At 60.8% G+C, this 115,343-nt stretch carries 104 protein-coding genes, 2 tRNA genes and 14 pseudogenes (2 of these 120 running past the window's edge); 41 read left to right on the forward strand and 79 right to left on the reverse strand.

What is annotated here, in order from left to right; genetic code table 11:
• The 16 genes from AK36_RS21805 to AK36_RS30310 form a co-directional block, all read right to left on the reverse strand.
• A protein-coding gene (locus tag AK36_RS21805; RefSeq protein ID WP_045579157.1) for a DEAD/DEAH box helicase crosses the window boundary here: on the reverse strand, positions 1-2,169 show its 5' portion. The gene continues 75 nt to the left of window position 1, outside the view; only the first 2,169 of its 2,244 coding nucleotides appear in the window; its start codon is at positions 2,167-2,169; its stop codon lies off the left edge, out of view.
• Positions 2,141-3,439 carry an ATP-binding protein gene (locus tag AK36_RS21810; RefSeq protein ID WP_045579158.1) on the reverse strand — a complete coding sequence of 433 codons (1,299 nt, stop codon included), beginning with the start codon at positions 3,437-3,439 and terminating at the stop codon, positions 2,141-2,143. Before AK36_RS21810 ends, AK36_RS21805 begins: the two co-directional genes overlap by 29 nt.
• Positions 3,436-6,165, reverse strand: coding sequence for a tellurite resistance TerB family protein (locus AK36_RS21815; RefSeq protein WP_158348958.1), 2,730 nt, complete (start codon positions 6,163-6,165; stop codon positions 3,436-3,438). The genes AK36_RS21810 and AK36_RS21815 overlap by 4 nt, the downstream gene beginning before the upstream one ends.
• Positions 6,166-7,117: 952 nt before the next feature.
• The gene (locus AK36_RS21825; RefSeq protein WP_045579161.1) at positions 7,118-7,495 is read right to left on the reverse strand and encodes a hypothetical protein; all 378 of its coding nucleotides are present in this window, start codon (positions 7,493-7,495) and stop codon (positions 7,118-7,120) included.
• Between the two features lie 18 nt (positions 7,496-7,513).
• On the reverse strand, positions 7,514-8,545 hold the full coding sequence (locus tag AK36_RS21830) for a hypothetical protein (protein ID WP_080938708.1): 1,032 nt from the start codon (positions 8,543-8,545) through the stop codon (positions 7,514-7,516).
• Between the two features lie 140 nt (positions 8,546-8,685).
• The gene (locus AK36_RS21835) at positions 8,686-8,970 is read right to left on the reverse strand and encodes a hypothetical protein (RefSeq protein WP_045579163.1); all 285 of its coding nucleotides are present in this window, start codon (positions 8,968-8,970) and stop codon (positions 8,686-8,688) included.
• 63 nt (positions 8,971-9,033) lie between these two features.
• Positions 9,034-9,495, reverse strand: coding sequence for a hypothetical protein (locus AK36_RS21840; RefSeq protein WP_126221127.1), 462 nt, complete (start codon positions 9,493-9,495; stop codon positions 9,034-9,036).
• 47 nt (positions 9,496-9,542) lie between these two features.
• Positions 9,543-9,989 (reverse strand): hypothetical protein, encoded by a 447-nt coding sequence (locus AK36_RS33225; protein WP_126221126.1) that lies wholly within the window; start codon positions 9,987-9,989, stop codon positions 9,543-9,545.
• A 13-nt stretch (positions 9,990-10,002) separates the two neighbouring features.
• Positions 10,003-10,302 carry a hypothetical protein gene (locus tag AK36_RS33230; protein ID WP_126221125.1) on the reverse strand — a complete coding sequence of 100 codons (300 nt, stop codon included), beginning with the start codon at positions 10,300-10,302 and terminating at the stop codon, positions 10,003-10,005.
• A 284-nt stretch (positions 10,303-10,586) separates the two neighbouring features.
• Complete coding sequence (locus AK36_RS33235; RefSeq protein ID WP_059889990.1) at positions 10,587-10,784, reverse strand: hypothetical protein; 198 nt, start codon at positions 10,782-10,784, stop codon at positions 10,587-10,589.
• A gap of 37 nt (positions 10,785-10,821) precedes the next feature.
• Positions 10,822-11,064 carry a hypothetical protein gene (locus tag AK36_RS33240; RefSeq protein ID WP_126221124.1) on the reverse strand — a complete coding sequence of 81 codons (243 nt, stop codon included), beginning with the start codon at positions 11,062-11,064 and terminating at the stop codon, positions 10,822-10,824.
• A gap of 970 nt (positions 11,065-12,034) precedes the next feature.
• Entirely contained in the window at positions 12,035-12,277 is a 243-nt protein-coding gene (locus AK36_RS21850; RefSeq protein ID WP_045579166.1) for a hypothetical protein, read from the reverse strand.
• Between the two features lie 357 nt (positions 12,278-12,634).
• A complete protein-coding gene (locus AK36_RS31555; protein ID WP_319001742.1) occupies positions 12,635-12,787 on the reverse strand; it encodes a hypothetical protein in 153 nt (50 codons plus the stop codon).
• An 88-nt stretch (positions 12,788-12,875) separates the two neighbouring features.
• Complete coding sequence (locus AK36_RS21855) at positions 12,876-13,196, reverse strand: type II toxin-antitoxin system PemK/MazF family toxin (protein WP_045579167.1); 321 nt, start codon at positions 13,194-13,196, stop codon at positions 12,876-12,878.
• Positions 13,190-13,438: an AbrB/MazE/SpoVT family DNA-binding domain-containing protein gene (locus AK36_RS21860; protein ID WP_045579168.1), complete on the reverse strand. Its 249-nt coding sequence runs from the start codon at positions 13,436-13,438 to the stop codon at positions 13,190-13,192. The genes AK36_RS21855 and AK36_RS21860 overlap by 7 nt, the downstream gene beginning before the upstream one ends.
• A 125-nt stretch (positions 13,439-13,563) precedes the next feature.
• On the reverse strand, positions 13,564-14,235 hold the full coding sequence (locus AK36_RS30310) for a tyrosine-type recombinase/integrase (protein ID WP_052691567.1): 672 nt from the start codon (positions 14,233-14,235) through the stop codon (positions 13,564-13,566).
• Positions 14,236-14,398: 163 nt separating this feature from the next.
• Here AK36_RS30310 and AK36_RS21870 point away from each other — a divergent pair, with 163 nt between their 5' ends.
• Both AK36_RS21870 and AK36_RS21875 read left to right on the forward strand, forming a co-directional pair.
• Complete coding sequence (locus AK36_RS21870; protein WP_045579170.1) at positions 14,399-14,725, forward strand: H-NS histone family protein; 327 nt, start codon at positions 14,399-14,401, stop codon at positions 14,723-14,725.
• Positions 14,726-14,855: 130 nt separating this feature from the next.
• The gene (locus AK36_RS21875) at positions 14,856-15,647 is read left to right on the forward strand and encodes an SOS response-associated peptidase family protein (protein ID WP_045579171.1); all 792 of its coding nucleotides are present in this window, start codon (positions 14,856-14,858) and stop codon (positions 15,645-15,647) included.
• 242 nt (positions 15,648-15,889) lie between these two features.
• Here the strand turns inward: AK36_RS21875 and AK36_RS21880 are convergent, their stop codons facing one another.
• The 3 genes from AK36_RS21880 to AK36_RS21890 all read right to left on the reverse strand — a co-directional run bounded on the left by AK36_RS21880 (position 15,890) and on the right by AK36_RS21890 (position 17,692).
• On the reverse strand, positions 15,890-16,216 hold the full coding sequence (locus tag AK36_RS21880) for a hypothetical protein (RefSeq protein ID WP_045579172.1): 327 nt from the start codon (positions 16,214-16,216) through the stop codon (positions 15,890-15,892).
• Between the two features lie 237 nt (positions 16,217-16,453).
• Complete coding sequence (locus tag AK36_RS21885) at positions 16,454-17,341, reverse strand: ImmA/IrrE family metallo-endopeptidase (RefSeq protein WP_045579173.1); 888 nt, start codon at positions 17,339-17,341, stop codon at positions 16,454-16,456.
• 3 nt (positions 17,342-17,344) lie between these two features.
• Positions 17,345-17,692, reverse strand: coding sequence for a helix-turn-helix domain-containing protein (locus tag AK36_RS21890; RefSeq protein ID WP_012367381.1), 348 nt, complete (start codon positions 17,690-17,692; stop codon positions 17,345-17,347).
• 101 nt (positions 17,693-17,793) lie between these two features.
• Between AK36_RS21890 and AK36_RS21895 the strand changes: the two genes are divergently transcribed.
• Genes AK36_RS21895 through AK36_RS21910 form a run of 4 tightly spaced genes read left to right on the forward strand, consistent with a single transcriptional unit; the run spans position 17,794 to position 20,942 of the window.
• Positions 17,794-18,759: a CBASS oligonucleotide cyclase gene (locus AK36_RS21895; RefSeq protein WP_045579174.1), complete on the forward strand. Its 966-nt coding sequence runs from the start codon at positions 17,794-17,796 to the stop codon at positions 18,757-18,759.
• Between the two features lie 10 nt (positions 18,760-18,769).
• On the forward strand, positions 18,770-19,282 hold the full coding sequence (locus AK36_RS21900) for an HORMA-1 domain-containing protein (RefSeq protein WP_045579175.1): 513 nt from the start codon (positions 18,770-18,772) through the stop codon (positions 19,280-19,282).
• Positions 19,282-20,217, forward strand: coding sequence for an AAA family ATPase (locus AK36_RS21905; RefSeq protein WP_045579176.1), 936 nt, complete (start codon positions 19,282-19,284; stop codon positions 20,215-20,217). Before AK36_RS21900 ends, AK36_RS21905 begins: the two co-directional genes overlap by 1 nt.
• Positions 20,214-20,942, forward strand: a complete 729-nt coding sequence (locus AK36_RS21910; protein WP_045579177.1) for a DUF6602 domain-containing protein — start codon at positions 20,214-20,216, stop codon at positions 20,940-20,942. Before AK36_RS21905 ends, AK36_RS21910 begins: the two co-directional genes overlap by 4 nt.
• A gap of 145 nt (positions 20,943-21,087) precedes the next feature.
• On the opposite strand, the gene AK36_RS21915 is transcribed toward AK36_RS21910, so the two are convergent.
• Together AK36_RS21915 and AK36_RS21920 are read right to left on the reverse strand one after the other, a co-directional pair.
• Positions 21,088-21,456 carry a coiled-coil domain-containing protein gene (locus tag AK36_RS21915; RefSeq protein ID WP_224383386.1) on the reverse strand — a complete coding sequence of 123 codons (369 nt, stop codon included), beginning with the start codon at positions 21,454-21,456 and terminating at the stop codon, positions 21,088-21,090.
• Between the two features lie 65 nt (positions 21,457-21,521).
• Entirely contained in the window at positions 21,522-23,264 is a 1,743-nt protein-coding gene (locus AK36_RS21920) for an integrase (protein WP_224383385.1), read from the reverse strand.
• Between the two features lie 162 nt (positions 23,265-23,426).
• Here AK36_RS21920 and istA (AK36_RS21925) point away from each other — a divergent pair, with 162 nt between their 5' ends.
• From istA (AK36_RS21925) to AK36_RS34365, 3 genes and pseudogenes are all read left to right on the forward strand, one after another.
• The gene (istA, locus tag AK36_RS21925) at positions 23,427-24,905 is read left to right on the forward strand and encodes an IS21 family transposase (RefSeq protein WP_414629667.1); all 1,479 of its coding nucleotides are present in this window, start codon (positions 23,427-23,429) and stop codon (positions 24,903-24,905) included.
• Positions 24,898-25,695, forward strand: coding sequence for an IS21-like element helper ATPase IstB (istB, locus tag AK36_RS21930; RefSeq protein WP_045579179.1), 798 nt, complete (start codon positions 24,898-24,900; stop codon positions 25,693-25,695). The genes istA (AK36_RS21925) and istB (AK36_RS21930) overlap by 8 nt, the downstream gene beginning before the upstream one ends.
• 147 nt (positions 25,696-25,842) lie before the next feature.
• Positions 25,843-26,143: pseudogene (locus AK36_RS34365) on the forward strand (PAAR domain-containing protein); the annotation flags it as partial.
• Positions 26,144-26,235: 92 nt separating this feature from the next.
• On the opposite strand, the gene AK36_RS31565 reads toward AK36_RS34365, so the two are convergent.
• Positions 26,236-26,589, reverse strand: coding sequence for a BON domain-containing protein (locus tag AK36_RS31565; protein ID WP_080938711.1), 354 nt, complete (start codon positions 26,587-26,589; stop codon positions 26,236-26,238).
• Positions 26,590-27,323: 734 nt separating this feature from the next.
• Here AK36_RS31565 and AK36_RS21935 point away from each other — a divergent pair.
• Positions 27,324-28,397: a VIT1/CCC1 transporter family protein gene (locus tag AK36_RS21935; protein WP_045579180.1), complete on the forward strand. Its 1,074-nt coding sequence runs from the start codon at positions 27,324-27,326 to the stop codon at positions 28,395-28,397.
• Positions 28,398-28,487: 90 nt separating this feature from the next.
• Positions 28,488-28,910 (forward strand): DUF3331 domain-containing protein, encoded by a 423-nt coding sequence (locus tag AK36_RS31570; RefSeq protein WP_080938712.1) that lies wholly within the window; start codon positions 28,488-28,490, stop codon positions 28,908-28,910.
• Here the strand turns inward: AK36_RS31570 and AK36_RS33830 are convergent.
• The 8 genes from AK36_RS33830 to AK36_RS31575 form a co-directional block, all read right to left on the reverse strand.
• Positions 28,799-29,101 (reverse strand): transposase, encoded by a 303-nt coding sequence (locus tag AK36_RS33830; protein WP_162486633.1) that lies wholly within the window; start codon positions 29,099-29,101, stop codon positions 28,799-28,801. The two genes, AK36_RS31570 and AK36_RS33830, sit on opposite strands and share 112 nt — an antisense overlap.
• Positions 29,102-29,411: 310 nt before the next feature.
• Positions 29,412-30,532, reverse strand: a protein-coding gene (locus AK36_RS21940) for an IS3-like element IS407 family transposase (RefSeq protein ID WP_106919332.1) whose coding sequence is annotated in 2 segments (ribosomal slippage) — positions 29,412-30,274 and positions 30,274-30,532 — 1,122 coding nt in all. Because the reading frame shifts where the segments join, the coding sequence is not laid out codon by codon here.
• A gap of 383 nt (positions 30,533-30,915) precedes the next feature.
• Positions 30,916-31,716: a c-type cytochrome gene (locus tag AK36_RS21950; protein ID WP_045579181.1), complete on the reverse strand. Its 801-nt coding sequence runs from the start codon at positions 31,714-31,716 to the stop codon at positions 30,916-30,918.
• Positions 31,713-33,338 (reverse strand): b(o/a)3-type cytochrome-c oxidase subunit 1, encoded by a 1,626-nt coding sequence (locus AK36_RS21955; RefSeq protein ID WP_045579182.1) that lies wholly within the window; start codon positions 33,336-33,338, stop codon positions 31,713-31,715. The genes AK36_RS21950 and AK36_RS21955 overlap by 4 nt, the downstream gene beginning before the upstream one ends.
• Positions 33,328-33,825 carry a cupredoxin domain-containing protein gene (locus AK36_RS21960; RefSeq protein ID WP_371466049.1) on the reverse strand — a complete coding sequence of 166 codons (498 nt, stop codon included), beginning with the start codon at positions 33,823-33,825 and terminating at the stop codon, positions 33,328-33,330. Before AK36_RS21960 ends, AK36_RS21955 begins: the two co-directional genes overlap by 11 nt.
• 100 nt (positions 33,826-33,925) lie before the next feature.
• A complete protein-coding gene (locus tag AK36_RS21965; RefSeq protein ID WP_045579184.1) occupies positions 33,926-34,126 on the reverse strand; it encodes a hypothetical protein in 201 nt (66 codons plus the stop codon).
• A gap of 9 nt (positions 34,127-34,135) precedes the next feature.
• On the reverse strand, positions 34,136-35,407 hold the full coding sequence (locus tag AK36_RS21970) for a c-type cytochrome (protein ID WP_045579478.1): 1,272 nt from the start codon (positions 35,405-35,407) through the stop codon (positions 34,136-34,138).
• 68 nt (positions 35,408-35,475) lie between these two features.
• Positions 35,476-36,183, reverse strand: a complete 708-nt coding sequence (locus AK36_RS31575) for a c-type cytochrome (RefSeq protein ID WP_080938714.1) — start codon at positions 36,181-36,183, stop codon at positions 35,476-35,478.
• Between the two features lie 882 nt (positions 36,184-37,065).
• On the opposite strand from AK36_RS31575, the gene AK36_RS31580 reads away from it, so the two are divergent.
• From AK36_RS31580 to istB (AK36_RS21980), 3 genes are all read left to right on the forward strand, one after another.
• Positions 37,066-37,704: a LuxR C-terminal-related transcriptional regulator gene (locus AK36_RS31580; RefSeq protein ID WP_080938753.1), complete on the forward strand. Its 639-nt coding sequence runs from the start codon at positions 37,066-37,068 to the stop codon at positions 37,702-37,704.
• Between the two features lie 285 nt (positions 37,705-37,989).
• Entirely contained in the window at positions 37,990-39,498 is a 1,509-nt protein-coding gene (gene istA / locus AK36_RS21975) for an IS21 family transposase (protein WP_045579479.1), read from the forward strand.
• Entirely contained in the window at positions 39,488-40,285 is a 798-nt protein-coding gene (gene istB, locus AK36_RS21980; RefSeq protein WP_045579185.1) for an IS21-like element helper ATPase IstB, read from the forward strand. The genes istA (AK36_RS21975) and istB (AK36_RS21980) overlap by 11 nt, the downstream gene beginning before the upstream one ends.
• A gap of 84 nt (positions 40,286-40,369) precedes the next feature.
• Here istB (AK36_RS21980) and AK36_RS21985 read toward each other — a convergent pair whose 3' ends face one another.
• Positions 40,370-43,351 (reverse strand): Tn3 family transposase, encoded by a 2,982-nt coding sequence (locus AK36_RS21985; protein ID WP_045579186.1) that lies wholly within the window; start codon positions 43,349-43,351, stop codon positions 40,370-40,372.
• Between the two features lie 241 nt (positions 43,352-43,592).
• Here AK36_RS21985 and AK36_RS34760 point away from each other — a divergent pair.
• Positions 43,593-43,694, forward strand: a pseudogene (locus AK36_RS34760) (phage integrase family protein); the annotation flags it as partial.
• 56 nt (positions 43,695-43,750) lie between these two features.
• Here AK36_RS34760 and AK36_RS21990 read toward each other — a convergent pair.
• Positions 43,751-44,806, reverse strand: a complete 1,056-nt coding sequence (locus tag AK36_RS21990; protein ID WP_011880272.1) for an NAD(P)/FAD-dependent oxidoreductase — start codon at positions 44,804-44,806, stop codon at positions 43,751-43,753.
• Between the two features lie 504 nt (positions 44,807-45,310).
• Between AK36_RS21990 and AK36_RS21995 the strand changes: the two genes are divergently transcribed.
• The 5 genes from AK36_RS21995 (at position 45,311) to AK36_RS22015 (ending at position 47,707) form a co-directional block, all read left to right on the forward strand.
• A complete protein-coding gene (locus tag AK36_RS21995) occupies positions 45,311-46,018 on the forward strand; it encodes a succinate dehydrogenase iron-sulfur subunit (protein WP_080938715.1) in 708 nt (235 codons plus the stop codon).
• A 29-nt stretch (positions 46,019-46,047) separates the two neighbouring features.
• Positions 46,048-46,383, forward strand: coding sequence for a cupin domain-containing protein (locus AK36_RS34650; RefSeq protein WP_011880270.1), 336 nt, complete (start codon positions 46,048-46,050; stop codon positions 46,381-46,383).
• A 66-nt stretch (positions 46,384-46,449) separates the two neighbouring features.
• Positions 46,450-46,662 carry a hypothetical protein gene (locus AK36_RS22005; protein WP_011880269.1) on the forward strand — a complete coding sequence of 71 codons (213 nt, stop codon included), beginning with the start codon at positions 46,450-46,452 and terminating at the stop codon, positions 46,660-46,662.
• Between the two features lie 117 nt (positions 46,663-46,779).
• Positions 46,780-47,148, forward strand: a complete 369-nt coding sequence (locus AK36_RS22010) for a carboxymuconolactone decarboxylase family protein (protein WP_011880268.1) — start codon at positions 46,780-46,782, stop codon at positions 47,146-47,148.
• Positions 47,132-47,707 carry a hemerythrin domain-containing protein gene (locus tag AK36_RS22015; RefSeq protein ID WP_011880267.1) on the forward strand — a complete coding sequence of 192 codons (576 nt, stop codon included), beginning with the start codon at positions 47,132-47,134 and terminating at the stop codon, positions 47,705-47,707. Before AK36_RS22010 ends, AK36_RS22015 begins: the two co-directional genes overlap by 17 nt.
• Before the next feature lie 250 nt (positions 47,708-47,957).
• Here AK36_RS22015 and AK36_RS33265 read toward each other — a convergent pair whose 3' ends face one another.
• From AK36_RS33265 to AK36_RS22040, 6 genes are all read right to left on the reverse strand, one after another.
• Positions 47,958-48,350 carry a hypothetical protein gene (locus AK36_RS33265; protein ID WP_126221123.1) on the reverse strand — a complete coding sequence of 131 codons (393 nt, stop codon included), beginning with the start codon at positions 48,348-48,350 and terminating at the stop codon, positions 47,958-47,960.
• Positions 48,350-49,225 (reverse strand): helix-turn-helix domain-containing protein, encoded by an 876-nt coding sequence (locus tag AK36_RS22020; RefSeq protein WP_011880265.1) that lies wholly within the window; start codon positions 49,223-49,225, stop codon positions 48,350-48,352. Before AK36_RS22020 ends, AK36_RS33265 begins: the two co-directional genes overlap by 1 nt.
• A 152-nt stretch (positions 49,226-49,377) precedes the next feature.
• A complete protein-coding gene (locus AK36_RS22025) occupies positions 49,378-49,647 on the reverse strand; it encodes a DUF2249 domain-containing protein (protein ID WP_011880264.1) in 270 nt (89 codons plus the stop codon).
• Between the two features lie 38 nt (positions 49,648-49,685).
• Positions 49,686-50,225, reverse strand: coding sequence for a hemerythrin domain-containing protein (locus AK36_RS22030; RefSeq protein WP_045579188.1), 540 nt, complete (start codon positions 50,223-50,225; stop codon positions 49,686-49,688).
• A 25-nt stretch (positions 50,226-50,250) separates the two neighbouring features.
• Complete coding sequence (locus AK36_RS22035) at positions 50,251-51,450, reverse strand: NnrS family protein (RefSeq protein ID WP_011880262.1); 1,200 nt, start codon at positions 51,448-51,450, stop codon at positions 50,251-50,253.
• A complete protein-coding gene (locus tag AK36_RS22040) occupies positions 51,447-51,959 on the reverse strand; it encodes an RrF2 family transcriptional regulator (RefSeq protein ID WP_011880261.1) in 513 nt (170 codons plus the stop codon). Before AK36_RS22040 ends, AK36_RS22035 begins: the two co-directional genes overlap by 4 nt.
• 446 nt (positions 51,960-52,405) lie before the next feature.
• Between AK36_RS22040 and AK36_RS22045 the strand changes: the two genes are divergently transcribed.
• Positions 52,406-54,097: a site-specific integrase gene (locus tag AK36_RS22045; RefSeq protein ID WP_045579189.1), complete on the forward strand. Its 1,692-nt coding sequence runs from the start codon at positions 52,406-52,408 to the stop codon at positions 54,095-54,097.
• 229 nt (positions 54,098-54,326) lie between these two features.
• On the opposite strand, the gene AK36_RS22050 is transcribed toward AK36_RS22045, so the two are convergent.
• From AK36_RS22050 to AK36_RS22065, 5 genes and pseudogenes are all read right to left on the reverse strand, one after another.
• Positions 54,327-55,937, reverse strand: a complete 1,611-nt coding sequence (locus AK36_RS22050; RefSeq protein WP_224383381.1) for a Na+/H+ antiporter — start codon at positions 55,935-55,937, stop codon at positions 54,327-54,329.
• 325 nt (positions 55,938-56,262) lie between these two features.
• Positions 56,263-56,460, reverse strand: a complete 198-nt coding sequence (locus AK36_RS33270) for a hypothetical protein (protein WP_144410671.1) — start codon at positions 56,458-56,460, stop codon at positions 56,263-56,265.
• Positions 56,461-56,465: 5 nt separating this feature from the next.
• Positions 56,466-56,639, reverse strand: coding sequence for a hypothetical protein (locus tag AK36_RS33730; protein ID WP_155121927.1), 174 nt, complete (start codon positions 56,637-56,639; stop codon positions 56,466-56,468).
• Positions 56,640-56,760: 121 nt separating this feature from the next.
• Complete coding sequence (locus AK36_RS22055) at positions 56,761-58,227, reverse strand: metal-dependent hydrolase family protein (RefSeq protein ID WP_045579191.1); 1,467 nt, start codon at positions 58,225-58,227, stop codon at positions 56,761-56,763.
• Between the two features lie 724 nt (positions 58,228-58,951).
• Positions 58,952-59,361, reverse strand: a pseudogene (locus AK36_RS22065) (IS3 family transposase); the annotation flags it as partial.
• A gap of 390 nt (positions 59,362-59,751) precedes the next feature.
• On the opposite strand from AK36_RS22065, the gene AK36_RS22070 reads away from it, so the two are divergent.
• From AK36_RS22070 to AK36_RS22080, 3 genes and pseudogenes are all read left to right on the forward strand, one after another.
• Positions 59,752-60,831 (forward strand): linear amide C-N hydrolase, encoded by a 1,080-nt coding sequence (locus tag AK36_RS22070; protein ID WP_045579194.1) that lies wholly within the window; start codon positions 59,752-59,754, stop codon positions 60,829-60,831.
• Between the two features lie 177 nt (positions 60,832-61,008).
• A pseudogene (locus tag AK36_RS22075) lies at positions 61,009-61,259 on the forward strand (IS3 family transposase); the annotation flags it as partial.
• Between the two features lie 174 nt (positions 61,260-61,433).
• Positions 61,434-62,177 (forward strand): carbonic anhydrase family protein, encoded by a 744-nt coding sequence (locus tag AK36_RS22080; RefSeq protein WP_045579196.1) that lies wholly within the window; start codon positions 61,434-61,436, stop codon positions 62,175-62,177.
• A gap of 211 nt (positions 62,178-62,388) precedes the next feature.
• Here the strand turns inward: AK36_RS22080 and AK36_RS22085 are convergent.
• Positions 62,389-63,521: pseudogene (locus AK36_RS22085) on the reverse strand (IS3 family transposase).
• Between the two features lie 92 nt (positions 63,522-63,613).
• Here AK36_RS22085 and AK36_RS33275 point away from each other — a divergent pair.
• Positions 63,614-63,700: pseudogene (locus AK36_RS33275) on the forward strand (plasmid pRiA4b ORF-3 family protein); the annotation flags it as partial.
• Positions 63,701-63,816: 116 nt separating this feature from the next.
• Here the strand turns inward: AK36_RS33275 and AK36_RS30315 are convergent.
• The 6 genes from AK36_RS30315 to AK36_RS22115 all read right to left on the reverse strand — a co-directional run bounded on the left by AK36_RS30315 (position 63,817) and on the right by AK36_RS22115 (position 72,029).
• Complete coding sequence (locus AK36_RS30315; protein WP_052691568.1) at positions 63,817-64,929, reverse strand: EAL domain-containing protein; 1,113 nt, start codon at positions 64,927-64,929, stop codon at positions 63,817-63,819.
• A gap of 319 nt (positions 64,930-65,248) precedes the next feature.
• Positions 65,249-65,953, reverse strand: a complete 705-nt coding sequence (locus tag AK36_RS31590; protein WP_080484355.1) for a LuxR C-terminal-related transcriptional regulator — start codon at positions 65,951-65,953, stop codon at positions 65,249-65,251.
• A gap of 807 nt (positions 65,954-66,760) precedes the next feature.
• Positions 66,761-67,924, reverse strand: a complete 1,164-nt coding sequence (locus AK36_RS31595; protein ID WP_224383380.1) for a fimbrial protein — start codon at positions 67,922-67,924, stop codon at positions 66,761-66,763.
• A gap of 51 nt (positions 67,925-67,975) precedes the next feature.
• Positions 67,976-70,465: a fimbria/pilus outer membrane usher protein gene (locus AK36_RS22105; RefSeq protein ID WP_045579199.1), complete on the reverse strand. Its 2,490-nt coding sequence runs from the start codon at positions 70,463-70,465 to the stop codon at positions 67,976-67,978.
• Positions 70,466-70,584: 119 nt separating this feature from the next.
• Positions 70,585-71,304 (reverse strand): fimbrial biogenesis chaperone, encoded by a 720-nt coding sequence (locus tag AK36_RS22110; RefSeq protein WP_045579200.1) that lies wholly within the window; start codon positions 71,302-71,304, stop codon positions 70,585-70,587.
• A gap of 68 nt (positions 71,305-71,372) precedes the next feature.
• Entirely contained in the window at positions 71,373-72,029 is a 657-nt protein-coding gene (locus tag AK36_RS22115; RefSeq protein WP_224383379.1) for a fimbrial protein, read from the reverse strand.
• A 252-nt stretch (positions 72,030-72,281) separates the two neighbouring features.
• On the opposite strand from AK36_RS22115, the pseudogene AK36_RS22120 reads away from it, so the two are divergent.
• Positions 72,282-72,764: pseudogene (locus AK36_RS22120) on the forward strand (DNA polymerase Y family protein); the annotation flags it as partial.
• Here the strand turns inward: AK36_RS22120 and AK36_RS31600 are convergent.
• The 3 genes and pseudogenes from AK36_RS31600 to AK36_RS22125 all read right to left on the reverse strand — a co-directional run.
• Positions 72,743-73,225, reverse strand: a pseudogene (locus AK36_RS31600) (transposase); the annotation flags it as partial. The pseudogenes AK36_RS22120 and AK36_RS31600 overlap by 22 nt on opposite strands.
• Positions 73,222-74,039, reverse strand: a protein-coding gene (locus AK36_RS31605; RefSeq protein WP_106919343.1) for an IS5-like element IS402 family transposase whose coding sequence is annotated in 2 segments (ribosomal slippage) — positions 73,222-73,691 and positions 73,691-74,039 — 819 coding nt in all. Because the reading frame shifts where the segments join, the coding sequence is not laid out codon by codon here. The pseudogene AK36_RS31600 and the gene AK36_RS31605, both read right to left, overlap by 4 nt.
• A gap of 103 nt (positions 74,040-74,142) precedes the next feature.
• The gene (locus AK36_RS22125) at positions 74,143-77,211 is read right to left on the reverse strand and encodes a hybrid sensor histidine kinase/response regulator (protein ID WP_080938718.1); all 3,069 of its coding nucleotides are present in this window, start codon (positions 77,209-77,211) and stop codon (positions 74,143-74,145) included.
• A gap of 319 nt (positions 77,212-77,530) precedes the next feature.
• Here AK36_RS22125 and AK36_RS22130 point away from each other — a divergent pair, with 319 nt between their 5' ends.
• The 5 genes and pseudogenes from AK36_RS22130 to istB (AK36_RS22145) all read left to right on the forward strand — a co-directional run bounded on the left by AK36_RS22130 (position 77,531) and on the right by istB (AK36_RS22145) (position 81,390).
• A complete protein-coding gene (locus AK36_RS22130; RefSeq protein ID WP_414629665.1) occupies positions 77,531-78,142 on the forward strand; it encodes a response regulator in 612 nt (203 codons plus the stop codon).
• A 76-nt stretch (positions 78,143-78,218) separates the two neighbouring features.
• A pseudogene (locus AK36_RS22135) lies at positions 78,219-78,482 on the forward strand (transposase); the annotation flags it as partial.
• Positions 78,483-78,546: 64 nt separating this feature from the next.
• Positions 78,547-78,735 (forward strand): annotated as a pseudogene (locus tag AK36_RS34815) (IS30 family transposase); the annotation flags it as partial.
• A gap of 386 nt (positions 78,736-79,121) precedes the next feature.
• On the forward strand, positions 79,122-80,600 hold the full coding sequence (gene istA / locus AK36_RS22140; protein ID WP_414629667.1) for an IS21 family transposase: 1,479 nt from the start codon (positions 79,122-79,124) through the stop codon (positions 80,598-80,600).
• Complete coding sequence (istB, locus tag AK36_RS22145) at positions 80,593-81,390, forward strand: IS21-like element helper ATPase IstB (protein WP_045579179.1); 798 nt, start codon at positions 80,593-80,595, stop codon at positions 81,388-81,390. The genes istA (AK36_RS22140) and istB (AK36_RS22145) overlap by 8 nt, the downstream gene beginning before the upstream one ends.
• Before the next feature lie 123 nt (positions 81,391-81,513).
• Here istB (AK36_RS22145) and AK36_RS22150 read toward each other — a convergent pair.
• Positions 81,514-81,735 (reverse strand): annotated as a pseudogene (locus AK36_RS22150) (transposase); the annotation flags it as partial.
• Between the two features lie 235 nt (positions 81,736-81,970).
• On the opposite strand from AK36_RS22150, the gene AK36_RS31620 reads away from it, so the two are divergent.
• Positions 81,971-83,206, forward strand: a complete 1,236-nt coding sequence (locus AK36_RS31620) for an IS110 family RNA-guided transposase (protein WP_059606722.1) — start codon at positions 81,971-81,973, stop codon at positions 83,204-83,206.
• Positions 83,207-83,213: 7 nt separating this feature from the next.
• Here the strand turns inward: AK36_RS31620 and AK36_RS22170 are convergent.
• A pseudogene (locus tag AK36_RS22170) lies at positions 83,214-84,314 on the reverse strand (IS256 family transposase); the annotation flags it as partial.
• Positions 84,315-84,380: 66 nt separating this feature from the next.
• Here AK36_RS22170 and AK36_RS31625 point away from each other — a divergent pair.
• Positions 84,381-84,680, forward strand: a pseudogene (locus tag AK36_RS31625) (DUF932 domain-containing protein); the annotation flags it as partial.
• A gap of 212 nt (positions 84,681-84,892) precedes the next feature.
• Here the strand turns inward: AK36_RS31625 and AK36_RS22180 are convergent.
• The 3 genes and pseudogenes from AK36_RS22180 to AK36_RS22185 all read right to left on the reverse strand — a co-directional run bounded on the left by AK36_RS22180 (position 84,893) and on the right by AK36_RS22185 (position 87,370).
• A pseudogene (locus AK36_RS22180) lies at positions 84,893-85,597 on the reverse strand (nucleotide-binding protein).
• Between the two features lie 9 nt (positions 85,598-85,606).
• Complete coding sequence (locus AK36_RS31630; RefSeq protein ID WP_080938721.1) at positions 85,607-86,068, reverse strand: hypothetical protein; 462 nt, start codon at positions 86,066-86,068, stop codon at positions 85,607-85,609.
• A 960-nt stretch (positions 86,069-87,028) separates the two neighbouring features.
• Positions 87,029-87,370: a helix-turn-helix domain-containing protein gene (locus AK36_RS22185; RefSeq protein WP_045579206.1), complete on the reverse strand. Its 342-nt coding sequence runs from the start codon at positions 87,368-87,370 to the stop codon at positions 87,029-87,031.
• Positions 87,371-87,511: 141 nt separating this feature from the next.
• Between AK36_RS22185 and AK36_RS22190 the strand changes: the two genes are divergently transcribed.
• Positions 87,512-87,886, forward strand: coding sequence for a hypothetical protein (locus AK36_RS22190; RefSeq protein WP_059862405.1), 375 nt, complete (start codon positions 87,512-87,514; stop codon positions 87,884-87,886).
• A 123-nt stretch (positions 87,887-88,009) separates the two neighbouring features.
• The gene (locus AK36_RS22195; protein ID WP_045579485.1) at positions 88,010-88,495 is read left to right on the forward strand and encodes a hypothetical protein; all 486 of its coding nucleotides are present in this window, start codon (positions 88,010-88,012) and stop codon (positions 88,493-88,495) included.
• A 231-nt stretch (positions 88,496-88,726) separates the two neighbouring features.
• Here the strand turns inward: AK36_RS22195 and AK36_RS22200 are convergent.
• Together AK36_RS22200 and AK36_RS22205 are read right to left on the reverse strand one after the other, a co-directional pair.
• Positions 88,727-88,803: transfer RNA gene (locus AK36_RS22200), tRNA-Pro, on the reverse strand.
• 94 nt (positions 88,804-88,897) lie between these two features.
• The gene (locus AK36_RS22205; RefSeq protein WP_045579207.1) at positions 88,898-89,617 is read right to left on the reverse strand and encodes a class I SAM-dependent methyltransferase; all 720 of its coding nucleotides are present in this window, start codon (positions 89,615-89,617) and stop codon (positions 88,898-88,900) included.
• Positions 89,618-89,939: 322 nt separating this feature from the next.
• Here AK36_RS22205 and AK36_RS22210 point away from each other — a divergent pair, with 322 nt between their 5' ends.
• Positions 89,940-92,150: a hypothetical protein gene (locus tag AK36_RS22210; RefSeq protein WP_034195589.1), complete on the forward strand. Its 2,211-nt coding sequence runs from the start codon at positions 89,940-89,942 to the stop codon at positions 92,148-92,150.
• Between the two features lie 78 nt (positions 92,151-92,228).
• On the opposite strand, the gene AK36_RS22215 is transcribed toward AK36_RS22210, so the two are convergent.
• The 13 genes from AK36_RS22215 to AK36_RS22275 all read right to left on the reverse strand — a co-directional run bounded on the left by AK36_RS22215 (position 92,229) and on the right by AK36_RS22275 (position 105,191).
• Positions 92,229-92,642, reverse strand: coding sequence for a MerR family transcriptional regulator (locus tag AK36_RS22215; protein WP_045579208.1), 414 nt, complete (start codon positions 92,640-92,642; stop codon positions 92,229-92,231).
• Between the two features lie 61 nt (positions 92,643-92,703).
• A complete protein-coding gene (locus AK36_RS22220) occupies positions 92,704-93,090 on the reverse strand; it encodes an integration host factor subunit alpha (RefSeq protein ID WP_011884557.1) in 387 nt (128 codons plus the stop codon).
• 72 nt (positions 93,091-93,162) lie between these two features.
• Positions 93,163-95,592, reverse strand: coding sequence for a phenylalanine--tRNA ligase subunit beta (gene pheT, locus AK36_RS22225; protein WP_011884555.1), 2,430 nt, complete (start codon positions 95,590-95,592; stop codon positions 93,163-93,165).
• A gap of 95 nt (positions 95,593-95,687) precedes the next feature.
• Positions 95,688-96,701 (reverse strand): phenylalanine--tRNA ligase subunit alpha, encoded by a 1,014-nt coding sequence (pheS, locus tag AK36_RS22230; protein ID WP_006753318.1) that lies wholly within the window; start codon positions 96,699-96,701, stop codon positions 95,688-95,690.
• A 148-nt stretch (positions 96,702-96,849) separates the two neighbouring features.
• A complete protein-coding gene (rplT, locus tag AK36_RS22235; protein WP_004192938.1) occupies positions 96,850-97,209 on the reverse strand; it encodes a 50S ribosomal protein L20 in 360 nt (119 codons plus the stop codon).
• A 30-nt stretch (positions 97,210-97,239) separates the two neighbouring features.
• Positions 97,240-97,437, reverse strand: a complete 198-nt coding sequence (rpmI, locus tag AK36_RS22240; RefSeq protein ID WP_004191477.1) for a 50S ribosomal protein L35 — start codon at positions 97,435-97,437, stop codon at positions 97,240-97,242.
• 190 nt (positions 97,438-97,627) lie between these two features.
• A complete protein-coding gene (infC, locus tag AK36_RS22245) occupies positions 97,628-98,152 on the reverse strand; it encodes a translation initiation factor IF-3 (RefSeq protein ID WP_072465527.1) in 525 nt (174 codons plus the stop codon).
• A 49-nt stretch (positions 98,153-98,201) separates the two neighbouring features.
• Positions 98,202-100,109, reverse strand: coding sequence for a threonine--tRNA ligase (thrS, locus tag AK36_RS22250; protein ID WP_045579209.1), 1,908 nt, complete (start codon positions 100,107-100,109; stop codon positions 98,202-98,204).
• Between the two features lie 271 nt (positions 100,110-100,380).
• Positions 100,381-100,457 (reverse strand) — tRNA-Val (locus AK36_RS22255).
• A gap of 93 nt (positions 100,458-100,550) precedes the next feature.
• Complete coding sequence (locus AK36_RS22260) at positions 100,551-102,785, reverse strand: RelA/SpoT family protein (protein WP_011884547.1); 2,235 nt, start codon at positions 102,783-102,785, stop codon at positions 100,551-100,553.
• 39 nt (positions 102,786-102,824) lie between these two features.
• Entirely contained in the window at positions 102,825-103,178 is a 354-nt protein-coding gene (locus AK36_RS22265) for a RidA family protein (protein WP_011884545.1), read from the reverse strand.
• Positions 103,179-103,259: 81 nt separating this feature from the next.
• Complete coding sequence (locus tag AK36_RS22270) at positions 103,260-104,156, reverse strand: alpha/beta fold hydrolase (RefSeq protein ID WP_045579486.1); 897 nt, start codon at positions 104,154-104,156, stop codon at positions 103,260-103,262.
• 129 nt (positions 104,157-104,285) lie between these two features.
• Positions 104,286-105,191 (reverse strand): LysR family transcriptional regulator, encoded by a 906-nt coding sequence (locus tag AK36_RS22275; protein WP_045579210.1) that lies wholly within the window; start codon positions 105,189-105,191, stop codon positions 104,286-104,288.
• A gap of 137 nt (positions 105,192-105,328) precedes the next feature.
• Here AK36_RS22275 and AK36_RS22280 point away from each other — a divergent pair, with 137 nt between their 5' ends.
• From AK36_RS22280 to AK36_RS22290, 3 genes are read left to right on the forward strand one after another with little or no spacing between them, the layout of a single operon-like run.
• Entirely contained in the window at positions 105,329-105,886 is a 558-nt protein-coding gene (locus tag AK36_RS22280; RefSeq protein ID WP_045579211.1) for an ester cyclase, read from the forward strand.
• A gap of 17 nt (positions 105,887-105,903) precedes the next feature.
• A complete protein-coding gene (locus AK36_RS22285; protein ID WP_045579212.1) occupies positions 105,904-106,926 on the forward strand; it encodes a polysaccharide deacetylase family protein in 1,023 nt (340 codons plus the stop codon).
• A gap of 37 nt (positions 106,927-106,963) precedes the next feature.
• Positions 106,964-107,677 carry an SDR family oxidoreductase gene (locus AK36_RS22290; RefSeq protein ID WP_045579213.1) on the forward strand — a complete coding sequence of 238 codons (714 nt, stop codon included), beginning with the start codon at positions 106,964-106,966 and terminating at the stop codon, positions 107,675-107,677.
• 94 nt (positions 107,678-107,771) lie between these two features.
• Here AK36_RS22290 and AK36_RS22295 read toward each other — a convergent pair whose 3' ends face one another.
• Positions 107,772-108,413: a CoA transferase subunit B gene (locus tag AK36_RS22295; protein ID WP_011884536.1), complete on the reverse strand. Its 642-nt coding sequence runs from the start codon at positions 108,411-108,413 to the stop codon at positions 107,772-107,774.
• A gap of 1 nt (position 108,414) precedes the next feature.
• Positions 108,415-109,119: a CoA transferase subunit A gene (locus AK36_RS22300; RefSeq protein ID WP_011884535.1), complete on the reverse strand. Its 705-nt coding sequence runs from the start codon at positions 109,117-109,119 to the stop codon at positions 108,415-108,417.
• Positions 109,120-109,342: 223 nt separating this feature from the next.
• Here AK36_RS22300 and AK36_RS22305 point away from each other — a divergent pair, with 223 nt between their 5' ends.
• Positions 109,343-109,888 carry a PAS and helix-turn-helix domain-containing protein gene (locus tag AK36_RS22305; RefSeq protein ID WP_011884534.1) on the forward strand — a complete coding sequence of 182 codons (546 nt, stop codon included), beginning with the start codon at positions 109,343-109,345 and terminating at the stop codon, positions 109,886-109,888.
• 101 nt (positions 109,889-109,989) lie between these two features.
• Here AK36_RS22305 and AK36_RS22310 read toward each other — a convergent pair whose 3' ends face one another.
• Together AK36_RS22310 and AK36_RS22315 are read right to left on the reverse strand one after the other, a co-directional pair.
• Positions 109,990-110,421 carry an acyl-CoA thioesterase gene (locus AK36_RS22310; protein ID WP_014722899.1) on the reverse strand — a complete coding sequence of 144 codons (432 nt, stop codon included), beginning with the start codon at positions 110,419-110,421 and terminating at the stop codon, positions 109,990-109,992.
• Positions 110,422-110,453: 32 nt separating this feature from the next.
• A complete protein-coding gene (locus AK36_RS22315; RefSeq protein ID WP_011884532.1) occupies positions 110,454-111,230 on the reverse strand; it encodes an SDR family oxidoreductase in 777 nt (258 codons plus the stop codon).
• A 175-nt stretch (positions 111,231-111,405) separates the two neighbouring features.
• Between AK36_RS22315 and AK36_RS22320 the strand changes: the two genes are divergently transcribed.
• Positions 111,406-113,079 carry an electron transfer flavoprotein-ubiquinone oxidoreductase gene (locus tag AK36_RS22320; protein WP_045579214.1) on the forward strand — a complete coding sequence of 558 codons (1,674 nt, stop codon included), beginning with the start codon at positions 111,406-111,408 and terminating at the stop codon, positions 113,077-113,079.
• A 109-nt stretch (positions 113,080-113,188) separates the two neighbouring features.
• Here AK36_RS22320 and AK36_RS22325 read toward each other — a convergent pair whose 3' ends face one another.
• On the reverse strand, positions 113,189-114,136 hold the full coding sequence (locus AK36_RS22325; protein WP_011884530.1) for a dihydrodipicolinate synthase family protein: 948 nt from the start codon (positions 114,134-114,136) through the stop codon (positions 113,189-113,191).
• A 44-nt stretch (positions 114,137-114,180) separates the two neighbouring features.
• Positions 114,181-115,343, reverse strand: partial view of a PfkB family carbohydrate kinase gene (locus AK36_RS34380; protein ID WP_080938722.1) — the 3' portion only. It continues 424 nt past the right edge of the window; 1,163 of the gene's 1,587 nt are visible here — the last part of the coding sequence; its start codon lies off the right edge, out of view; it ends in the stop codon at positions 114,181-114,183.

The raw sequence follows: 115,343 nt of genomic DNA on the forward strand, positions 1-115,343 counted from the left end.
CGCGAACGCACGCCGCCTCACTTTTTCAGGTAGCGCCCAATCCCATTTCTCTTGCTCGAGATTTTCAATTTTCCCGAGCGAATCCAGGGCTGTCGTCGCATCCCATTCACCGATCTCCCCAAAGACGTTGACTAGACGGTCAACGTTTCCGTTGGTAACGCTGACGACCACACCACCGTTGAAGGCATCGATTTTGTGGGCCTTGAGCAGCAAGACGAGTGTGTCGTTAATCCAGTCACCGCGCCAAGTAGCGATGTGCACTTCCGCTCCTTCCGATATGAACGTGGCGGAAGCCAACGAGGCATCAGCATAGTAGCGACGTGCCTCTTGCAGCAGTTCACGACCTCGTGCGTCCAGAGTGAGTTCCGCCTGGTCACTTGCAAGAACGCGCCGCATTTCGCGCCGAACTTCGTCGTGAACCATTGCACCGTAGCCGTCAAATTGTGGCGGCGCACCACCGTGGTCAGGCAGCACATAGATGGTCTTGTTTTCCTGATCTACTTCCTGGACGCGCCAGCGCCGCCCAGCAAAAATCAGCCCCTGTCCGATTGTCAGTGGATGTGCTACTGGCAGGCTCCCGAGTTGGCGCCCTTTGGCAATCAGTCGGAACTCCTCGTCAGTCGCAAACGCGGAATAGAACTCATAGTGGTTGACCAACTTCTCGCCCGCCTCGCCGTGCAGCAGCAGGCCGTTCGACGACTGCACAATGAGGTCGAGCTTGCCAAGATGAAGCAGAATCTCCGTGAACGTCTGCTTATCGATCGCGTTGAACGTGCCGCTCGCAATCAGGCTGCTCCATAGATATCCTGCAGTGCACCCTCCGCGTTCAGCGATGATTGAAAGAATCTGTTGTACGAGAGTCGATGCATGGAGGCCGCCGATTCGTGGTGGCTCGAACCATTTCCGCATCAGCAGATGCACCATAGCGACCGACTGAACCAGACCTTCGCGTATCCTGTCCGAAAAGTCGGACTGCGGTGTTAGATCGGACTCTATACAGTAGCCACGGAGGATGGATGGTTCTCCTTTGCGGCGGCCGGATCGACCTAGACGCTGACGCAGGCTCGCCACCGAGGGCGGTGCCCCAATCTGCGCAATACTCTTCACTGAGCCAATATCGATTCCGAGTTCAAGTGTAGTCGTGCAAATGGCGCTAGCCGGTCTTGCACCTTCCTTCAAAGCTCGCTCGGTGTCCTCTCGTAGTTCCTTCGAAAGGCTTCCGTGGTGAGGCCAGAATTCGTTGGGATACGCGTCGCGCTCGCACGCGCGGCGCAAAAGATCCGCGTACGTTTCCACCTGTCTGCGGCTGTTCGGAAATATGAGATTGTTAGAGCCGCGCAACGACGCATAAAGCTGATTCGCAACGTCAACGGTACTTCCTGGGAGCGCATCCTCAAGCTCCGGACTTTCAAGATCAGGTTCGCGCTCTACGCGTGGCGGTCGATGCACGAAGCCCTTGATTAGGACCTTCAGCTCCTGAGTGGTACTTTTTGACTCAATGATGCCAATCGTCGACTCGCCACCCGGACGCAAGAACCGCGCGGCGAGCTGCATGTCCCCGAGGGTCGCCGATAGGCCGACACGTGGCACTGCATGACCACATGCACGTTCAACGCGATACATCAAGGACTGAAGCTGCTTTCCTCGCTCGGAGCCGATAAAAGCGTGCAATTCGTCGACAACGATGTAGCGCAGAGAAGCGAATGTCGCCTCCATGGACGACCCGCGGTTGACGAACATCGCTTCTAGGGATTCGGGTGTTATCAGAAGAACGCCCGTCGGATTCCTGAAAAATCGCTGCTTCTTACTGCTGGAAACATCACCGTGCCATCCGACAACGGAAATCTCTAGCTCCTCGCAAAGGCTATCCAGCCGAGACCACTGGTCGTTGATGAGAGCCTTAAGGGGACTAACGTAAAGAACTGATCCACTGCACGGAGACTCGCGCAGCAGGTTTGACAAGATCGGAAGAAATGCCGCTTCAGTCTTCCCAGCCGCTGTTTGGGCCGCAATGATGATGTCTCGGTCGGCATTGATTAGCGCAGGCACCGCACGCTCCTGCGCGTCGCGCAACTCAGTCCACCCTTCTCTCCAGATCCACCGGCGAATCCTTTCGTCGAGAAGGTCAAAGCTCCTCGAATCAGCCGAGGCGGAAGCTGGCGAATTCATCGTCACCCTCGGTCGCCACGTCACTCATGCCCCCGGTGTCTTTCTCGACTTCGAGCGCGCCGATCAGTTGCTGCCATTCAGCTGTTGGATTCTGTTCGAGTACGGCCAAGAGATTGATGAAGGCGGTAATCGTAGTTCGTGGCGTGCGAAAATATTGGTCGCCGAGACGCATCGCGCAATGAGCCATGAAAGCGGGAATAGCTTCGGCCGGCAGTTGCGCCTTTGCCTCGTCGCCGAACGCATGCACGAGGCGAATCTTGTCCAGCAGAACATAGAAGTCTTCCGGCGTAAGACTGGCAAGCCGGATGACGGGGCCCGTGTAATCGACAAGCCCGCTCGTGGCGAATGTATTTTCTGCGAGTCGCGACTGGAGAGCCGTATAGCTGTAAAGCCCGCGTTTCGTGTCCAACAGAAATTCAGGCGTGCCACCGAGGACGAATCCGAGCCCTTCAGCAGAACCCTGAAGAGAGTCGTTCAGGATCCTCAGGATTTGTTCGTAGTTCGCGTTCCGTGCCTGAACGTTCGCGAGCTTGTAAAGATTGACCAGTTCATCGAGGCACACCAGCAGCCCGCTGTACCCTGCAAGTCTTACGAAACGTGCCATTAGCTTAAGTTGGTCGTAGACCGACGCATCATCAATGATAGTGCGTACGCCCAGCGCGGCACGTGCATCCGTCTTCGTAGTGAACTCACCTCTCAACCAGCGAACGGCATCACCCTTGAGCTGCTCATTTCCCTCTTCAAACCCACGGCAATATGCGGCGATGACGTCGGCGAAATCGTATCCGTTGACCATCTCGGTCAACTGGTTGAGCTGAGCACGAATAGCCTCTTCGCTCGTTCGCCCTGCTGCCTTTGCTTCGGTTTTTGCTTGGCCGATGAATTTTTCGACGATGGCCGCCATGGCACCGCCATCAGCCTTCGTACGTGTTGAGATGTTCTTCGCCAGTTCAGCGTACAACGAGCGCGCCTGCCCGCCCGACGCATGCAATCGGCGGTCGGGATTCAGGTCCGCGTGGACCGTGACAAGTTTTTTCTCCAGGGCAATAGCCCGCACGAGATTCAAGAAAAACGTCTTGCCTGCACCGTACTCACCGGTCACCACGCGGAAACTCGATCCGCCATCGGCGACGCGCGCGATGTCCTGGATCAGGGCATCGAGTTCTTTCTGACGACCCACCTGAATCAGGTGTTGTCCGATTCGCGGAACGACGCCCGCGCGGAGTGACTGAAGAACCGCATCGCGATCCTTGGGACGAATTGTTGTCATGCTGCTAACCGTTGTGCAAGTTCCTGATTGATTTCGATTGGGTCGTCCCCGTCAATGAGCGGTTCGTCCCAGTGATCAAGCGCAGCCTCATTGACCTGTTCAATGGCGCCATCTAGCATCATTTCAAGGTCAGATGCAGCATCGACCAACTCCGCGCGCGTCCATTTCGGCCTCGTCAGCAGCAGCCGAAGGAACGCCGAGTGAGCATCGTCCATCCCGAGCAAGCTAAAGGACTCTGACTTCGTTGCCAGGGCAGCGGCGTGATCCGAAACTAGCTGGGCGCCCGACTCCTCGTCGGCAAACACGCCGGCCAACATTGCGGATACCTTCGCAGTCTCCTTTTGGAGCGCTTCGATTCGAGCGGAATCAAGTGTGAAGGTCGGCTGCGACGACACAAGCTTCAACGTAGGTGCGTTGGTGTGCGCTTGCGACAAGCTTGGAGAACCAACAACGGCATTACCGTGTAGATCCCTATATAACTGCTGCGGGTCGAGTCCGAGCATCTGGTACACTTTTTCTAGCAGCTTGACTTCCGCCGGCGACACAACACCGTCCGCGTTTGCGGTCTGGATCAGCAGCGTTGCAAGGGAACGCTTCGCGTCCACCGATAGTGGCTCAAGCCGCTTTTTGAGGCTTGCCAGAGTCGGCGGTTGTGCGATCTGCACCTGCACACGTGCTTTGAGCCGATCCTGCTGACGTGGGGCCATCTGCGACCAGGATTCAATCTGTCGATAGATGAGATCAATTTCGGGCTCCGTCGCCGCCCCATCAGCCATCGCGATCGAAGCAGCCATGTCCACCATCAACGCTAGCGTGAGATATGTCTCGTCCGCCAGGTTTGTGGAATTGCTAGGTGGCGTCGTGTACAACGCCACAAAATCCGTGTTCTTCGGTGTGCGCCCCGAAATTCGCACATCCGGCTCCATTGCTACGCCGGCTTCTCCAAGCACGCGAGCGAGGGTCGCCAGCTTGTCGCGCGTGAGGTTCCCTGCTGCCTTAAACCGCTCAAACAGATTTCCGAAAGTTGTCACGACGGTACTACTAGCGACTGACGTGACGAGTGTTTCGAGTTCGAGTCGAGCACTCTCCTGCCAAAGCTCAACCGGGAGTAGGAGGGTGCTTTCCAGCGTACCCTCTGCGTCTGGGTTCCGCCCCAAAAATCTGCTGTAAGCGTCCAGTGCATCGGTGCACTCGTACACCAACTCCTGTAGCTTGTTTCTCGGGCCGGTCACGGCCGTGAGATCGGGCAACGAGGTAATGTAGTCGGGATATTCAATTTCGCGGAGCGCGTAGAACGATGTGGACGCAGGCGCTCGAAGCTTCGTTTTGTTCACGGGCAGTCTCATCCCGTCGCGATACTTCTCAACGTACTTCCTCTCGAACAACTGACGGAATTCGCGGGCACAACGGGTCACCGGCGTACGCTTGTTGACGGCACCGTCACCCAACACCCACGCGAGGGCCCACTCGACAGGAACGGGCGCTTTGTCCACCGACGCCTGGCCGAACGCTACGCGTATGCTAAGTGGCACTTCGAATGTGTTGCTGATTGGGCCTGGCCTCTGCTCATACTGCCGCCTGGGATGCACCGAATGCACGGAGATGAACTCGAGCAGATTGTCGACAGCGCTCGTGGAAAGCGTGTTCGAATATACAGTTTTCAGACGCAGCAGCTCAGTCGCGATAGCATCGAACTCCCCCTTTTCGACGCGGCCCTGCATCCCATCCACGAGAACACGGCGTTCGAGTCCGTGGAGGTAGAACTGTACGAAGCCTCGATGCAATTGCGGATCTGACCGGTCGGATGCCAGCCATTGGATATATGTTCGTCGATGTGCAGCAGAAAACGAGTTGTAACTCAGCCAGTAGTCTTCGGGACCAACCGAGCTTTCACTCCCTTTCGCTGCCACGTTCGAATTCGGAACAACAGCGCACGCATCGAGGCCTTGGTACCCCTCGCCTCGTCGCGGTGTACCGAGAAAGAACATACCCCCAGTAATCGTTGTTCCGGCAATGTCCACAGCCTCGCCGCGATTGATCCAGTGAACTTTTGGCGAAGACTCGACGCTCGGGGGCGCGATCCGATAGGATGAGCCAGTTGAATCAGATGACAGTGTTACTGTCAAAAATTCCTCATCGTGCTCTGGCCGGGTCTCTAATGTAGCTTTCGGCATAACCTCCGCCGGCCCAATAGATTGCGACTCCGCCGAGCTTGTGCTCATGGAGTTCGTTGTCGGGGGCAATTGCTTTTTCTTTGTAAGGGCGGAAATGCTTACACAGACAAGGGTGAACACCAAAGCGATCGTCCAGCTCCCTTTCGGGGCCACAACGATAGCAATCAATAGGGCCATGACGAGCACGCCCACCCCAGCACCCGACTTTTTTGCCTTGCGGCTCATAGTTTTGGTCTCTCGCTTCTTCGAACTCAGCCGCCATCCGGTCAGGCAGTCCGATTGGACGATTATATTACGCTGGAATATGCGTCCTCGGGCATCGCGTTCGAAATCAAACGGCGGCTCCCTTTCGAAGGTTCTCCTCTTCGCGATGAATGGTTCGGCACACACTAGAGGGGGAGAGGCACACGGAAAATCGACGCTGCACGCGTCGGTTAGCGGGAACGCCTTGATATCGAGTATCGGCCAGCAGATCCCGACAAGCTCAACCTGCACTATGCGAATAGCGCGAGCTGCCACTATCACGCGCAGCGCAGCATCGAAACTGGACATGATCACGCGACAGGACATGGTCTTGCACTCGCCTGCTGCTGCGCGCTGAAGTAGCGTGGGGACGACTGTTGACTGCGTCAAACCGGCGTTTCCGTACTCCAGCGCCCGACTCTTGCGATTCAGCGGTACGCACCTGACGAGGACTGGCACGCTTGCCGAACTTGAAATTCCCTATAGCTACTACAGACTTTTTGATGCCAATGTCTATTATGTAAAATTATGGATACCTAACCGATTTGAACCCCGCATGCGCCATTGAAATATCGATGCCGCGACACCGCATCGACCGATCGGGTATCCACCTGCGTCGACCGGCCAACGCGACCGTACTAGATTCCCGTGTCAGAGGACGGTCATGTGTCGCGCTTCAAATTGCAGCTTGCTACCATCCGCAAACACGCAAATGTCCACGCACAATTGCGGAGCCTCTATCGACACAGCGAGGTCGCACGCGGTGTCATACGCTCTGCAGACATCGGCGTCCATGCTGATGCACTCGGCAGTCGTGTATTGCGGTCGGTCCATCATCTTTGCGCGCTTTCCTATGGCTACTCAGCGGTTTTGCGCGCCCGCGATCGCTTTGTCTGAAATCCTCTAGCGACCCAGGCTACCGCAGCGATGATCAATCCAGTTGTCACACTGACACCCGTGGCAAGTACCACGCCACTGACGACGGCTTCTTTGACTGCACCTTGCATCAACTTGTCGTCGCAATCCTTCCTAGAACTGTACTTTCCTAATGCGCTCGAATCTGGTTGCGTCCACGGAGAACAAAGTTGCGCATCGACGTAAACGAGGCTCCTGACGTACCACGCTCTTGAAGCATACGAAGCGAAGACGATACCAACGAGCGTCGCCACGATCCAAAGCCGCACCCATCCTCTCATTTCGCCACTCCTGGGGACACTCAACGCTGCTCTCCGTGGTGTTGAGCGGGGCGCTGCCTGCCACGCTATGCCCGCCCTTGGCGACGGCGTTCGCCGAGCGCCTGCGCTTCCGCAGAGGTCTCAATTTGTCTCAACGCATACAGCACATGTTCAATTGCTATCGGCCAGTCGGCGCATTCCCTGATGCCCCGCTCATTCATTTCGAACCATAGATCACGTGCGACCGAAGCGAGCTTGTTGCCGTTGCGCATGAAATCTAGGGCGAGATTGTATAGGGCGCCATCCTTAAGGATGAGCGCTTCGACGCGGAACGGTGCCCAGTAAACTTGAGTTGCAATGTATTGGTCGCGCTCACTTTCGGTCGAGTACAAGTTCGTACCGTCTCTAACGTCTGTTCGCACACCCCAGAGACGACCGTGCTTATTTATTTCGTCGGCTGTCATGCTACCCCCTCGCGTTTCCTAGTCCTGCGCCGACGATGTACGTCTTACGACAGTTGTCATTTGCTCAGCAGAAGGCACGAAGACAGCGACATTGCCCGACCAAGCACCTATTCCCTTGACCTTCAGGTCAAAAGCGAACACTTGCCAGTTCTCTCGTCCGGCCGGACCTACAAGGCTGACGTCTTTCACCTGCGTCACGCTTTGCATCGGGGTATATTGGCTCGTTTGAACTGGATCGTGAAATGGCACGCACGACAAGCGGATCATATCCAGCTTAAGCATCCTTGATAACCAGGGCGAGTTACCGTATAGCGCTGCATACTCGCCTACGCGAGAGCCAAATTTCGGATAGAAGGGGGACTCCCCTCTGATCATCGACAACTTGTCTTTGATGACCTGTGGCAGCGACGCCAGTCCAGATACCGTAGCTATATCGTGAAACCGGGAAAGAATGTCACCGCTTTCATCCGTCTCCATCGTCGAGCCGAGCGAATTCACGTCCTTGCGCTCGAAAGCCGGCGCGATCGGACAGAGGATTTCGAGGCGCCCGGCAACAAAGCGCCAAGTAGGCGGCGCTACTAGTTCACGACCGTCTCCCCATGCATTGCTAAGGACGTAGCAATCGTACGGATCGTGCTCATCGTAACGATCGATGAACTGCATTAGTGCGTGATGGTCCCCCTGGACGAAATGTTCGACCGCGAAGTGCCACTGGTCCCGTCCTCCGCTTACGGGAGATGCAGTACAGATCACCTCGGGTCCGATCGCTATCAGGTCAGAGTGTACCGCGGAAGTCGCATAGGAAGACCGAGCCGCGCTCAGCTGCATACCAACCCTATGGAGGTGTTCTTCCTTCATGGCGCGGAGGACATCCGCAGTGTACGTCACCTCATCCCGATCAATGAGGACGCTGTGGTTGCTGCACAGCCAAATACCATTGCTAATATGCCGGCGCTCATCTGAGGTCATCTCTTTTAGGTACCGCCGGCTCCCGGGGCCCTCGGCAGCGCCATGAATATGTGCGGCCACACCTATGCTGGCGACTGCCATGTCCGACTCATCGCTAGGTCCCGATGTTGGACAGTCGCATCCTCGAAACGAACACCGATAGTTCGCCCGAGCAGCGAGTGCGTTCCTTGTCTTTGAATCGAAGTCGTCGCGCATCGTACAGGCCGTAGGTTTCAGTTTTCCTACACCTTGGTGTTACCGCTCGCCGTTGTGTTCGGCTTCGCGACGATCGGCTTAGTCGCCGGGTTATTAGCGAACTTTGCCTTCAAGAATTCGTTGTGCAAAGTACTGTGTGCCGTCTGGATCGCGCTACTCGCAGTCTCGCCGATAAATTCGCGTTCGTCGACTTCACCACCGCCGCGCCACGTCTTTACGCTGACTACAACGCCGTCGCGGGACTCGCGACAGCAAACAATGGCGGGGATACCTCGTGTTTCGTACAGATCTTCAATGTCAGATTTTTCCATGGCTGAGCCCCCTGCGCTTTTTGAATGTTGAAGTTCAACGCGCGTTGAGTATTGCTTGTTTTCCTATCGTTTCACTTCGTGAAGAGCAGCGGCGATTCGGCTCTTCCACGTGCCCGGCCGAACCTCATATTGCGAGAGCAAGCCCAGGAGCCTCTCGCTTGGCGCCGTCGTCGTGTACCGGCCGCCGTGGAGCCATGAGTCCGTGATCAGCCATCCCATCGACTCGCCAACGTCCACTGACTCGCGGTAGGTTAGCGCGTAGATGATGGCCGTCTCCGGTTGCCCGATGCCCCACACGTACGCCAAGAGGAGGTCGGGGAATTTGGCGTACTTCCGATCGATGGAGAATGAGCGCTGCGTCGCCGCTTTGATCTGTATAGGAACGGCCGCAAATTTTCCAATCTGCTCATCGATGTCCACGTACGCAATCAGATCGACACCCCGATCTCGTACCGGCGTGGCGACCTCAATGCCGCTCCGCAAGAGATCGTTGATCAGCCGATTCCGACCGAAGATCTCCGTCAACTGGGTATCCGTCGCCGTTGGCATCCTAGCGGCCTCTTTTTCCCATGTTAATTCGCGTGAACCCAAGCCACCCACGAGCCAAACAATACGGCGAGAGCGATAGTGCAGATCACCGTCCTTCGCTCGGCCGGTTCGGGATTATCGCGTGGGCCTTTTCTTTCGCCTCGCCACAGCAACCGGTAATGAGCGAGGATTGCAGGCGTATAACCGGCAACGAGTACTGATGACACCGCGCAGAAAGTCGCTGGAACGACCCGACCGATGGCCGATTCCGGACGCGCCGCAACCGTCGGGAGAATTACCAGCATCAACGAAACCAAGCCCGCCAAAATTAGCAACCAGTCGGCCCAAGGGATCCAGTTCGGCTCGCCGAGTTCTTGCATCGTATGCTCGCGCTGCATCCTAAAGAACAGCATGGACGCGGAGAAAGCCATGGTTACGCTGGCAATGGTCGTCAGCGTTCCTGTGTCTGGCCAAGCCGTGGACGGCGTCATCGTTTTTCCTTCTTCAAGCGTTCTGGTACGCAACACATACCTCATGCGGCAACCCTGTCACCTCCATGAGGAATTCGACTGCCTTTTCGTCCGATACGCAGCCTTCACCCGACTGCGAGCGTGTCAGCAGATGCGGGTAGGCTGCCCGGTCCGACCGAGCTTGCGCGTCGAGTTCTCCGCGATGTCCGAGGAAGCCGTGGTAGCGCAGGTTCGCGGCCTGAAGCTGATCGAGCTGGGCATCGGATAAGTCTTCGTAGTTCAGCACCGTTTTTTCCTCTTTTGGGCCGGGACCGTTTTCCTTCGTTGTCAGCACGGGGTCCCATCAGCGGTGAATCGACGGAGAACGGTCTTGGCTAGGACGGTCGCCCCAAGGGGCAACTCGTCCGCGGTTTCCACAATGGCAATGCGGGGCGCCGGGAAACCCCTCCGACGCCAGTCGTCATTTCGTTCGCTGAGATCCCTGACAGCCCCTCCAACTGACACATGCTTGCTAATCGCTGCCCCGAGCACGGTCGCGCCCTCCTGATCGGCATTCACGAGATAGAACGGCATATAATCTCCTTCCCCCGTTTTCCTATGCCGGCCTTGCCGGCAGGCTCATCGATAGATTGTTATCCCAACAGCACCGATTGCAACGTAGGGTTCCACCTCATCCAGCCGAAAGCGTTTCTTCAATACTTTTCGCCCGATTTTCTTTTCACAATCGAGCCAGTCGGGCCCCACCCCCACGATCTTCCAGATCGCCATCGTCAGCTTGTGACGCACGGTACGGCCGGCCTTATAGTGATCGCGCATTTCATCTCCTGCTGCGTGACAGTTCCTTCTTCCGATCTCAGCAATCCGCGTAGGCGCGCAGTGCGTCGCTGGCCGCGCGTTCGTACATCCACACCTTATCGGGGTCGTCTCCGCACGTTCGGGCAATGACATTGGCCAGATGCGATACTGCACTACGCCTTGGCTCGCCCATTTCGGCAGCCATGAGTTCAACCAGAACTGCGGCGGCCGAATGCTCGTAATCTTGCCAGCGGATCGCGTTGCCGCGCGCATCGCCCGGCTTGTCTGGCTGTTCGCCCAAGCTACGCTGATCGCCCGCGCTACAGCCTCCCGGGCACGTTTTCGCAGCTCATCTGCGAGATCTTTCCTATACAGGGAACTTCGCTCGAACAAAGGCCGCGAGCCGTTCATGCGACGCCCTATTGGCCGGAAAATTGCAGCCTGGAGGGGCAATCGCTCCTGCAGCGAAAAATTCACTCACTCCACATGATTGCAGCCGCGCCTTTGCCTTATTACCCAAGGCAGCGACTATGGCGTTCGGGAACATAGCCAGCTGCGCGTGCAGGAAACGCGCTCCACACTCGCGTACAACCCCGATCGGCACCGATCCGCCTTCCTTGCTTGCGGAACATAACACCGAGTCAGTGATCCATGTCCAATGCATTTGGGTATTAAAATCCGTACCTGGCCAGCACGCGTCGAGCAGCTCGCGCACGCGTCGGTGAAACAGATCCTTACCCGTCTCAAAAGCCTCCCAAGCATACCGAGCAGCCGATTCTTGACGCCCACGAGCAGAGCCGTCATCCATATGCGACTCGGAATGGTGAGGATCACCCGGCTCTGCCATCACGAGCACGAGGCGAACCTGAGCCAGCTCCCCGATTGCTCCGCAGTATCCACGCGGCACATGTCCACGCTCCGGCGCCCAGGAGATCTTGTTTCGGCATCCACCCGCCAAGCCCGCACACGGCTCATATGCAGGTGCCAAGCGGTCTAAGAGGTCCGAGGATGGCAGGATGCGTTTGGCGCTGAGTGTCGAGGGCATGAAAATCTTTTCCTGTTTGGTTTTGCGTGCATCACCCAAGGCGCAGCCACGCGTGGCGCAACACGAACGGCCCCACCAACAATCAGCAGCAGGCCAGGTGTACCAAACCCATCTTTCGCCTGGGCGACCTTGGATCTTCACGCGGATCATGAGGCACAAGCCTATAACCGCGAGAGCGATTGCTGATAACGACGTGATGTTCATTGTTGCCCTGTTTTCCTTCGCGTTACTGAAACGATTCGTGGAGCCGCGCACTAGCTTCGATTTCGTCGGCGGTCAGCTGCCGCACGCCCTCGCCGTCGATCCGCCAATCGGTTCCGTCCGAGAGACGTGCAGTAAGCACACCATCACGCCCTAGCACGGCGAAGCTGCGCGTCGCCTTTACGACCTCCGCGGCCGTCGGATATACCTTACGGATCGCGGCGTCAGCCTCCTCGATCCACCGATTGTTCGACTGTATCAGGTTCATAGTTTTCCGTTGTCAGCGAAGCCATCCGTAATGACGCATGGCTTCCTCGATTGCTCCGCGCCACTGAGGCGGGCACGGCTTAACACGCTCGGATGTCCGCGTACCTCGTAGCGGGAGTCCATTCAATTCCTTGACGTGCGCGATCCAACAGGTCTGCGCAACAATGCCGTGCCGCTGCTTCACGAACGTCTGTATGTCCTTGTAGCCCGCCATTTCGCGCTCGCGTCGCTCGTTTTCCTATCGGACAGTGCCGTTCTTGCAGTTACCGCACCACATCCCCTTGCTTGCGCTGCACAAAGCAAGACGGCCGCAGTGCGGACAGCGGATCGAGATTGCTCCTAGATACATAGCGTTTTCCTACGCCTTCTGAATGTTGAAGTTCGCCGCCGCGTACCGTGCATTGCAGGTCCAGACTTCTTCCCCGTTACGGTAGAAAACTGCCCAACCTTTTGCGACGGTCATCCGGGCTTGCGGAAACACGGCGCTATGACCATTGATGGCAGCTGACATCTCATTTCGTTCGCGGCATGTTGCCCAGTAGTCTCCGTCGGGCAATAAGTCCGGATCTGGGCGCCCTGATTTCGTCACGATGTTTTCCCTATTCCGCAAAGACTTCCTGCAAGGTCCGCAGGGTATCCAACAACGTTTTATCGGCAATTGCACCCTCTTTCTTAACCAGGCGCACCTTGTCCACTGCGCGAATCTGATCCAGAAGGATCAAACCATGTTTGCGCTTGAACGTCACGGGAATCCGAAACGGCGCTGGACGCCCCTTGGAAGTCATCGGCGCGACGATGACTGTGCGCAAGTGGTCGTGCATTTCGGGAGGTGAAACGACCACACAGGGGCGCGTCTTTTGAATCTCGCTACCAAGCGTCGGATCGAGTGCGACCAACCAGACTTCCCCGCGCATCACCATGCAAGCTCCGCGTCATCGGCGTTCGAAAACTCGCCCATAACCAGCGCATCGTCGCCGCTCTCGGCCAGAGCCTTGCTTGCTTCCGCCCACCCCTCACGGGCTTTGTGCTTCGGGCGGCGCAGAACAATCGCGTCGTTCTCGACCTCCATTTCCACTTCGCTCTCCAGCCCGAGTTGCGCAAGGACGGGCTTCGGAATCAGCACGCCCTGCGAGTTACCCATTCTGCGAATCGTCGTCTTCATGACATACCCCTAAAGTAATAACAATGTTACACCGTGCGTTCTCAGCAGTCAACACAATGTTATTACAGTGGGCGTACGTTGCCCCGCCCGCCACACAGCGCCGCGATGGCGTGGTCGGGTGGCTCTCATAACACCTCGCGAAACATCTGTCGGAGCCTTTTATCGGACACGTCCAGATACGGCAAAACGTGGTCAAGCTCCGCATGACCTAGAAGCTGCTGCACCGTCTCAAGATCGTGCCCCTGCTCAACGAGGTTACTGGCAAACGAGCGTCGGCCCGAATGGGACGATCCACCGCGTATCCCAGCGCCCCTGTAGAGCTTTGTGACGTGTGATTGCAAGCTGTCACACGCAGCGTAATCAACCTGCTCCCCGGCCTCGTTGACGCGGCGCTTGGTGTTCATCGCAAACTTGCGACCCTTGCCAGCAAGGACGAGGCACGTTGACGGTGCAAGTCCGCGATAGCGCTCTGCGGTTAGCTCGGTTCCCATGCCGCGTGCAATGCGATGGTTCAGATAGCACTCCAGGGCCGAAACCGTTTTCGGATGCGTGAAATAAACGCATCGTTGCCGACAACCCTTCGTGATTGCGGCCCGAAGACTGACCTCCGAACGGATAGCGCCCGATGGAAAAAGCACGTCTTGAACTTCGATTTGAGCTATTTCGCTGACGCGCATTCCGCACGTAATGCCTAGCAGGAGAACGAGACAATCGCGCTCAGGATGGCGCGATGTTGCAGACGTGACGGCGAGTAGATGCCGGATTTGAGCCGGTCGAAGTGTTGCAGCTTGGGCCATGCGTCCCTCTGAATGAATCGGTTGAATGACATATTCAGAGAGAGATTTGGTTAGGGTCTTTTTCAAGCGTACCACGGCTTGTTTCTTCGATTCCTCGGAAAATTCGGCGCGGCGCTGAGATTCCATTACCATTTCGCTCTATTGCAATAACTCGAGCACGATCGTGACGACCGAACTACAAGACCTACAGGCTCAGCTCCGCGACTTGAATATTCGACTCGCGGACGTGAAGAAGGACGAGAAGCAGGCGTACTTGGCCGGCGTCCAGGAGCGCGTTGCGCTCTACGGCATCACCGAAGATGAACTGCTACGCGCGGCCGGCTTCCGGAAAGCGCGCAAACGGCAGGCCCAAGCGAAGTACTACGACCCCTCGTCGGGTAAGCAATGGTCGGGATTAGGCCCGCGACCGAGATGGCTCGAAGGCAAGAATCTCGACGACTACCTGATTGAGCGTGCTGCGAAACCGTGGTGGCCCGGAGAAGACGCCTGACGACGCGCGCAAGCGAATTTCGCACCGATATAGTGCTCCACGGTCGGGGCGTACCTGACGACAGCGATTGCCACCGGCAACCCGATACTTGCGTTACCCTGTTTCGGTACGGTTGCCCTGGGAGTCGGCGATGTGCTATTCGGCAAAAATCCAAGCCAACTATCGTGAGTACGTGCGACGTTACGGTGCCGAGATGGACATCGAGACGTTCCGCCGCCTGTTCTTCGCGCGTGCGGCCGGGAGCGACATCAAGATTCCGAAGGCGGTCGACGCGGCGCTCGTAGGTGTCGACGAGGAAATCTCGGCCGCAATCGCCGCGTATCGAAGCCAGCGAACACGGAAGCTCGAGACGGATCTGTTCGAGCAGCGCACTCGGCTCGCCGCGGCAGAGAAGAATCTCGCCGTGAAAATCACAAAGAAGGCTGGCGAGGACGTCAGGATTGCCACCGACAAGATCGAAGCCGCGCAGCGCGGGCTGGATGATCTTCGCCGTCGGGATCTACAGGAGCGCGATTCCCGGATTTTCCCCGGCTGGTACGCTCCCGTGCTCATCGAGCTCGACGGCAAGCGCGTTGTTGTGCCGATGCGTTACCGGTGCCGTCTGCCAGGCTGGACCGAGGCAGACGAGAAGCAGAAGCCCGGGACTTACAACGCGCGGCTGGACAGTCTGTCGACGGCTTGGCGCAAGGTCTTCGGATTCACGCATGGCCTCGTACTCGTCGACGCCTTTTTCGAAAACGTTAAGCGCGACGGCCAGAACGTCGTGCTGCGTTTCGATCCGACGCCGCGGCAACCGATGCGGGTCGCGTGCCTGTGGACGCGCACCGAGATCCAGGGCGGCGACGACTTATGGTCGTTCGCCGCGATCACCGACGACCCACCGCCGGAAGTGGAGGCAGCTGGCCACGACAGATGTTTCTGAATACTACTAACTGTTAGTAAGTTCCATGTCATTGATTTCCAATGAACTCTCGCGACTAACAATGATTTTCGGATCGTATAAGTTTGGACTTGATCGGACAGACGTCGAGGCCAGATCGCGTCCGGCCGTCCGATAGCCCGGCTCGAATCACGGACGCTTTGGACGGTCGCAAGCATCACGCGGTACATATTGAGAATTTTCGAAGCAGCAACGCCCGATAATGGCGAAGGAGAGTAGACAACTTAATACAGTTTCCCGCCGGTCACGCTGTAATGCCAATTGATAATAAAGCGATGGGAATTCCTGGGTTCACCGGGACTATCGCCATGCTCCACGTGGACGTCGAACTTGTTGTTACGCAAAGTCTCTGCGTAGGCATCGAATTGATCGTCTGAATCGCCATTGTCGATGATCGACATGAGAGTGGCCTGAGCTTCAGGCGAATGAGTCTTCATATCAAAAATGGAACGACGCAAGATGTCCTCGATCCGGTTGTCGGTCGGGTCGGTGCGAGGCACCCCATGATCATCAACCTCCTGGATCAACTGCGCATCTTTGGCTGTGAACATAGTTTTTCAAAATTAAAGGGAGCTTGACCGAGTGGGCTAGTCAGTATAAGCCGCTGCATCAGTGCCTGAGCGCCCGGTCACGTCCGTGGCGGGCGGGATGCCTGCTTTGTACGAAGACAAGCCGTATCGCTGTCACCGCAGGCTCGTGGCCAAATACCTTCGCGAGAGGTGGACGTGTGCGGAGATCGTCCATCTTTGAGGGCGCCCATGTCGGCATCGACTCGCTGTGCACGCCATTTACTTCTTGAACCTCGGCGTCCAACGCTCAACGAGATCGTCCTCGTCGTCGCCTTCGTCGGCATAGGCTTCCTGGCCGATCGTGCGCGAGGACAGCACCGTAAGTGTCTTGCCATAGCGGCCGAGTCCGATCACTTCTTCCCTAACGATGCTTGAGCGCTTGCCACCGAGCCAGTCCAGAACATCGATCTCTTCCTCGTCGCGCTCTGCTCGAACAACTCTGCTGCCGTCGGCGTTGAATCGCGCGGTCACCGTGCTCTTTGGCACGGGCGAGCCGCGCTTCAGCCAGGTCAGGTCCGGCAGCGACTTCATGGCCTCAGATAGGATGCAGTAGTCAATGGCGCCGCCCGTGCTCAGGATGACTGCAATGGCGTCGTCCGTCAGCTCCGCGTAGCGGATGGCGGTGGAGGTCAGCGATGTCTTGCATGCCTCGCGTGCGGACTCGATATCGGCGAGGCCGAGGCGGGCCCGGCCCATGAGCCTCCTAAAGGGCTTCGCCGGCATCAGAAGGCCGACCGCGAAATTGTCCGCCTCCTGCTCATAAGGGTCGCCGGATGAAAAGCCTGCGTGCGATGTATGTATGCCGTCGTTCGGCAGCACATGATCGATGTGACCGTCGAGGAAATAGTGGCCCAACTCGTGGGCCACGCTGAACCGCTGAAATCCCTCGTTCGGAATGTCCGAGGCATAGAGGATGCCGAAGGCGTTCCCGTGCCGCAGCAGCATCCCGGACACGCCGGACTCGGTATCTGGCTTCGCCTGCACTACGATGTCGTGCTTTTGGGCAATCGCATACGGATCGACCGGCAGGTCTGTAATCTTCTCTTCGGCAAGGACGGCCTCGCCGCGCTGTTTCGCGAGTTTGAGGCGCAGCAGCAGGCTCGTCATCGATCATTTCCCTTGCTTGTTTCGCTCGGCGAGCATCTTCAAGAAGTCCTTGGCTAACTCGCGGTCATTGCCTGTCAATTTGCTGACATCGCGGAAGAGCGGGTCAGCGGCTTGTGCCATTGTGGGGTCGTCGACCCTACCTAGCAGGTAGTCCGTCGTTACTTCAAGCGCGTTCGCGAGACGTCTGAGTGTATCGAACGACGGCTTGCGCGAGCCGGATTCGAAATGCGCGATCGAGCTGGGCGGCATGCTTGCCTTCTCGGCCAGTTCGCCCTGGCTCCACTTGCGCAACTCACGGGCGGCCCTCAGTCGTTCCTGGAAGAGGTCGGAGGGGGTACGTTCATCGGTCATGTCTAGTTCGCCATAAAAAAATTGACTCCTTTTTTGTGATTAGTATAGACTAGACATGTGTGGTATGTCGAGTTCGACATGCCCTACCATGAGGGAAGCCGATGAGCCAAGAACACGTTAGTCATGCCGAGATCGTGCGCTTTGCCCAAGACAGGGTCAACCTGCCCAAAGACAAGGCGGACGTGTTCCGTGCCCAGGCCAGACGCCTGCGCGAGCGGCTGGAAACCTACCTGACCGAGCATCCAGACTTCACTCTGAAGAAGATGCTGCTTGCCGGCAGCCTCGCCAAGGGCACGGCACTGCGCTCCCTGAATGACATCGACGTGGCCTGCTACATAAGCGGTGCCGAGGCGCCGCACGAGGTGTCGGCGCTCCTGGAGTACCTTGCGGAGCGGCTGCGCAGGGCGTTCCCAAACTTCACTGCGGACCAGGTGAAGCCGCAGACTTACAGCGTGACGGTGTCGTTTAAGGGCACCGGGCTGGATGTCGACGTGGTGCCGATCCTCTATGACGGCGACCCCAACTGGTACGGAAACCTCATCAGTCAGGACGACGGCTCGTTCCTCAAGACCAACATCCCGCTGCACCTCGAATTCATCCGCAAGCGCAAGCGTGTGCAACCCGAGCACTTCTCTCAGGTGGTCCGGCTGGTGAAGTTCTGGGCAGCGCGAATGAAAGCTGCCGATGAAAACTTCAGGTTCAAGTCGTTCATGATCGAGTTGCTCCTTGCGAAGCTCGCAGACGATGGTCTGTCCTTCTCCGACTACCCGGAGGCGCTGCAGCACTTCTTCACTTATCTCGCGCGCACCGACCTGAAGGAGGAGGTGTTCTTCACCGACAACTACCCAGCGTCGGCGATCGGCACCTTCAGCCAGCGCGTGCAGATCATCGATCCGGTAAACGGCTTGAACAACGTCAGTCGGCTCTACACGGACGCAAATGCCTCGGCGATCTATGAGGCCGCGATCGACGCCGGAGATGCCATCGACTCGGCGCTCTCGGCGCCGACTAAGCAAGAGACCGTCTACTACTGGCAGAAGGTCTTCGGTTCGGCATTCCAGGGATAAGAGAGGAACCATGTCCAGCTACACCTACACCGAATCCACTACATTCACGGTCACGCATGCGCGGCATATGGCGGCAAAGATCTCTGCTGACCTCAAGCGCATGCAGCGCTTCTACGGTCATCCCAGCGACAGTAGCATCGTCAGCTACGAGAGCGAGGCGATCGAACTGCTGAAAGCGGGATATTTCGGAACGCTCACGGTCGGCTTCCTGCGTGACGGCCAGTGGATCGAGCCGACGCTGCGTTATTCGGCCCGCGATCTCGCAGGCATGGTAGCGAATGACGACGACCCGGGGCGGGTGCTTCCGGGGCGCGACATTTCGGGCGCAACCTTCTACAACTACCTTACATACTCGGCGGCTTGGTACACGTTGTCGGATAGTCAGAGGGATACTTTCAAGCGGCAGATGCCGTTCTATCGAACAGAAAGGACACAGCCGACGGTGAACGGATATTTGGTGGATGACAAGACATACTCGGCCGGCGGTCGGGCCCTCAACCGCGCAAGTGTGAGGGCCTATTGATGCAAACCAGACCCTCACTCGATGAGCTGTTTGAACGTCGCCTGACGTTTCCGGATTTTGAACCCCAGGAGCGGTTTGCGCGACTGGTCGGCCTTGACGACCACAAAGAGCGCCTGAGCAAGATCCTCGGCCTGCTGGTGAACCCCGCGGGCCTCGAGGCTTGGGCCCAGAAGCATCACCCCGGCGCGGAAGAGTTGCTGAAGCACGTACTTCGTCGTCCGCCGCTCGTAGTGCTGGCGGGCGATGTTGGTTCCGGCAAGACAGAGTTGGCCGAGACTATCGGGGATGCCGTCGCGCGACAAGAGAAGATCGAGATCACGCTGTACCCGCTGAGTCTCTCAAGTCGCGGCCAGGGTCGGGTCGGGGAAATGACGCAGCTCCTGTCGGCGGCCTTCGACTACACGGTCGAGGCAGCAACCAAGCTGAAGGGGGCAACCGGTCGCTCGCGCGGAGCCATCATTCTCCTTGTCGACGAAGCAGACGCGCTTGCACAGTCGCGTGAATCAGCGCAGATGCATCACGAGGATCGGGCCGGCGTAAACGCATTCATCCGGGGCATCGACCGCCTGGCGAACGGCCAGCTTCCGGCGGCAGTGATCATGTGCACGAACCGGCTGAGTGCTCTTGATCCGGCTGTTAAGCGGCGCGCGGCTGAAATCCTGGCGTTCGAGCGGCCGAACGAAGCACAGCGTCATGCTGTGCTTGGTGGGGCGCTGCATGCGCTTGGCCTGAGCGCAAGGCACATCGAGGACCTGGTCGCCGAAACTGGAAAAGCAAAGAGACACTACGGGTTCACATTCTCGGACCTGACCCAGCGCTTGCTTCCCGCCATCGTACTCGATGCGTATCCGTCGCAAGGCGTTGAGGCCGCCCGCGCGCTCGAGATCGCAAGGCAGATGCAGCCGACGCCGCCCTTCGAGGAGAAAAAATCATGAGCGGTTGGTCACTGCCTGTTTTGCTGGCAAGTTTGCATGATGATATTCAGCACCGGTTACAGACCACGAGGAAGTCGTTTGGGCATCCCGATGCCAAAGGCGACGCGAGCGAGGCGGTTTGGCTCGAGTTGCTGAAGACCTATCTGCCGGAGCGCTATCGCGCTGACAAGGCATATGTAGTGGATAGCAACGGGGCCTTCAGCGACCAGATCGACGTCGTGGTCTACGATCGGCAGTATTCGCCCTTCATCTTCCACTATCAGGGCGAGACGATCGTGCCGGCAGAAAGCGTCTACGCGATTTTCGAGGCGAAGCAAACAATCAATGCCAATTACGTGGCCTATGCACGGAAGAAAGTCGCGTCGGTGCGCACGCTGCATCGCACGAGCCTGCCTATCCCCCACGCTGGCGGCACTTACCCACCGAAGCCCTTGATCCCAATCCTGGGTGGCATATTGACGTTCGAAAGCGACTGGTCTCCCTGCTGTGGCGATCCGCTGTGGAAGGCGCTCGGAGACGGCAGCGTCGATGAAGATCGGCTGAATATCGGTTGCGTAGCAGCGCACGGTCACTTCGTTTGGGAGAAGGATACCGGCAAGTACGAGTTCACCAAAGAAGGCAAGCCGGCGACCGCGTTCCTGTTCAAGCTGATCTCGATGCTGCAGTTCAGCGGCACGGTTCCGATGATTGACGTGAATGCTTATGCCGAATGGCTAACGAGGTAGCCAACGCAGGCAACCGTCCTACCTCGAGGCGCCGCGTCGGTTTCACGACTTATACATCTCAGCAATCAGCCGTCTTTCCGCGGGGGCAGGATCAATCTGGCGTGCACTTCCACAACGAACAGTTTGTGGCTCCCCAGCATCCGCGTTAAACGCCCCTCCGAGGGGGCAGAACGACGATCTTTCCAGAGGCCGCCGCCTGCAGCGTCGCAACTTCCTGACGTAGTGTTTCATTGATCGAGGCCAGTCTCGCGACGTCGGCAAGTGCAGCGTCTCGCTCGGCGCGCAAGGTCTTCAACTGCTCTCTTGCTACCTTGACTTCTGCGGCCTTGGCGTCGCGCTGCTGCCGAGTGCCCCGACCGACTTGAGCTCGGATCTCTTCAGCGATGTCGGGATACGTGTTGTGGATGAGGCCGGCGCTCACACCCGCCTCGGTGGCGACTGCGGAGATGCTCAGCCTCAGCCCCTTGTTCTTGATCCGCAGCATCGCCAGCTGCAGCTCCTCGCGCGTACTCACTCTGCTCCTGCGACGAGGCGCCGACTCGGTGTGGGGCTCGACGGACGTGGTGCTTGCACGGGTGCTCATTCGCCCTCCAGCGCGGCCGTGTACGCCCGAGCCTGGTCATCGGTGGGCAGCGCGCAGCCGAGATCCTGCAGCACTTGCATCGAGCGCTCGACCGCCCGCCGCGCCTTATCCGCCACCGCGGGACCGCAATCGGTGATCGCCGCTAGCCGCAGGTTGTCCAGGTGGATCATTTGCCACGTAGATGCTTGCCCCTGGTCGACGATGGCCTGCGAGCAGCCACCGCACATTGATGAGTCGTACACCCCTTGGCCGTGGCAGCCGCGCGTGCCACTGATGCACCATGCGTGTCCGGTGCTGCGTAGTTCGACCGACTCGGCCGTTTGTCTCAGCAGTTGCTTGAGGTCTCGCGCGGCACGAGCCCGCGTCTGCATGATCTTCTTGCCGGCGCCACCGCTGAGCAGGGCATCGGGGTGCGCCCAACCTTCCAGCAGCCCCAGCCGCGCCTCGAACATCTCCTCCTCGAACTCACGATATAGCGCGTGATCCTGGTAGGGGCTGGCGGCGTAAAGCTGCGTCCACGACATCGACGCATGTTTGAGTTGCCACTTCAGGAAGACGAGGCCCATTCGCCCCAGACGCGAGTTTGCGACGTTGTAGGCGAAGGTGCGACGGCACTGATGGTTGGCCAGGTCCCACTCCGTCCCGGCAGCGACCGCCAGTTGCTTCAATTGGTAGGCGCAGGAAGTTGAGCTCAGCACCTCGACCCGCGACCCAGTTCCCAAGTGATCAGAGGCTTTCACGTTCAGACCCAACACCAGATGCCGGCCGATCTCACGCACATGGTTCAGGCGGTGTGCGGCTTCAGCTATCTTCATGCCGTTGCCCAGGTGACCGGTGAGATCGGAGCCCTGTGCTAGCATGTCTTCGAGCCATCGTGCCTCGTCGACCAACCGCGCCTGCAGCGGTTCGGCGTAGCGCTGCAGGATCTCGAGCGCGCGGATGGCCTCCGGGGGCACCAAGAAGTCGACCTCGGTTCCGCCGGTCGTCTTGATCTCGCGCGTGCGCACCCAGTGATACGTCATGCCGTTGCGCTGTTCGGTACGCCAACACCCGCTGGTGACACCGGTGCTCTCCGAGTTACGCATTCCCGAAGAGATCTGCAGCAGATACAGGACCGCATTGCGGACCGCGGTTAGCGCGGCGCGATTGGGGGCTCCGACTTCACCCGCGTCTCGAGCTCGGAACAGGTCCTCTGCCTGAGCGAGGTTGGCTTCGCAGTGAGCAAAGAGTATGCGCTGCACCGAGCGCGGAATCACAGGGGTCATGCCGGTGCGGCCCGATGGCCCGCGGTCGCCCTCGTTGCCACCACATACGTCCCAGAGGGCCAGCCCCATCCAGGGGTGCTCGAGCAACGGGTGCAAGACTTCCATGTGGAATGACCACACGAGGTCGATAATCTGCAGCCGTTTATGCACGGACATCGGCTTGAGCGTGCGCCGCAGATCCGTAATGTGGTCAGACAGTTGCAGCGTTCGTACCTGACTGAAGTCGCCCACCCCCAATTGTGCGAGGTGCCTCAGCACCTGGACGGCCCTGTGGCCAATCTCCGCAATAGAGCTACCCGACCACTGCCGCCCACGGGGGCCGCGTCGCTGGGCGCAGTAGAGTGCCGCCTTGGCATCGTCGACCAGCGCGTTCGGCACATCGTCCGGCCAGACGATCTTCGAGGCCGAACCCTTGCGGTTCTTCGCCTCGACCTCCGACGCGAGGTCCCAGACGCGGTCGCCGAAGCGGCTCACTGGGTGCTCGTGGCCAGCGGCTGTTGATGTCCACGCAGAACTGACCCACCTGAGGCTGTAATTTTCATCGAATTTTGACCCACGTGATTGAATGCCCTGCTCAATCTTTGAGCAGGGGATACAGAGGTGATCACGGTGGGCATATTGGCCAAGATCAGGCGGATGTATTTCCGCGAGAAGGTCCCGCTGCGCGAGATTGCCAGGCGCACGGGCCTGTCCCGGAACACGGTGCGCAGCTGGCTTCGGCAAACTGATGCCGTTGAGCCGAAGTACCCGAAGCGCGTCAGCCCGAGCGTCGTCGACGAGTGGGCCGCGCAACTGACGGGCTGGCTGCGGGCAGACAGTCATCGCCCGAAGCATGACCGGCGCACGGCCCGGTTCATGTTCGAGGCCATCCGCGGCGAGGGCTACGCCGGCAGCTACGGCCGCGTCAGCGCCTTCGTGAGACGCTGGCACGAGGAGCAGGCTGAAGCACCGCGCAGGAAGGCCTATGTACCGCTGGCCTTCGAACCCGGCGAAGCATTCCAGTTTGACTGGAGCTGCGAATACGCCTTCATCGGCGGGTTGCGGCGACGCCTGGAGGTCGCCCACGTCAAGCTCAATGCCAGCCGGGCGTTCTGGCTGGTCGCCTATCCGACCCAGAGTCACGAGATGCTGTTCGATGCGCACGCCCGCGCATTCGCCGCGTTCGGCGGCGTGCCGCGCCGCGGCATCTACGACAACATGAAGACCGCCGTGGACAAGGTCGGCCGCGGCAAGGAGCGCGCGGTCAACGCCCGCTTCGAGGCAATGTGCGGCCATTACCTGTTCGAGCCGGAATTCTGCAACCGTGCCGCCGGCTGGGAGAAGGGCATCGTTGAGAAGAACGTGCAGGACCGGCGCCGCCAGATCTGGCACGAGGCTGCGCTACGACGCTGGGAAACGCTGGAGCTTCTGAACGAATGGGTCGCGGGCCAGTGTCGTCAGGCCTGGCAGATGCGGCACCCGCAGTGGCCCGAGCTGACGGTCGAGGACGTGCTGCAGGACGAGCGCACCAGGCTGATGCCCAATCCACGCCCGTTCGACGGCTATGTCGAGCAGACCCTGCGGGTGTCGTCGACCAGCCTCATCCACTTCCAGCGCAACCGCTACAGCGTGCCCACCGAGTATACGAACCAGCTGGTGAGCGTGCGCTGCTATCCGGCATATCTCAGCGTCGTCGCCGACGCCCAGGAGATCGCACGCCACGAACGCAGCTTCGAGCGGCACATGACCTTCTACGACTGGCGCCATTACATCACACTGGTCGAGCGCAAACCCGGCGCGTTGCGCAACGGCGCTCCGTTCGTCACGATGCCACAGCCGCTGCAGCAGTTGCAGCGACACCTACTGAAGCACCAGGGAGGCGATCGCATCATGACGCAGGTGCTCGCCGCGGTGCGCGAACACGGACTCGATGCCGTGCTGCTTGCCGTGCAGGCAGCGCTGGACTCGGGACGCCCCAGTGGGGAGCACGTTCTGAACGTGCTGAGCCGGTTAAAGGCGCCCACCACGAGTACCAACCTCGCGACGACGAAACTCCAGCTTACCGAAGAGCCGGCTGCCGACGTGAGCCGCTACGAAACCCTGCGCGCCAACCCACCGGAGGACCGTCATGTCTAACGACATCGCCGCCCAGCTTAAGGGGCTCAAACTGCATGGCATGGCGAGCACCTGGCCAGAGCTGCTGGCGCAGTCGCGTCACACGGAGTTCGACCCGGAGCGCTTCATGAAGCAGCTGCTGATGGCTGAGACGGCGGAGCGACAGGTGCGCTCGATCGCCTATCAGATGACCGCCGCTCGCTTCCCGGCTCACCGCGACCTGAAGGGCTTCGACTTCGCGCAGGCGCACGTCGACGAAGCGCTGGTTCGAGAACTCAGTGACCTGTCGTTCCTCGCAAGCGCACACAACGTCGTGTTCATCGGTGGCCCCGGCACCGGCAAAACGCACCTCGCCTCAGCGATCGGAATTGAGGCCGTGCAGCGCCACGGCAAGCGCGTGCGCTACTTCTCGACCGTCGAGCTGACCAACGCACTGGAGCAGGAGAAGTCCATCGGCAAACAAGGCCAGATCGCCCATAAGCTGATGTACGTCGACCTGGTAATCCTCGACGAACTGGGCTACCTGCCGTTCAGCCAGACCGGTGGCGCATTGCTGTTCCACTTGCTCTCGAAGCTGTATGAACACACGAGTGTCGTGATCACCACCAACCTCAGCTTCGGCGAGTGGGCGACCGTGTTCGGGGACGCAAAGATGACGACGGCGCTGCTGGACCGCGTCACCCATCACTGCCACATCGTCGAAACGGGCAATGAATCCTGGCGCTTCAAGTCCAGTTCTGCCAAGGCGAAGGCAACCAGAAAGAGAGTAGCAAAAGCCGCAGGCAGTGAGGAGTTATCCACACCGGAATAGATGTACTACGCTGTCTCGGGGTGGGTCAGATTTAGATGAAAACGGTGGGTCAAGATTCGGTGAAAATCAACAAGCGGGCCGCCCACCGTGATGTGCGGTAGCGAATTGGTCCCAAATTCGTCTGACATAACAAACCGAGGGCTGGCGATGACCTACGCGTTTATTCGAGAAGGCGATACGACGTCGCATGGTGGACGTGTACTCGCCTGCAGATCAACGAACATGATGTTCGGCAAAGCCGTCGCGCTGCTTGGCGACATGGTGGCATGTCCGAAATGCGGCGGCGTGTATCTCATCGTCGACGTCAAGGTGAGAAGCATGACCTTCGATGGCCGCCCGGTTGCGACAGAAGGCGACAAGACGGCGTGCGGCGCCTCGCTGATCGGATCGCAAGGGTCTCTGGACATGTCGAGCAGGTTTCGGCGCCGCTGGCGGCGTCGGCGGCGGAATTCCCCAGGCAATGGCGTCGCCGTTGAGAACATAGCATTCGTGTTGTCAAGGCGCGCCAATGCAGTCAAAGGATGCGGTTGGACTCAACCATTAACGTCCTTTTTCGTCCACGGTCAAATTGTTTTTGACCGACGTAACGCCAGGAACACTCTCGGCAACTTTCCCTGCGAGATCGATCTGCGCTTGGTCCGGAGCCATTCCTACTAGCGTAATCTTGCCGCTACGAGCGATGGCATGAACATCAGTGGACTCCAAGCCCTTTTGTTTGTACAACGTCTTCTGAACTCGTTTCGCCAAATCCTTATTTGCTGCTCTAATAGCCGAACGAGAGGGAGCTGTTGCTGAAGGTGCCGCGGTCGTCTCTTGTGCATGAACAACGGGCACGATCGCAGCAATGGCGCTGATGGCGATCGCTGCAGCAACGTAGGTTTTCAAGGATTTCATCTCTAGTCCTTCGGGTGGGTGGAAAAACTGGGTGGGAGAAACTCGAAATGATCGATTGTCGATCAAAGTGCGGCGGGAAATGGGGCCAAACTTTGACGAGCAGTGGTCACGATGTCTGGCAGTCAAATTATCAACTCTTCCTCGGCGGATGCGCACATTCAGGCACGCCGACACCTGTCAGGAATTTCGCTTGCTGAGGCCGGCTGAGGGTGAGGGCTCCATGAACAACGCTGCTCAAGTATTCGTTGCAACTACAACAAACCGATCACAGGTTGAGATCCTTTTGCCCCCATACCTTGGCTCGCAGACTTCTAATCCTGGCGGGAACTGCCCTCGCCCTAGATCAAGAACTTGAATCGCATTTCTCACACGCGCTAATTCCTTCTCGACCGTGTAGTACCAGTTCATAGCCTCCCTGCGTGAATGCACGGATGATTGTGCACGTCGCTTACGGGATACGATTGATTTGACGCAAAGAGATCGACGGAGATCGCTCCTGCGGGAGCGATCTCGGATGCAGATTGTGGACCGCCCCCCTTGCGTGGACATCTTCGGGCCGTAATTTACGGTAGCCGAGGAGGTCAGTCTGAGCGGGACAAGCATTCCAGAATTCACGTCATTCCATCATCGAGTATCGTCCTGCTATTGTCCAATCACTCTGTGGAGCGCGTTCAGCCATGCGATCGTCCAACAAATCAGACATCAATAGGCTTCGAACCAACCTGCGGGACGAGATGGACGGAGCCGCGCTATATGAAGCGCTTGCCGCCGCGGAACCAGACCCATCGCGCCGCGACGTATTTATGCAATTGGCCGAGGCCGAACATGAACACGCGGAAATATGGCGCGCCAAGCTACAGCACCGGGGTGTCGATGTAGCGACCACGAGGCCGACATTCAAAACCAGAGCATTGCGTATGCTTATACGCAGCTTCGGTCCGCGCTTTGTACTGCCGGCGCTCGCCGCCTCGGAGTTCGCCGACCGCGACAAATATGCCAGGCAGACCGATGCGGGGGCACTCTCCGCTGACGAATCCACACACGCGGCGGTCGTCGCCGCCGTCGCGCGGAGCAACCCTTCGGGTGGCGTGAAAGGCTCCGATATCGCGCGCGCGGAGTCATGGCATCGTGGAGCGTCAGGTAACGATTTGCGAGCGGCGGTCCTCGGTGCCAACGACGGTCTCGTGTCGAATTTTTGCCTCATCATGGGCGTTGCTGGAGCCGGCGCCTCCAACAAGACAATCCTTCTGACGGGACTGGCTGGGCTCATTGCTGGCGCATGTTCAATGGCGCTTGGAGAATGGTTATCGGTCACGAACGCGCGCGAGCTCGCGCAAACCCAGATCGCGCGGGAAAGCGAAGAACTCGAGCGGACGCCAAAGGCGGAATTGCGAGAACTCGCGCTTATCTATCAGGCTAAGGGTCTCGACAGAGATGATGCGCATCGAGTGGCCGAGGAAATGATGCGCAATCGTGACAAGGCGCTCGATACCCTCACGCGGGAAGAGCTGGGCCTTGACCCGGAGGAGCTGGGCGGGAATCCCTGGCGTGCCGCTGGCACGTCGTTCGGTTTGTTTGCACTCGGAGCGATTTTTCCAGCCGTACCGTTTTTCTGGTCCCACGGATTGGTGGGCATCGGAATCAGTGCTTCACTCAGCGTGCTTTGCTTGACCGTGATCGGTGCAGTGACCTCGCTGCTCAATGGCCGTTCCCCGTGGTTTTCGGTAATCCGCCAGATCGTGATTGGATGCGTTGCCGCCGGCTTCACGTATGGTGTCGGCGCGCTGCTTGGGGTGTCGATGTCGTGACACCCTACAGGCTACCGGAGCGGTGCGCGCTTCAAATCCTACGATCGAAAAGTTGTGGTATTTTTCCTAATATCGACAGGAGCGCAGAGCATGGGATATGTCTGTCAAAAGCGTGACGCTTGGGCGAAAATCATCGCGAACCTTGACAGACAGAACGACGTGGACTGTTTTACGTCGGTAGGTCCGGTAGTAGACAAGGACCTTAGTGGGACCGACCGATTCAACACGGGTGGATCAGTCACATACGATGTAGTGCGAGTGGTAAAGATTGTTGACCGGCCGTCTCAGGGAACACTGTTAGTTTCGTGGAGCGACGCTCGAAGATGTGTCTACCTTGAGCAGATTTGGAAATTGCGGGTAGCGAATAAACGTGGGCAATGTGTTCTCAGTGGCCGAGAAATTCAGATCGGCTCGACCGTGTTCATGCCATTTTGCCGCCCGCGGCCACTTAATGCTGGTGCGATGATAATCGAGGAAGCTGCACCGAAATTTTTCCACGCTAGCAAAGCGTAGCCTTCCGCCAGAGCCTCCAAATCTGGGTCGGCTCGCAGCGCTGGCGCGGCGATTGGCGAACGATAAGCATGGTGCGGGTGCGCGGCACCGAATACCTTGACCACGCGCGCCAAGGCCGTGTCGAAACCGGCACGCATGTCCAGCGGATCGGTCGCCAGCCAGATCTCGTTGACGCAGATCACCGCATCCACTCGCGTAGACCAAAGCAAAGTTGTCTACATGAACGCCCCCCCTTTGCGCCGGACTTTCGAGTCTTCGAAAAACAGGATGGGCTGCAGCTCTACATTCGGCCTTGTTGCAGCCTGATTCGCTGCGGGCCCCTATGAAATCCGCAGACTCACGCCTCATTCACCTCGCGAGCTGGTCAGGCTCAGACAACTTTTCAGGCTTAGTGAGTCCCAGGTCCTACCTGTCTTGTCATCACGCTCGAATGCCACCGCAACTTTTGACGTTCTGACCTGCCCCCATCAATAGGGCCAATGGGCTTCTAGCAAAGTCCCTTTAAACCAACTCCTGGAAAGCGGCAGGAGTATCCGCGGTTGCCCGATGTTTCGCCGCAAACTCTGACGGCGCAAGGTAGTTCAGTGCGCTGTGCGGCCTTTGCTCGTTGTAGTCCTGACGCCATGCCGCGATGACTGCCCGAGCATGCGCGAGCGTCGTGAACCAGTGCTCGTTAAGGCATTCGTCGCGGAACTTGCCGTTGAACGATTCGATGTACGCATTCTGCGTTGGCTTGCCCGCCTGAATCAACTTCAGAGCGACGCCGTTCGCATACGCCCACTGGTCAAGCGCGCGGCTCGTAAATTCGGGGCCCTGGTCTGTTCGCACCGCCTTGGGATAGCCACGGAAGCGAGCTGCGCGGTCCAATGCCCGAGCGACATACAAACCTGAGATGCCATGGTCGACAACGATGTCGACAGCCTCTTTCGTGAAGTCGTCGACGACGGTCAGGCACTTCACGCGCCGGCCGTTGGAAAGCGCATCCATCACGAAATCGATTGACCACACCTCGTTGGGGGCGCCCGGCAATGCCAGTTGCTCGCGCTCAATCATTACGCCGTGGCGCTTGCGACGGCGCCGCACAGCCAGCCCTGCCTCACGGTACAGGCGATAGATGCGCTTGTGATTGGCGTGCGTGCCTTCGCGTTCTACTAGGGCGTGCAATCGGCGGTAGCCGAATCGACGACGTTCGTGTGCCAACTCCACCAGACGCGCCGCTAGCACCTCATTCTCGTGGTCTGGCTTCGCGTCGTAATGCAGCACGCTGCGAGAAAGCCCGACAAGCCGGCAGGCGCGGCGCTCGGAGATGTTGACCTTCCCCCGAATCGCCGATACTGCTTCGCGTTTGGCTTGCGGGCTCAGGGCTTTCCCTTGACGACGACCTTCAACGCTTCCATATCGAGCATTGCTTCGGCCAGCAGCTTCTTCAGCCGGGCATTCTCCACCTCGAGGTCCTTGAGCCGGCGCGCTTCCGAGACCTCCATGCCGCCGAACTTCGCACGCCAAGTGTAGAACGACGCATCACTGAACCCGTGCTTCCTGCACAGTTCCTTGACCGGCATACCGGCCTCGGCTTCCTTCAGAAACCCGATGATTTGCTGTTCCGTAAAGCGCTTCTTCATGTTCGTCTTCTTCTCCGAAAACGAACTTTACTAGACTCCGGCTGGCCCTGTTTGCAGGGGGCAGGTCATTTGCTGGCCACACTCCGATGATGCAGCAGTACCTGCGCCTTATCTGACAAGACTCAAATCGGAAAGCTACGCTGATAGGCAGGCCAACATTTTCAAAGTGACAGTATTGCAGCTCGTGGCAACGGAGCGTGAACTGAGTCAGAGGGTTCAGCTAATCGCGCGGGCGTCTGCCTCTTGATGACGACGTTACGCAGTTGCGGCCAGATTAGTTTGAGCACGGCCTCGCCGGACCGAAAATGGCCCACGCCTTGACCAACTTCCGAAGCAGCATCTCCACGCGACTCGATAGCATGAGTGCCAGATGCAGTTTTCCGTTATGGTCGACCGGAGTAAAACTTTGCGGCCGCTTCGATCTCGTCGCGAGTCATATGTCTCGCAACGTTGCGCATTTGCTCGCTGGTATCGTTATGTCGTTCGCCTGCAGCAAACGCCAATAGTTGCTGGCGTATGTAGACGAGCGGCTCACCCTCCAACCACGGCGCACCTAGCTTGTTTTCAGCGGCTCCGTGACAAGAAGCACAGGGAGCAATATTCCGCATCGGGGAACCCGTCGCAACGATAGCGGGTGCCGGCCCTGCAGACGCGCCGACCCGAACGCGAGGCAGCGAGGCGTAATATGCCGCCAAGTCCTTCATGTCCTGGTCGCTCAAATTCGTAGCCATCGGGGTCATCACGGCGTTCGTGCGCGCCCCGCTCTGGAAGTCTTTCAACTGCTTATACACAACACTTTCGTACTGCCCCGCGAGATTCGGCGAATTTGCGAAGCTAAGTCCCTGCGGCCCATGACACATCGTGCATCGCAGTGAGAGCGTCGCACCGCGTCCGATCGAAAGTCCATCCGTTCCCGCGAAGGTCTGCGGAGTAAGCACTGCCGTGCTTGTCTTCGTGGAAGAAACCACAGGCTGCGAGACGAGCCATTGCTGCGGCACCCCGGCCGCGCTACAGATCGCGTTCCACAGTCCTTTGAACTGCGGGTCGGTCTGGGCCGACGGTAACCACACGAACCCTATCAGGGCCGAGACGCCGGCAACTGCGACTGTCAGCCCTACGCTCACGGTGAACCAACGGTTGCGCAGCGAGAACAGGCGCGCTTCGGGTGGCGGTGGTGTCCTCATCGCTGCCCTCCGATCCAGACGGCCGGCACGGAAGTCTGCTGGAGCGCCAACAACTGCGCAATCGGGTAGCCATAGTTCACTACGGTAAGTCCGATCATCAGCGCGATCCAGAGTCCGAAGCTATTGAGCGCAACCGGGAGGGTACGAGGAGGATGCACTGCCACGCTAAATTGGAAGCGACGCGCGGGTTCAATTGCGCCCCGGTGCCCCCTTGCAAGCACGATGAAGAACAATACCGCCGAAGCGACCAGAATCAGAGCACCGACGAACGAGAGCACGACGGTGATAGCCTCGGGCGCAATCGCGGGGTCGCTGTAGTCGAAAAAAGCCATGCGACGCGGCATACCGAGGATGCCGGCATAGTGCCACGGGAACGTCGTAACGATCATCCCGACAAACCACGTCCAGAGCTGCCATCGAATGAGCCGCACGCTCGTAAGCGAGCGACCTGTGAGTTGCGGCCATAGTTCGTAGGCAATCGCAAAGTACATGATGACGATGGCGCCGCCGAAAATCAGGTGGAAGTGCCCCGTGATCCATTGCGTGTTATGGATCGTCGAGTCGAGCTGGTAGCTCATGTTGATAAGGCCGCCGGCGCCACCGAACCCCAGCATCACGAACGAGAACGCCACAGCCAGCATCATCGGCTCGTGCCACGGCAGCGCGCGTATCCAGCCAAACGCGCCCTTGCCGCCGCGCAGTCGGCCTGCAATTTCCACGGACGCGCAGATCGTGAAGACCGTGAGCAGCGTGGGCACCGCGACGAGCGCCGTAAACACGGACTGCAGGAACTTGAAGCCCGATCCCACTTGAGGGTCCGCGAACAAATGGTGAATGCCGATCGGCATCGCGACCACGAGAAAGAGGATGAACGAGATGCGCGCCATCTCATCGCTGTAGAGCCGGCCTCCCACGGCGCGCGGCACGAGCGTGTAGTACGCGATATAGGCCGGCATCAGCCAAAAATAGACGATGGCGTGCAGCGTCCACGAAAAGAATACGCGCGCGAGGCCCGAATCGATGGTGGATTTGAGACCCAGCGCGACCGGCAGAATCTGAAACAGGATTTCGATGGCGGCGCCCACCGCCGTCCATGCCCACAGGTACGAGCCCGCGACGTTCGCGAACATGGGCAGCGGCACAGGCGTACCTGGATTCGCCTTCTTCCAGACATGCAGGTTCACGGACATGAGTGCCACCCAAATCCATGATCCGACCACCACGAGTACCACGCCAATGTAATAGAACGGGTTGCCGATCATGGGCGGATAAAACGTGTAAAGCACCGAGGCACGACCCATCGATACCGGCACCATCGCAACGATTGAGCCTACCGCTACGAGCCACCAGCCGGCCCATGCCCACCGCTTCCCGACCAGCCGCTGCGCAAGCGAGAGCTCCGTGATCGCATAGCCGAACCCCATAGCGATTAGTGTCGGAAATACGTACGCCATCACAGAGCCGTGCGCCGTCACCGAACGGTAATACAGCTCAGGCGCGGACAACCAAGCATGCAGCGGACTGCGCACGTACATTTGCCACGCGCCCAACAGCAGCGCCACCCCGAAGGTCGCGAAAGCGAACCAGAAATGTGCGAGCACGAGTCGTCGGTTATTTAACACAGCTGAGCCTCCGTGCGCCGGCCGCAAGTTTGTCGAATTCGGTGACGTCGATCACCTTCACATTTGCCCACATGCCCTCGTGCCCCGTCCCGCAATACTCGTGACACGGCATCAAGTGGTCCCCCGGCTCACTGAACGTACTGCGGAACGTGGAGATATAGCCCGGCTCGACCATCGAGTTAATGTTTGTATTCGCGATGAGGAAACCGTGAACGACATCCGCGCTCGTGATCCTGAATGTGACAGGAGTACGGGCCGGCACGAGAATACATTGTGGCGTGAATGAATACTGCTGTGCGACCACGCGCACCGTCACCGAACCGTCCGCCTCGCGTGCGGTCCCGAGGTTGCTTTCTACAAATTCTCCGGACACGTGGAGGGTGGTCGGATCGATGGTTTCCACTCGCGACGGGGGCATCATTGCCCAGTGCAAACCGGTGAAGATCACTATTGCGACAAGCAGCAGTACAAGCGCCACCGAGAACATGGCCCAGCGCCGCTCAGTACGGACTGCTATTGCGTGGCTGTCGGCATGATTCGCCGGCGCCGTCGGAGGCGTGTTTTGGGTGTTCGACATGGGCTCGGATTTACTGGAGGACGCCGCGAGGCAAAAACACCAGAAAGTAGAACGCAAACCACATAGCGATCACGATAATCGTCGCGATCCCGGCCAGCGCAAGTGCGCCCTTCGGGCCCGTGCGCACGATGTCATCGACGTGCTGCTCGTCGTCGGATAGCCGCCCGGCGATCTGTGATCGGGGCGTTCCTTCCTCAGTTGAGTCGCTCATGGATTCCCCTCAATACAGCGGCGCCGAACGCAATGCGTTGGCATCTTTGGCTGAGACAGGCATGCCGCGGTTACCCCATGCAGTGCGGATGAACGTGACGACTGCAGCCACTTCGTCGTCGGACATCGATTGAGCGAACGGCGGCATACCGTAAGGCATGGGATTCTTCGCAGTGCCCGGTGCGTAGCCGCCGTTGAGCACCATCCGTATCGGATTCACGGCGGACACCATCTGGATAGACTGATTGTTCGCGAGCGGCGGGAAATCGGGTAGCTTTCCTTCGCCGTTCTTACCGTGGCACGTGGCGCACTGTGAATCGTAAATCTTGCTGCCGGCTCTGAAGAGTCGATTCCGCTCATCGCGTGACATTGATGAAGTGGGTTCGGCGGCCCCCTCGCCACCGTGCTGCGGCAGTGATTTCAGATAGACGGCCATCGCACGAACGTCGTCGTCTGAAAGGTACTGAAGACTGTCGTACACAACTTCGGCCATCGGACCGTAGACAGCGCCACGCCGCGACACCCCCTTCTGCAGCAGGTCAGTAATGTCTGCAATGCTCCACGCGCCGAGGCCCGCCTCTCGACTAGACGTGAGTGATGGCGCGTACCAATCCTGCATTGGAATGAGGCCACCTTCAAATGCCTTGGACTCCGAACTGCCACCCAGCGCATTTATCGCGGTATGGCACATCGAGCAGTGTCCGAGGCCTTGTACGAGATATGCTCCACGATTCCATTCAACGGACTTTTCGTGATCGGGCTTGTATACACCCTCGCGAAAATACAGCGTTCGCCAGCCAAGCAGCAACTCGCGATTGTTGTATGGAAACCTCATATCGTGCGGGCGATTCGGCCGCCTGACGGGCGGCACGGACATCAGGTAAGCGTAGATCGCATCGCTATCTTCGCGTGTGACCTTCGTGTATGCAGCGTAGGGCATTGCGGGATACAGGATGGAGCCATCGCGGGAACGTCCCGTGTGCATCATCGCGTAGAACTCGTCGGAACTCCATCGGCCGATCCCAGTTTCGGCGTCTGGTGTGATGTTCGGTGAGTACAACGTCCCGAACGGAGTGGGCATTGCGCGACCGCCCGCGAAGAGTTTGTCGCTGGGTTGCGTATGGCACGCTATACAGTCGCCGGCACGCGCGAGATATTCACCCCGTTTGATGACGTCCACCTTGGCGGAACCGTCTTGCGCCGCCGCGAGCTTCGGGTGCGCAATTATCAAGGCCGCAGAGGCGGCGACCGTGGTCAAGCAAACGCGTAGAGCCTTGCTCATCCGGGTAACCGGAAGTGAACCGAACGAACGACTGAACCGGAAAGGCCTGATACGCACCGTGAGCTCCGTCATTGAGGTACGCTCCCGCAAGCGATCGGCAACTTCACGCTTCCCGCAGTCGCAGGTGCCGAGTTTGCCGCACCGGGCAATGACGAGAGCCAGGCGGCGACGGCAGTGATGTCGTCGTTACCAAGACGCGAGGCGATGTCGTGCATACAGTCTGGTGCTGTCGAAACTCGCGTTCCGTAGCGCCAGGCGCCGAGTTGGGCACTGATATATTGCGCATGGAGGCCGAGCAACCCAGGAATGGCCGGCTCCATACCCGTAAGCGCTGCGCCGTGACAAGCAGCACAAGCCGGGATGTTGCGCGTACGGTCGCCGTCATTCACGAGCTGCTTGCCGCGCCGCAGTAGTTCCGCGCTGACGGCAGGGGCTGTGGCAGGCGGGTACGGTGGATGCTGGGCTGCGAAGAAATCGGCGATCTTTCTTAGATAGGCGTCCGGTAGATACGCCAAGAGATAGTTCATTGGCGGGTACTGGCGCTGGCCATCGCGGAATGCCTTGAGCTGATTGAACAAGTACCCGGAAGGCTTACCCGCCAGACGGGGAAAGTAATCGTTATTGGTGCCCTCCCCGGCTTTGCCATGGCATGCCGCACATGCAAGCACCCGTGCTTGCATGGTGTCCGGCGCGCGTTCCGTGGGTCTATCCTGCCCGAAGACAAAGCAGGAGGGAACGGCGCACAACAGTATGGCTCCTGCGAGTCTTCTCAGCATTGTTCGCAACGCCTGTTGTCATGGCTGTCTGATGATTCTAGACATCAGTATCCGTAAACCGCAAGTTCGAAAACCAGCGGCGGCGGCTACAAATTGCCCAACGTCCATTTCCGCACCGGTGCGGTTTACCCCCCACGCCGTCATCGTCGTCTGCAGCAAACCCGGCTACCGAGCCAATATGGTCACTTGGTCCCGACATCGCCCCCTGGCGCGAAAGCCAGCGACGTACCCCTCTATCCAAGAAAGCGGCGAATGAACCGTGCCTCAACGTCGTCGGCGGGCGCCGGCGACCCGGCAGCACGTCTCCCCGGCGAGGGGTCGGGCTAAGGCCGTCAGGCTGCATCGAGCGTCGTAGGATGATGGTGAAAAAACATTGCCATGAGGACAGCGAGCCGACGAAGAGTCAGCTTGATCGGCCGGTTGAACATCACGGAACCAGTTGCTCCACCGAGCCATTGTCGAAACGACCGCCGGCACATCTCAGCGGCATCACACCCGCACATCGAAGCGCCTCCCACATATCGCCGACTATGTCTCCGTCGCCGAATTCAGCACGACGCACTACCAGTCCCGCAATCGGCTCGTTCCAGCCGATTCCCGCATACACACGATCACGGATGGGATCCTTAAGCGCGTCTCGCCACAGTCGGAAAACAGAACGTCTGCCTCAGAAATTGTTCAGTTTAACAACGATTTAGTTTGACATTTATCAAGCCGCGCGTTTACAGTTTCGCATAGGCATCTTTTATGCGGGACATGTCAGGCATGGATATCAATACCAAACCGAAGCAATAAGGCGCCGTATTCAGGCATTGCATGGTTCATATAAGCCGACGTGTCGGTTTGCAAGTCACGTCCGAGAGAACACAACGAGGGTTCAGCGTGAAAAAAGTACTTCTCGCGGAACGTCATGCAATTACGCGTGACGGCATTCGGTACATCCTTCAAGAAACTGGAGAGTACCAAGTCGCTCGCGAGTTGTCTGATGGTGACACACTGATTGCAGCAATCCAAGATGAGACATTCGACATTGCGATCGTCGACCTCACTAGTATAGGTGCGCCCTCGATTGAATTGATCAGTCAAGTCGTCGCCTTCACCCCAATGATGCGAGTCCTTGCACTATCCAGCACGGCCGAGCCGATTTATGCAAAGTCTGTGTTTAGTGCCGGCGCATCGGGCTTCGTGACGAAAGACAGCACCGCAGCCGAATTGGTCCGAGCGGTGCAGTCGGTGTTAGCCGGGCAGAGGTACATGAGCGCACAAGTCGCAGAGCGCATGGTTCGTACGATTGATATTCCTCCCGCCGCACAGTTGCATGCGCGCTTGACCGCCCGCGAGAAGGAGGTACTCAAACGACTGGCGTGTGGTGACGGTATATCGGAAATTGCAAGCCGTCTGGGCATCAATGCAAAAACTGTCAGTACATACAAAGCACGTCTACTTAAAAAGCTAGAACTCCGCACCGAAGCAGCATTGATACGGTACGCACTCGAGCATCAAATTGCCGATCGAGACTGAGCGCGTCGGCTTTCATCCGGCCTTTCGACCAGAATCTCTCGATGACCGCACGGCGTTGATCGTTTCGGCCAATCATTCGGGTCACGTGAGCGTCGTGCACCATCCTCACTGCACTAACCCTGAAATGGGATGAACTTTTAGCACACGATTGAGAAAAAATTGCCACACGTGTGTTAACGCGCGCGCAGAATCGACCCACCTGACGGTGTGATTTGCACCGAAATTTGACCCACGTGATTGAATTTCCTGCTCAATATTTGAGCAGGAGATACAGAGGTGATCACGGTGGGCATGCTGGCCAAGATCAGGCGGATGTATTTCCGCGAGAAGGTGCCGTTGCGGGAGATTGCGCGGCGAACGGGGTTGTCCCGAAACACGGTACGGACATGGCTAAAACAGCCGGAAGCGGCAGAGCCGAAGTACCCGAAACGGGTCAGTCCGAGCGTGGTGGACGAATGGGCCGGGCAGCTTGAGGAATGGCTGCGCACGGACAGCCACCGCCCGAAACGGGACCGGCGCACGGCGCGGTTCATGTTCGAGGCGATCCGCGCGCAGGGATTCAGCGGAAGCTATACGCGCGTGAGCGAGTTCGCGCGACGCTGGCGCGAGCAGCAGACGCAGGCTCCGCGCCGACAGGCCTACGTGCCGCTGGCGTTTGAGCTGGGCGAGGCCTTCCAGTTCGACTGGAGCTGCGAATACGTCTTCGTCGGCGGACTGCGCCGACGCCTTGAGGTCGCCCATGTGAAGCTGAACGCGAGCCGCGCGTTCTGGCTGGTAGCCTACCCGACCCAGAGTCACGAGATGCTGTTCGACGCGCACGCGAAGGCGTTCGCCGCGTTCGGCGGCGTACCGCGCCGGGGCATCTATGACAACATGAAGACGGCCGTGGACAAGGTCGGGCGTGGCAAGGCGCGCACGGTCAACGCCCGCTTCGAGGCGATGTGCAGTCACTACCTGTTCGAGCCGGAGTTTTGCAATCGCGCGGCCGGGTGGGAGAAAGGCATCGTCGAGAAGAACGTGCAGGATCGGCGTCGGCAGATCTGGCATGAAGCGGCCCAGCAGCGCTGGGCGTCGCTGGAAACGCTGAACGACTGGGTGTCGCAGCGGTGCCGCCAGGCTTGGCAGATGCGGCATCCGCAGTGGCCGGAGTTGACGGTCGAGGACGTGTTGCAGGACGAGCGCACGCGCCTGATGCCGAACCCGCGTCCGTTCGACGGCTACGTCGAGCAGTTCCTGCGCGTGTCGTCGACCGGCCTGATCCACTTCCAGCGCAACCGCTACAGCGTGCCGACCGAGTTCGTGAACCAGCTCGTGAGTGTGCGCAGCTATCCGGCGTGGCTAAGCGTGGTCGCCGACGACCGGGAGATCGCCCGTCACGCGCGCAGCTTCGAGCGGCACATGACGTTCTACGACTGGCAGCACTACATCACGCTGGTCGAGCGCAAGCCCGGTGCGCTGCGCAACGGCGCACCGTTCGCGACGATGCCGCAACCGCTTCAGGACTTGCAGCGGCATCTGCTGAAGCATCCCGGCGGGGATCGCGTGATGACCGAGGTGCTGAGCGCGGTGCGCGAGCACGGACTCGATGCGGTGTTGCTGGCCGCGCAGACCGCGCTCGACTCGGGCCGCCCCAGTGGCGATCACGTCCTCAACGTATTGAGCCGCCTGAAGGCTCCGGCCGACCGGAAGGTCATGGCCGTCACCGCACTCAACCTGAACGAAGAACCTGTCGCGGATGTCGGCCGCTATGAACGCCTGCGCGCAACCGAACCGGAGCACCGCCATGTCCAATGAAGTCATCGCCCGCCTCAAGGAGCTGAAGCTGCACGGCATGGCCAGCAGCTGGGCGGAACTGTATGCGCAGTCCCGCCACACTGAGTTCGACCCGGAACGCTTCATGCAGCAGTTGCTACTGGCCGAAGGGGCCGAGCGCGAAGTGCGCTCGATTGGTTACCAGATGGCGGCAGCCCGCTTCCCGGCGCACCGCGACCTCAAGGGCTTCGACTTCGCGCAGGCGCGTGCCGATGAAGATCTGATCCGTGAGCTGTACCAGATGAAGTTCCTCGACAGCGCGCACAACGTCGTGTTCATCGGTGGGCCGGGCACGGGCAAAACCCATCTGGCCACGGCCATTGGCATCGAAGCCGTCCAGCGGCACGGCAAGCGTGTGCGGTACTTCTCCACGATCGAGCTGGCCAACGCACTGGAGCTGGAAAAAGCCGCGGGCAAGCAGGGGCAGCTCGCGCACCGGCTCACGCACGTCGATCTGGTGATTCTGGACGAGATGGGCTATCTGCCATTCAGCCAGACCGCCGGGGCACTGCTGTTCCACCTGCTCTCGAAGCTGTACGAGCGCACCAGCGTGGCGATCACGACCAACCTGAGCTTCGGGGAATGGGCCAGTGTGTTCGGCGACGCCAAGATGACCACGGCGCTGCTCGACCGGCTCACGCATCACTGCCACATCGTTGAAACCGGAAACGAATCGTGGCGCTTCAAGGAGAGTTCGACCAAGGTCCGGGCAACCCGGAAAAAGACCGTCAGGGAGGCGGACAACGCAGAGTTATCCACAACGCGGTAGATGTATTACGCTGTCTCGGGGTGGGTCAAATTTAGATGAAAACGAGGGTTGGCCGGGATTCGTGAAATTTTCGCCAAAATGAACCTAAGCAGCTGATTCAAAAGAGAAATCGATACTCGGATCGAGTGGCGCCGCCCTCCGCTGGAGATCCAGCAGATAGGAGCCGAGCCGGTTGATGTGTTCACGTCGATACGGCGAGAGTGCTTGCAACACTTCGGCATCGATCGGCAGGCCCTTGTCCTGCAGCATCTTGAGCTTGCGCGAAATCCACTGCACGTTGTACAGAATCACCATGTTCGCGACGAGCTGGTTGTACTTGATGACCTTGCGCTGCTCGTGCCGGATATTTTCGGCGATCACTTCCCCGCCGAACATCAGCCACTTCGCGAAGTCGTTGAACTGCTCGCTTTTGTTCGTCGCCGCGTGGATGGTCTGGCGCATTTCCGGGTCGTTGATGTAGCGCAGCAGGAACATCGTGCGGATCACGCGGCCGAGTTCGCGGAAAGCAAAGTACAGCTTGTTCTTGACGCTCTCGGAACCGAGGCGGCGCAGGATTGTCGACGGCGTCATCCGTCCGGCCTTGATTGAGACCGCAACGCGCAGCATGTCGGGGAAATGCCGTTCGATCAGCCCCCAGTCGATGCTGGCCCGAAACAGCGACTCGATGTTCTTGTAGCGCCGGCGCCGATCGGCCTTGTAGAACACCAGCTCCTTGATATCGCGAATACGCGGCATCAGGTTGATCCCGAGCAGATGCGCGAGCGCGAACACCGGCGCGCTTTGTGCGTGCGTGTCGCCATGCACGGTGTCCGGCTGCACCTCGGAGGCATTCTTGATCAGGCCATCGAGGATGTACACCGCCTCGTGTACGCCGCACGGAATGAAGTGGCTGAACAGCGCGATATACATGTCGGACACGTGGTAGTAGCCGATCCCGCCATAGCCGCCGTAGCGGATATGGTATTCCGACAGCAGGTTCTGCTCGTACAGATTCCACTTCGTCCCATCCGCCGACACGCGCTTGCCCGAGCCCCAGAATTTCGGCAGCGCGAACTGGTTGTACGCGTTGATCACCTTGACGGTCGCCTTGTCGAGCCGTTCTTCGGTGACATGCTTCAGGTTCAGCCACGCGACCTGCTTGCGGCTCAGATTCTTGACCGAGCGCGCTGTCTGTGTTGGCCCGAGATTGCAGCCGTAGCAGAACAGCGTCGTGATAAAGCGCTTGCGCGGATCGTCGACCTTCGCCTCGAATCCCGAGAGCGGCCCGAAGAGCCGATGCAAATCGAGCCATTGCTCGGTTTCGGTGAGGATATCCAGGATGCTAACCGGTCGCATCGAAGCCGTGATCGCCTGGTCAATCAGGGTCCGGTTGGGCGGGTCGGGTTTCTTGTCGAGCCGATGGAGAATGAGACCCTGTGCACTGATCTCGACGTGGTCGTTTTCCGGGAAACCCGCGTCGGCCTTGTCGGCCAGCGCGCCGAGTTCGTCCTTCAGATGCTGGGCGAAGGCCCGACCATCGACCGGGAAGTCGACGTGCTCACTATAGCGCGGCAATTCCTCGCGGAATTCGTCCCACGACACCTGGTGTTCGCGCGGGTCGTCGTATTGATCGCTGCCCTCGACAAAAACGTCGCCGGAATTGAGCTCCCGCATGACCTGGCTGAACACGCAAAGCTCGAAGTACTTCCGGTGCAGCAGGCGTGCCGATTGGCCATCCGGCAACACGCATCGCTCCCACTTTTCCGGGAGCCAGTCGAGCGGCAACTCTGCGAGATCGGCGTCGCTGAGCAGCAGATACTCCCGTCGCGACGACCGGAGCCGCTTGATCCAGTCGAGCGCTCGAAGCAAAGCGTCGTCCTGCGAACTGGATTTCAGCGACAGTTGCTCGACGCACTGAAACAACAACGACCGCAGGTTTTTGTACGGGGCAAGCAGGAATGGGAAGATGTGATTGCCGGCCTGCGCGATATGCTCGTTGCAGCGGATTAGCACGGCATCGGGATCGCCGTTCAACGCGGCGCGCATCTGCGCGATACGCATGGCCGCGGGCGTTTCGTCATCCTGCAGCACGTTCAGGACGTCGCGGAACTGACTGACGAGCGACTGCAATTGGTCGGCGTGCGCAAGCTGGTACTGCTGAAGTCGCAGCTTGGCGGTGTGCTCGAGGTTGCGCACCGTCTTGATGAAAATCTCGGCGACGTCGTCGAGCGCCTTCTGGCGTTGCGCGAGCATGAACAGTAGCGCGAGCGTGTAGCGCTTGGCGGGCTTGAGCGCCCGCATTTCGTGCACGTCGAGCGCGCGTGCTTCGGTGACGAACTGCATGCGCTTCGCAACCGAGAGCATGTTCGGCACGGGCGGCAAGCCGTCCGCCACCGCGTTCATGGCTTGAATGTGCTCGAGGAAACTCGCGATCTCGCGTGGTCCGGGGCGCTTCGGTTCGCGCTTGAGCTCGTCCCACTGCGTTCGCCCGCGCCGGACAAGAAACAGCGCGTCGACACGGGCCTTCAGCTCATCATCGAGAGAGTCGACGAAGGCACGATAAATCGACTCATGGAGCTGACTGCGGGCGTGGCCGGCGATCCGCGTGAGCGTCGCGAGGGGCGGCAGTTCGTAGCGGCGCCGCACCAACTCTTCCAGCATCACGTTGACGATATCGGGCAATTCCGCCTTGGTCCGGGCCGCATGAGCCGCTAACTCAGCCAGCCATGCGTGGACTGCGCTGTCGACAGGGAGAATCCGGACGAACTCGCGCAGGATTTTCTGGTGCCGGGATTTGCTGCCCGAGCGGTCGTAGCGCGCGAGAGTTGTGCGCGGTAGCGGACGGACGCCGAGCACCGCGCACACGTGTTCGATGATGGCGGGCGGAACTTCCGAGATCACCGGCATGTACCCGAGGCGCTGTAGCAGCTTAAGTTGCGCAAGGATCAGCACGCGGGTAGGCGCTTGGCGGAACTGGCCGAAGACGAACCGGATCTCCGCCGTGTTGGGTGTGTAGACCGTCCGCAATTCCGCGTCCTCCAGCTCCGCCGGGAGTACCGGGTACGCAGGTTCGTGAATTTTGGTCATCGATGCAGCCTAGATACTCGAAGTCTCGGCATTGTTGATCGATCAGTGTTTCGGGAACTTGAGGTGCCCCGATAGCACCGCTGCGGCGAGGTCGGCATCGCTCATGCATATGATCCGGTCGATGGTGCCCTGAGACAGTTCGTCGACCAGTGGAGAATCTGATCCTGCAACGCCGATAGCTGATCGGCCCATGCCGTCAGTTGCGGGCATGTCGCGCTGTTCAGGCGTCGAGACCTCGGACTACCGAAAAGAGGCCGAACGCCTGATTCTGTGGGCGCTCGTTGAGGGCAGTTGCGCACTGTCGTCGCTCACCATCGACGATGCGATCGCCTATCGAAGCTTTCCACAAGTGTGGTCGGTGGATATGCGTGTAAAGCGTGGTGACATCTCGGGCCTCAGCTACGGATGAACGGCGGCCACGCGCTCGGCAAGCTTTGCGTCGTAGCTCGAGTGCACATGCACACGCTTCTTGTCGGGAAATGCATAATTGTATGCCTTGCGCAACGCGAGCGAGGCCTCATGAAACCCGCACAGGATCAGCTTCTGCTTGTTTGGGTAGCAGGCAATGTCGCCTGCCGCGAAGATACCTGGCCGCGAGCTTTCGTAGTATGACGTATCGACGACAATCCGTCCGGCCTGTATGGCGATTCCCCAGTTGACGATCGGACCCAGGTCCGCGACAAGTCCGTACAGCACGAGCAATTGGTCGGCGTCGAGGCACACAGAGCCGCCAATCTGGCGAACTTCGATCGATTCGAGCGGCCCCACGGGCGAATTCAGCCGGGCAATCGTGCCGACCACGAAATCCATCTCACCCGCCGCGACCGCCTGACGCAACCGGGCGACGCTCGAGTCTGTCGCGCTGAAGCCGCTGCGTCGATGAACGAGCGTGACGTGCCGCGCGACTGAGCGCAGCGCCAGCGCCCAGTCGAGTGCGGAGTCGCCGCCGCCCGCGACCACGACGTTCGTCCCGGCTAAGCCGTTCATGTCGGAGACTCTGTAATGGACGTACCGGCCTTCAAGGCGTGCCGCCTCGTCGAGGGCCAGCCGCTGTGGCACGAACGCGCCGTTGCCGGCGGCAATCAGGATCGCCGCAGCGTCAAACGTATGCCCCTTGTCGGTGCGGGCAAGCCATCGACCGCCCTCGAGCGGATCGAGCCTCTCGATGCGCTGACCGAGATGCATCGGGGGATTGAAGGGCCGGCATTGTTCAACGAGGCGATCGACGAGATCGCGCGCGGTGCACGACGGTACCGCCGGGATATCGTAGATCGGTTTGTCTGGGTACAGTTCGATGCACTGGCCACCGGGGCGCTCGATCCCGTCGACAATCTGGCACGAGAGTCCGATTACGCCTGCCTCGAACGCGGCGAACAGGCCCACGGGACCTGCTCCGACGATCAGCACGTCGGTTCGTAAAGGATTCGAGACCGACGAATTTTCCGAGGATGTCACGTGAGTTCCTCATGGATGTCATGCGGGGCGCACCATTGCGCCCGCCGTCTTTCCCCTTACCGAGCCGGTGCAGCACTTGCAACGACGCCACGCCAGCGCGCATCGACTACTCTAAGGTCAAACGGGCCCGGCCTGCTTCTGGCCATTATCGCAACTGCCAATATACATCATGTTGTGATATAAATTGAATGTCTTGACGTGGAGCAAAGTCCTCCAATTTCCGATCGATAGGGTGAGAGTCAGCGGTCCATGACGCGATGTGACTGCCGCGGCAAGTCGGACGGAACATGATCCAGCCCTCTTGCTAAATTGCGTCCAGTTTTTGGCGGAACGGCCATGGCTTCCATGTGTTGACGGCGTCTGACCAAGGCGAACTATGAACGGAGCACGGCGGTGACCGGATTCTCCGTTTGGGGTACCGTCGGTCCGCGCTTGACCGGGCTGGAGTGGCGTAGGGGACAATGCGCGCTAGCTACGAGATTCGTTCCACCGAGGAGGAACATCGTGAGTGACACAAGAACCTTTGAAATTTTTCGCTACGATCCGGATCGGGATCCCAGGCCGTACATGCAAACGTACGAGATAGCGGTTGCCGATAGTGACCGGATGTTGCTCGATGTACTTGTCCGCCTCAAGGCACTGGACGAGACGCTGAGCTTTCGTCGTTCGTGTCGTGAAGGCGTGTGTGGTTCGGATGCAATGAACATCAACCGCAAGAACGGGCTTGCTTGCATCACCAACCTCAACGATCTCCCCCGCCATACGGTGCTGCGTCCGCTGCCCGGGTTGCCGGTCGTTCGCGACCTGATCGTGGACATGACTGCGTTCTTCAAGCAGTACCACTCGATTAAGCCCTATCTGATCAACGACACTCCCCCACCCGAACGGGAAAGGCGTCAGTCGCCCGAGGAACGCGACCAACTCGACGGCCTCTACGAGTGTATTTTGTGCGCGTGCTGTTCCAGCGCGTGCCCCTCGTACTGGTGGAATCCAGATAAATATGTCGGTCCTGCAGGTCTCCTGCAGGCCTACCGCTTTCTGGTCGATTCCCGCGACGAGGGCACGGGCGAGCGGCTGGACAATCTTGACGATCCGTATCGCCTCTTCCGGTGCCGGACGATACTGAACTGCACGGACGTCTGCCCCAAAGGCCTGAACCCGGCCAGGGCAATCGGCGAGATCCGCACCATGCTTGCGCGCCGAACGATCTGAGTGCCGCAAACTGACACGGGGAGGCTGTTATGGCAATGCCACGGGTGACACAGGGGGAACTGATCGACGTTCGCCCCCTCGGTGAGGCACTGCGGGATTCGAAATCCGTCACGCTCATGCGCTCGGATCACTTGGAGGTCGTTCGACTTGTGCTTCCGGCGGGCAAGCACATCTCCGAGCACCGGGCGCCCGGAGAAATAACCGTGCAGTGTCTCGAAGGCGTCGTCAAATTCGGCACGGGCGCGGGAGCCCAACTGATGCGCAGCGGGGATATGCTATTTCTGTTGGCCGGGGAGCCACATTGGCTCGAGGCCGTGGAGAACGCCTCGGTACTGGTAACCCTTTATCTCCCACATGGTCGTTAGGTTGGCCGGCTTGATCAGCGGGAGGACCGCCGCAGACCCGACCCGCAAGACAATAGCGAGGCAAGCATGAGCGAGCAGCGACGCATTGAGTTCCTCATCGAACGCGACGGGCTGCCGCAGGCCACCGACTGGGTGCGCCGCACGATGTATATCTATCGCGGTGCGGTGCTCACCAGGGGACATTTCGCGCGCACCCATCCTTACCGGCACCGCTTCATCATTGCGTATCTGGAGTTCAAGAGATGGTTACGAACGGGTTCCACCGCCCGGTCGGCGTGACGGCGGGTTTTCGGGAACCTCTTTCATGGCTGTCAACGCCGGCACGTCGGGCTGGATTGCGAGTGCGAAGATGTCGCCTGCGGACGTCCGCGTTTTTTGCGTTTTAGCGGGAGGTGAATGATGGACGACTCAATGTATCCGCAGTGGACCGCGGAAATTGCTACCCGACGCCGGGAACTCGCCCCCGAAGCGCTCGCTGCGTTCCGGGCTTTCAATAGCAGCGTGTTTGGCGACGGCGCGCTGCCGGCGAAAACGAAGCAGCTGATCGCCGTGGCCGTCGCACATGTGACGCAGTGTCCCTATTGCATCCGTGGTCACACAAAGGAGGCCTTGAAAGCCGGGGCATCGGAGAATGAGATCATGGAAGCGATCTGGGTCGCGGCCGAGATGCGTGCCGGTGCAGCTTACGCGCATTCGGCACTCGCGCTCGACGTGATGAAGCAAGAGGGGCAATCGCGCGAGGCTCGGCATGACGAGCATCATTGACAACCTGATCGCCGAGCACCGGCGTCTGGAGCGACTCGTGCGGCTTCTCGAACGTCAAGCAATACTCCGTGACGCGCAGGCGGCAACGAATGCCGCAGTGCTTGTGGATGCCCTCTATTACCTCACGCGGTTTCCCGACGTGAACCACCATGCACTGGAGGATCGCATCATCATCAAGCTGCTCGAGAAGCAGGCGTTGCCCCCCGGGTTGGCAGGCGAACTGTCGGCGCAGCACGCGACACTGGCTTCTCAGGGCCACGCACTGATGCAAGATCTCGAATCCATGGTGCGCGATGAAAATATGTCGAGAGAGCTCCTCGAATTTCGCATCCGGCTGTACGCAGAACGGCTTCGCCATAACATGGCGGTTGAGGAACTCACGCTGTTTCCGACGGCGACGCGTTATCTGGATTGCGGCGACTATTCCTCGATTCTGCAGGCAAGCCCAAACCAGTCTGCCGACCCACTTTTTCAGAACCCGGTCCACGAGCGCTTTGTGCAACTGCACCGCATAATCGCGGCCGAAGCCGATTGCGGATGCCCGGAGGGTGGCGCGTAGAGCCCCTTACAGTGAAGTCGGGACGGGTGCCGGCCTGGGCCACCCCGCCTTCAGCAACTGATCTATGATGGTACTCGCGGCCCGCTACCGGGCGGCACGTTCGTTGTGACTGGCGAGCGTTCCGGGTGGACAGCAGGGGGATCGCTTGCCGGGAAGCTCTCCGCCCCCGCCTCGTCGATCAGGGCTTCCAGGTGATCGGCCCGCTGTCGGGCCAGGCGCTCAGCTTCGTGGGAGATTTGCATGATGGGCCTCAGTGAGGGTCTCGACTGCGATCAAGGTTTGATAAGGCATCTTTCGAGGCCCGGCGCGTTGTTTTACAAAGCCGGACAACGAGAGCTTCTCCCAACGGCGTCATCTGAGGTTTGCCCCGGCATCTGCGACACCGGTCAATCTTGACCAGATTGCCGTTCAACAATGGCAGCAGGTCGGGCCGCTCGATGCTGACCAGCTCAGGTGCATGAGCGACGAGCATGAGCGTGGCGATCTCGTGCGGCGTCAGCATCGGGAAATTCGTGGCGCAAGTGGGAGACGTACCGAATTCCAGCGCGGTCCGGTCTGAAGGCCGTGCTTGCACATACCGCTGGGTGGCGACATGGTCGACCTGTCGGGATGCAATGCCTTCGATTTCGTAGGGAGATTCCATCAATGTGCTCCTAGCCGATGTTCTGGCAAGCGAACATCAGGCGCGTACCCGAATGCCGCCCGGTGCGGTTGACCCCGGAAGGTAGCAGGGCCAACGTCTGTCGCCAGCTTCTTCAACCCGTCAATATCGAGAATCCGGAGATCCTTGCCACGCACCTCGATCAGCCCTCGCCCCTGCAATTTTGACAACATCCGGCTGACTGTCTCGAGTTTCAGGCCGAGGTAGCTGCCAACCTCCTCGCGCGTCATCTTCAGTGTGAAAACAGCAGCGGAGTAGCCGCGCGCCTGCCAACGCTTCGACAGGTCGACGAGAAAGGTGGCCACCCGCTCCTCAGCCGTCGTAGTGCCCAGCAGCATCATGAGGACAGACTCGCGCACGATTTCAGCGCCCAGCATCTGATGCACATGGCGCTGGACTGCCTTCACTTCCCGGCACAGCATCTCGAGTAGGTCAAACGGCATCGCGCACACGGAACTGTCTTCCAGCGCAATCGCCTCACAACTGTGTCTGCCGGTGGCAATGCCATCGATGCCAAGCGTGTCGCCTACGATGCCGAAGCCCGTGACCTGCTCATGCCCCTCCTGATGCATGACCACGGTCTTGAACGAACCCGCGCGGATAGCATAGATGCTCGCGAAGGTGTCGCCAGGGCGATACAGCGCATGCCCGCGATGCACGGTACGGACGCACTGCATGGCGGCGTTGAGCCGCTCGTGGGTCAAGGTGTCTATTGAACTGCGGGTGCATAGTCCTGCCATCGCGCATGTCTTGCAGGCGATGTTTGACGCCGGCCTCCCTTGGTCGGTTTGCCGCACGAACGGCTCGCGACAGTAGAGAAATGTCGAACCTCCGTAAGGTTCAGTTATGGTCAACATGTTTTCCTCTATCCACAAGTATCCAAGTGATCGGAGGCGTGTTGGCGGCCATCGCGAGACGCTAATCTCTCGTGCAACGCACTGGATCAACTGGCTTAGTCAAAGAAATGTCTCCGCCACCGCGAGACTTGTTGCCGCACGTAGCGGGCATTTCAATTCACCGCCGTCACCGTGAAGTCAATTACGATGTTGCCCGGCTCGCGATCGACGTACCCGATATCCACGCGCGGCCCGAAGTGATGCTCGATTTGGGCCACGAGCGGCAGCGGGTCATGATCGTTGACGAAGCGCATCACCTCGGCTGACTCCAGCTCATTGAGCGCGCCGAAAATGGCCGCGTGGCGGAAACGCTTGGCGATGCCGCGGGCATCGAAGAGGTATTGCTGGGAAAGAATGGGCAGGACTTCTGCTCGATTTCGCATAGATGTCTCTCCTGAAAGGCCGTCGGTCGCGGCTGTCATTACGACGTAATGGTGCGTCGGGCCACCATAGCCGCGCTTAGGTTGGCCATCTGCCGCCGATCGAGGCTCGCTTCGGCAAATGGCAGAATCTCGCTTTCCTCCAACGCGATGTGGCCGCGGTACGCATCGGCAAAGTCATCCACCCAAACGCGCTCAAGCAGCCTTGCTTTCCCTTGGCCGATATCGGAGAGCACAGGTCGCAACCGTACCCACCCTGCCTCCAGCGATTGATGCTCGTCTAGCAAGGATGCGATTCGTATAGTCACCGACGAGCCGTGCCGTTGACCGACCTTAATCAGCATTGGAAAGAGATCCTGTTCCTCATCCGCATGATGATGTGGGCCCGCGATGTCGAAATAACGCATGATGTTTCTGGCTGCTTGCTGCGCTTGGGTATCAGTGCCGTGCACGGGAAGGTGCGCTGCGAGCTTCTTGAGCGTGGCGCACTGTGCGGCAATGCGTTCGTGACACGCCCTGAGCATCTCGATCGGTTCGTCGAACGAGGGCGCAGACTTGACCAATAGATTGTTCGACTTCATTTTGCATCGCTCACAACGTTTCGCTTCAGCCAGCCTTGCCGTCAGTTCGCGGGCGTGTCAGGTAGGGCCAATATTGGAATGCGTACATGGCGAACGCCACGCACCAGCACAAGCCGGCGGCGTCGATCCACCACGCGCTCCAGCCACTCGCAAGCAACGGACCAAAAACGCGTAGAACGGCGGCGGCGATCACGAGGCAGTAACAGGCAATCTCAGTTGGTCCGGCGACGAGCTTGCGGCCGGTATGTCCGAGCGCGGTCCGTGTGATCATGGCGATGATCGCTCCTCCGAGTGCACCGACCGTAAGGGCATGCAGCGCGATTGAATGTGGCACCAGTCCGACGGTACTCAGCATCAACAGGCCGAAGCCGACTGGGACCCAGGCGTAGGCCGCGTGAAGGATCGCGAGAATCGGCCGGCGGCCGACCTTCCACGAACGCCATTCAGCAAGCCGGATGCCATGGACCACCGCCGTCGCACCCGCCGCGCTGCCAACAAGCCACGCACTCGCGCCTAGCGCGTCGAACCCAAATGCCAGCAGCGGCAGTGGCACGGCCAGCGCTTCGACTACCCGCCAGCGCCTGAATGTATAGCCGGGCACAGCGTTGGCAGTGAACGTCGGCGTCACTCGACCCGCGATGATAGTGACGAGCGTCACCAGCAGCCCAACGGCGGCGCCAGCAGAGCGCATTGCCAGATCGGCCCGTCCCTGCAGCACCCATGCGTGAAACAGGATGTTCAGAAGGCCGAGCATGCCCAGCACGACGGGTACAAAGATATTGTGGCGGTTGCGTGCCCGGATAAGCACGCGCAGCAGGGCGATCATCAGGACCGGCAGAAACGCCGAATCCACGATCGCGGCCAGCAGCGCCGGGCCGGACCATACCGCAATGCGCCCCACGAGCCACAGAAGCCATAACAGGGCCAACGGTGCGCCGGATGGTGTTTTGAGCGAGGTCCAGGCCCGCACCGCGGTCAGCAGAAAGCCAGCAACGATGGCTGCGGCAAACCCGAAGATCATCTCATGCGTATGCCACAGGATGCCATTGAGTGACGTCATCCGACCTGCCGGCACAATGCCATGCAGCGCGCCAAGCCAGACCAGAATGGCGAGCGCACCGAACAGCGCGCCCCCTAGGTAAAACGGCCGGAAGCCGAGTCTCAGGACCGGCAGCTCCGACGCAGGTGACACGAACGAAGAACGGTGCGGCAGATGCATTTTCATTGAGGGCCTCCAGTGCGGCGACTCGTACTGCCACGCGGGCGCGACACCGATACCAACTCGCGAGAGTCTGCCATGCCCAGGACAGTCGCGGCCACCGTGGGCGCCGCAATGGCTTCTCGCAGCGTCATGGTGTCGAGCTCGTGGAGAAAGGCGTCGACCGCCCGGTACAACCTGTGCCGGAGGTTGCAGACCGGAAAAATCGTGCAGCCGTGTGCGACGGTCATATCGTGGCAACTCACGACGGCAAAATCTTTTTCGGCGGTCCGCACGATTTCCCCTACCGAAATCTGCTCGGGCGCGCGCGCCAGGCAAGCGCCGCCAGCGCGACCGCGCGAGGTTTCAATGAAGCCGAGTTGGCTGAGCTCGTGCACGACTTTCGTCAAATGATTGCGTGAAATACCGTAGGCGCCCGCGATTTCGTCGATCGTCGAAACGCCACCGCCTGGGTACTTCAGAGCCAGATACATCATCACCCGAAGCGTGTAATCGGTGTAGAGAGTGAGGTGCATGGTGGCTCCATCCTTGAAACGGCGCTGTTGGGCTCGCGCGTGCGAAGCTATTCAACGGCGACACATTACATGCATTAAAAATACTTCATTTACGGCGGATCCACAATGAAGTCGATCGTCGCGTTGCGTTAATCATTGGGAACCACGTCTCGAGCGCCTTTGTGATCGCGCGCACCCGTGCGCCAGCACTGGCTTTGCGAGGTGGGCAGTTTGCATCCGTTCGACCATGCGGCTAATTGACTCAGATCGGATTCGCGTGTCCGCTGAGAAGCGGTTCGAAATGGAGTCGAAGCCTAAGCCGCCCAGTAATGCGCGCCGACGTACATCGTTCCGACGTTTCAGCCGAATGGTCAGGGGATCACCAGTTGAATGACCGGTCAAAATAATATCTAGACGGATAAGAGTTATTATCTGCCCATCATTGAAAAGCATCTAAACTGGCGATCATGAAAACGCGTGAGACCCATTCCGTCGACGAGAACAAGCCCGACTTCCCCGAGGAAGCGGAGCTCGCCGCACTGCGCGGCTGGTACGCCGGCCTGGACGCGCGGGCCGCCGTGGCCCGCTATCTGGGAGATCGGCGAGCAGCCGGCGGGTCATCGCGTGGCATCCTCGGCCGCATTCGTCAGCGACTTGTCGCGTTCGCGCGAAGCCGCCATCGCGAGGACCTGGCGGCGGCGTTCGTTGCTCGTCCGACGAGCGCATCGGCCGACAGCGTCGCCCGCGTGATCGAGGCGCTCCGCAATCTGCCCGTGCCGGTTCCCCTGATCACCGACGCCGTCGAGATGTGGCTGCCGCCTCGCATCGTCGAGGCGCTGCACGCGCACGGTATCCGGACGTTGGCCGACCTGACCGTGCGGATTCCGCGACGACGTCGCTGGTGGTCGGCGATCGGCGGGCTCGGTGTCGCGAGTGCACGGCATATCGAGGCTTTCTTTGCGGCGCATCGCGCACTGACTGAGCGGGCACGCGCATTGATCGCTGCGGCGCCGTCCGGCATCGTCGTGCCGTGGGAACAGATTCGCGTGCCACACGAAGTCGATGGCTCGCGCGGGCAGTTCCGTGCACCACAGGCCGCTTGTCTGCTGAGCGCATCGAACGACTATGGAGCGGTCCGGTCGTGGTTGTCGCTGCACGAGTCTGCGGCGACCCAGCGCGCCTACCGGAAGGAGGCCGAACGTCTGATCCTGTGGGCGATCGTTGAACGTGGCCGAGCGTTGTCGTCGCTGACGACCGACGACGCGATCGCGTACCGCGGGTTCTTGCGGCGGCCGGCGCCGCGCGAGCGTTGGGTCGGACCATCACGGCCGCGACAAAGCGTCGAATGGCGGCCGTTCAGCGGCCCGCTATCGGCGCGTTCGGCAGCGTATGCGCTCACAGTCCTGTCAGCGATGTTCCGCTGGCTGGTCGAGCAGCGCTATGTGCTGGCGAATCCGTTTGCGGGCGTCAAGGTTCGTGGTGCCGCGGCGCGTACGGGGCTGGATGTTGCCCGTGGCTTCACGGAAGGCGAGTGGCTGTTGATCCGCGCATTGGCCGACGGACTGGAATGGTCGTATCGCTGGGGCGCGCCGGCCGCGCAGCGTCTGCGCTTCCTGCTCGACTTCGGTTACGCGACCGGTCTGCGAGCCAGCGAGTTCGTCGACGCCACGCTCGGCGACATTCGACGCGACGACCGCGGGGATCACTGGCTACATGTAATCGGCAAGGGCGGCAAACCCGGCAAGGTGGCGCTGCCTGCGCTGGCGAGATCCGCGCTGGATCAGTCTCTGGTCCAGCGCGGGCTGCCGGTGACGCCGTCCCGCTGGAACCCGATCACACCGCTGGTCGCGAACCTCGAGGAGGACGGCGCCGGCATCGAGAGTGCAAGGCTCTGGCGCGTGCTGCGGCGCTTCTTTCGGTTTGCGGCCGACGCGATCCAGGATGAACGGCCAGCGACGGCCGAGAAGCTTCGGCGCGCAAGCCCACACTGGATGCGGCACACACATGCGACGCACGCGCTGGCCCGTGGCGCGGAGCTGATCATGGTGCGCGACAATCTCCGTCATGCGTCGATATCGACGACGTCGACCTACCTGCACAGCGATGAGGTCCAGCGGGCGCGGCAGTTCGATCAAGCATTTGAAGCACGCAAAGTCTAGCGTACGGTCGATTCGATCGAGGAGGAAAATTCCCCCTCTAGATCAGTTGGATAAGGGCATTTTGGCGAAAATTTCACGAATCCCGGCCGACCCTCAGAAAGTCGACGAAACATGCGACATTTGTATTTAGCTGGCGCTGCGACATCTGAATCTGGGTATGACACTGGCGTAGCTCCAAGTTCATATGTCGCGTTGAGCCAGTCAGAAATGTCCGGTTCAGGCCTGCCGTTCAGGGCAATCGCACCTCTTCCAAGTCCAGCATTCCGACCATGTCACGCGCTACCTCGTCTGAAATTTCATGGTCGAGCGCAAGCTTGTAAATGGCATCCCGAGACGCTTCAATAACAGCCCGCATCACCCTCAGTTCAACATCTCGTCCCACACGCGCCCGACCGCCGATCGAACGCTCGGGAGAGTCGGCGAGCGGTTCATGCAGACCGGCCAGCACCTGATCGACTACATGCATGTATGCGTGCGCCTCTTGCGAAGATCCCCTCTCTTGCTGCTCGTCAAGTATCGATGAAACGCGGTTTACAGCTGCGCGTTGAGCCGCCTGTCGTGCGACTTCCCACTGCCGCAGGTGTGGTGATGATCGCGGTTGCCCAATGCCTTTGAGCAACCATGGCAAGCCGAGCGTCGCGGCGATCAAGGAGATGATAATCACTGCAGCAGCAAGAAAAATAGCCAGGTCGCGCGAGGGAAACGCCTCGCCGTTAGGCAGAGCCAGTGGAAGTGTCATTACGCCGGCCAACGTCACCGCACCGCGCACTCCTCCCAACGATAGCGCCAACATGATGCGCGGCGTGGCCCGCGCCTCGGGAGGCGGTGTCATTCCGCGTATGATCCGGGCGAGCCAGACTGAACCGAAAATGCATGCGAAGCGCAAGACCGCCAGCATGAGCCAGACAATAAATGCATATGCAAGCAGCGACCCTGCCTCGTGGCCCCCAATCTGCATCACGAGCTGGGCGGCAGCCTTGAAAATACCGGGCAACTGTTCGCCGAGCAGCACGAACATGATTCCGTTGAGTGTGAACTGCATCATGTCCCAAACGATCTGGCGCTGCATGCGCGCAAACGCGCTGACCCGTCCCGACAACTCCGCGCGGCTTACGGTCCAGCCGGCCGCCACGGCAGCTAAAATGCCCGAGGCGCCGATATGCTCGGCCAGGAAGTATGCAGCGAAGGGAATCAAGAGACTTAATAGAACCTCGGAGCGCGGCTCCGCCCCAAAGCGTCTTGTGAAACCGTCTCGAAGCAACGTGATGGCGGAGGTGACGAGCGCACCGGTCGCAAGGCCTGCACCCGCCACCCAGAGAAATGAGATGGCCGCCGACGATAGAGAAAATGCGCCAGTCATCGCTGCCGCAACCGCAAGGCGGAATGCGACCAACCCACTCGCGTCGTTGAACAGTGCCTCACCTTCTAGGATCGCTGTGATACGTCGAGGAATGGCCAGTCGGTGCGTGATGCCGGCCACCGCCACCGGATCGGTCGGCGAAATGATGGCTGCGAGCGCATACGCGACGGCCAACGGCATCGAGGGAATCATCCAGTGAATGGCGTAACCGGCGCCGACAACGGTCAGAATTACCAGTCCAACAGAGAGCTGAAAGATTCCGAGCTTGTCACGTCGCAGCAAGTCCTTCGGTATCCGCCATCCGTCCAAAAACAGCAGTGGCGGCAAGAACAGTAGAAAAAATAGGTCAGGATCGAGCTTGACGCCACCTTTGAAAACACCGGCTATCAGAAAGCCCAGAGAAATCTGGAGCAACGGAAGCGGTATCGCCAACGGCAGAACGCGAATTATGGCGCCGCTGATCAGCACGGCAACCAGCATAGTAATAGCAATACTAACGCTCTCCAAATCGCCCCCTTTATCTGTTCAATATCAGCGCGAGACCAGCGCTCCATTTCGTCGCGAACGGTGTAATGCTCAATGGCGAAGATCGGCGTTCACGCAATCTTCAATGATTCGAAGGGCACCTTGCTCAAACAAGTATCGTCGATTCCGTCAAGTTGACGTTCGTAGACATCTGGGCGACGCAAAAGTACTGTCGGATCGGCCCGAAGCATGGTCGAAACGCCCGCACGCGATGCACATCGCGAAGCCCGACATCTGACGTACGCGCCGTAGGTCGGCTGACGGGCTCTCGGCTAGTCATTCACGCATGCAGCCGTATCGGCGCCCGCTTCGCGTGTTCGAGATCGGGAATGTAAGCCTTCGCCGCCGCATAGCCGCGCAGCTGCGCGGTAACGATCGTGCGCGACACTGCGATTGAACGCAGCATCCTCCGAAAGAAGCGCTTTGCTGTGGCCTTGTTGCACCGATATTTTCGCCAGCATCTCGAGGTCAGCGCCATGCTCGTCAACTCCTTGCCACCACAGATACCGCTCGCCGCGTAACGTCGCGAATATCTCGGGTATTTGCCGGCAGCTTCGAAATGCCGCGGTGCTTGCGTAGATCCTTCACCGGCTCGTCCCGGCTCTCGGCCTCGCGCAAGATGCGGATGACCTGCTCGTCGATAAATCGCTTCTTCATCGAGTTCTCCTTATCTCGAGGAAAAAAGAGAACTCCCTTGCCGGATGGCTACAAGAAACGTCTCACGTCGATTCTATCATCGCTCCTCTATTGACCTTCCAGAGTTTTACAACCGCCCAGCCTATTGATGGCGCGGCGACATGGTATTCTTATAGATGCGACCGTCCTTCATGATGATCTTGATGTTTCGCTCAGGATCGGCGATAAGTGACGGATTTTCAAGCGGATTGCCATTGATGACCAGGATGTCTGCCAACGCGCGTGGTTGGATGACACCAAGCGCCCCGGGATAAGGATTTCTGCACCCGGACAAGGCGAGAAGTTCTGCATTGCGGCTCGTGCCGAGCCGCAAAACATCGATGTTCTCGAACCAGCGGGCCAGCTTGGAAAGCTGTTTTCCTTGCGTTAGGGCGCCTGCGGGATTGAATAGTACGTCCGTTCCCCACGCCATGTTCACACCATATTTTTGTCCAAGCTCGAAGGCGCGCACCGTCCCAACCGCAATTTCCTGCTGCTGTGCCCGTTGCGCGTCGGTCGCCTTCGGGTTGGCGTCCTCGTCGGCCAGAAACGGCTGCAGGCTCCACCAGGCCCCAGCGTCGCCAATCCGGCGGACCGTCTCTTCGTCCGCTAGCTGACCATGCTCGATCGACTTCACGCCGCACGACAAGGCTCTGCGAATCCCGGCCGAGGTGTACACATGCGCGCAGACGTAGGTTCCCCAGTCTGACGCGGCGGCGACGGCAGCGCGCATTTCATCTTCCGTGTATTGAACCGAGTCGAGCGGATCGAACATGGAAGACACTCCGCCGCCCGCCATGATCTTGATCTGGCTCGCGCCTAGCATCAGCTGTTCACGCACTCTTCTGAGCATGTCCGGCACACCGTCTGCGATCGAGGATATGCCGGCTACTTCCGCTGCACTGAGCGAGCACAGCGCAGTGCGCGGCAACTCGTTGCGTCTGCGAAAGTCGCCGTGCCCTGAAGTCTGAGAGATCATCGCCCCGCTGGGAAAGATCCGCGGACCCATGATGCGATTCTCGTCAATCGCCCTTTTCAATGCGAAGGAGGGACCACCCACATCGCGAACAGTGGTGAAGCCGCGCATTATGGTCCGCTCAGCTTCTCGGGCCGCGAGAAGATAGATATAGGTTATGTCGGCAGTCATTGCCTCGTTAAGTGGAACGGCGGCAAGAATTGAATGCCAATGCGCATCGATCATGCCGGGCATGATGACGTGCTCCGCACAGTCGATCACCTGCGCATCACCCACATCTTGCCCGGTTGGAATCAAATCCATGCAATTGCCCGCGACCAGTATGTCGTGCCCTTCGTCAAGGCTGTTCGACTTCCCGTCGAAGATCCGCGCTCCGCGCAGGATGAGCGGGGGGCGCGGCACATTGAACGAGGCGAGCTCCAGCAGCCCGGCCGCTGCTCCCATAGCCAGATGCGAGTCGAGCTCATGCCCAGCCAAGCGACCCGACACCGCATCGCTTACTCGCTGACAAACAGCATGGGCCAGAGGACTTTGGCAACTACATCTGAACTGATACTGCAACCGCTGACTATCAAAGTCATTCTTGTCTGCCATGTTGGTCTCCGAAGCTCGTCGTACTCGTTGAATTAGATTGACACGATTTTTTTACATATACGACGGCACTGTCAACTTGCGGGAATTCGTCGATGATGATGCAAAAGGCGCTGCCGCTCACTTCGGCATGAAATCGCATATTGGCGTGGACGTCGAATCCGGGCTGGTGCATACGGTGCGGGCAGGTCGGACAACGTCATCGGTCAGTTGCCCCGCCTTGTCGCACTGATAGCGGCGCTCCAAGACCTTGCCGCCCGTGCCCTGTACGTCTGCCGGCAGGCCGCGTCGTACTGCGTCACCTGTGTCAGGCCGTTGCCCAATTCGCGCGATGTCTCCCAGTGCACGTCGTCGCGCTCGAAGTTCGCAATCGGTTTGCCATCCAGCAGCAGTCCGTGCACTGCCACAGGTGCTCGACGCCGCATTCGCCCGCCGGATCGTGCGCGCAGTCCTCATCGAACGACATGTTCACGTGCTCGCGCAGCAGATTGCCGACCGGATCCTAGAACTGGCGCACCCGTGCATTGTCGTTGAGCGCCGTCGCCAGCCGGCCGAAGCCTTCGTCTTCGAACGATTTGCGCTCGACCTTTCAGTCCGGAGCCGGCGTCAGGTAGACCGCCTTCCTCTCGTCGAAACGAGCCGGCCAGCCCGATCGATGGGCAAGACGTCTCATTGCGTCGTAGCCGAACGACTGCATGATGCCGCCTTCCTGACGATGACCGATCCGATCCGCCTCGCCGACCGGCTGCGGCTGGTAGTACACGCTCGACCGGGAAATCGCGACAAGCTTAGCCTGCTGCGCTGCCGACCAGGCATAGTTACGGTCGATCATTTCTTTGCGCTCAGCAATCCCGCCTTGTCGAGCGCGCCGCTTAGAAATGCATTTTCTAGAGTCAACGGCCCGATCTTCGCGAGCAGCGATTTTAGATCAACCGGCGGTTCGTTCGACGGCGCCCCGGCCGCGCCGAACACGTCCGACGCGCGCTCCTGCAATTGCCGTTTCCGTTCGGTAATCCGGTTCGGATGGACATCGAACTGCGGCACCAGTTCTGCCAGCGTCCGCTCGTCCTTGACCGCTGCCAGCGCCACCTTTGCTTTGAACGCCGCTGAGTGCGTCCGTCGGGTTATCTTCGTCATTTCCTCGGTTCCTTTGCCAACATTATCTCTGGCTCTGGCCCCGGCCAAACCACTTATCCGACTGTCCGAATTTACGCGGCCACCTCTGCTTCTTGCCCGTGCCTTCCGCTTCCGCAAAGCTCATCTGGCGTTTCATCGTCGTGGACTCGTTCCGTGAACTACGTTCTACAACGTACTCGGCTGCGTCAGCGATGACCACCGAGCCGGATAAATCAGTATTTCCCTAGTTGACAACTGTATTGCGGAAATCCAATACTTCCCTTTTCCTCAGATGTTGTCGACGCGATATTGCTCGGGGGATCAATGCGCGGCAGGCGGACGCGAGCCGCCTTCGCAGCGAGCGTCGGCTTCGAGCAATCTGTAATCACTAACACAGCGTGAGGAATTGCCATGCGCCGCCCTTTTTGCGTCGTTTTGACCTGTCTCGCCGCAGCAGCGACGCTCCTCGTCGAGCCGGCCGGATCGCTAGCCTGCACACGCGTTGTCTATCTCGGTGACAACGACGACGTTATCACCGCCCGATCGATGGACTGGAGACTCGACGTCGCCACCAATCTTTACATCCTTCCGCGTGGCATCGCCCGCACCGGTGAATCCGGTCCGAACTCTCTTAACTGGACCGCCAAATACGGTAGCGTCGTGGCTACCGGTTATGACGTCTCTACCACCGATGGCATGAACGAAAAGGGGCTAGCGGCTGAACTGCTCTGGCTGGTCGAATCGCAATATCCCCACTTTGACAAAAACTCGAAACCTGGACTCACCATCGCAGCATGGGCGCAGTACGTGCTGGACAATTTTGCGACCGTCGCGGAAGCCGTCGCTGCGCTCGAGAAGGAGCCGTTCACAATCGTCACTGACAATGTCCCCGGCGAACAGCGCCTCGCCACACTGCGCCTCGCCATATCAGACGCGAGTGGCGACAGCGCCATCGTCGAGTACATCGGCGGCAAACAGATCATCCACCATGGTCGGCAGTACCAGGTCACGACGAACTCACCGACCTTTGACGAGCAGCTTGCACTGAACGAATATTGGAAGCAGATAGGCGGCACCGTCTGGCTGCCTGGCACCAATCGCTCTGCTGACCGGTTCGCGCGCGCCTCGTTCTACGTCAACGCTATCCCTAAGAGTGAGGACCCCGCCATTGCACTTGCCAGCGTTTTCAGCGTGATCCGTAACGTATCGGTGCCGTTCGGGATCACTACCCCGGGCGAGCCGAATATATCGTCCACACGTTGGCGCACCGTTGCCGATCACAAGCGCATGCTTTACTTCTTCGAATCGGCCGTCACTCCGAGTACTTTCTGGGTCGATCTCAAGAAGGTCGACTTCTCCGCAGGCGCACCTGTCAAACGCCTCGACCTCGGCAAGGATCAGCGCAATTTATTCGCCGGCGAAGTCTCCAAGGACTTTCAACGCGCACCCGCGTTTCCCTTCCTCGGCACCGACCTGAGTGAGTTCCGCTGAGACGTGGCGTCGCTGCTTCATGATGGACCCACTCCGGGAGTGCCATGACTCGTTTGGGCCGGATGCCTGAACCGCATCGGGAATCGTGGAGACCAGTTGGTTTAAGTTAATGCAGGCAGGTCATCGGTATTTCTGAGTTGCCTGTAGTAGTTTGCCGCAGCTTCAGCGGGCGGGATATACGGCATGCGCAGCTCGATGAGCCGCCGAGGAGACTGTTGCGACACGCGCCGACCGAGAGCCTGGAGGGGTCGCTCAAGCGTGCGCGCAACCTTGGTCAGCGCTTGGCAGCGCGTCGCGAAGCTATGGACAAGGTAATTGACCGGTTGAGCGTCTACAATCATTCGCGCTTGCACTTGACGTTGAACTACGTCAGCCAGATGCAATTCGAGCAGGACTGGCACGCCGCCCGTAGCCAACTGGTGACATAATCCGCACAACGTCAAGGAATCCGAAATTCGCGAGCAACGTCAAACTTTCGGAATAAGCGAGACCACCTCTTTGCAACTATCTATCGAACCTACCATTGCAACGGTTCACTTTTCATTGTAGTGTTCTGATGCGTCAAGCATCCGTAATGGAAAAACCAAATCCTAGAGGTGTAAATGAATCATCAAGACAGTGAATGCTGTACCGCGCATCACATCGGGCGCCGCACGACCCTGAAATCTGCACTGGGGCTTGCAGCACTTGGAATCGTCGGCGGGATTTTTCCCGAGGCCGCTGACGCGGCAGCCTTGACGAAGGCGCAGCGTGATGCGATGACGCCGGACGACGTGTTGGCAATGATCAAGAAGGGCAATGATCGATTCCGTGCAGGGAAAATGCAAACGCATGACTACCTCGCGCAGAAACGGGCGAGTGTGAGCGGCCAATACCCCGCCGCCGTGATTCTGAGCTGCATTGACTCGCGCGCTCCGGCGGAAGTGATTCTCGATGCCGGTATCGGCGATACGTTCAATGCTCGCGTCGCTGGGAACATCGCCAACGACGACCTGTTGGGCAGTCTCGAATATGCCTGTGCAGTGGCCGGCTCCAAAGTCGTACTGGTAATGGGACACACGTCATGTGGGGCAATTAAGGGGGCCATTGACGGCGTGGAACTCGGCAATCTGACGGAGTTGCTTGCGAAAATCAAACCGGCGGTCGACGGCACGACGTACACGGGTGAGCGGAGCAGCAAGAACGATGAATTCGTCGATGCGGTCGCTACGACCAACGTTCAGCTGACGATCAGCGAGATCCGTCGCCGGAGCAGCGTGCTGGCCGACCTGGAAAAGAACGGGAAGATCAAGATAGTTGGCGCCATGTACCACCTGGTAGGCGGCAAGGTGGTCCTCCTGAGCTAACCCGGTCTTTCGTGCTTCTCCCTTTGAAGTACAGCCTCGGTTGCTTCGGGCGCGGCGAAAGCAAGCGGCCGGCAAACCCGTCCCGAGTTCAACCGAGGTGCTCGATGGCTCGCAGCTGTGACGCGAGGGCAATGCGATCGGACACACGAGAGAGGTGGCCTCACTCGTTCGGCCAGTTTTCTGAGATTTTTAAGTGGGACGTCCGAGGCAATCATGCTGCCGATTTGATCGCAGGCAGCCTCGCGTAGTATGCCTCATCGGGCGTCCGACCCGCCAGGCTCGAATGGGCCCGTTTTCGGTTGTACAGCTCAATGTAGTCGCCGATGGAGCGCCGGGCATGGCTGACCGACTCGTAAGCTCGCAGGTAAACCTCTTCGTATTTGACGCTGCGTCACACGCGTTCGACGAACACGTTGTCGCGCCCAGCCCCTTTGCCGTCCATCGACAGCCGCACGCCTCGGCCCAGCACCGCCTCGGTGAAGGCTCCCGCCGTGAACTGGCTACCCTGATCGGTGTTCACGATGTCGGGGTGCCCATAGCGGGCGAACGCCTCTTCCAGCGCTTCAACGGCATGCACGGCTTCCAGCGTGATCGCCACGCGGTGCGTGAGGATCTTGCGACTGGCCCAGTCCACCACCGCAGTCAGATACACGAAGCCGCGCGCCATCGGGACGTAGGTCGTGTCGAGTACCCAGGCCTGGGTGGCCCGCTCGATCTTCGTGCTGCGCAGCAGATACGGCCAGACCTTGTGCTGCGCGTTGCGTCGACTCGTGTTCGGCTTGCAGTACAGCGCCTCCATGCCCATGCGCTTCATGAGCGTGCGTACGCGGCGGCCAACCTCGTGGCTTTCCCGGCGCAGCAGGCGAGCCAGCATGCGCGCACCGGCAAACGGAAACTCCAGATGCAGTTCGTCGATCCGGCGCATCAGCCGTTCATCGACTTCGCTGACAGGCCGCGCCCGGTAATACGCGCTCGATCTCGCGATACCAACAAGCCGGACTTGCTGCGAAACCGGCAACGCATGGCCACGGTCAATCATCGCTCTGCGCTCAGCAATCCGGCCTTGGTGAGCGCACCGCTTAAAAAATCATTTTCCAGGCTGAGTTGGCCGATCTTGGCGTGCAGGGTCTTCACGTCTACCGGTGGCTCGCTCGACACCGGGCTGGCCGCACCGAACACGTCGGCCGCGCGCTCCTGCAACTGTCGTTTCCATTCCGTGATCTGGTTCGGATGCACATCGAACTGCTGCGCCAATTCGGCGAGCGTGCGCTCGCCCTTCACTGCCGCCAGGGCCACTTTCGCTTTGAACGTCGCTGAGTGCGTGCGTCGAGTTCGTTTCGTCATTTTCTCGGTTTCTTTGCCTGCATTATCGCTGGCTCAAGCCCCGATCGTTCCACTTATCCCGCTGTCCGATTTTGCGCGGCCACCTCTGTTGCCCCGGCGTCGATGCCGAACGGTTCGATCTGCGTGCTGCTAATGCCACGCTGCTACGTATGGCATCCAATCGTTGGGGGAACCGGTAACTCACGCCGTCAAGATGGTATCGGCTCCACGCTTACGCTCAGGGGCTTAACCTTGCCATGTATTGCTGAGATTTGACCGACTTCGCGCGAATGCAATTTCGCGGCCTACTGTGGTGTCACGAAGAAGTTCCCGATCCGAATGAATCGACCAATGTCTGTCCATTGACCAACCCAAGCTTCACAAAGCACTGTAGGAACTGGTCAGATTTATTCAAATTAACAAAATTCATTCGAATCACGTCGTTCAAGCCATTGCCCAAGCCCGTGGCGATTGCAGAATGCCGCCCATACAATACGCTTGACAGCCCGAACGCATAGGCGAGCCTCGCATCGTCACGCGTCTTCTCTTCGTCTTTCCAGTCCATCAATGCATCCGCAATACGCTCGAACTGCTGCAGCGATTTCTCTATCGATCCGACGGTTGAGAATTCCGACTTCCCCAATCGTACCGGCCTACCGATGTGATAACCCTGTACCCATTGCGCCCCAGACAACACGGCCGTGCGCAGCCCGGCAATGCCTTCTATGCCCTCTACCACCACCTGCTTTGCATGGCATCGGGCGCGGGCCACCAACTTCTTGAACCGATTGCATTGCGTCTGGTCACCGCAATCGGCCGGTAACATTCGACCGGCGATCTTGACGATGTCGAGTTGTGCGATGTGCGTGCTATTCTCCAAACTAAATCCATCGCCAAAATCGTCCACAGCAATGGCACATCCGCTAAGACGCAGGCGTTCGACGAACATACGCCCTGACACTGACGACAGTTGCGTGGTTTCGGTGATCTCAACGACCAGACGACAAGCAATATCTGGCCTATTTTCAAGTATCAGGAAGATTGATTCCCACCACTGGAAATTATTTGCACTTTGCGCAGAAATATTGATGCCTAAGCGTAGATCGACATTGGAATCCATTAAATCGATCGCCATGCTGACGATATATCGATCAACGAATCGCATCAATTCAAGCCGCTCCAGACTGGGTATGAACTCTGACGGATATACGATCGGAAGTCCGTCCGCGTCGACGATTCTCACCAAGCATTCGTGATATAGCACCGCTGCATCGTCCCGCACGCTCACAATCGGCTGAGCCCAAAGCATCACCCTGTCTTGAGCGATCGCCGCCAACACCGTGCCTGCGAGCCCAAGGTCAGAATCCGCATGACGCCGCATATCTTGGGCTAATCGACGTTGCATGAGCGCCTTTACGCATTGGATCATGTTCCCTCCCTACGGTGGAATGATGACGATCTACGTGCCCCCGCCGGGCGCTTGACCGGCATTGGGGTATTCGTACTTTTCGTGCAAACTCTGGCGGTTAGTCGCGCAGCCCCTTATCCCTCAAGGCTCCCCTTCCCTGCGACATCTTTTCAAAACACGATTTTGCAAATAGTTGGCCAGAAAGGTATTTTCGATCCAAAGTGCCAGGATTTTCATGAAGTGTACAAATGCCCCTTACGCGACGGATGAATTTGAACCAGACGCCAACTGACTTGTCGATCCCCAGTAATTCAATTCGAATTCTTGGTCACGACCGACATCAAGGCGCATTCACTTCCACATCGCCCGCGCTTCGAAAATTCAGCTGCTCATTCGGATTATGCGTAGCCAATCCATTCAATATGAACGAAATGAACTCTATATCGTTTGACACCCCGAGCTTGCGCATCGCGCTTCGCTTGTGCGAGCTGACTGTCTGCTTACTGCGCTTCAGGAGGAAAGAAATTTCAGTGACGGTATTGCCCGCCACGAATAGGCTCATTACCTCAGCTTCTTTTGGAGACAGGTCGGCAATCGTATTGAGCCGGCTCGTATAAATACTCTCGGCAATCGATCTGATGGTCGGCGAATTATATGTCCCACCCGCAAAGGCCGCATGAATTGCAGTGATGACATGGCCGATTGCGTCGGCCTTACTGACCACAGAAAGATTTTTCCGGGACAGAAGAGTGTGTATCACGGCTGCATTCTTTAATGTCGTGAGAACGACAATACCAACGTTCGGATATTCTCGTTGGAGATATTCGAAGAGCCAGGGTCCGCCACAGTATTTGTCCGTGTACATTGTGTACTCGCAGATTACAACGTCGCACGGCGTGCGCTGCAGCATTTCAATCAGATCGACCGGACTTTGGCAGGCGCCGATGAGATCTATCTGACCAGCGTTTTTGAGAATATTTTGTAATCCGATCAGAACAGAAGGATGATCGTCGGTAATTGCAACGCGGATGGAGAAATAGTTCATGTGTTCATGCCTTGCTATTTATGTGGGTTCGTCGTGCCTGGTCGCCTCCTTTCGTGCCGACGCAGAGGTGTATTACGCTTTAGCTACCATACCCACGAGCTTTCGCTTTGCGCCTTGGGAGAGTTCAAACCCGGAACCCTTTCCCGCGCCGCCAATTTGACAGTCAGTTTACATATTGCTTTTCCATGTGAATATCGTACATGTCAGCTATTTGATGTGCTTTCGATCGTATTTGTACGAAAATGAAGTGCAAGACCCGTATGCGCCAGCGCTGGTAGTACAGGTGACGAACGATGGCTGCCGGGAATGCACGGTGTCGAACAGGTTAGTCATCAGGACAACGATCTTGCCGGTGGAGGCCACGTGGCGGACCAGCAGAGGCGCTTCGATAGGTCGCGGTTCGGGGTTTCGAGAAAGTGGACCAAGTGCTACCCCTGACGGTTGCAGCTTGCAACCTGACGCGGTTGAGATCGCTGACCGCGTTGCGCCCGCATAGAGCCTGAGGCCCCAGAGTGGGCACCGGAAAGCCCACGACGTTGATCCATTCGCATTGGAATCGACCGAGCAAGCCGAAAGCGACCGCTTTGCGGTGATCGTCGTGAACGGCAGAATGGAAAATACGTCAGGACGGACGGTAATTGAATGGCCTGCTAGAGCAAGCCAATTCTGAATTGACTCGTTATTCGAATAGACGATCTATGAGCAACAAACATTCGCCCCGAATTCGTTCGAACCGGGGCCTTGATCTAGCATCAGCTTGCTCGACAGGTATCACGAAGGTCGCGCATGACAGGTCGCACACGAGATTTATTGATAGCTCATCGTGAACGTCGCAACTCCATTTGCCGTTCCCGCTTTCACGCTCCCGGCTGTCTGCACGTAACGAGCCCACAGCGGTATGACCAGCCCGGACCCACCTTGCTGCACTAGCCCGCCGAACCATTGATTGGTGTTTCCCTCCGCAGAAGAGTCAGGGCCATATCCGAGCACTTCGTCATCCTTCAGAATCTCAATACGCACTCCGGCGGCCGTAGAGCCCTTCGAAAGCGACAGCATCTTCCCCGTATTCGTGGGAGTCGTTGCGTCTCTCAGCGTGACATACGCCGCGATCGCGGTTCCCTGGGCGCCGCCCGAACAGGACAGACGGATCTCGAAGGGTTTGGATGGTGAGGTTGAACCCACACCGGTGAATGTAGTCGCGGCCATTGTCTGCCCCATCGCTACCTTGATGCTCTTCGTAGTGACCGCGCAGGTTGGGACCATGGGTACCACACTAACTGGAGTGGCGAAGCTAAATTCGACCATCGACGGACCAGACTTGGAGGTCGCCGCAATGCGAGCGTAAAGATCTCTCATTAAACCACCCGCGGTTATGTTCCCGGTTTTAATTAATTGAATCGTTGGATTAATTTCTCTACTCCAAAAACTTTTCCCCACAAGTCCATTTGAATATGGCAAAGTTTTATTTCCAAAAATAATTCGCATTCCAACATTCGGCACAGTTGTCGGGTAGATATTGTCTGCTCCGGGGGTACCGACACCCACATACCAAGCTTCAGCTTGCGGGCTGCAGACCGTTTGGGGCCCAAACTGCCCCCCCCCCGAATTTGTGATCGTTGCAGTGGGCTTCCCTTCATATATTACCCCGCCGATTGGAATATCGGCTGGATTGAAGGGCGGTGGATTGAAGCCTGTGGTGGAATAGGTATAGTAAGTTAGTGAATTGGTTATAGTCGAAGCGGGATTGCACTGGGCAGCAGCCATCGCATGAATCGGCAACGCCGACGCCAGAATAAGTGATATATATTTCAATGTTTTCATCGGAATATTTTTTCCAAAAAAAGAGTTTGGATCATGCCCTGGGCCGATTGTGCGTATCCACCGATAGTACTCGATGTCACATCCAAACATGTGATCGCGACCAGCGTGTTGAGTAGATCGCCTATAGAGATAGGCCTGCTGACGCTCCATTCACGATATCCCTGTATCGACACGCCACTGCATCCCGTGCCGGCATGCCGATCAGCGCCCATCCATTTGGCAGACCATCGCCACACGCTCGTACGCAACCGACTTCTTCCGTTCCGGCAACGCATAGCTGCCTTCGCACGAACCCTCGCTCCAGCGAATCGACATGCGCCCCTGCTCCTTGATGCCGAACACGAGTACGCGTGATGCATCGTCGACCATGCCGAGTACCTTGCCGCTCTCGTCGTAGGCCGTCGCGCCGAACGGTACCTTGCCGCCATTCGCAGTCGTCACGTCGAACTGGACCCGGCGGCCCATCTCCGCTGAGAACGTCGCCTTCACGATCGCGCCGCGCGTTGGCACCACCGACTTCGAGTTGTCGGTCAGGTCGGTGTCGAAACCGAGGCTCTCGGTGTCGACGCTGAGCCAGTTGTAGCGATACGGCTGCACATACGGCAGGATCGCGTAGCCGCTGCGATCGGTGCTAATGCTCGATGACGACGAGAACCGCGCACCGCGCACACCCGGCACTTCGGCGATCGCGAACGTCTCGCCAACCGTCTGGCCCAGCGTCACGCCACCGCTGTGCGCGACGACGGAACCTGCGGCGCCGACGTTCATGTGCTTGCCCTGACCGGACTGGTTGTAGTTCGTCGTCAGTTTGGCCAGTGGTGTATCCCAGCCGAGGCCCACACCGCCCGACCCTCCGGAATTCTTGCGGTAGTCGCCTTGGACCGAGTAGTTGACCGTGTTCGCTTCATTCAGGAAGCCGTTCACGCCGACTTGCGTACTGACGTCGCCGTTCGTCGATGCCACGGTGTTCGCGAACATGCGATGCGAACGGGCGCCGCCGCCGAGCGGAATGCTGATCGACGCGGTGAACTGCGTGTCGGAGCGGCCGAACGGACCCGAATCCCGTGCGTGTGCGACCGCGACGCTGTAGCTGAGATTTTTCAGCGCGCCGCTGTAGCCAAGCTGGATGTTGCGGCTCGCCCCGCCCTGGCTCCAGTAGCTCGTCTCGCCAATACTCGCGTACACCGACCCGTCCGTGCCCAGCGACTGGTTGATGTTCAGGTCGACGCGACTCTTCTGGCGGTTATACCCGCTCCCCCACTGGCGATCGAGGTCGTCGACGTGCTGGCTGAATGTACGATAGCCATCGGTCGAATAGCGATAGCCGACCATCGTGAAGGTGGTTTCCGTCGCTTTCAGCGTTTTCGAATAGAGGAACCGAAAACTTTGCCCGCTGGACTTGCGGCCCGTCGCGTTCGACTGGCTGTGCGTAATGTCGAACGACACGCCGCCCAGCGGCGAGTTGTATCCGACCCCGAGCGCAATGGCCGCGTACCGCTCGGCGCCGATGAAACCGCCATAGCCGGTCAGGTTGTCGGACACGCCGTAGACCAGCGAGCCCTGCGCGAACATCGGCCGCGACTGGCTATAGCCGCGATACTGGCCGGCCGAGAACGAATAGCGCATCGTGCCGCTACGAATCATGACCGGCAGATACGAATAGGACTGCCGGTACGTGCGCACGCTGCCGTCGGATTCGATGATCCGGATCTCGAGGTCGCCGTTCGAGCCGCTCGGGTAAATGTCCCGGAATTCGAACGCCCCGGGTGTGACGGACGTCGAATAGATCACATAGCCGTTCTGGCGAACTTCCACCACCGCGTTGCTCTGAGCGATGCCGCGCACGACCGGCGCATACCCGACCTCGTTGTCCGGCAACATGCCTGTATCGGAACTGATCTGCGCGCCGAGAAAGCGTACACTGTCGAAGATCTCACCGGACGAGTACACCTCGCCCGCGGACAGCCGCCCCTTGATGTGCTGCAGGTCGCGTTCCACATAGGTGCGGTTCGCCGCCAAATCGGACGGACTGCCGCGACGCCACGACAGCGCAGATTCGTTGCGCAACCGCCACGCGCCGATGTTGAGGCCGTTGCGCAGCCCGATATACGCGTAGTCGCTGCGATATCCGGAATCCGTATCGTGACTAAAGTTCGCCTGATAGTTCGAATAGGCGGCGGTCATGCCCTGGTCCCAAAGCGACGGATCGACGTAGCCGCGCGTTTGCGTTGGCGCATAGGCCTGCGGCACGCTGACATCGAGCGTCAGTGTGCCGACGTCGAAACTCGTTGATCCGCCGTCGGCAAGTGTGCCGAGATCGACCGGCGAGTCGTCCGCCAGCCCTGCTGCCAGTTTGTGCTCGCGCTCGAGGCGATTCACGTCGACGCCCAGCGCCTTCAACAAGCCGAACGTGATCACCGGGCGAACCTCACCCGACGCATCGGCCTTGAACAGGACCGACTCACGTCTTGCACGTCGCTGATTCAACGACACATCCACATCGTAGATGCCCGGCGCAACCGAACTACCCTTTTCGAAATACGAAAGCTCGACGGGACCGTCCCCCTTCTTGAGGAACAACTCGTTGAACTCTGCTGCTTGCCCAGCCACGGGGGTCATAGCGACACCGAGCGCCATCAGATAGGACGCACGCCGACAAGCCTCTGCGATTTTCTTGACAGTTGTGTTCATGACGTGGATTGCGAGCTCTTTCTCCTCGGTGGAGGCATCAGAAATGCGCGCCCTTTTTTAATTAGTAAAACTGATTAATGTGCCGCGATAGACACGGCCATCCTCATGTCACGCGGGAGCTATTTCGTCACGTCTGACTGAGTGTCGACTGTCGCGCCGAAATCGTTGATCGACCCAAACTCGACCTTCGCATTCGCCGGCAGCGCCTTTCCAACGAGATTCTTGACGGCCAGGCGTTTCGACGATTTCGGTTCGATCATTTCAGCGACGACAGGATACGTGTTTGCGCCCGCCTTGAGATTCACGTGACCCAGCGACACGAAGTAAGGGGAGTCGTTGACGACTTCCAGCGCCGGCTTGCCGCTACCCTCGCTCCAACGCCACTTCAGCTGGCCCGGCGCATCTGAGGGTTCTCCGGACAAATCGGCAGGCCGGTAAAAGAGCTTGATCCGCTGCCGCACCGCGATCTGCAACGAGTTGTCGCCCTTCGCCTTTTGCGGAATTTCCTGCACGCTTAGCCAGAACACCGATTCACGATCGGTAGCGAGCCCCTCACCCGCATAAAAGATGCGCAGGATCTGCTGCTTGTCGCCGCCGAGGCGGCTCAACGACGGCGTGATTGCAAAGGGCAGATCGCCTTTCGTGCCATTCGGCAACTCGATCCAGGACTGGATCATCACGTCGTCCGGCGACTGATTCTTGACGACGACTGACGCTTCCTTGCTCTTCGCTGGATAAACGATGCGCGTGCCAGACAACGAAACGCCGGCATGCGACGAAATTGAGAGGAACAGTATCGAGCCGGCCGCGACCAGCCCTGCAATGAGCGATTTCTTCATGGCGGATTTAACTCTGGAGGCGGCGGTGAAACGGCACGCCGTGCCGTTTCACCGCTCGATTGGGGGATTTACTCGTACGACAGCGTAAACGGCAGCGTGCCGTTCGCGGTACCAGCGCCGATCTTGTCGCCGTTCGCGACGTAGCCAGCACGCATGTTCAGAGCTGCGGCGTAGGTCGGCGCTTCAGCCGTGCCGCCCTTGACCAGCGGTGCATCGATCGTCTCGTTTGCCGCCAGGTTCAGCAGCTTGTTATTGCCATCATAGATGCCGATGCCGACGCCCGTGGCCGTGCCCGAGATCTGCAGCAGGTTGTTGTTCTTGCCGTCGAGGCCCGAACCTGACTTCGCGTCGAACTTCACCTTAACGAGCGTCAAATCGGTCGCCGTGTTGCCGCAGTCGAGGCTCAGATCGATCGACGTGCCGCCTGCGATGCCGTAACCAGCGGTGCCGCCGATCGAATCCGCACTGACCGTGCCGAGGTTGACCGCGATGTCCTGGTTGCCCTTCTCGCCAGTCACGTTCGTGCCAGCACCGCCGGTGATCGAGCACGACGCCGCGGTGATGTTGCCCGTGAAGTTGATCGTACCGTCGGCTGCCATGGCCGAACCTGCTGCGAACATACCTGCGACTGCTGCGAATGCGATGAATTTCTTGTTGAGAGCCACGCTTTTCTCCAATGAAAGGTGATTGACAAACTCCTTACAGAGCGAGGTCAATGATGCCAATTCACCGATGCTTTGTATCTAGTTCGTGAACGATATTTGGCCCTCTATATATAGGACGAGTACGAATATCAATTTTTCGCCGCTTTAATCCATTGAATGTTAAATGGATTTTTCAATCTCCCGGGGTCAAACTGCATCAAGGAACGGTGCTATGCGCGTACGCTTTTACTGGCGAAGGACAGCAGGCGTGACAAGCGATCGCTGCACCGCCCAGGCCGATCGCCATCGCCGGGCGATGCGCGGGGGCTCGTCGTGCTCGAGGGCGGCCGCGTCGTGGCGCTCGATCGCGCCGCTCGAGAGCGCGAACTCGTGCTTGGGGTTGCTTATGCGCTCCTGCAGTTCACACCGAGCGTCGTCGACGCCGACGAAGCCGTGGTGGTACTCGACGTGACGGCGGGCCTGCGCCTCTTTCACGGCATCCGCGCGCTCGCGCGCGTGCCTCTCATCGTGGCGCCGGACGCCCGGCGCTATGCGAACTGGTTTGAGGATCTCGGCTGCGAAACGCTCGCCGATCTGCAGCGCTTGCCGCGCGCTGGGTTGAAGAAACGATGCGGCACGCAACTGCTCGACTGGCTCGACCAGGTCGCCGGCACCGCGCCGGCCGCCTACGACTGGCTAGAAACGCCGCCGTCGTTCGACACGCGCGTCGAACTGATGGACCGCGTCGAGCACGCCGAGGCGCTGCTGTTCGTCGCGCGCCGGCTGATCCTGCAGCTGACCGGCTGGCTCACCGCAACCTGACAGTTGTCCTGCTTGCCCAGTTGGCCGCAGTATTGCCGCGCTACGCCGACCGAATGCTTACCCTTCTTGGGGAAACCCGTGTCGTCAATGATCCAGTACAACCCGCCAGCCGGGTCCATGTGCGGCAGCACGCAGCGCCGCACTTGCTCGAAAAGCGCCGTATCGGACCATTCCGACTTCACCACGAAATGATGCAGCGACTGGTGTCGCGCGCTTACACGTTCCGGTTCCAGATGTGCCGCCAGCGGCTCGACGCTCTTGCGCCGAATTGGCAGCATCAGCCCTTGGCAATAGCCCCTCAATCCTGAGTCGCGATCGTTATGCCCAAGCGCTTCACACAAATGTTCCAGATACGCCTCGAATGACGTCTCTCCCAGTCCATCATTCCTCACGCCATGGATGAAGAAATTTCTATAATGGCATGAATTTATTGACACAGTAAGAGACGGTTTCATAAAGACTGATCGGCCCGCCGAAGGGTATTCCAGCAGATCAGACAGCAACCGAGTTTGAGGAACGCGCTGTGAATGTCTGCACGGCGCTCGAAACGAATACGGAGACGACGGAAGTGATGCAGCCAGGCATGCGTGCGTTCGACGACCCAGCGATATTTGCCAAGGCCGCTGCCATGTTCGGTACGGCGCTTGGCGATCACTGGCTCGATACCGCGATCGCGCAACGCGCGCCGATGTCGCTCGGAGTCGTAACCGCGATCCGCGTAGACCACACGCGGCCGCTGCAATGGGTGGCCACGCAATCCGCGGATCGGCGGAATCGCGTCGATCAGCGGCAGCAATTGCGTGACGTCGTTGACGTTCGCGCCGGTCAGGATCGCGGCGAGCGGCGTACCGTTGGCGTCGGTGACGATGTGGTGCTTGGAACCGGGTCGCGCGCGATCGGTGGGGTTTGGCCCAGTTTTTGGCCTGCCCCAACGGCGCGAATCGATGATGAATCGACGGCGGCTCGTGAGAAGTCGATCTGGTCCGCTGCGCGCAGCTTTGCGAGCAGTAGCTCGTGCAAGCGATCCCAGACACCGGCTGCTTGCCAATCGCGCAGCCGGCGCCAACATGTCACGCCCGAGCCGCATCCCATTTCGGCCGGCAGGTCGCGCCAGCGTAGTCCGGTCTTGAGAACGAACAGGATGCCGGTCAGCGCGGCGCGATTCGAAACAGGCAGGCGGCCCGGGTTCTTCTCGCGCCGCGGCTTGGGTGGCGGCAGTAACGGCTCGATCAGTGCCCACAATTCATCGTCGATGATCGGCTTGGCCATCTCCTCAGTCTCGGTTGTTCCGATGCCTGAGGTTAACAGCTCACCGCGAAAGTTAACAGCCCCACGGGGCCTTTTTGAAACCGTCTCTAAGATTAGACGTGCTCTATTCCCCGTTTCCTGAGCCGTCCCCAAGCTGGCCGACTTCTTCGCTTCGCGCTGTTGCAGCCAGTGCGGAGGATACTCGTCTCTTCACGTCCGACAGCGTCTCCTCGATATCACGGGAAGCGGTGTTCGAATCACCGGCGAGCAACGCCTCAAGTTTCGAACATGCGTCGACGACTTCTCCGACATGAATCATCGAGAATGCCCCCTTAATAGAATGAATCTGCGCTGATATCGTCGCCCGGTCACCTTGCGCCATCGCTGCCTCCGCCGACTGAAGCGATTCAGCGGTGAGCCGCTCCAATGTGGTTCGCGATTCATCCGATAGCACCGAAGCCGCATGCCCGGGCACCGTTTCGATCGCCGCCGCTGCCCGAGGATCAGCCGCTAGCATCAGATAGCGCCGCACTGCCGCATCGATCGAGGCAAGCGACATCGGCTTGAGTAGGATGCCGGATATGCCTGCCTCGCGAAACCGCTGTGAATCGGTAGCGGTGACGTCAGCCGTGATTGCAATGATCGGTGTCCGCGCGCCTTGACTATGTAGGCAAGCAGCAAGTGTATAGCCATCCATGACGGGCATCGCAAGGTCAGTTAGCACAAGATCGTAGTGCCGCTCATTGAAGTGTCGCAGCGCGATCAGACCGTTCTCAACGATGTCACTCGTATAGCCCAGTGCAGCGAGCTGCTCGCGAATCAGTTCGCGATTCACTTCGTGGTCTTCCACCACGAGCACGTGGATGCCGCGCGTATCTGGCTCTACCTCCGTCGCTTGCGACCCAACAGCGTGTACCGGCATCGCTCCGATGTACGGGAGAATCGGCAGCATCACCGTAAAGACACTGCCATGGCCCACCTCGCTGGCCACGTCGATCGAGCCGCCCATGCCCTCAGCCATGCGTTTGCACAGTGCCAGCCCCAGCCCCGTTCCGCCAAATCGACGCGTAACCGACACGTCAACCTGCTCGAATGCATCGAAGATGCGTGCCAGACGGTCCGACGGAATGCCGATCCCGGTGTCGGTCACGCGGATCACGAGCCGCGATGCTGCTCCACCCTCGCCCATGCCCACGTCGATTGAGACGTGCCCGCGATCCGTGAACTTAATAGCGTTACCCAGCAGGTTTGCGAAGATCTGACGGATTCGCCCAGGATCGCCGATGACGTACCGCGGAAGCGCCGGATCGATCGAGGCTTTCAATTCCAGCTGCTTGCGCTGCGCGAGCGGCATGAACATCATGATCGCCTCGCGAATGAGTTCCGCCGCATCGAACCGGATCGATTCGAAACTCATCTCGCCTGCCTCGATTTTCGAAAAGTCAAGGATGTCGTCGAGTATCCCCAGCAAGGCCCGCGACGATGACGTAATGATCCGCACCCGCGCAGCGACCGGCGCAGCCTGCGGCAGCCGCTCAAGCAGCTCAAGATGGCCAAGAATCCCATTCAGCGGCGTCCGGATTTCATGACTCATCGAGGCAACAAATGCACTCTTAGCTGCGTTTGCACTGTCCGCTGCCTGCTTGGCGGCAGCAAGCTGACGTGCCAGTTGTCTGTCAGACGTGACATCCGTCAGCGCCGCCACGACCACCGGTTGCCCTTGGTAACGAGACGGGGCCAATTTCGCGGCAACATCGATCATGGTGCCGTCTTCGGTGGGCAGGTTCAGCTCGAAATCGAATGCCGGTGATTCACCGCGGCGCGACGCTTCAAATGCGGCAGGTGCATGATAGTTGAGTACGTCGCCGATCCCGGCGCCAACCGCCGTCGCAATGCGCCTTTCGAGTGCCTGCATATGTGCGCTTTCCAGCAACACTCCATGACTGTTCGCGTTGACAAGCGCCAGTCCGACCGGTGCGGTTTCGATCAGAGTCCGACTCAGATGCTCGCTTTCGAATATGCGCTGCGAGCGCTCGAACAGTGGCGCGAGAATCCTGCGATTGAACAGAAAGACAAAGACCCACAACAGGACGATGGCGAGGCCGGTGACAATGGCAGGTGCCGTAATATCCCGCGCAACGCGAGCGGCGACGATTTGAATTGGCAACGAATAGACCAGCGTCCATCCGGTCGCGCCAAGCGGCGCACACATCAATAGGTTGCCGTCGCCGTATGTCTCGGCAGCGTCGCCCGGCGCCGGAGCCGATTTCCGGCAACCGCCCACAACGTGCCTGATCTCCCCCCCCCCGAATCGACCGGATACCGTGCTAGTCACCGGCTCAGTGCGCTCGTCGAAGACCCAATACGCACCGGGAAATGACCCTGGCACTAATCGATCGAGTAGTCGCTCCGGGCTGAATTCGCCCGCTACGACTGCGGACGGTCGGCGGTTCACCTTAACGAGCGCCAGGACACGGAACTTCGATCTCCCGCTCAGAGGATCGATCGCTGGAGGCAGCCAGCGGAGTGACCGGGCGCCGCCTTGCTGCGCAATAGCCCAGGGGGCAAGATTCGAGAGTCCCGTTCCGTAGTAGCTCAACAGACGGAGCGGATCCCGTATGGTGCGCTGCGCCTGTGGACTTAATACATCGGGCAGCGGATTGATACCAACCATGGAAGCGCTCGGCGTGACGATATAGCCGCCCAGTCCCCATCGAAGGTCGACGGCGTCGTTCATCGTCTTCACCAGATTACCGCTCGAGCCAGCAGTGTTCTTCGTGACGGCAAGGAAATGTTCCTCCGATTCACCGTCCGCTCGCTGTATGCTGGAAAGACGGAGAACAAGTGCACCGCGCGCACCCGGGCCTGCGGGGAACACAATCCGACCGCCTTGTGCCTCGAACGTCCTCACATCGTTCTCGTCTCCCGAGCCGGCGCTCTCCCACGCGGCCTCGATTCCCGTCGCGACAATGCGAACCCGGGTTTCACTCGCCCGGGCGATGTCCATGACGCGCCCCAGATTACGCTGGAACGCTTTCCGCTCATCGTTAAGCTCCTCTCGGGCGAACCCGATGAGCGCCAGCACGAATGCGAACAAGATGAAGAGCGTCAGCGCAGCCGCGCCCAAGAACAGAACGTTCCGATGATGGACGCGAAAGCGGGCGAGAAAACTGGCAGGTGATGATGGACGCATGGCTGGCAAATATCGATTACGCTTGATGCTAGGTGAGTTTGCATGTCGCAGTCCTCGGCGTGCTGTCACGGTTCGCGACGCGGGAACGGAGGACCTCGTGCACAGCCCACCCAGCCCACGGGCGAGCGGGAGGTTGCCAGCCGGCCGAGATTGAATACACTACAGGGAGCATATCCTAGTATGCTTCACCTCCTGGCGTGGCGAGCGATCGGAGATGCTAGGAGAATCGTAATCGGCAAGAACATAAGACGGGGAAATCGTGAGGGCTAGAAACGAGTTTTCGATTAAGGTCGTAATCGCGGACGATCATCCTACTATATTGAGCGGTCTCGTTTATACGCTGGAGCACGTCTCTACGATCGAAATCGTTGCGACCTGCCGGAACGCGCCAGAACTGATTGCCACGCTCGAGAAGCAGCCATGCGACGTGGTGGTTTCCGACTACTCAATGCCCAGTGGCGAGAGCGTCGATGGACTAGCGCTCTTCGAACACTTGCGGCGCCATTTCCAGAATGTTGGCATCGTCGCACTGACGATGATGGATAGTCCGGCAGTCATACGTGCGCTTATGTCAGTCGGGATTAACTCCATCCTCAGCAAATCGGATGTCACTGGCCACATCATCACGGCTATCCATAGCAGCTATGCGGGCGGCTCATACTTGTCCCCGACCATCGAGAAGGTTGTGACGGGCAACGAAGCCGTGAACATCGGGCAGCTGCTGTCTCCACGCGAACTCGAAGTTGCGCGGCTATTTGCATCAGGTCTATCGATTACCGAGATCGCTAAGCGGCTGAATCGCAGCAAGCAAACTATCAGCACGCAGAAGGCGATGGCAATGGAAAAACTCGGCGTTGGGGGCGATGCTGAACTTATCCGGTACGCACTCGAAAGCGGATTGGTTACCTCTCCGCCCGCCCCGAAAAGTTAGGTTCATTGAGCTTCCCCTGAAATTTCGCCTTCCATCGAGTCATGTATAAACTCGACGGAAAGGAAGGGAATCAGGGATGTTCAAGGTACCGAAACAATCGTACACGCCGGAATTCAAGGTTGCAGCCGTGCAGCGGGTCAAGGACGGCCAGGGCTTTGCTATGGTGGCCCGGGAACTGGGCATGTCGGAGCAGACGCTGCGCCACTGGGTAAAGGCCGAGGCGTCGGGCAAGCTGAATGGAGCCGGAGCGAAGCCAGTTACGCCGGAGCAGATGGAGCTTTCGCGCATGCGCGCCGAGATCAAGCGCCTGCAAATGGAACTTGAGATCGCAAAAAAAGCGGCGGCGCGTTCAACTAGTCATCGCAAGACCTTCTGGTCTAATGTCGCCCCAGGAGGTAAGGTAGGTGAGCAAGAAGAAGCGGTGTGGGCTATCCGCCGGACAAAAAGCGTTGTTGTGGCAAAGATGGAAAGACGGTGAGTCGTTAAGCGACATCGGCCGCTCGCTAGGCAAGCATGCAGCATCCATTCACGCGATTGTTCGACCCCACGGCGGCATCATGCCAACGGCAAGGAAGCGGTCGGCCCGGGTCCTTTGCCACATGGAGCTTTTGCCTGATTGCGCCAAGCTTGTCTGGCGAACAAGCAAGTTCCAGGGCCATGGCCTCATATGCATCGAGGGTAAGCACGAGACCAGTACCGTCTGTGAACGCTCGGTGACGAGTGCCATGATGTCCTATGAAGGACACGAATGACCGGTCGTGTCCACGATAGGAGTTGTGGACAGAGTGACTCAGACAGTCGAGATCCCGCCGAAACGGCAAACTCGCCGACATCCGACTGTTGATGTCCACGCAGAACTGACCCACCTGAGGCTGTAATTTTCATCGAATTTTGACCCACGTGATTGAATGCCCTGCTCAATCTTTGAGCAGGGGATACAGAGGTGATCACGGTGGGCATATTGGCCAAGATCAGGCGGATGTATTTCCGCGAGAAGGTCCCGCTGCGCGAGATTGCCAGGCGCACGGGCCTGTCCCGGAACACGGTGCGCAGCTGGCTTCGGCAAACTGATGCCGTTGAGCCGAAGTACCCGAAGCGCGTCAGCCCGAGCGTCGTCGACGAGTGGGCCGCGCAACTGACGGGCTGGCTGCGGGCAGACAGTCATCGCCCGAAGCATGACCGGCGCACGGCCCGGTTCATGTTCGAGGCCATCCGCGGCGAGGGCTACGCCGGCAGCTACGGCCGCGTCAGCGCCTTCGTGAGACGCTGGCACGAGGAGCAGGCTGAAGCACCGCGCAGGAAGGCCTATGTACCGCTGGCCTTCGAACCCGGCGAAGCATTCCAGTTTGACTGGAGCTGCGAATACGCCTTCATCGGCGGGTTGCGGCGACGCCTGGAGGTCGCCCACGTCAAGCTCAATGCCAGCCGGGCGTTCTGGCTGGTCGCCTATCCGACCCAGAGTCACGAGATGCTGTTCGATGCGCACGCCCGCGCATTCGCCGCGTTCGGCGGCGTGCCGCGCCGCGGCATCTACGACAACATGAAGACCGCCGTGGACAAGGTCGGCCGCGGCAAGGAGCGCGCGGTCAACGCCCGCTTCGAGGCAATGTGCGGCCATTACCTGTTCGAGCCGGAATTCTGCAACCGTGCCGCCGGCTGGGAGAAGGGCATCGTTGAGAAGAACGTGCAGGACCGGCGCCGCCAGATCTGGCACGAGGCTGCGCTACGACGCTGGGAAACGCTGGAGCTTCTGAACGAATGGGTCGCGGGCCAGTGTCGTCAGGCCTGGCAGATGCGGCACCCGCAGTGGCCCGAGCTGACGGTCGAGGACGTGCTGCAGGACGAGCGCACCAGGCTGATGCCCAATCCACGCCCGTTCGACGGCTATGTCGAGCAGACCCTGCGGGTGTCGTCGACCAGCCTCATCCACTTCCAGCGCAACCGCTACAGCGTGCCCACCGAGTATACGAACCAGCTGGTGAGCGTGCGCTGCTATCCGGCATATCTCAGCGTCGTCGCCGACGCCCAGGAGATCGCACGCCACGAACGCAGCTTCGAGCGGCACATGACCTTCTACGACTGGCGCCATTACATCACACTGGTCGAGCGCAAACCCGGCGCGTTGCGCAACGGCGCTCCGTTCGTCACGATGCCACAGCCGCTGCAGCAGTTGCAGCGACACCTACTGAAGCACCAGGGAGGCGATCGCATCATGACGCAGGTGCTCGCCGCGGTGCGCGAACACGGACTCGATGCCGTGCTGCTTGCCGTGCAGGCAGCGCTGGACTCGGGACGCCCCAGTGGGGAGCACGTTCTGAACGTGCTGAGCCGGTTAAAGGCGCCCACCACGAGTACCAACCTCGCGACGACGAAACTCCAGCTTACCGAAGAGCCGGCTGCCGACGTGAGCCGCTACGAAACCCTGCGCGCCAACCCACCGGAGGACCGTCATGTCTAACGACATCGCCGCCCAGCTTAAGGGGCTCAAACTGCATGGCATGGCGAGCACCTGGCCAGAGCTGCTGGCGCAGTCGCGTCACACGGAGTTCGACCCGGAGCGCTTCATGAAGCAGCTGCTGATGGCTGAGACGGCGGAGCGACAGGTGCGCTCGATCGCCTATCAGATGACCGCCGCTCGCTTCCCGGCTCACCGCGACCTGAAGGGCTTCGACTTCGCGCAGGCGCACGTCGACGAAGCGCTGGTTCGAGAACTCAGTGACCTGTCGTTCCTCGCAAGCGCACACAACGTCGTGTTCATCGGTGGCCCCGGCACCGGCAAAACGCACCTCGCCTCAGCGATCGGAATTGAGGCCGTGCAGCGCCACGGCAAGCGCGTGCGCTACTTCTCGACCGTCGAGCTGACCAACGCACTGGAGCAGGAGAAGTCCATCGGCAAACAAGGCCAGATCGCCCATAAGCTGATGTACGTCGACCTGGTAATCCTCGACGAACTGGGCTACCTGCCGTTCAGCCAGACCGGTGGCGCATTGCTGTTCCACTTGCTCTCGAAGCTGTATGAACACACGAGTGTCGTGATCACCACCAACCTCAGCTTCGGCGAGTGGGCGACCGTGTTCGGGGACGCAAAGATGACGACGGCGCTGCTGGACCGCGTCACCCATCACTGCCACATCGTCGAAACGGGCAATGAATCCTGGCGCTTCAAGTCCAGTTCTGCCAAGGCGAAGGCAACCAGAAAGAGAGTAGCAAAAGCCGCAGGCAGTGAGGAGTTATCCACACCGGAATAGATGTACTACGCTGTCTCGGGGTGGGTCAGATTTAGATGAAAACGGTGGGTCAAGATTCGGTGAAAATCAACAGAACCGTGGAACCTGTCCGCATTTTTGTGGGCGAGGCGGTTGAACAGCGCGTTATCCGCGCGCCTGCGTGAATCGCTCGCCAAACAGGATAGCAAACTGGTTCATCGCTGATTTCCAGTCGAAGGCGGCCCGCACGGTCTTGGCCAGCACGTTGCGCAGCGCCAGCCAGAGCAGCTTGATCGCGGCCTCGTCATTCGGGAAGTGACCACGAGTCTTGATGATCTTGCGCAACTGCATGTTCAGACTTTCAATGGCGTTCGTAACCGGCATGATATAGCCGGTGCCTCGCGTTCCCGCGCCGAGCGGTTTGAGCGTATGGTGTGACCATCCGGGACATGGGGCACTGGGGAGCACTTCGGGTGGGCAGGCCGTTCCTATACGATGAGCCGCGAGCTCGTGTTAGTAGTTGGCCGCCCCTGCGACCCGCCCGGTTGCGCTGCGAGCGCGAATCCGTAGTTGTCGTGCTGTCCCACCGGCTCCCAACAGTGATCTGAAACGGGAGACGGTTATGCGAATCGTAGGGTTAGATGTGTCGCGCTCCGTGGCCGAGATCGCGTACCTGGAGGATGGCACGCTGCATGCAGGCGGCCGCACCGGGTTGCGACGCGATGAACTGGAGCGCTTTGCGGCAAAGCTGCGTGCCACCGATCATGTGGTACTCGAAGCGACCGGCAATACCACTGCCATCGTCAACGTCTTGCGCGCGCATGTCGCGCGTGTGGCGATTGCCAATCCGCTGCAAGTTAGGCTGATCGCGGAGGCTCGCGTCAAGACGGACAAGATCGATGCAGCCGTGCTGGCACAGCTGTATGCGAGCGGTTTTCTGCCGGAAGTATGGATGCCGGACGAGCACACGCTGGCGTTGCGTCGACAGATCGCGCGCCGCTCACAGCTGGTGCGGCAACGTACACGGCTGAAGAACGAGATTCACGCAGTCCTGATTGCACACCTGATCGAGCGGTGTCCCGCCACCGATCTTTTTGGCAAGAAGGGGCGTGCGTGGCTCGGTGTTCAACCGCTGCCACTGGATGAACGACTGGGTGTTGAGCAGCGACTGCGCGAACTGGACCGCCTCGGCGACGATCTGCGCGAGGTGGAGCAAGCGCTCGCGCAAGCGACCATCGACGATGCGCGATTGCGCGTGATGCTAACGATCACTGGCGTGAACACCACAGTGGCGATCGGACTGCTATCGGCCATCGGCGACATCGCGCGGTTTCCGAATCCGGAGAAGTTGGTGAGCTACTTCGGTCTCAATCCATCAGTCTATCAATCCGGTCCGGCACCGGCCAGGCATGGTCACATCACCAAGCGCGGGCGCTCTTATGCTCGGGCGATGCTGGTCGAAGCCGCTTGGGGTGCAACGCAAGCGCCCGGGCCGCTGCGCGCCTTCTTCCTGCGCGTGCGCGATCGCCGCGGCCAGCAAATTGCCGCCGTCGCGACTGCTCGCAAACTCGCAGTAATCGTATGGTATGTGCTGACACGCGGTGAACCGTTCGCGTGGGATCGCCCGGCGTTGACTGCGCACAAACTGCGTGCGCTGGAACTGCAGGCTGGAATGCCGGCGCAGCATGGCCCGCGCAAAGGTTCGGCTGCGGCCTACAGTCTGAAGAGTGTGCGTCAGCAAGAGCGAGCCGTGGCCGAGCAGTCTGAGCGAACCTATCAGAGACTGTTTAACCGGTGGAAACAGTCGCGCCCCAAATCAGACAGCGCGCCGATACGGTGGCCGCAGGCGCGAACATAGCGAACGAGCGAAGCGCGGTGTGGGACTTGTGCATTTCATCCGTTGTGTAGACAACTCGTCGAATCTCCGGCGGAAACACGAAGAACGGTATGACGTGCTCCCATGCACGCTGCCACGACTGCACGATGGTCGGGTACTTCGCGCCCCAAGGGCCGTCAGCGAAGTCTTGCAGTGCCTGCCTTGCCGCCTCCTCGCTGGCGGCCGCGTAGATCGGGCGCAGCGCTGCGGCGAGCGCCTTACGGTCCTTGTAGCTGGCGTACTCGAGACTGTTGCGGATCAGATGCACGATGCAGGTCTGAACGGTCGTGCGGGGATAGGCTGCGCTGATGGCCTCGGCCAGCCCCTTCAGGCCATCGACCACGGCGATCAGGATGTCCTGACAGCCACGCGTCTTGAGTTCGTTGAACACCTTGAGCCAGAACTTGGCGCCCTCGGTCTGCTCGATCCAGAGGCCCAGCACGTCGCGCTGGCCGTCGGCCTGGATGCCCAGGGCCAGATAGACGGCTTTGTTGCTGACCACACCATCGTCACGGATCTTGACCCGCAGGGCATCGAAGAACACCACCGGATACATCGTTTCGAGCGGGCGGCTCTGCCAAGTCAGCGCTTCGGCCATCACCTCGTCGGTGACCGAGCTGATGAAATCGGGAGATACCTCGGTGCCGTAACTCTCGGCCAGAAAGGCCTGAATCTCGCGCACACTCATGCCGCGAGCGTACATCGCGATGATGCGTTCGTCGAAGCCGGTGAAGCGGCGCTCGTGCTTGGGAATCAGGATCGGCTCGAAGCTGCCGTCGCGATCGCGGGGGACTTCGACCCGAACTGGGCCCCGATCGGTGATGACCGTCTTGCCGCTGGCGCCGTTGCGCTCGTTGGCTTGCCCGGGCGGCTTGGACTGGCCTGGTCGGTAGCCCAAATGCAGATTCATCTCGGCGCCCATCGCGCGCTCGATGACTGCCTTGTTGAACGCCAGCATCAGGTCCTGAACCTCGGCCGGCGTCATCGGCCCCTTGACCAACTGGTCCAGCAGTTCCTTGGGCAGTTCAGGCAGCGGCCCGCGGGCCGCTGCCTGACGCGCTACAGTTTGCCTTTTCTTCTTCATTGGCATATCCATGACTTTTACACCTCAAGATATGCCCCGCCCACGAAATCACGGATAGGTCCGAACCGTGACGAGCAGCATGCGTTCGCCCGCTCCGCGCTCGCGCTGCGCTACGATCCAACCGATGCCGAAGCTCCTGCCCCGATTGCCGAAAGCCAGTTGCTCGCACCCCGCCGTTTCGAGGATCGCCGCGACGACCTCTGGACGGTGTTTAACCGGGTGCAGGAAAATCTCACGAAAGGCGGGCTGCATGGCCGCTCGCGGACCGGGCGCGCGATGTCCACACGCCCCATTACCGGAATCGATCAGGACGTAAAGCTCAATCGCGCCCTGTGGATGCTGGCCGATGCCATGCGCCAAATGAAAGTGTAATTGCCGTAGGGCGGCATCGCGTCGCCCTACTCAAACCAAGCCTGTCAGGATAACTATCCATTATGTCCTGACAGGCTCTCCTTGAGTCCGTCATATAAGACATATCACGGCTGCCAAACGGCGGTTGGAAAAGTCTGCGTGGCTCCCGAATATTCTCACCGACCGGGTCGTTCCAATCTCGTGTAACAGGCGCGCGATCGCACCGGGCAACCTCACCGCGCCAATTGCACATGATCTGTCAGCTTGGCGAACATCGTGCCGGATATCGCACGCCAGCGCAGCAGTTCCGCCCGCTCACCAATATGCATCGTTTGCGCCGCCTTTCTGACCGACAGACGTTGGCTACGCAACTCGTCCGCGACGCGATCCGCAAGGTCGGGAAAATCCAACTATTGGCCCGGTGCTTCAACGGCGTTGCGCAATTGTGAGTCCCGATAAATGGTGAATTTATCTGGAGAACCAAAGTAGCCGTTGCGCACAACATGCGTGATTGCGTTCGGGAACGTCGTGCCGAACTTGAGCAGCAATTCGAGACTATCGCGTTGCCGGTTGATGACCCACAACACGACCAGACGCCGGGCGAGCTCATCGAGCGCGCTAGCGAGCGTTCCTCCGTACTGCTCGACACCCGCCTGACTCCGGGCTGCCGTGTTGACGACAACGATCGCGTCCCGGTGCGTATCGCAGAAGTTAACAAAGTCGATCCAGCCGCTGACGTCGTCCAAATTACATGACGCGCACTCGATTTCGGCATGGACCGCTTTCATGACATCAGGATTGGACGTGTCCGTCTCCACCAGCACGACGTTGATGTCCGTGCGTTGCAGATAGTCGACCAGTGCCAGCGTCACAAAACTCTTGCCGACACCACCCTTGCTACCACCAACCATATAGATGGGGGGATTTTGCCTTGCCATGTGAGACCTCTACAAGTTCTCGGTATCCGGGCTGATCGGAAATCCAAGAAAGCCCTGTACCTGTTGCCCCGGCCTGGTTGTCCCCGTGTTCTCTTTCTGCTGCAATCCCGTGCGCGGCGGGTTGTCGCGTGACGCATTGGCCCGTGCTGACTTCCTGCCTCGAGCAGGCGCTGTCGCCTGCTCTCGTGCCGTGTCTCGATTGCCTCGCCGAACCCTTCCCTTTCCGTCCGCACGGCGCATCGCATATCTCAGCGAATTGAGATTCACGTCGATGCCGTCTTGCGCGGCCTGCTCTATCAGTTCATACAACGTATATCCCTTCTCCCGCGCCGCCACGATCTGTGTCTGTATAGATTTGACACCGTCCCCGACCTTGACAGGTTGCGCGTCTTTCGGTTTTTCCGGTAGCGCATCCAGCCTACGACCGAACGCTGCCCACTGTCCTCGAGTAAATCTTCTGGCAACCGACATGACGACCTCCGACGCACACCCTTCACTGCATCTTGCGCACGCGCTTACGCTCCGTCAACCCTCGTTCTATGTCGTTTTCGAAGCAAACAGAATGTAGAGGAATGCATAGGAATATGACGGAACAAGAAATATTTTTGCTCTCGTCAGACGCCTCATCTGACTTCTCATTCGCGCGCGTATGGACACGAATTGCAGTGAACACTGCTGCCCGTCGATTCGCGCTGAATTGCAATCCACAACGCATTCGATGCCACCGGCGCGCACTCGGCATTCACCTCTTCTACCCGGCCCTTTCAACGCCAGCGCTACACGCGCGCACCGGCGTTACGCAGACATTCACCGTCGCGCCACTGCTGACCAAACTCGAGTACCACCGGCACGACGCGACGCGGTGCTTCGGACGCACCAATCACTCAAGACATGCTTTCCGGCATTCTCCACCCGTTTACACGTGATGCGCTCGGGATCATGCGATCGTGTATGCGGGGCTCACTTCTTCACACCGCTGCATCAAACGCGCCGCACACGGCAATTACACGGACGCGATTTCAGAATGCGCATGGCTTGCACATAGCGCATACGGAAGTCACGATCGGCCGAGAAAACAAGATGAAAAATGAGTGACTGCAGGATAGGCTTGCGCCGGTTTTGGGCGCCATGCACCTCTGCACTGCGCGGAATAACAGTTCGAGCGATGGAGAGCCGTTTCGCGTCCTGTGGAAGGTCGGTTACTGTCCGGCTGTGGCTCGGCCCTGTAATAGCCCGCATTACCCTCCCGACAACATAGGTCAATGGTGAGCGGCACACATTAGGAAGTACAGGTCGTCGTTCCTAGGCAGGGATGTTGACGGGACTTCTTCTAGCCAAAGAGACATTGGCCTTACACGGCGCCCCGAATTCGTCTACAGATCACGATCGTCAGATCGTGCGATCCGCGAACGTGCCGACCTTTTAGTCCCCCTACGAATCACCATTCTTTTTCGCACGGTGCGTTGATCCACCCATGGTGTCCATAAGCGCCAGCATTGCAATGCGCTGATCTGCGTCGAGGGCCCTGTATCTGGACAGGATCTGCTGTTCCTCAACAGTCGATGCAAGCGTCGCGACGCGCCCAGTAAGCAGGTAGTACACGTCCACGCCGGCAGACGCCAACCCGACGAGGTAATCGGAATTCGGACGGCGCGTCCCTCGCTCGTAATGAAACTGAGCCTGCTTATGAACCCCGCCCAGCTCTGCAAATTCGGGCTGGGTCAAGCGCATGCGCTTGCGTTCCTGCTTGAGGCGTGTCGGAAAATCATCCATTTGTCATGTTTTGTTCGTTGACAATGGTACAAACGAGTACTAATCTCGTCATACCATTTGACTTCTCGATGTTACCGCACGTTGTCGAGCGGGCGCCGCCATGCCGGCTCGCACGAGCGGCGAATCGGTCCGGAGGAAACCATGGCCAACTACATACTCCGCGGCGCGCTACCCGTCGGTACCCAATTTCGTCGTGCACACGCCGAAAACCTCGCCAACAGATTGACCGAACAGGTCGATGTCGACGTTTATTTTGCCACCAACCCCGTGGCGCACTGTTTAGCCATCTGCCTCACAGGCGCGCTATTACCGAACGCATGGCTCGCGGTGGAGAAAGTGCTTGCCGACTTTGCGCAGAAACACGCGAGCGCCGCTGCAATTTTCACAAGGAATTGGGCCGGCGACGTTTCATTCTTGCCGCTCGGCCTTGATCGCCACATCGACCTCTCCCGAGATTCCATCATCTGGACCCGCAGACTGGAACGCTGCGCGTCGACGGTGTATGGCGACTCCTGACTTTTCTCATGAACGCCCAGCACGGCAGCCCGCCGTCGCATGGCCGCTGGCCGCCTGTCCCACGCCGGAGCATCCAGTCAGTCGCCCGACCTGTCCGGCGAAACATCAGCGGATGTGATGATCATGGATATCGAAGATGCCCTAGACAAGGGTGAATATGTATTGTGTGGCGCGATGCCAGTGGATGCAGATATGGAACTCGAGCATCTCGAAAGCGTTCGTCGGCACTTGAGCGGCATTGCGGAGGTATATCTCGCGCGTGACGATGCGGCGAACACTGTCGCGATCCGCCTATCTGGATCCATTTCGCGCGACGATGCGAAGGTGATCGACCGACGGATCCAGAAGTTTGCACACGATCATTGCAGCGCCGGCGCCATCCTGTGGCGCGGGTGGAACAATTCGTGGAAATGGTTCGTGGTGGGGTTGGATTGGCAAGCTCAATGCCTGCTGAAGCTTGCCGCAGCTGAGGAGCAGTTCGAGCGCCTCGAGGACCGGGGCTTCGATTTCATTTTCTGGGTCCATCTAGATGCGACCGCCGACGTCGATCACAGTCAACGTGACAACCCGGTGGGTCGCCTTTCAATCGAGGCCGAAAGGCGGGAGTGACTTGTGATCAGCTTTACGCCAGCGGTGCGGCGACGTCAGCAGTGGCGCGCAAGTTGTGCGGGGGCGGCGAAGTCGCTACAACCGGAATTCCGATCCGGACGCCGCATAGCTCGATGGAAGTTCCGCGCCGTTCCCGTGAGAACCACTCAACGCGTGGGGGCAAATGTGGGGGCAAAATCCGCCCCAAATGGAAAAGGACTTACGGCTTTCACCGTAAGTCCTTGATTTTCCTGGTCGGGGCGAGAGGATTTGAACCTCCGACCACCTGCACCCCATGCAGGTACGCTACCAGGCTGCGCTACGCCCCGAAAGAACGAAATTATAACAGACAGTTCTTCGGTTTTGAACGGGTCGCATGCATTTTGTGAAGTCCGCACGAAATTTCCTGCCACACGATCCGCCTCACGCGTCGCGCTTGCGCGCGATACACACCACCGTGAGTCCTGCGAGCCGGTTGAACGGGAACATCGGCAACTCCGCCCGGCAGATCAGCTTGAGCAGACCGTTGACGACCGGATGATGGCGGCGCAATTGCGACGCGGGTTCGCGCGCGCGCCGCTGCATGCGCTCGCTCAACCGTAACGCGGCCGCAAGCGGAAACGTGAGGCCGAAATAGTACGCGCTGCGCTCGACGTCGAGCCCGGCGCGACGAGTGACGTCCTCGAGACCCTCGAGCGTATACCGGCGCTTGTGCTCGAGAAAATCGTCATGCGCGCTCCAGAGGAACTGGAACGCGGGAACGGTGATCAGGAAGCGGCTGCCACCCGGCGCGCCGGCCACGTAGTGCGCCAGCAGCCCGACATCGTCGTCGACGTGCTCGAGGACATCCATCAGCAACACGAGATCGGCGTCGCACCGATCGACGGCTCGCCGAAAGTGAACGGGCTTGCCCGCGGCCTCGCCGTCTGAATCGTCGACGTAGCTGGTGTCGACGCACCACGCCTCCGTGGCCCGCGTGCGTTCGAGCAAGTGCCTGGAAAAGAATCCGGAGCCTGCGCCGACGTCGAGGATCCGCTTCGCGTCGCGCGTGCCGAGGAAGCGGCGGATCGCCGCTGCCTTCGACGCGTAGTACCAGTGATCGCCGACATCGGCTCCCAATACGTCGAGTTCCTTCAAATCCATGACGCCCCCCGTGTCGGCCACCATGCTTTGATTTCTACGGCTCCTGATCGCGATCTTACCGCGCCGCGCCGGCCGAACGCGCGCCAATGTGACGCGGACCACCGGTCGCCCACAGGTCGGGCCGAAAACCAAACGGCCGTTTGACCGCACCGCCCCACCGGCCCGAATCCATTGCGCCGTCGCGCATCGTGCACTGCGGCATACGCCGTCGCTGTTTGGTTACGCCGCTCTAGCGCGCTATGACACACTGCTCGGCATCGACGGACGCGCGTTGCACTGACGGCGCGCCCTCGTCGATCACGACAAGACATGGAGACAGACGATGCGGAATGCGGTCCGGCGCGGCCATCGCTCGCCTTTGGCAATTTTCGACTGGAGGTCCGGCTCGCGGCACGCGGCCGGTCGCGCGTTGCACGGTGCGTCCCGTGCGCTCGGCGGCGCGATGCTGGCCGTCGCACTTGTCTGTGCCGGATGCGCGGAACCGGCCGCGCAGCGCGACGGCAATGCGTCGGCCGCCTCGACGCGAATCGAGCGCAGCAAGGCCGAGCGCCTCGCCCGCGAGCAGCAGATCGCGCGAACCGTGCCTTCGCTCGCATCGCTCAGCCTCACGCAACCGCGCCCGTTCACGCTGCGCGACTCCGGCCAGAGCGGCGCGATGACGTTCCTGCGCGACGTCGATTTCCGGATCGTCAACGACCTCGGCTTCTTCGTGCACCAGCTGTCCGCCACGCTCGTCCCGACGCAAGCGGGCGCGCCGATCGTGTTCGACGATCCGACCAGCTTCGAGATCGACGTGCACGAAGGCACGGTCACGCTCGACAACGCGAAGCTGACCGCCCTCTTCGACACCTACATCTTCGGTTACCGCAACGCGCCGCTGCGCAAGCTCGCGGTATCGGCCGGCGACGGCGTGATCCATCTGCAAGGCGAGATGCGGCGCGACGGCTGGGTGCCGTTCTCGCTGACCGGCACGCTCTCGATCCGCGACGGCAGCCAACTCGTGTTCCACCCGACCGGCGTGCGCGTGTCGGGCATCAACGCGCAGCCGGTGATGCGCGCGGCGAACGTGAAGATGGCCGACCTGCTGAAGATCGAGACGCCGATCGCACATCTGGCCGGCGACGATCTCGTGATGTCGGTCGACAAGCTGATGCCGCCGCCGCGGCTGAAAATCACGATCACCGCGCTGCGCGTGACGCCGGCCGGCCTCGATCTGACGCTCGACGACGGCTCGCATGCCGGCTTCGCGCTGCCGCCGAATGCGTCGCAACAGGCGATGTACATCCGCGGCGGCGACGTGAAGTTCATGCGCTCGATGCCGATGAACGCGGACATCCTGATCGGCCCCGTCGATTCGACGACGCGTGATCGCAATTTCGTGTTCGACCTGTATCACTATCGCGATCAGGTGTCGGCCGGTTACTTCAACTTCGACGAAAGCGGTGCAATGACGATCCGGATGCCGTCCTATGCCGGGCCGGCCGGCAGCGCGGCGCTCGGTAGTGCGGCCGCGCGGCTGAACGACCGCTTCCTGGCCGCGCAGCAAAGCGCGCTGCGCGACGCGCGCGAACACTGGGAAGCGTCCGCGCTGGCCGCGAACGCACCGCCGGCCGGCATGCGCAAGGTCGCGATGCGGCGCACCTCGACCACCCCGTTCAACGAACGCCACGTATCGAACCGCAACCCGACGATCCATCTGCACAACGTCGACTTCAACCTGTCCGGGGACATCGGTTTCCACGTCGAGGATCTCGACGTCCAGCTCGTTGCGAAACGGGCCGGCGATCCGGTCGATCTCGACGATCCGAATCAGTACGACATCCGCATTCTCGGCGGAACGGTCGTCGAGTCGTGGAAGGCGATGTCCGCGCTCTTCAACAACTATCTGCTCGACTACTCGCCGCGCTCGCTGAACGACCTGCAACTGAGCGCGCAAGGCCAGGACCTGCGCGTGCGCGGCGGCATCAAGCTGTGGAATCACGTGCCCGGCGTATGGCTGCCCACCGACATGACCGGCTCGCTGGCGGTGCTGGACGACCGGCACCTCACATTCAAGCCGACGCAGGTGTCGGTGGTCGGCATCCCGCAGGCGAAGCTGCTGCGCGCGCTCGGCATCGAGCTGGCGTCGCTGACGCCGCTGCGCCGCCGCGGCGCGGAGCTGCGCGGCGATACGCTCGTGCTGGACCAGTACACCGTGTTCCCGCCGCCGCTGCTCGACGGCAAGCTCGCCAAGGCGACGGTCGAATCCGACGGTCTGCGCCTGACGTTCCGGCGCGTCGCCGACGCGCCGCTGCCGAAGCGGCCGCAGATCGACGCACGCAGCTACATGTGGATGGAAGGCGGCGACATGAAGATGTTCAACGTGCTCGAACTGAACGTGCGCGCGTTGATCCGCAATTCCGCCGCATCCGGCCCGATGCGTTTCGACCTGTACGATTACCGCAGCCAGGTCGCACAAGGATCGGTGCGGATGCTGCCGGACGGCACGCTGGTGGTCGACATGGGCAAGCCGAATCCGCTCGCCGCGCGCTGACACGCACGGGCGGCGGCCATGAAAAATGCCCGGTGACGCAGCGCCAACCGGGCATTTCATTTGCCGACCAATCTGCGGTCAGTCGTGTTTCAGTCCGTCGATCACGTCGAGGAGCGCTTGCCGCAATGCGGCCACGTCGACCGCCCCACCGGCCTCACCCGCAGCCTGTACGTCGGCGACGCGCTCGTCGCCCGCGGGCGCTGCCCCGGCGCCGCGTTCGCCGCCCGGCGAATCGAGGCGATTGCGCGCGCCGTTGATCGTGAACCCCTGTTCGTACAGCAGCTCGCGAATCCGCCGAATCAGCAGCACTTCGTGATGCTGGTAATACCGGCGGTTACCGCGCCGCTTCACCGGCCGCAACTGCGTGAACTCCTGTTCCCAGTAGCGCAGCACATGCGGCTTGACCCCGCACAGCTCGCTGACTTCGCCGATCGTGAAGTAGCGCTTCGCGGGAATCGGAGGCAGGACGACTTTCTCAACCGTGTTGGTCATCGTCGGTTAACCGTCGGTAAAGGACGCGCGGCGGCCGCGCGGGGACATCTGCGCGCGGGCGTTACTCCGCGCCGTTTTCGACCAGCGCCTTCAGCTTCTGGCTCGCGTGGAACGTGACCACGCGACGGGCCGCGATCGGAATCGCCTCGCCCGTTTTCGGGTTGCGCCCCGGACGCTGCGGCTTGTCGCGCAGCTGGAAATTTCCGAAGCCCGACAGCTTGACGCTTTCGCCGTTCTCCAGCGCGTCGCGAATCACTTCGAAAAACGCCTCGACCATGTCCTTCGCTTCACGCTTGTTCAGCCCGACGCTGTCGAACAGCAGCTCCGCCAGCTCCGCTTTCGTCAGCGTGGGCGTCTCGGCGGACACCGGCGCGGACGCGTCGCGGTTCATGGCGCTGCGTTGCGCCGTCAGGAGGGCTTCGAATTCACTCGAGGTCATGTCGTTCATATCTGCGATACAGCGCGTTAAATCAAAACTTGCGATGGGGAAAAACCACCCGCGAACGGGTGGCCCCTCTCCTTAGCCGCGCAGGCGGGCGCCCACGCGAGCCATCCGCTCGACCAGCGTGTGGATCGCCTGATCGACGACCTCGTCCTGCAGCGTGCCGGCCGCGTCCTGCAGCGTCACGCGGAAGGCCAGGCTTTTCTCATGCGCCGCAAGACCACCGGAAGTGTTTGATTTTGCACGAAATTCGTCGAAGAGTACAACCTTCTGAACGAATCGGCACGCGTCCTCGGCCAGCGCCTTCTTCATTTCGTCGAAAAGCGCCTGAACCTCGACCGCCTGATCGACGACGACGGCGATGTCGCGCCGCACCGGCGGGAACTTCGACACGTCGGTCGGCGCCGGCAACGCACGCGCCATCAGCGCCTCCGTATCGATCTCGAACATCACCGGCGCGTGCGGCAGCTCGTATTTCTGCATCAGGCGCGGATGCAGCTCGCCGATCCAGCCCACCGCGCAACCGTCGATTTCGATGCGTGCGCTGCGTCCCGGATGCAGGGCCGGATGCTCGGCCTTCACGAAGCGCGCGACGGCGGGCGCGAGCAACGCCTCGAGATCGCCCTTCACGTCGAAGAAGTCGACCGCGCGCGTCGCGACGCCCCACTGTTCGTCGAGCGCCGGGCCGTAAGCGAGCGCACCGACGCGCTTCGGCTGCGAATAGCCTTCGACGGTCAGCTCGCCGGCCTTCGCCGACGGGTCGGTCAGGAACACGCGGCCCGCCTCGAACACCCGCACGCGATCGGCGCGACGATTCAGGTTGTGGCGCAGCACCGAGATCAGGCTGCCGAACAGCGTCGTGCGCATCACCGACAGCTGGCTCGCGATCGGATTCAGCAAGCGGATCGGATTGTCGTTGCCGGCGAAATCGTGCTCCCACTCGGCATCGACGAAGCTGAAGTTCACCGTTTCCGCGTAGTCGCGCGCGGCGAGCGCATGACGGATGTCGTGGATCGAACGCTGCGTCTCGTTGGTCGCGCGCATCTCGCTCGTCGCGACCGGCGGACGCGCCGGGATTTTCTCGAAGCCGTAGATGCGCGCCACTTCCTCGATCAGGTCCTCCTCGATCTCGATGTCGAAGCGGTGCGACGGCGGCGTGACGAGGAACGCATCGTCGTCACGTTCGAACGGCAGGCCGAGGCGCGTGAAGATGTTGGCGATCTCGTCGGCGTCGATCTTCACGCCGATGATCCGGTTCGCGCGCGACACGCGCATCTTCACCGGCGCGCGCTGCGGCAGGTTCACGGCCTGATCGTCGACCGGGCCGGCCTTGCCGCCGCAGATCTCGAGAATCAGCTGCGTGATGCGCTCGACGTGCTCGACGGTCGTCGCGTAGTCGACGCCGCGTTCGAAGCGATGCGCGGCATCGGTCGAGAAGTTGTACTTGCGCGCGCGGCCGCGGATGCTGTCGGGCCACCAGAACGCGGCTTCCAGATAGATGTTGGTCGTATCGAGCGTGACGGCCGTGCTGTCGCCGCCCATGATGCCCGCGAGGCTTTCGACCTGACGGTCGTCGGCGATCACGCCGACCGTTTCGTCGAGCTCGACCGTGTTGCCGTTCAGCAGCTTCAGCGATTCGCCGCGCTTGCCCCAGCGCACTTCGATGCCGCCGTGAATCTTGTCCAGATCGAACACGTGCGACGGGCGGCCGAGTTCGAACATCACGTAGTTCGAGATGTCGACGAGTGCCGACACGCTGCGCTGACCCGCGCGCTCGAGGCGCTCGACCATCCATTGCGGCGTCTTCGCGCGCGCGTTCACGCCGCGGATCACGCGGCCGGAGAAACGGCCGCACAGATCGGGCGCGGCGATGCGCACCGGCAGCGTTTCGTCGAGCTCGACGTGCGCCGGCTTGATGTCGATCGGCGTCAGCGGCGCGCCGGTGATCGCGGCCGTCTCGCGCGCGATACCGAACACCGACAGGCAATCGGCCTTGTTCGGCGTCAGCTTGATTTCGAAGATCGTGTCGTCGAGGTTCAGCGTGTCGCGGATGTCCTGGCCGACCGGCGTGTCTTCCGGCAGGATCAGCAGGCCGCTGTGGTCCTCGGACAGCTTCAGCTCGCGCGCCGAGCACAGCATCCCCTGGCTCTCGACGCCGCGCAGCTTCGACAGCTTGATCGCGAACGGCTTGCCGCCCTCTTCGGCCGGCGGCAGCTCGGCGCCGACCAGCGCGACCGGCACCTTGATGCCGGGCGCGACGTTGGGCGCGCCGCAGACGATGTTCAGCGTCGCGCCGGTGCCGGCGTCGACCTGGCAGACATTGAGCTTGTCCGCATCCGGATGCTTGACGACTTCGAGCACGCGGCCGACGACGATCTTCGACGTCGGCGGCGCAGCCTTGCTCAGCGACTCGACTTCGAGCCCCGCCATCGTCAGCGCGTGCGACAGTTCGTCGGTCGTCAGCTGCGGGTCGACAAAGGTTCTCAACCAGGATTCAGGGAATTGCATGGATGTCTACGTTCGAAACAGGTTAGATCGACGCCCGGGCCCCGGTGGAACGTCCGGCGGGGCGAGCGCGGGCACATGTCGGCACGGCGCGTGCGTCAGGCGAACTGGCGCAGGAAACGCAGATCGTTCTCGAAGAACAGCCGGAGATCCTGCACGCCGTAGCGCAGCATCGTCAGGCGCTCGAGGCCGCTGCCGAACGCAAAGCCGATATAGCGCTCGGGATCGAGCCCCATGTTGCGGATCACGGTCGGATGCACCTGCCCCGAGCCGGAGATCTCGAGCCATTTGCCGGCGTTCTTGCCGTGCTCGAACATCATGTCGATCTCGGCCGACGGTTCCGTGAACGGGAAATACGACGGGCGGAAGCGCACGAGGATGTCGTCGCGCTCGAAGAATTTCTTCAGGAAATCGGTATAGACGCCCTTGAGGTCGGCGAAGCTGATGTTCTCGTCGATCCACAGCCCCTCGACCTGATTGAACATCGGCGAGTGGGTCGCATCGCTGTCGACGCGATACGTGCGGCCCGGTGCGATCACCTTGATCGGCGGGCGGTTCATGCGCGCATATCGCACCTGCATCGGGCTCGTGTGCGTGCGCAGCAGCAACTGGCGGCCGTCGGCGTCCTTGCCTTCGACGTAGAAGGTGTCCTGCATCGAACGCGCCGGATGGTTCTCCGGGCTGTTCAGCGACGTGAAGTTGTACCAGTCGGTCTCGATCTCGGGGCCGTCGGCCACGTCGAAGCCGATCGAGCGGAAAATCTGTTCGACGCGCTCCCATGTGCGCATCACCGGATGCAGGCTGCCTGCACCGGCGCCGCGGCCCGGCAGCGTGACGTCGATCGCCTCGGCGGCGAGTCGCTGGTTCAACAGCGCATCGGCGAGCGCCTGGCGACGCGCGGTCAGCGCGGCTTCAACCTGCTGCTTCGCGACGTTGATGCGGGCGCCTTCGGTCTTGCGTGCTTCGGGATCGAGCTTGCCGAGGCCCTTGAGCAACTCGGTCAGCGCACCCGACTTGCCGAGAAATCGGGCTTTCTCGTTTTCGAGCGTGGTGATGTCGGCAGCCTGTTCGAAGGACTGCTGCGCGTCGGCGACAATCTGGTCCAGATCCATAGATCCCATCATTTCCAACGTCATTCGGTCTCGGCGAGCAAATCTGCCCGCCAAACAAAAAAGGGGCTCGGAAGAGCCCCGTTTTCGCTGCAGCGGCCGAAACTACCGGAACATCGCTGCAACTAACCACGCAGTGCTAATTTCGCAATTAGGCTGCAACGGCGGCTTTCACCTGCTTGACGATCGCAGCAAAAGCAGCCTTGTCGAACACCGCCATGTCGGCCAGCACCTTACGGTCGAGTTCGATCGACGCCTTCTTCAGGCCGTTGATGAACACGCTGTAGGTCATGTCGTGCTGGCGAACTGCCGCGTTGATACGCGTGATCCACAGTGCGCGGAACACACGCTTCTTGTTGCGGCGATCGCGGTACGCGTACTGGCCAGCGCGCATCACCGCCTGCTTGGCGATGCGGTAGACGTTATTGCGACGGCCGCGATAACCCTTGGCCAGGTTGATGATCTTCTTGTGACGGGCCCGTGCGGTTACCCCACGTTTGACTCGAGGCATGTTTCGCTCCTTAGAGTATCAGTTGAGGGGTTACGCGAACGGCAGCATCGCGCGGACGGAGTTCAGATCGGAATCATGAACTGCCGTTGCGCCGCGCAGGTGACGCTTGTTCTTCGTGGTTTTCTTGGTCAGGATGTGGCGCTTGAAGGCTTGACCGCGCTTGACGGTACCGCCCGGACGCACCACGAAGCGCTTTGCAGCACTCTTCTTGGTCTTCATCTTAGGCATGACGAATAACTCCAGTTTATTTGATGGCGATGGGTGTGCGGTTGGCTTGCGCCCTCGACCCGCCCTTCGAAACCCAGTCCACTTGTGTACGGCGACCGCTCGCGCAGCCGCCGTCATTGTTGGCGCGCCGCCCTGACCGGGCCACGCGCCGAACCACTTGCCGAACCTGCGCGACCAGCGCGCGGGCTCGTTACTTCTTTTTCTTCGGGGAGAGCACCATGATCATCTGGCGCCCTTCCATCTTCGGCATCTGCTCGACCTGACCGACTTCCTCGAGATCCGTGCGCAGACGCTCCAGCATCCGCATACCGATCTCCTGGTGAGCCATTTCACGGCCGCGGAAACGCAACGTGATCTTCGTCTTGTCGCCCTCTTCGAGGAAGCGCAGAAGGTTGCGAAGCTTGACGTTGTAGTCACCGTCATCGGTACCCGGGCGGAATTTGACTTCCTTCACCTGGATGACCTTCTGCTTCAGCTTCGCTTCGTGCTGCTTCTTGGACTCCTGATACTTGAACTTGCCGTAATCCATCAGGCGGCAGACCGGCGGAACCGCTTGCGGCGCGATTTCCACGAGGTCAACGTCCAACTCTTCCGATTTACGGAAAGCATCAGCGAGTTTCACGATACCGAGCGGTTCGTTCTCGATCCCGACCAGACGCACTTCCGGCGCAGTGATTTCACCGTTGATGCGATGCGACGACTTATCAGTAGCGATGTTACGTTTCCTCTAAAAATTAAAAAAACGAGCCGCGCTGCCAGGGCGGTTACTTGAACGAGCGCAGGTCTTCCTGCAGACGCTCAACGAAGGCTTCGACCGGCATAACGCCAAGATCGACGCCGCCACGGGCACGCACGGCTACCGTTTGCGCATCACGCTCCTTATCGCCCACGACGAGGAGATAAGGCACCTTTTCCAGCATGTGCTCGCGTATTTTATAGCTAATCTTCTCGTTGCGCAAATCTGCCGCCACCCTAACCCCTTGTTTTTGCAACGTTTGGACCAGAGATTGCGCATATTCGGCCTGACTTTCGGCGATATTGAGCACAATTGCCTGGAACGGCGCGAGCCAGACCGGCATCGCGCCGGCGTGGTGCTCGATCAGAATGCCCAGGAAACGCTCCATCGAACCGACGATCGCACGGTGCAGCATCACCGGCCGGCGGCGGCTGTTGTCTTCCGCAACGTACTCGGCGCCGAGGCGCTCCGGCAGCACCATGTCGAGCTGCAGCGTGCCGCATTGCCAAGAACGGCCGAGCGCATCCTTGATGTGGTACTCGATCTTCGGGCCGTAGAACGCGCCCTCGCCCGGCAACTCTTGCCACGACAGGCCGCACGCGGTCAGCGCATCGCGCAGCCCCTGCTCGGCGCGATCCCAGGTTTCATCGGTGCCCGCGCGCTGCTCGGGGCGCAGCGACAGCTTGATGTCGATGTGCTCGAAGCCAAAGTCCTTGTACACGCTCATCGCCAGCGTGTTGAACGCGATCGACTCCGCGATGAACTGATCTTCGGTACAGAAGATGTGCGCATCGTCCTGCACGAAGCCGCGCACGCGCATCAGCCCGTGCAGCGCGCCCGACGCCTCGTTGCGATGGCACGAACCGAATTCGGCATAACGCAGCGGCAGGTCGCGGTACGAGCGCAGCCCATGCTTGAACACCTGCACATGCCCCGGACAGTTCATCGGCTTGATCGCGTAGTCGCGCTTCTCCGACTCCGTCGTGAACATGTTCTCGCGGTAGTTCTGCCAGTGGCCCGACGCTTCCCACAGCGAGCGGTCCATGATCATCGGCGTCTTGATCTCGAGATAGCCGGCATCGTTCACTCGGCGACGCATGTACTGCTCGACCTGCTGCCACAGCGCCCAGCCCTTCGGATGCCAGAACACCATGCCCGGCGACTCTTCCTGCATGTGGAACAGATCCAGCTGCTTGCCGAGCTTGCGGTGGTCGCGCTTTTCCGCCTCCTCAAGCATGTGCAGGTACTGATCCTGGTCTTCCTTCTTCGTCCAGGCCGTGCCGTAGATGCGCTGCAGCTGCTCGTTCTTGGAATCGCCGCGCCAGTACGCGCCGGCGACCTTCATCAGCTTGAAGACCTTCAGCTTCCCGGTCGACGGCACGTGCGGGCCACGACAGAGATCGGTGAAGCCGCCGTGCGAGTAGAGCTTGATTTCGTCGCTTTGCGGAATCGATTCGATGATCTCGGCCTTGTACTTCTCGCCGATGCTGCGGAAATAGCCGGCCGCCTCGTCGCGCGACACCACGCGGCGCGTCACCGGCTCATCCTTCTTCGCGAGCTCCTGCATGCGCTTTTCGATCTTTTCGAGATCTTCGGGCGTAAACGGACGGTTATACGCGAAGTCGTAATAGAAGCCGTTGTCGATGACCGGCCCGATCGTCACCTGCGCTTCCGGATACAGCTCCTTCACCGCGTACGCGAGCAAGTGGGCGGTCGAGTGACGGATGATGTCGAGACCGTCGGCATCCTTGTCGGTGACGATCGCGAGCGATGCATCGCGATCGATGACCGTGGACGTGTCGACGAGCTCGCCGTCGAGCTTGCCACCAAGCGCAGCCTTCGCAAGGCCGGGACCGATCGAGGCCGCAACCTCGGCAACTGTCACCGGATGCTCGTATTGTCGAACTGAGCCGTCAGGCAAGCGTATCGAAACCATGGCAATCTCCGTGATGCCGACAGTGGGCGGCAAACCAGGCACGCAACCTCAAAGTCACGCGCGGAATTTCGCGACAAAAAAAATGCGGCCCCGCTTTCGAGGGGCCGCATTCGATACTTCACTCAGACTGAAAGGGCGAAAACGTTCCTCGACTAGCGTCGCTCCGAAAAGGTTTCGGTCAACGTTCGCGGTGTCATAACCGTATTCGCCTTGTTCGCGTTGAGTTATTTACTGCATCGAACACCCGGAAAACCGGGCATTCTCAATTCGTTGGTAGGCTCGATTGGACTCGAACCAACGACCCCCACCATGTCAAGGTGGTGCTCTAACCAGCTGAGCTACGAGCCTAGTGAAGCTAAGATTATATGGGGCGAGCGTTTCCTTGGCAAGCTATTTATGCGGTTGCAGCAAAATGACGGGGCGCGATCATGTGCGGCCGCGTCATGCCTTGCGTCCGGCCCGCACGACGCCCTGCACTTCGCCGAGCAGCGTGCATGCGCGCTGCACCTGCGCGGCATTCGACACCTCGACCGTGAACTGCATGAACGCCGTGTTGCGGCGGCTCTGCGTCTTCACGCCGACCACGTTCATCTTCTCGCGCGCAAAGACTTCCGAAATGTCACGCAGCAGCCCTTGCCGGTCGCTCGCCTCGATCATCAGATCGACCGGATAGACGGACGCGCCGCGCCCGCCCAGCACGTCCGCAGACCACGTCGTCTGCAGCACGCGCTCGGGCGCGCGCTCGGCCATCCGCACGAAGGTCGGGCAGTCGCTGCGGTGAATTGACATCCCCTTGCCGCGCGTCACGAAGCCGCTGATCGGGTCGGGCGGCGCCGGGCGGCAGCAGCGCGCCAGCTGGGTCAGCAGCGCATCGACGCCGACCACCAGCACGCCGGTCGATGCACCGTGCGCGACGCTCGCGCCGCTGCTGCGCTTCTCGAAGTCGGCGGGCGCCTCGGGCGCGTGCTCGGGCGGCGGCGCATCGGACAGCGCCTGCTCGATGTTGCGCAGGCTGAATTCTTCCTTGCCGACGACCGAAAACAGATCGTCGGGCGACTTGAAGCCGAGCTTCGCGGCGAGATTGTCGAGGTTGACCGACGTCTTGCCCTCGCGCTGCAGCGTCTTTTCGACGAGCGCGCGCCCGTGCGCGATGTTTTCTTCCTGCTCGATCGAGTTGAACCACGCGCGCACCTTCTGCCGTGCGCGCGAGCTCTTCAGGTAGCCGAGCTGCGGGTTCAGCCAGTCGCGCGACGGCCCGCCCTCCTTCACCGCGACGATCTCGACCGTCTGGCCGTTCGCGAGCGACGTGTTGAGCGGCACCATCGCGCCGTCGACACGCGCGCCGCGGCAGCGATGGCCCAGCTCGCTGTGCAGGTGATAGGCGAAGTCGACCGGCGTCGCGCCCTGCGGCAGCGCGATCACGCGCGCCTGCGGCGTCAGCACGTAGATGTGGTCGTCGTCGAGCGAGGTCTCGCGCAGCTGCGCCCACGCCTGATCGCCGGACACTTCGCCGCCGTCCTCGACGTCGTCCTTCCACGCGAGCAGCTGGCGCAGCCACGCGATCTTCTCGTCGTACTTGTCGCTCGCCGAGAACTGGCCGCCGTAGCCGCGCACGCCGGCTTCCTTGTAGCGCCAGTGCGCGGCGACGCCGTACTCGGCGAAGCGATGCATTTCCTGCGTGCGGATCTGCACTTCGAACGCACGGCCGTCGTCGCCGATCACGACCGTGTGCAGCGACTTGTAGCCGTTCGGCTTCGGCCGCGAGATGTAGTCGTCGAACTCCTTCGGCACCGGCTGCCACAGGTGATGGACGATGCCGAGCACCGTGTAGCAATCCTTGATGTCGGGCACGATCACGCGGAACGCGCGCACGTCGTACAGCTCGGAGAAATCAAGCTCCTTGCCGCGCATCTTGCGCCAGATGCTGTAGATGTGCTTCGGCCGGCCGCTCACGTCGGCCGGGATATGCGCCTGCGCGAGCTCGTGCTGCAGCCGCTCGATCGCCTGTGCGACGTACGCCTCGCGCTCGATGCGCTTCTCGTCGAGCAGCTTCGCGATGCGCTTGTAGGTGACCGGATCCTCGAAGCGGAACGCGAGATCCTCGAGCTCCCACTTCAGTTGCCAGATGCCGAGACGGTTCGCGAGCGGCGCGTAGATTTCGAGCGTCTCGCGCGCCACGTCGGGCGGCGGATCGGCCTTCGCGGCCGCGTAGTAGCGCAGCGACTGCAGCCGCGACGCCAGGCGAATCAGCACCACGCGGATGTCCTGCGCGAACGCGAGCAACATCTTGCGCAGCGCCTCGATCTGCGTGCGCCGCTGTTGCGCGGCGTCGCGCCCGGCGTCGGGCATCGCGTTCTGCGCCGCGCGCAGGCTGACGGTGCCGAGCCGCAGCAGCTTGCGCACATCGGCGACGAGCCGCGCGACCTCTTCGCCGAAGCGCTCGGTCAGCTCGCGTTCGGGGTCGCTCAGATGCGGCGTCAGCACGAACAGCGCGGCCGCCTGCATCGCGTGCGGATCGACGTTCAGCGTGCGCATGATCGACGCGGTGCCGGCCGAGTGATCGGCAAGCAGCTCGCCCGTCGACAGGCGCGCGGCGCCGGCCCGCTCGCGCACGAACGCGAGCACGTCGTCGAACGACGGCGCCGCGACGGAAGAAGCGGAAGCGGATTCGGTCATCGCACGGCCCGGGATATTGCGGTCATCGTGATGCTTCGCTCAGCTCCGCTGGGCGGCGACGACGACGATCTCGACGAGCACCGCCGGATCGGCGAGCTTCGCTTCGACGGTCGCGCGCGGCGGCGTATTGCCCGCCGCGACCCACGCGTCCCACTCGGCGTTCATGCCGTCGAAGTTCGCGAGATCGGAGATGTAGATCTGCACCGACAGCAGATGCGCCTTGTCGCTGTTCGCTTCGGCGAGCAGGCGGTCGATGTGGCCGAGCACTTCGCGCGTCTGGCCGCGGATGTCCTGCGTGGTGTCTTCGGCGATCTGGCCGGCCAGGTACACGGTACCGTTGTGGATCGCGGTTTCGGAGAGACGGGCGCCGACGTGGTGACGAATGACTGCCATGAAATGTTCCGGTCGTGTGAATGGGTGAACAAGTGGCGACGACGCGGCCCGCGCGCCGCCGAACCGCATATTATGACGCGTTTACGCGGCGCCTTCGACGAAAAACCGGCGGGCAAGCGCGATCTGCTCCGCGCTGACGAACGCCGGCGCATGGCCCGCGCCCGGAATCTCGACCTGCGTCACGTGCCGGCCGCGCCGCACCATCTCGGCTACCGTGTCGCGCGACAGCAGGTCCGACGTTTCGCCCCGCACGACGAGCAGCGACGCATCGGTCGCTTCGATCGCGTGCCACAACGCCGCTTCGCCGGCCGCGGCCAGCTCGGGCGTGGTCGCCTTGAACGGCTCGGCGATGCGCGGGTCGTAGCGCATCGTCCAGCCGCCGTCCGGCAGCTCGCACAGCAGCGGCTCGTTGATCTCGCGCCATTCGTCGGCAGTCAGCGCGCCGAACGGCAGCGACAGCGACGTCAGGTAGTCGACGCCTTCCTGGCACGTGGCGAAGCGCGGCTGCACGCCGAGGTATTCGCCGATGCGCACGAGCGAGTCGGGCTCGATGCGCGGCCCGACGTCGTTGACGATCATCCTGCGCAGCGGCGCACCGGGCAGCCCCGCGAGCGCGATGCCGATCAGCCCGCCCATCGACGTGCCGAACCAGTCGACCGACTCGACGTCGAGCCGCGCGATCAGCGTCACCATATCCGCCACGTACTGCGGGATCGTGTAGAACCGCGGGTCGGCCAGCCGGTCCGAGCGGCCGCGCCCGACCACGTCGGGGCACACGACGCGATAGGTATCGGACAGCGCGGCCGCGAGGCGATCGAAGTCGCGCCCGGAACGGGTCAGGCCGTGCACGCAGACCAGCACGCGCGCATTGGCGGGATCTCCCCATTCCGTATACGCGACGTGGTGCAGGCCGACCGCGCTCGCACACTGCACGCGACGCTGGCGGGGAACCGGTGGATTCGCTGAAATGATGGGCATCGTGAGCATCCTGTCGAGCGTGGGCGGCGCGTGCCGGCCGGTGCGAACGATTGTAAACCGCTTCGCCGCGGCGGCGCGTCGCGCAAGCCGCGACCCTCGCGCGCATCGCTCGCCCCGCCTCGGCTCCGCTCACGCGCCGCGCTGCCACGCGTCGCGCAACTGCTCGCGCAGGAACTCGACGAAGGCGCGCACGCGCAACGGCACGTGCCGGCCGCCCGGATAGACGGCATGCAGCGGCGCGGCCGGCGCCGCGAACGCCGGCAGCACGCGCACGAGCGTGCCGGCGTCGAGATCGGCGTCGACGTCCCAGATCGACTTCAGCGCGATGCCCGCGCCTTCGAGCGCGAACGACCGGGCCGCCCCGCCGTCGTTGGTGAGCAGCGCGGCCGTGACGTCGACGGCCACGCTGCCGTTGGCGCCGTCGAACCGCCATTCGGTGCGCGGCTGATCGCCGAGCACGATGCATCGGTGTGCCCGCAGGTCGGCCGGATGGGCCGGCAGCCCATGCGTCGCGACGTAGCTCGGCGCCGCGCACAGCACGCGGTGATTCGGCGCCAGCTCGCGCGCGATCATCGTCGAATCGGCCAGGCTGCCGATCCGGACGGCCACGTCGATGTCCTGCGCGAGCAGGTCGACGATCGTGTCGGTGAGCATCAGCTGCACGGTCAACGCCGGATGCTGCCGCTGGAACGCCGCGACCAGCGGCACGATCCGCACGCGGCCGAGCTCGCCGGGCGCCGTCACGCGCAGCATCCCGTTGACCGTGCCGCGCCGGTCGCTCATCAGCGTTTCCGCCCGCTCGATTTCGGCCAGGATGCGCAGCACCTGGGCGTGAAACTGCGCGCCGTCGTCGGTCAGCGTCTGCTGGCGCGTGGTCCGGTGCAACAGCCGCACACCGAGCCGCGACTCCAGATGCGCGAGCCGCTTGCTGACCACCGACAGCGACAGGTCCAGCTCGCGCGCCGCCGCCGACAGGCTGCCGGCCGACACGATGCGCGCGAAGGTCTCGAGCGCGGGGAGATCGTCGATCAGCATCGGCGCCCTCGTTTCGCCGTAACCTTTCCTTTTTTCGAATAATCCATTCGTGCCACGCCCGTATTTGCATGAAGAACGGAAACCTACCATACCTGTTCCGCGTCGTCGCACGACGCTGCACACAGGACCCAATCACCATGCCAATCCGTCTTTCTTCCGTCGCGCGGCCGCTCGCACGCGCGCTCGCCGCGGCCGCGTGCGTCGCGGCGCTGGCGCCTGCCGCCGCCCATGCGGCGAGCCTCGTCGAGCCGCACGGCCTGATCGTCGCCGCCGATGTGCCGGCCGCGCAGGCACGCGCGCAGATCCTCGCCGCGCGCCGCTACGTCACGTTCTGGGATGCCGGCGACGCGGCCCTCGCGCAGGCCGCGCTCGCCGCCGATTTCACCGACCGCACGTTGCCGGCCGGCCGCGAACAGGGCATCGCCGGGCCGCTCGCCGCGTCCAGAACGATGCGCACTGCGATCCCGGACCTGCATTGCGACATCGAACAGATGATCGTCGCCGGCGACCGGGTCGTCGTGCACCTGCACTTTCGCGGCCATTTCTCCGGCACCTTCAACGGAACGGCCGGGAGCGGACAGGCCATCGACTTCATCGCGACCGACATCTACCGGGTCGATTACGGCCGGATCGCAGAGAACTGGCATATCGAGGACAACCTGACGCTGATGCGTCAGCTCGGGCTGGTCGGCTAACGGAGCAGGAGCACACGATGACGCACGAACCATCGAATCAGGCGCAACCTTCGCCGCGCCGCACCTTTCTCGCCCAGGCTGGCGCCGGGCTCGTGGCCGGCGTCGCGGCCGCCACGGGCGCGTCCAGCGCGGCCGCGGCCGCAACGCCACAGGGCCCGCGACCGGCCGCGGCCGATGCGCCGGCCGGCACCTTCTGGCCGGACGGCATCCGGCTCGTGATCTCGATCTCGATGCAGTTCGAGGCCGGTGGACAACCGCCCAAGGGCGCGGACAGCCCGTTCCCGCCGGTCGAGTTCCCGCCGTCGGTGCCGGCCGACCTCGCGTCGGCGACGTGGTTCGCGTACGGCTACCGTGAAGGCATTCCGCGCCTGCTCGACCTGTGGGACCGGCACGGCGTGAAAGTCACGTCGCACATGATCGGTGAAGCCGCACGCCGCCATCCCGAGCTGGCGCGCGAGGTCGTGTCGCGCGGCCACGAGGCGGCCGCACACGGTCCGACCTGGCGCTCGCAGTTCGCGATGAGCCGCGACGAAGAGCGCCGCTTCCTCGTCGAGGCTCGCGACATGGTCGAAGCGGTCACGGGCCAGCGCCCGGTCGGCTACAACTGCAACTGGCTGCGGCGCGGCCCGCATACGCTGCCGCTGCTGCAGGAGCTCGGCTACCTGTATCACATCGACGACGTCAGCCGCGACGAGCCTTTCATCGAGACGGTCGGCGGCCGCGACTTCGCGGTCGTGCCGTACACGCTGCGCAACAACGACATCCTGCTGATCGAAGGCCGCAATTATTCGCCGACGAAGTTCGTCGAGCAGATCAAGCTCGATTTCGACCAGCTGTACGCGGAAGCCGGACAGCGACGGCGCCTGATGTCGATCAGCGCGCACGACCGGATCAGCGGCACGCCGCAGATGGTCCGCGCATGGGACACGTTCCTCGATTACGCGCGCTCGCATCCGGGCGTCGCGTTCATGCGCAAGGACGACATCGCGCGCTTCGCGCTGCGCAGCCCGGCAACGTTGCGCGAAACCGAAACGATCTGACCGGATCGCCCTCTCCCCTCACTTCGGAAGGACCAGCATGAACGATTCACTCAGCGGCAAGAAAGTCCTTGTCGTCGGCGGCAGTTCCGGCATCGGCGCCGCGGCCGCGCATGCATTCGCGCAACGCGGCGCGGTCGTGACGATCGCCTCGCGCCACCCCGAGCGGGCCGGCGCGGCGGCCGCGCCAGGCGCTGCGGTGCGCGGCGAAGCGCTCGACATCACCGATACGGCAGCCGTCGACGCGTTCTGCGCGCGCACCGGGCGCTTCGACCATGTCGTGATCTCGGCCGCGCAAACGGCGACGGGCCCGGTGCGCACGTTGGCGCTCGCCGATGCGCAGGCCGCGATGGACAGCAAGTTCTGGGGCGCCTATCGCGTCGCGCGTTCGATCGACATCGCGCCCGGCGGCTCGCTGTCGTTCGTGTCGGGGTTCCTGAGCGTGCGGCCGAGCGCGTCGTCGGTGCTGCAAGGCGCGATCAACGCGGCGCTCGAGGCGCTGGCCCGCGGGCTGGCGCTCGAGCTGGCGCCGGTGCGCGTGAACACGGTGTCGCCGGGCCTGATCGCGACGCCGCTGTGGAACAAGCTCGCGCCCGACGCACGCGACGCCATGTACGCCGGCGCCTCGCAACGCCTGCCCGCACGCCGCGTGGGCCAGGCCGAGGACGTCGCGAACGCGATCGTCTACCTCGCGACGACGCCGTTTGCGACCGGCTCGACGGTGCTGGTCGACGGCGGCGGCGCGATCGCGTGATCGGCTGACCGCCCGATCGATGCCTCGATGGCAAGACGCCCCGCGTTCCGTGGCGGAACGCGGGGCGTCGATGGCCGACGGAGTCAGACCTTGCTTATGCGACCGCGCTCACGTCGAGCGGCGCGCCCGTCTTGGCCTGGATTTCGTCGACGCCGACACCGTCGGCGAGCTCGAGCACCTTCAGGCCGTTCGGCGTCACTTCGATCACGCCGAGATCGGTGATGATCAGGTCGACCACGCCGACACCCGTCAGCGGCAGGTTGCATTCCTCGAGGATCTTGTGCTGGTCGCCCTTCGCGACGTGCTCCATCAGCACGACGACGCGCTTCACGCCCGCGACGAGATCCATCGCGCCGCCCATCCCCTTGATCATCTTGCCGGGGATCATCCAGTTCGCGAGATCGCCGTTCTTGCTGACCTGCATCGCGCCGAGGATCGCGAGGTTGATGTGGCCGCCGCGAATCATCGCGAACGAATCGGCCGACGAGAAGATCGACGAGCCGGGCAGCGTCGTGACGGTCTGCTTGCCGGCGTTGATCAGATCGGCATCGACCTCTTCGTCGGTCGGCGACGGGCCGATGCCGAGCAGGCCGTTCTCCGACTGCAGCCACACTTCGACGCCGGCCGGCACGTGGTTCGCGACGAGCGTCGGCAGACCGATGCCGAGGTTCACGTAGAAGCCGTCCTGCAGTTCCTTCGCCGCGCGCGCGGCCATCTGGTCACGATTCCAGGCCATGTCAGTCTCCTTTCGCGCGTACGACGCGTTGTTCGATGCGTTTTTCGGGCGTCGCGTTCAGCACGATCCGCTGCACGAAGATGCCGGGCGTATGGACCTGGTCGGGATCGAGCGCGCCGTTCTCGACGATCTCCTCGACCTCGGCCACGGTGATCTTGCCGGCCATCGCGCACATCGGGTTGAAGTTGCGCGCGGTGCGGCGATAGATCAGGTTGCCCGACTTGTCGGCCTTCCATGCCTTCACGAGTGCGACGTCGGCGGTCAGCGACGGCTCGAGCACATAATGGCGATCGCCGAACTGGCGCGTTTCCTTGCCCTCGGCGATCACGGTGCCGTAGCCGGTGTTCGTGAAAAATGCCGGGATGCCGGCGCCGCCGGCGCGCAGCTTCTCGGCGAGCGTGCCCTGCGGCGTGAATTCGAGCTCGAGCTCGCCGGCCAGGTACTGGCGCTCGAACTCCTTGTTCTCGCCGACGTACGACGAGATCATCTTCTTGATCTGGCGCGTTTCGAGCAGCAGGCCGAGGCCGAAACCGTCGACGCCCGCGTTGTTGCTGATGCAGGTGATGCCCTTGACGCCGGAGTCGCGCAGCGCCGCGATCAGCGCCTCGGGGATCCCGCACAGGCCGAAGCCGCCGACCGCGAACGTCTGTCCGTCGCGGACGATCCCTTCCAGCGCGGCAGCCGCGCTGGGATAGACTTTGTTCATCTGTATGTCCCTTCCTCTATGGAAACCAGCAAAACCGGTTCACGCGCCGACTGGCCCGCAAGCCCGCCGCACTCATTCTATGCATGCACGGCGTGGCCTGCGCGAGGCGCGCTGTTTTTATGTCGCGACGAAGCGCCACGAGATGCCGGCAAGGGTACGATGCGGCGCGGATGCGGCACAATACGCAAAACTACATAAGCATTTGCCTCCGCTGCCCCGCGCCATGCCCGCACTCGATTACCAGACTGCCTTTCACCTCGCGCCGCTCGGCCTCGTGATGTCGCGCGACCGCGTGATCGAGGACTGCAACGACGCACTCGCGGCGATCTTCCGCTGCGCGCGGACCGATCTGATCGGCAAGTCCTACGAAGTACTGTATCCGTCGCCGGACGAATTTCAGCGCATCGGCGAGCGCATTTCGCGCGTGATGGTCGCGAACGGCACGTACGGCGACGACAGAATCATGAAGCGCGCGGACGGCGAGCTGTTCTGGTGCCACGTGACCGGCCGCGCGCTCGATCGCACCGCGCCGCTCGCCGTGGGCGTATGGACCTTCGAAGACCTGAGCGCGACGCGCCGCGTGGCGGTCGAGCTGACGCCGCGCGAGCGGGAGATCGCAGCCCAGCTCGCGACCGGCAAGACCAGCAAGCAGATCGGACGCGTGCTCGACATCAGTTCGCGCACCGTCGACATCTACCGTGCGCGGCTGATGCGCAAGTACGGCACCAGCAATACGCCGGAGCTGCTGCAACGCCTGCTCGGCCAGTAGCCGCTGCACGCAAACGCAATCGGCCGCGCGAGGCGGCCGATTCCGGCAGGCACGGGTATAGCTGCACACCCGCATCGGCGCCGCGGCGCCGGCTTCGACGTTCAGTCGACCTTGGCGGCGAGCGCGCGCTCGATCGTGTCGCGCAGCAGCTGCGGCAGCGGCACCGACTTGCCGAGCGCATAGTCGACCCACACGCAGCGCGCGTTGCCGCGCGCATACACATGCTGCGGATCGTCCGCACGCGAGAGCTCGAAGCCGGTGTCGAAGCTGCTGCGGCCCGGTTTGGCGGCCGACATCCGCGCGATCACGTCGCCCGGATAGTGCAGTTGCTTCAGGAATTCCATCGACGCCGTGACGACCACGGGCCCCTGTCCCTCGCCATTGCCGCCCGCGATGCCGAGTTGCTCGAACCACGAGATCCGCGCCTGTTCCATGTAACGGAAGTAGACCGTGTTGTTCACGTGGCCGAACGCGTCCATGTCGCCCCAGCGGATCGGCATCGACATTTCAAATACGCGGGAATATTCGCTCATTGCACTCTTCTTCGTTACTGGATGGCATCCGCTCACGCGAGGCCGAAGCCGTCGTCGGCGGAGATGATCGAACCGTTGATGAACTGCGACTCGTCGGCCGCCAGCAGCAGCAACAGCCCGTCGAGATCCTGCGGCTTGCCGACGCGCCGGCGCGGCAGCATCGACTGCAGCTTCTGGCCTTGTTCGGTTTCCCACAGGTAGTGATTGATTTCGGTGTCGATATAGCCCGGGCAGATCGCGTTCACGTTGATCCCGTGACGCCCCCATTCGAGCGCCATCGCCCGCGTCATCTGCACGACGGCCGCCTTGCTCATCGCGTACAGCCCGATCTGCGGAAACACGCGCAGCCCGGCCACCGATGCGATGTTGATGATCCGGTACGGCGGCTTGCCGTTGCCGTTCGCGCGCATCATCATGCGCTTCGCGACTTCCTGCGCGACGAAGAATGCACCGCGCGTGTTGGTGTCGAACACGAACTCGAAATCGGCCGGCGTCACGTCGACGAGCTTCTGCATCGTCGATACACCCGAATTGTTCACGAGGATGTCGATCGTGCCGGCTTCCGTCTCGGCGTGCGCAACGGCTGCCTTGATACTCTGCACGTCGGTCACGTCGAGCGACACGACATGCGCGGCGCCGCCCTCCGCCTCGATCTCGGCGCGCAGTTCCTTCAGGCGCTCGACCCGGCGGCTCGCCAGCACGACCTTCGCGCCGGCCTGCGACAGCACCTGCGCGAAGCGTTGCCCGAGGCCGCTCGATGCGCCGGTAACCAGCGCGACCTTGCCTTCCAGATTGATCGATCGACCCATTGCACATCCCCTTTCGATGTCGTTTGCCGCGGCGGATGCCCGCTCGAGCAGCATAACCCTAGCACAGAAAATAGAACGATCGTGCTAATCTAGCGCCGCGCTGTTGCGGCAAGCGTTTCGTTTCGCAGACAATACGCTCCCGAATAAAAGCATTCTAACGGTTAGAGGAACGCCAATGACCCCCGCAAGCCTCATCGAGCAATACGGCCCGCGCGAATCGATGGAATACGACGTCGTGATCGTCGGCGGCGGCCCCGCCGGGCTGTCGGCGGCGATCCGGCTCAAGCAGCTGGCCGCCGAGAAAGGCGCCGAGATCGGCGTGTGCGTGCTCGAGAAGGGTTCCGAGATCGGCGCGCACATCCTGTCGGGCGCGGTGATGGACCCGCGCGCGATCACCGAGCTGTTCCCCGACTGGAAGGAACGCGGCGCGCCGCTCACCGTCGAGGTGACCGAGGACCGCTTCCTGTTCCTGTCCGAGCAGAGTGCGGTCACGACGCCGAACTGGGCGTTGCCCGACAACTTCAAGAATCACGGCAACTACGTGATCTCGCTCGGCAACGTCACGCGCTGGCTCGGCACGCAGGCCGAAGCGCTCGGCGTCGAGATCTTCCCCGGCTTTCCGGCCGCGGAGATCCTCTACAACGACGACGGCTCGGTGAAGGGCGTCGCCACCGGCAACATGGGCGTGGGCAAGGACGGTGAGCCGACCGAGAACTTCCAGCTCGGCATGGAACTGCACGCGAAGTACACGCTGTTCGCCGAAGGCTGCCGCGGTCATCTCGGCCGCCAGCTGATCTCGAAGTTCAAGCTCGACGCGAACGCCGATCCGCAAGCGTACGGGATCGGCATCAAGGAGCTGTGGGAAATCGATCCGGCGAAACACAAGCCGGGCCTCGTGATCCACACGGCCGGCTGGCCGCTGAAGTCGGACACCTACGGCGGTTCGTTCCTGTACCACATGGACAACAACCAGGTCGTGGTCGGCTTCGTGGTTGGGCTTGGCTACGCGAACCCGTACCTGTCGCCGTTCGAGGAGTTCCAGCGCTACAAGACGCATCCGTCGATCCGCGCATTCCTCGAAGGCGGCAAGCGCGTGTCGTACGGTGCACGCGCGATCACCGCGGGCGGGCTGCTGTCGCTGCCGAAGACGGTGTTCCCGGGCGGCGCGCTGATCGGCGACGATGCGGGCTTCCTGAACGCATCGCGCATCAAGGGCAGCCACGCGGCGATCAAGACCGGCATGCTGGCCGCCGACGCGGCGTTCGATGCGGTGCAGGCCGGCCGCCAGTCGGACGAGCTGAACGCGTACCCGGACGCGTTCCAGCAGTCGTGGCTGTACACCGAGCTGTACCGCGCGCGCAACTTCAAGCAGTGGATGGCGAAGGGGCTGTATCTCGGCACGCTGATGGTCGGGCTCGAGCAGAAGGTGATGGGCGGCAACGTGCCGTGGACGCTGCACCACAAGCATGCGGACCACGAGATGCTCAAGCCCGCGTCGCAATGCACGCCGATCGAATATCCGAAGCCGGACGGCAAGCTGACGTTCGACCGGCTGTCGTCGGTGTTCATCTCGAACACGAACCACGAGGAGAACCAGCCGGCGCACTTGACGCTGAAGGATGCGAGCGTGCCGGTGAACGTGAACCTGCGCACCTACGCTGGGCCGGAGGGACGGTTCTGTCCGGCGGCGGTATACGAGTTCGTGAAGAACGACGACGGCAGCGACCGCCTCGTGATCAACGCGCAGAACTGCGTGCACTGCAAGACCTGCGACATCAAGGACCCGACGCAGAACATCGTGTGGGTCACGCCGGAAGGCGGCGGCGGGCCGAATTATCCGAACATGTAAGCTGCCGGAAGACGCCGCATCGCGCGGCGTTTTTTTTCGTCGGTACGACGTCCGCGGGTCGCGAGCGCGCGCGGGGGCGATGCCTCGCGCGCGCACTGCTGCCCGCCCGTCAGAGCGCTGCGATTCTCCGACGGAAATGCTCGGTCCCCGCGACGATCTTGTCGAGCACCGCGTCGAGCGCCCAGAACCGCTCGCGTACGTCGTAATCGATTACGCGGCAGCGAATCGACTCGAAGGTGCCGATCCGCTGGTGATAGATTTTCGCGAGCGCCGGATAACCCAGCGCTTCGGACACCGCCGACACCACCAGGAACGTCGCCAATTCTTCGGCGAGCGCCGGATCCGAATCGCCCTGCGTGCGCAGCCACTGATACAGATCGGGATGGAAGTTGGTGAACACGCCGTTGAAGCCGGCGGATCCCGCCTTCATCGCATCCCATGCGATTGCGGCGTTCGCGTTCAGCACCTTCAGCGGCGACCCGGCGGCGAGCGCCACGCGCCGCTTCACCGTTTCCAGGTCGCAGCTCACGTCCTTGAGCATCACGAAGCGGCCGGTATCGATGCACGCACGCAGCTCGTCATCGGAGAGCAACCGTCGATAAGGCGCCGGACATTCGTACAGGCCGAGCGGCAGATCCGACGGCAGCCGGGCGAGCAGCGCGTGAAGATGGTCCAGAAACGCGGCGCTGCCCTTGCGTTGCGGATCGAGATGGTTCGTCACGAGCACGACGCCCTGCGCGCCCGATTCGGCCGCCGCGCACAGCTCGGCAACCTGCGAATCGAGATCGTCGCTGATATGGCCGGACGCGACGACGGGCACGCGCCCGGCCACCCGATCGACGACGAAACGCGCGAGTTCCGCCCGTTCGGCCAGACTCAGGAATTGCATCTCGCTCGACTGCGCGACCGCGAACAGCGCATCCGAGCCGTGCGCCAGATACCACTCGATGAGTCGCTCGAGCCCGGCATAGTCGATCGCGCCGGCATCGTCGAACGGCGTCAGCATCACCGGCACGATCCCCTCGATGGCCGCGGTCGACTGCTGATGGTGTTGCATCTTTTTCTCCTTGCTTCAGTAAATACGCGGTGTGGCCGCGACGCTCAGGCCGGCAGCGGTCCGGGCGCGGCGCTGGCCGCCTGCTCGGGAATCGGCTTGCGCACCAGCAGCAGATAGGCCATCGCACCGGCGAACGCGATCGCCGCGGCCGTCAGGAGCGCCGGCACGAACGACCACTTCTGCGCGATGACGCCCGTCAGGATCGGCGCGAGCGCACCGCCGATGAAACCGCCGAAATTCTGGATCGCGCCGAGCGATGCCACGCGGCTCGGCGGCGCGGCGGCCGTCGCGAGCGCCCACGAACACGCGGATGCCGCATTCGCGAGAAAGATCACGACCGAAATGCATGCGAGCGCAACGGTATTGCTCTGCACGAGCGCGGCGGGGATCGTGAACGCGACCATCCCGAGCATCGCGACGACCACTGCATTGCGCCGGCTCACGACCGGCGAGCGGCTGCGGCGCGTAACGAAATCGGACAGCCAGCCGGCGACGAGCGAACCGACGAACCCGCACAGGAACGGCACCGACGCCGCAAACCCGGTGCGAATGAGGCTCATGTGACGCTCCATCGTCAGGTATCCCGGCAGCCACGTCAGATATACCCAGTTCAGATACACGGAGCCGAAGAAGCCGATCAGCATGCCCCACGTCGTGCCGTGCGAGAACAGGCTGCGCCAGTCGGCGAAAGTCAGCTTCGGCGCGGCGGCGGCGGTCTGCGCGTCGGCATCGAGATACCCGCGTTCCACCGCGCTCAACTGCGCGCGCGCCGGATCGCGGTAGAGCGCGAACCAGACGACGGCGACGACGAGACCGAGCGCCCCGGTCGCGACGAACGCCCACCGCCAGTCGAACGACGCGACGAGCACCGTCGTATCGACGGCCGTCACTGCCAGCGCCGGGTGGCGGCCGTTGCCCGCGCTGCCGCGCCAGCAGACGCCGCGCGCGCCGAGCGTGACCAGCACATTGCCGGCGCCCTTCGCGTGCAATGCGTCTGCGGCGCGCACTGCCGAGGCGTCGTCGCCGACCGTGATGCCGGTCAGCGACTCCGCTTCCGTTTCGTTGACGACGAGGTACTCGAGCCGCGCCAGCAACGCGTCGGACAGCGGCCGCGCGGGCGCAGGATTGAGCAGCACCGGCGTGCCGCAGGCGCGCGCACGGTCGATCGCGCGCACCACGGTTTCCATCGGCACCTCGAGCTGGCACA

This window comes from Burkholderia vietnamiensis LMG 10929 (genome assembly GCF_000959445.1).
GTDB classification, from domain to species: domain Bacteria; phylum Pseudomonadota; class Gammaproteobacteria; order Burkholderiales; family Burkholderiaceae; genus Burkholderia; species Burkholderia vietnamiensis.

Coding starts and splice junctions, on each gene's coding strand:
- AK36_RS21810 (WP_045579158.1), bottom strand. CDS start 3,439: ATGACAACAATTCGTCCCAAGGATCGCGATGCGGTTCTTCAGTCACTC.
- AK36_RS21815 (WP_158348958.1), bottom strand. CDS start 6,165: ATGTCCAGTTTCGATGCTGCGCTGCGCGTGATAGTGGCAGCTCGCGCT.
- AK36_RS21825 (WP_045579161.1), bottom strand. CDS start 7,495: ATGACAGCCGACGAAATAAATAAGCACGGTCGTCTCTGGGGTGTGCGA.
- AK36_RS21830 (WP_080938708.1), bottom strand. CDS start 8,545: ATGGCAGTCGCCAGCATAGGTGTGGCCGCACATATTCATGGCGCTGCC.
- AK36_RS21835 (WP_045579163.1), bottom strand. CDS start 8,970: ATGGAAAAATCTGACATTGAAGATCTGTACGAAACACGAGGTATCCCC.
- AK36_RS33225 (WP_126221126.1), bottom strand. CDS start 9,989: ATGACGCCGTCCACGGCTTGGCCAGACACAGGAACGCTGACGACCATT.
- AK36_RS33235 (WP_059889990.1), bottom strand. CDS start 10,784: ATGCGCGATCACTATAAGGCCGGCCGTACCGTGCGTCACAAGCTGACG.
- AK36_RS21850 (WP_045579166.1), bottom strand. CDS start 12,277: ATGAACCTGATACAGTCGAACAATCGGTGGATCGAGGAGGCTGACGCC.
- AK36_RS31555 (WP_319001742.1), bottom strand. CDS start 12,787: ATGTCAGCTGCCATCAATGGTCATAGCGCCGTGTTTCCGCAAGCCCGG.
- AK36_RS21855 (WP_045579167.1), bottom strand. CDS start 13,196: ATGGTGATGCGCGGGGAAGTCTGGTTGGTCGCACTCGATCCGACGCTT.
- AK36_RS21860 (WP_045579168.1), bottom strand. CDS start 13,438: ATGAAGACGACGATTCGCAGAATGGGTAACTCGCAGGGCGTGCTGATT.
- AK36_RS30310 (WP_052691567.1), bottom strand. CDS start 14,235: ATGGCCCAAGCTGCAACACTTCGACCGGCTCAAATCCGGCATCTACTC.
- AK36_RS21875 (WP_045579171.1), top strand. CDS start 14,856: ATGTGCTATTCGGCAAAAATCCAAGCCAACTATCGTGAGTACGTGCGA.
- AK36_RS21880 (WP_045579172.1), bottom strand. CDS start 16,216: ATGTTCACAGCCAAAGATGCGCAGTTGATCCAGGAGGTTGATGATCAT.
- AK36_RS21885 (WP_045579173.1), bottom strand. CDS start 17,341: ATGACGAGCCTGCTGCTGCGCCTCAAACTCGCGAAACAGCGCGGCGAG.
- AK36_RS21890 (WP_012367381.1), bottom strand. CDS start 17,692: ATGACCGATGAACGTACCCCCTCCGACCTCTTCCAGGAACGACTGAGG.
- AK36_RS21895 (WP_045579174.1), top strand. CDS start 17,794: ATGAGCCAAGAACACGTTAGTCATGCCGAGATCGTGCGCTTTGCCCAA.
- AK36_RS21900 (WP_045579175.1), top strand. CDS start 18,770: ATGTCCAGCTACACCTACACCGAATCCACTACATTCACGGTCACGCAT.
- AK36_RS21905 (WP_045579176.1), top strand. CDS start 19,282: ATGCAAACCAGACCCTCACTCGATGAGCTGTTTGAACGTCGCCTGACG.
- AK36_RS21910 (WP_045579177.1), top strand. CDS start 20,214: ATGAGCGGTTGGTCACTGCCTGTTTTGCTGGCAAGTTTGCATGATGAT.
- istA (WP_414629667.1), top strand. CDS start 23,427: ATGTATTTCCGCGAGAAGGTCCCGCTGCGCGAGATTGCCAGGCGCACG.
- istB (WP_045579179.1), top strand. CDS start 24,898: ATGTCTAACGACATCGCCGCCCAGCTTAAGGGGCTCAAACTGCATGGC.
- AK36_RS31565 (WP_080938711.1), bottom strand. CDS start 26,589: ATGAAATCCTTGAAAACCTACGTTGCTGCAGCGATCGCCATCAGCGCC.
- AK36_RS21935 (WP_045579180.1), top strand. CDS start 27,324: ATGGACGGAGCCGCGCTATATGAAGCGCTTGCCGCCGCGGAACCAGAC.
- AK36_RS31570 (WP_080938712.1), top strand. CDS start 28,488: ATGGGATATGTCTGTCAAAAGCGTGACGCTTGGGCGAAAATCATCGCG.
- AK36_RS21950 (WP_045579181.1), bottom strand. CDS start 31,716: ATGAGGACACCACCGCCACCCGAAGCGCGCCTGTTCTCGCTGCGCAAC.
- AK36_RS21960 (WP_371466049.1), bottom strand. CDS start 33,825: ATGTTCTCGGTGGCGCTTGTACTGCTGCTTGTCGCAATAGTGATCTTC.
- AK36_RS21965 (WP_045579184.1), bottom strand. CDS start 34,126: ATGAGCGACTCAACTGAGGAAGGAACGCCCCGATCACAGATCGCCGGG.
- AK36_RS21970 (WP_045579478.1), bottom strand. CDS start 35,407: ATGAGCAAGGCTCTACGCGTTTGCTTGACCACGGTCGCCGCCTCTGCG.
- AK36_RS31575 (WP_080938714.1), bottom strand. CDS start 36,183: ATGCTGAGAAGACTCGCAGGAGCCATACTGTTGTGCGCCGTTCCCTCC.
- istB (WP_045579185.1), top strand. CDS start 39,488: ATGTCCAATGAAGTCATCGCCCGCCTCAAGGAGCTGAAGCTGCACGGC.
- AK36_RS21985 (WP_045579186.1), bottom strand. CDS start 43,351: ATGACCAAAATTCACGAACCTGCGTACCCGGTACTCCCGGCGGAGCTG.
- AK36_RS34650 (WP_011880270.1), top strand. CDS start 46,048: ATGGCAATGCCACGGGTGACACAGGGGGAACTGATCGACGTTCGCCCC.
- AK36_RS22005 (WP_011880269.1), top strand. CDS start 46,450: ATGAGCGAGCAGCGACGCATTGAGTTCCTCATCGAACGCGACGGGCTG.
- AK36_RS22010 (WP_011880268.1), top strand. CDS start 46,780: ATGATGGACGACTCAATGTATCCGCAGTGGACCGCGGAAATTGCTACC.
- AK36_RS22015 (WP_011880267.1), top strand. CDS start 47,132: ATGACGAGCATCATTGACAACCTGATCGCCGAGCACCGGCGTCTGGAG.
- AK36_RS33265 (WP_126221123.1), bottom strand. CDS start 48,350: ATGGAATCTCCCTACGAAATCGAAGGCATTGCATCCCGACAGGTCGAC.
- AK36_RS22020 (WP_011880265.1), bottom strand. CDS start 49,225: ATGTTGACCATAACTGAACCTTACGGAGGTTCGACATTTCTCTACTGT.
- AK36_RS22025 (WP_011880264.1), bottom strand. CDS start 49,647: ATGCGAAATCGAGCAGAAGTCCTGCCCATTCTTTCCCAGCAATACCTC.
- AK36_RS22030 (WP_045579188.1), bottom strand. CDS start 50,225: ATGAAGTCGAACAATCTATTGGTCAAGTCTGCGCCCTCGTTCGACGAA.
- AK36_RS22035 (WP_011880262.1), bottom strand. CDS start 51,450: ATGAAAATGCATCTGCCGCACCGTTCTTCGTTCGTGTCACCTGCGTCG.
- AK36_RS22040 (WP_011880261.1), bottom strand. CDS start 51,959: ATGCACCTCACTCTCTACACCGATTACACGCTTCGGGTGATGATGTAT.
- AK36_RS22045 (WP_045579189.1), top strand. CDS start 52,406: ATGAAAACGCGTGAGACCCATTCCGTCGACGAGAACAAGCCCGACTTC.
- AK36_RS22050 (WP_224383381.1), bottom strand. CDS start 55,937: ATGCTGGTTGCCGTGCTGATCAGCGGCGCCATAATTCGCGTTCTGCCG.
- AK36_RS33270 (WP_144410671.1), bottom strand. CDS start 56,460: ATGGCGCTGACCTCGAGATGCTGGCGAAAATATCGGTGCAACAAGGCC.
- AK36_RS33730 (WP_155121927.1), bottom strand. CDS start 56,639: ATGAAGAAGCGATTTATCGACGAGCAGGTCATCCGCATCTTGCGCGAG.
- AK36_RS22055 (WP_045579191.1), bottom strand. CDS start 58,227: ATGGCAGACAAGAATGACTTTGATAGTCAGCGGTTGCAGTATCAGTTC.
- AK36_RS22070 (WP_045579194.1), top strand. CDS start 59,752: ATGCGCCGCCCTTTTTGCGTCGTTTTGACCTGTCTCGCCGCAGCAGCG.
- AK36_RS22080 (WP_045579196.1), top strand. CDS start 61,434: ATGAATCATCAAGACAGTGAATGCTGTACCGCGCATCACATCGGGCGC.
- AK36_RS30315 (WP_052691568.1), bottom strand. CDS start 64,929: ATGATCCAATGCGTAAAGGCGCTCATGCAACGTCGATTAGCCCAAGAT.
- AK36_RS31590 (WP_080484355.1), bottom strand. CDS start 65,953: ATGAACTATTTCTCCATCCGCGTTGCAATTACCGACGATCATCCTTCT.
- AK36_RS31595 (WP_224383380.1), bottom strand. CDS start 67,924: ATGGAGCGTCAGCAGGCCTATCTCTATAGGCGATCTACTCAACACGCT.
- AK36_RS22105 (WP_045579199.1), bottom strand. CDS start 70,465: ATGAACACAACTGTCAAGAAAATCGCAGAGGCTTGTCGGCGTGCGTCC.
- AK36_RS22110 (WP_045579200.1), bottom strand. CDS start 71,304: ATGAAGAAATCGCTCATTGCAGGGCTGGTCGCGGCCGGCTCGATACTG.
- AK36_RS22125 (WP_080938718.1), bottom strand. CDS start 77,211: ATGCGTCCATCATCACCTGCCAGTTTTCTCGCCCGCTTTCGCGTCCAT.
- istA (WP_414629667.1), top strand. CDS start 79,122: ATGTATTTCCGCGAGAAGGTCCCGCTGCGCGAGATTGCCAGGCGCACG.
- istB (WP_045579179.1), top strand. CDS start 80,593: ATGTCTAACGACATCGCCGCCCAGCTTAAGGGGCTCAAACTGCATGGC.
- AK36_RS31620 (WP_059606722.1), top strand. CDS start 81,971: ATGCGAATCGTAGGGTTAGATGTGTCGCGCTCCGTGGCCGAGATCGCG.
- AK36_RS31630 (WP_080938721.1), bottom strand. CDS start 86,068: ATGTCGGTTGCCAGAAGATTTACTCGAGGACAGTGGGCAGCGTTCGGT.
- AK36_RS22185 (WP_045579206.1), bottom strand. CDS start 87,370: ATGGATGATTTTCCGACACGCCTCAAGCAGGAACGCAAGCGCATGCGC.
- AK36_RS22190 (WP_059862405.1), top strand. CDS start 87,512: ATGGCCAACTACATACTCCGCGGCGCGCTACCCGTCGGTACCCAATTT.
- AK36_RS22195 (WP_045579485.1), top strand. CDS start 88,010: ATGGATATCGAAGATGCCCTAGACAAGGGTGAATATGTATTGTGTGGC.
- AK36_RS22205 (WP_045579207.1), bottom strand. CDS start 89,617: ATGGATTTGAAGGAACTCGACGTATTGGGAGCCGATGTCGGCGATCAC.
- AK36_RS22210 (WP_034195589.1), top strand. CDS start 89,940: ATGCGGAATGCGGTCCGGCGCGGCCATCGCTCGCCTTTGGCAATTTTC.
- AK36_RS22215 (WP_045579208.1), bottom strand. CDS start 92,642: ATGACCAACACGGTTGAGAAAGTCGTCCTGCCTCCGATTCCCGCGAAG.
- AK36_RS22220 (WP_011884557.1), bottom strand. CDS start 93,090: ATGAACGACATGACCTCGAGTGAATTCGAAGCCCTCCTGACGGCGCAA.
- pheT (WP_011884555.1), bottom strand. CDS start 95,592: ATGCAATTCCCTGAATCCTGGTTGAGAACCTTTGTCGACCCGCAGCTG.
- pheS (WP_006753318.1), bottom strand. CDS start 96,701: ATGGATCTGGACCAGATTGTCGCCGACGCGCAGCAGTCCTTCGAACAG.
- rplT (WP_004192938.1), bottom strand. CDS start 97,209: ATGCCTCGAGTCAAACGTGGGGTAACCGCACGGGCCCGTCACAAGAAG.
- rpmI (WP_004191477.1), bottom strand. CDS start 97,437: ATGCCTAAGATGAAGACCAAGAAGAGTGCTGCAAAGCGCTTCGTGGTG.
- thrS (WP_045579209.1), bottom strand. CDS start 100,109: ATGGTTTCGATACGCTTGCCTGACGGCTCAGTTCGACAATACGAGCAT.
- AK36_RS22260 (WP_011884547.1), bottom strand. CDS start 102,785: ATGACCGAATCCGCTTCCGCTTCTTCCGTCGCGGCGCCGTCGTTCGAC.
- AK36_RS22265 (WP_011884545.1), bottom strand. CDS start 103,178: ATGGCAGTCATTCGTCACCACGTCGGCGCCCGTCTCTCCGAAACCGCG.
- AK36_RS22270 (WP_045579486.1), bottom strand. CDS start 104,156: ATGCCCATCATTTCAGCGAATCCACCGGTTCCCCGCCAGCGTCGCGTG.
- AK36_RS22275 (WP_045579210.1), bottom strand. CDS start 105,191: ATGCTGATCGACGATCTCCCCGCGCTCGAGACCTTCGCGCGCATCGTG.
- AK36_RS22280 (WP_045579211.1), top strand. CDS start 105,329: ATGCCAATCCGTCTTTCTTCCGTCGCGCGGCCGCTCGCACGCGCGCTC.
- AK36_RS22285 (WP_045579212.1), top strand. CDS start 105,904: ATGACGCACGAACCATCGAATCAGGCGCAACCTTCGCCGCGCCGCACC.
- AK36_RS22290 (WP_045579213.1), top strand. CDS start 106,964: ATGAACGATTCACTCAGCGGCAAGAAAGTCCTTGTCGTCGGCGGCAGT.
- AK36_RS22295 (WP_011884536.1), bottom strand. CDS start 108,413: ATGGCCTGGAATCGTGACCAGATGGCCGCGCGCGCGGCGAAGGAACTG.
- AK36_RS22300 (WP_011884535.1), bottom strand. CDS start 109,119: ATGAACAAAGTCTATCCCAGCGCGGCTGCCGCGCTGGAAGGGATCGTC.
- AK36_RS22305 (WP_011884534.1), top strand. CDS start 109,343: ATGCCCGCACTCGATTACCAGACTGCCTTTCACCTCGCGCCGCTCGGC.
- AK36_RS22310 (WP_014722899.1), bottom strand. CDS start 110,421: ATGAGCGAATATTCCCGCGTATTTGAAATGTCGATGCCGATCCGCTGG.
- AK36_RS22315 (WP_011884532.1), bottom strand. CDS start 111,230: ATGGGTCGATCGATCAATCTGGAAGGCAAGGTCGCGCTGGTTACCGGC.
- AK36_RS22320 (WP_045579214.1), top strand. CDS start 111,406: ATGACCCCCGCAAGCCTCATCGAGCAATACGGCCCGCGCGAATCGATG.
- AK36_RS22325 (WP_011884530.1), bottom strand. CDS start 114,136: ATGCAACACCATCAGCAGTCGACCGCGGCCATCGAGGGGATCGTGCCG.